We start from the raw sequence: 115,343 nt of genomic DNA on the forward strand, positions 1-115,343 counted from the left end.
GTGTGAACTTTCTCCTCATCGTTGCCATACAACTAAGAAACTCCTTTTTTGCTGTCTAATTTTCTTAGTCCATTATACCGCCTGAGAGAAGGGGATAGCAATCAAAGAGGGCAGAGGGTTGTCTGAGAGGAGTTGTCTGAGTAGAGGGGATAGCAACCAAAGGATCTTGCGTGAAGCTGGTTTAAGAGAAAGGGATAGCAGCCCAGGGAGGGGCGGGGGAGCTGTTTGAGAGAAGGAGGGAGAGTCGAAGAGGGAGGAAGTCGTTCAGAGCAAGGGACAGTGGCCGAAGCTTGGAAGTGAGGGAATGAGTAGCGGCGTGGGCTTAGAAGAAATCGTCTGAGTGAAAGGGATGATAGCCAAAGAGGCTGGGAAGAAGCAGTCTTTGGAGAGGAATGAATACCGGCGTGGGGCTTAGAAGAATTCGTCTGAGTGAAAGGGATAATAGCCAAAGAGGGTGGGAAGAAGCAGTGGAGGGGTTACTAGTCAAAGAGGGAGGAGGCCGCCTGAGAGAAGGGGATAGATCAAAAGGAGGGAAACGGACTATGCTAAGTACAAGGTGAGTGTTCCGGCGACTGTATTAACCATCCATTACGCAGCAAAATGTCACGATTATCCGTATTTTTGCACATTCTTCCCCTACCGGCAGTCTGCACTTCCAGCTAGAATAGGGGCGATAACGAACCCGAATTCGGGGGCTGCCTTTCCTCGTTTGTAACCGCTTCAAAGGTTAACTTGATGAGCGGCCTTGTCTGTGAAGCGCGTTACGTTCTTCGACGGGCAGCTTCCGGCTAACCGCATTTTGCGGGAAGGGATCGTTACTAAAACGGTCTAAGGAGAGATGCTGATGAAGAGCAAGATTCTCGCTAAGGGAAGATCGATTTGCTTCATGATTATGGCGCTGCTGGTCCTAAGCACGGGAATTCCAGCAATGTCGCCAAGGGCGGAGGCCGCTTACTTTCCGCCGAATAGTCCGGACGGTGCTTACCTGAAAGATCTGGTGCTGATCTATAGCGGATATTATAACCCGGCCAACTATGGAGGAGAGGACATATCTGCATGGCCTCGCGAACAGTTCAAGCCCTATACCGCTTTTGTGGACAAGCAGGGCAACCGGCAGGATACATTCTTTCAGGAATTTCTGTTCCTGGGATTAAACAGTCCTTATGGGCATTCCTTTCATCGGGAGACGGATGTGTCCAAGGCCGGTGTCAAGCAGGATTGGGAATGGTTTCTGGACCGGATCTTTACAAGCGAGATGCTGCAGTTGAATGCGTTGAACGAGGAAACAAAGCAGACGGCCCAAGAGCTTAACCGCCCTGATTTCAAAAGCAAAGTGGTCATCATGGTGCCGTTTGCGAACGAGATCGTTACAAACTTTGGAGATGTGGACGGAGATGGCATAAGCGAAAATTTAACGACTTTAGCCGGACGGGACAAGGTGACTCGATGGTACATCGATCAGGTCATCCAACGGTTCAACCAGAAAAATTACTCCCATCTGGAATTAAGCGGATTTTACTGGCTCAAGGAAGACATGGATACGACGAAGACCGATGAAGTTCAATTGGTTAAGAATACAGCCAACTATATTCATGGCAAAGGAGATTATATTTTCTGCTGGATTCCGTGGTCCCGTGCTTACGCGGCCACCCAATGGGCTTCTTTTAACTTTGATTTTGCCATTCTGCAGCCGAACCATTTTATGAACCGCGACAACACCACGACGCCGGAAACGATTAAAAACTCAGCAAACAAGTCTAATCAGGCGGGCATGGGGGTGGAGATTGAATTTGACGGTCAAATTATGAGATCGGATAAATTCCGCGAACGGTTCTACGATTATTTAAACGGCGGAGTAGAATACGGGTACATGAATAACTCCATTCTGGCCTATTATCAGGATGCCAGAGGCCTCTACGAACTGACACGCAACCCGGACGTCGGCTACCCGATTTATGCGGATATTTATCGCTTTGTCAAAGGAATCTATAAGGGAGACACTCAAGTGTCTACCACCTTAAACACGTTCGACAGCCGCCGGTTCGCCGGCAGTTCAAGCGCCATGACCTCTAATGCGGCGGATACGGTCATGCAGGGCAAAGCTTCCATGAAGGTAGATTTCGGTCTTTATGCTACCAGTCTGGTAACCGGCTACTACGGGCAGGATTTTGCTTTGAAAGACTGGAGTCCATTCGATTCTTTCCGCGTGGACGTGTTCAATCCCGCTTCCGAGACGGGGGCTGTCACGATCATTATCGGAGATGAGAATGGTAAGCAGCACTATCGTTATGCCTCCCTATTTAAGAACTCATGGAATACGGTGCGGATTCCTATATCGGACTTGATCAACGGCACGGGCGGAGCTTCCCAAGAACCAGGAACCGTTCCGATTGATGTGAGCCGGATCGCTTATATCAAGCTGGTCCAGCGAAATAATAGCCATTACCGGGCGCTGCCGAATACGTATTATTTCGACAGTATGAGGCTGGTGCAGGAGGACGGTATCCGTCTGAACGATCTGGAATGGCTCACCTTCGGGGGCAATACTTCCGTAAGCTTGAGCAAAACCAAGGATACAATTAACGAGCAGAATACGGCCATCCGAATCGATTATGGAGCCTATAACGTCTCTCAGGCCTGGATGGAAGCGCCGACGCATTTTAAAATTCAGGATTGGAGCGGCCAACAGTCGTTCAAAGCCGATATTTACAACCCGAACGGCGCCGTTATGAATTTGGGGCTGAAATTTACCGACAGCTCGAATCAAACCTATTATAAGCGGGTAGTGCTGCAGCCGGGACAATGGAATACGATCCAAGTGCCGATCGCGGATCTGGCATCCGGGGCTAACGCCACCGCAGATGAGGGAACTTCCACGGCATTGAATGTGCAATCTATGAAAAGAGTGGACTTTTATCAACGGAACAACAGTCACTATCTGGCCATGCCTAACTATCTGTATATCGACAATGTGAGATTGGGAGTTCGGGAATAGAATCATTATCAAATATGAGAACGGTCCTTCCGTATGAAGGGCCGTTCTTGCTTAAGTAAAAATACAAGAAAGTATAAGTTTTCACCACCTTATACCTGTTCTTACCACATTAGAAAGTTTAAGTTCATTAAAGCATTAAAATGGAACAAACTTTCTAATTGGCATAAAAAGCTACCTTGAAAATCCTTCTATTTTACCGTCTGCAGGCATCGTTGCAAGCGGAGCGGCACATCTAACTGTATTTTGTACAGGTAGATTCAAGCGAATGGGCGAAAATGATCAAACTAACTGGATAAACTACAGTTAAAATGGGCAACTTTGGGCGAAACGGCTGTTTTGGCGCAAACTAGCTGTAGGTTTTCCAGTTAGTTTCCATATTTCTTCCGAATATAGAAATCTAACTGTATGAAATCCATTTAGTTTTCAAAATTTCACACTATTGAAGCAATTCAACTCTATTCTACCTTGAAAATCCATCCATTTTCATCATCTGATGGTGCCGCGGTCAGAGGCATGGGCGTCTAAATGGAACAACTACAGCTAGTTTGTAAAAATAGGCGTTATCAACAAAAAACCTTGATTCTAAATGTAATTTTTCCATTTACTTTGATCACTTTCCACCATTCGCTTCAATTTGCCCAAACCCATTAGAACCAACGGGTTTCTATTTGTGCAACATTTATATCCAAACTTATATTCCACCAGGCATATTAAACCTTTAAATCGATGGTTTCGCTCTGCGGAAGTTGAGTTAAAAAATTTCATGGCGGCAGGAAACTTAAGTGAAGTGCAGCGCTTTGAAACATAGATTTCGAAAGAAAAATCCCTGCCTCCGCAGGGACATATTGTACCTTAGCTAGTAATTGACTTCTTCCTGTCGGCTTTAAATGGGTGGCGTACGAAATCCAAACATCCAAACACAAGATGGGCGATCCCGTATTCGATCAGCGCGCAACCCCAAGCCTCCGGCCGCATAAGGCTTGGTCCCGTCCCCAACCTGATGAAAACCTAGCCGGTGTACACCCGCAATTCTCCCAACTCGTTCTATTGGGTTGAACTAACCGGCCTATCCTTTGGGAGAAGAAGAAATCCGTCAGCTAACGGGCATCATTCTTGTCAGTATTCTTGGCATCAGTCTTGGTATCATTCTTGTCAGTATTCTTGGCATCAGTCTTGGTACCATCTTTGTCGGCATTCTTGGTATCATTCTTGACTTCATCTTTGCCAGCATTCTTTGAATCGCCCTGGGCAGCTCCGCTTTCACTCTTCTCGGCGAATTCGAATTGAAATCGTTTAGGGTTCGGCTGGTCTCCAACATTAATGGACACTCCATTCACCTTAAGCTCTACGGCATTAGGCGCCCCTAAATTTAGATACACAGGCTCGGTAAGCTCCCAGGTTTTGCTGGCGCCGTTCTCCAAAATTCCCGAGTCTATCGATTTCTTCTCAGGCAAAGCATCGAGTCCGATCCAGCATCTCTTTCCGGTTACCGTCAATTCCAGGTTTATTTTGTCCGTTCCGTTTATTTGATAATAATCCACTCCGCCCTCACTCTTGACAAGCTCGACCACGGGCTGCGGTGTGGGGGTCGGTGATGGAGCGACCGATGGCTGCACAGAAGAACCGGGCGAAGGGGTGGCTGTTGCGTCCGGGTTATTGATTTCGGAGGTATGCCTATCGGTAATTTTATGCTTGTCAGGCTCCTCCAGATCATTTCCGGCAACGTGGTACTTGTTAACGAAGAACCATATCAGGAAAAGAATCAGGATCAGAAATGCCCACAGCATAATCCCGGTAACCCATTTCCCCCAACCGTCTCCCGTTTTGGCGCTGGCCCTGCTGCGGGTGACCGTCTCGATCGCCGTTTCCGGTTCCGTCGGCGGAAGGACATTGCTGTACAGCTTGAGCAATTCGTTAGGATCCAGTCCGACCGCTTCCGCATAGTTTTTGATAAAGGCGCGGACATAAAAATTACCGGGAAGCACCTTGTAATTCCCTTCCTCGATCGCTTCCAGATAACGCTTACGGATTTTCGTCGTTTCTTGCAAGTCTTCCAGTGATATTCCTTGTTCCAGTCTTTGCTTCTTCAGAATTTGGCCCAGCTCTTGCACACATTCACCTCCTGACTATTTCAGCCTTTAGTTAAAAATCCCCGTATCCGGAGTTAACTACGTCATAATTGATTTCTTCGCCGGGTTCATGTCTCAGTTCAATAATCACGTCAAAAAGATCATAGTCGAACGGAGAGTGTTTTATAAAAATGTCGGGATGCTCAATGACCTTCGTGGAGGGCATCGCCATAATTTCCTGCACGAGCATCCGATGCTCGTCCGAGGCCCGCATCGTAGACACAATTCCGTCCATAATATAAATATGATCGGGATTCAGCTCACCGGCCGACAAATGGCTGCGCATCGTCTGCTTGAGCAGCGTCGAAGACACGATAGTCCATCTCTTGTTTGAACAGACACTGCCGGCAATGATCGACTCCGTCTTGCCGACTCTCGGCATTCCTCTTAAACCGATGACCTGATTGCCGTCCCTCTTAAAAAGCTCTCCCAGAAAATCAACCAGAAGCCCCAGCTCGTCGCGGGTGAATCGGAAGGTCTTCTTATCATCCGAATCTCTCTCCGGGTACCGACCGTGTCTGACAGCCAGCAGGTCAACAAGCCTCGGAGTGCGAAGGGCATTGATCGTAATATTGTCCACCTTTTTTAACATTTTACCCATAACTTCTATTTTATCATCATCATCGTCATTCGTTTGCAGAAGCATTCCCCGGGTCCGGTCCTCGACCCCGTTGATTGTCAAAATATTGATATCAAGCATTCCCATTAAGGAAGCGATGTCCCCCAGCAAACCGGGGCGGTTTTTATGTATTTTGTATTCCATATACCACTGCTTCACTGCCAAACCGCGCCTCCCCCAATTTAGAAGTAAGGTGTTTTACCGGTTGCTTATATAAATTCTGGGATTGCCCCAATAGAAATTGACGAATATTCAATTGCCAATCCTCCAAAAGCAGCAAAAAAATAAGGCTTATTTCCTGCTTCGATATCCTAATTCTACAAATTTCGTCATTTTCCTTCTCTATCCCCTAATTTACTTTGTCAAAATTTAAAAACTTTACTATAAGTATACCATGGTTGCAAAAGAAAAACCTCCAAAAAAGGAGGCATTTTTTTTGCTTTTGTCAGGACTCTTTTACCCACTTGATCATCAGCTTTGCGATCATTTGCTGCTCGTTAGTGTCGGCCACATCCCACAGCTCCTTGAGCATGCGTTCTTCATTGTTCTTGGGGTCGATCTTATCCGCAAGAAATCCGCCAATCTGATAAGCAAGCTTGGAGATGGTTTCCTCGCTCATCCCTGCTTTTTCTGCTTCGCTGACACGATTCGACAGAAACTCTTTCCACTTTTCTATAGATTTCAATACAGTTGTTTCCACCTGGAATTCCTCCTTGGGGTAATGAAATGACAGTCCTAATATTTGCAGATTAAGCGACAAATATTCATTCCCCAATAGCGGTCTAATCAGGTGAACCAGCCTCCGTTAGGGCTGATGATCTGTCCGGTAATATAGCCTGACTCCGGAAGGGCCAGAAAATAGACCAGGGCGGCGATTTCATCCGGTTGGGCAAAGCGGCCGGCCGGAATTTCATTCTCTATTGCCGTCTTCTCCTCCTCATTGAACTGGTCCATCATCTCCGTTTGAACTACTCCTGGAGCTACCGCATTGACAGTTATCCCGGAAGGGCCCAATTCTTTGGCAAGCGCCTTGGTCATTGCATTGACCCCCCCTTTGGCCGTTGAGTAGACGACTTCACAGGAAGCCCCGGTAATCCCCCAGACCGAAGAAACATTGATGATCCGCCCGTATTTGCGGCGAACCATCTCCTCCATAAACATCTGGGTGCAGAGAAAGGTCCCTTTCAAATTCACGCTCATGATATGGTCCCAATCGTCCTCAGAAACCTCGGAGAACAAACCGTAATGGGCTATTCCCGCATTATTGACCAATATTTCCGGCATCATCCCATGCTTCTCCAGCTTATCCCTCATTCTCATGAGCTGCTCCTTGGACCTGAGATCGGCCGTCGCGGTGACGACATTGGCCCCGAGTTCCAAACACCGTCTGGCCACCTCATTAGCCTCTTCATGGGAGTTTCGGTAATGAACGACAATGTTCATGCCTTCTCTTGCAAATCGCTCGGCGATGGCGGCGCCGATTCCCCTGCTGGCCCCGGTTACGAGAACCGTTTGTTGTGGAAAGGGCTTCATGCTCATTCTTGTGCATTCCTTACGACGGAAACAGCCATCCGCTCCCATTGGAAATGATCGCGCAGACGTTCATTAACCTCTTGCAATGTCATAGCCTCATATTTAGGCAGAATGGTGAAGAAGTCGCTTCCTTTGAACAGATAGCTGGTAAATTCGTTGGCCATCGCTTCCGGCGAATTAAGCATGCGCAAATATCCGCCCATTTTCTTTCTGCGGCATCTTTCAAAATCTTCTTCCGCTATTCCTTTCTCCAGAACGGGCGTCAACAGCTGCCTTACTCTCGACAGAAGCTCCTCCGGATCGCGGGTATCCCCTCCGATCATGGAGAAGGAATATCCGGGAGTACAGTTATAACTGAATCCGAAGTTGTCGGAGATCAGGTTCTCCTCGTACAAGGTTTGGTAAATTGCCGAGCTTTGGCTGAACAGGCAGTCCATCATGACGGCTGTGACCAGTTCCTTACGCAGCAAAGCATCCCCTTCGAGCTTACCGGATACTTCCTTGAAGCCAAATAAGCACTTCGGCTCGGAGACGGGAAGCACCGTCGTCTTCATCTCCTGCTTCACTTCGGCAGGCTCCGCCGGAAATAGCCGGTTAATGCTTCCCTGGGGAGAGAAAGTCTTGGCTTGCTGGTTGCCGCGAACCCATTGCATAACCTCTTCCGGGTCTACTCCGCCCACGACAAACAAGCACATATTGCTCGGATGATAGAAGGTGTGATAACACTCATACAGCGTTTCCTTCGTAATTTCCGCAATGGATTCCACTGTTCCCGCGATATCGATCCGCACCGGATGATTATGGTACATCGCCTCGATCAGGCCGAAATAAACTCTCCAGTCCGGCTGATCCTGATACATTTTGATTTCCTGGCCGATAATTCCTTTCTCCTTCTCTACGTTCTCATCCGTAAAATAAGGATGCTGCACGAAATCCAGAAGTGTGGTCAGGTTTTCCTTAATATGACCCGTAGCGGAGAAAAGATAGACGGTCCGGTCAAAGCTGGTAAAAGCATTAGCGGAAGCCCCGTGCGATGCAAAGGTAGCGAAGATATCTCCGGTTGGCTCTTCGAACATCTTATGCTCCAGGAAGTGGGCGATCCCGTCGGGCACCTTCACTTCTTCCTTCCCTTCGACGCGAAAATGATTATCGACCGAGCCATATTTTGTAGAAAACGTGGCGTAAGTTTTTTGAAAACCCTTTTTGGGCAGAACATACACGGTCAATCCGTTGTCCAGACGGTCAACGTATAAGGTTTCATTCAAAGATTCGTAGCGGATGGTCTCCATCTTACTCACCCTCCTTATCGCGCAAGAAGTAAATCGTATCGAGGCAAACATCGTCGGCCACTTCACGGATTTGCTGAGGGGTTACGGCTTCCACCGCCGCAATCAATTCGGGAATGGACCTTTCCTTGCCCGACAGCACACTGTTGAAATCAAAGCCGATCATCTCGTATGCGGAGTCCTGGATCTCTTTAAGCTGATTGACGATCATGGCTTTCGTTTGGGACAGTTCCAGATCGCTGATCTCCCCTCTGACCATCGCGTCGAGCTGTTCCCGGATAATCGATACCGCTTTCTCGTAATTATTGATTTCAATCCCCGATTGAATCGTAATAATTCCCTTATGTCCATCCAAGCGGGAGGAGGCGTAATAAGCAAGGCTTTCTTTCTCTCGTACGTTCATAAAGAGCTTGGAATGGGGATATCCTCCCAGCACCCCGTTATACATCAAGGCGGCGGCATAGCGTTCGTCCCCATAAGTAATGCTGCTTCTCAGCCCCATGTTCAGCTTGCCCTGCCCGACCTCCAGCCTCTCGATTACCGTATTGACATCCCGCTTGTCCCCGCAAGCCGCCGGCTTGGTAACATATGCAGGATTTTCCGAACGTTCGGAAGCCAGCAATTCCCTTAAGATAGATTGAACTTCCTCGCTCGTCGTATTTCCGACCACATACAGATCGATCGGAGAGCTTTGCAGCCACTGCCGGTAAGCCGAGTACAGAGATTGTTTATCCAGCTTCTCCAACTTGTCCAGTTGCCCGAGAGGATGAAGGCGGTAAGGCTCGTTCTTACACATTTCCTCCAGGCATCTTTCCGCGGCATAACGGATTTTATCATTGATTATGGATTGTATTCTTTTGCGAAGGGTCTGTTTTTCCGAGTCTACATATTTGCTGACGAAATGATCGTTCTCCAGTGCCGGACGAGTAATGGCTTCGGCCAAAAATTTAAGTGCCTGTTTTAATAAAGGCTCTGTCCCGGAAACGTATTGATCCTCGATCATGTCCATTCGAAACTGGACGATTTGGTAATCTCCCCGTTTATAAATATCAAAGCCGAACCCGGCCCCATACAATTCATCCAGCCGCTCACGAAAGCGTTTGGTCTCAGGCAAGGCTTGCGTCCCCCGCCGCAGCACAAACGGCGTAAGTGCCGTCGGGGTTACGGTCTCCTCTGCAAGCGGTGTTCCGATATATGCGCTGATCGCATAGGTTTTAAAGCGGTCGGTCGGCAGGACGTGCAGGCGGATCGAATGAATTTCGCTTCGTTCAAACTTGGATGGTCTCATGCCAACATTGCTCCCTTCTGCTCCGTAGTCGTAACCATATTCTTAGGTATACTGAGTCTATTCCATTATATTCCTACAGAATGAGAAGAAGCAACCGAAGCCGGCTGCTTCCAACCATTCCGTTATGCTGATCTGGTGAGGTTCCGATATAGTTACTTACAGAAAATATGCTTGCCTATAGTTTTCACCTGCGGTCTTGTCCAAATCCAGGCAGAGGTCGCCGTCTCCGGGTTGAAATAATATTCGCAGCCCCCGGAAGGGTCCCAGCCGTTAATGGCATCCAATACGGCTTTCTTGGCCGTTTCGTTAGGCTGCAGCCATATTTGTCCGTCTGCTACCGCCGTGAAGGCCCCGGGCTGGAAAATAACTCCGGAAATCGTATTCGGGAAGCTCGCCGATTTCAAGCGGTTAAGAATAACCGCAGCTACGGCAACCTGCCCAACATACGGCTCGCCGCGGGCCTCTCCATATACGGCATTGGCCATCAGCTTCAAATCATTGTCGGACAGCCCGCCATGGGACGAAGCCGGCAGGTTGGCATTGGCCGGCGGTGCCGCGCCTCCACCACCTCCACCTCTGCCTGTCGGTGCCTGAGGAGCTGTCGGCCTCCAGCTTTTGGTCGCTTTCCAAAGCGCCAGTTTCGTCTTCGGTCCCACCAGCCCGTCAACTTTTAATCCGAAATCGCCTTGGAACCACTTGACCGCTTTGAGAGTCAGATACCCGTAATCTCCATCGATATTGCCGTGATAAAAACCTAGAAATTTCAATCTTCCCTGCAGCTCATAAACGTCGTCTCCGGTACTGCCGTAACGGATCAGGTTCTCGCTGAACACTTCAGTGGACTTGTTCTCTTTGAATTGCATCGTTAAGAAAAAGGCCACAAGAATACAGCAAGTAATAACGATAAGCCGTTTATTCATTCGCATACTCAACCTTTCTTCATGATGTGAAGTCCAAGTTGAAGTTATTATTTGAAAGGTTTCCCGCTTCTATACAAGACGCCTAGAACCTGTCGGGACCGAAACGGACGAGTAGGGAACAGCAGCGAAGTCGGACAAAGTGCGGATTCCTTGTTTTAAAAAAATAAGCTGCCGGTCATCCGGCAGCTTCAGTTAACTTATTTTATTATGCAAGGAAAGGCATAGTTAAAGGGACGCACGGCTTACGAACTGATCCGGGTCTGCTGGAATTGCTCCAAGGTAAGCAGAACTTCTCTCGGTTTGCTGCCCTCGTAAGGGCCCACAATCCCCTTGGCTTCCATCGTATCGATTAACCTTGCGGCACGGGTATATCCGATGCGCATTCTGCGTTGCAGCAATGAAACGGAGGCTTGCTTCGCCTCAACAATAATTTGTACTGCCTGATCGAACAGCTCGTCCTCGAACACTTCCTCCTGTTCCGTCTGCTCCTCCACCTCCGGCACCATCTCCTCCTGATAATTGGCCTGCTCTTGGCTGCGGCAGAATGTGACGACGGCTTCGACTTCCTGGTCGGACAGGAACGCGCCTTGTACACGCAGAGGCTTGCTTGCTCCGACCGGCATGAACAGCATGTCGCCCCGGCCGAGCAGCTTCTCGGCACCGGCCATATCGAGAATGGTCCTGGAATCAACCTGCGAGGAGACTCCGAAAGCGATACGGGACGGAATATTGGCTTTAATCAACCCGGTAATAACGTCTACCGATGGTCTCTGTGTCGCGATGATCAAGTGAATTCCCGCCGCTCTGGCCATCTGCGCCAGCCGGCAGATGGAGTCCTCTACATCGTTGGCGGCAACCATCATCAAATCGGCAAGCTCGTCAACAACGACCACGATCAGCGGCAGCGGTTCTCCGGGATTCGGATTATCCTTATTCGTAATCAAGGCATTATAACCTTCTATATTACGGGTCCCGGTCTTGGAGAACAGCTCATAGCGCTTCTCCATCTCCACGACAACCTTCTTCAGAGCCAGGGAGGCTCTTCGGGGATCGGTGACGACGGGTGCCAGCAGATGGGGAATTCCGTTGTACACATTCAATTCCACCATTTTAGGGTCGATCATCAGAAACTTCACTTCATCCGGCTTCGCTTTAAATAGAATGCTTGTAATAATACCGTTAATACATACGGATTTACCCGACCCTGTGGCCCCCGCTACGAGCAAGTGCGGCATCTTGGCGAGATTGGCTACAATCGGCTGGCCGGTAATATCTCTTCCCAGAGATATAGATAGCTTGGCGTCCGCTTCATAGAAGGCGGTGCTCTCCATGACTTCACGCAGGGTAACCATAGAAACTTCCGTGTTCGGGACTTCAATTCCTATAGCGGACTTCCCGGGAATCGGCGCTTCCATCCGGATATCCTTGGCGGCCAGAGCCAAAGCGATATCATCGGTCAACCCGACAATCCGGCTGACCTTGACCCCCACGTCCGGCTGAATCTCATATCTTGTTACCGATGGCCCCCGGACAACGTCCAGCACTTTGGCCCGAACTCCGAAGCTTTCCAGAGTCGCTTCCAATTTGCGGGCGTTTGCTTTATAGTCCATATGATCGGAGCCTTTGCCGATTCCGACAGGCTTCGAGAGAAGGCCGAAGTCCGGAAGCTGATACGGCTTGCCCGGTGTTTTATCGGGATCATTGCCGAACGCCAGCTCTTCTTCCGCTTGCTCTTCTTCGTTTTTCCCGGCCTCCACGGGCTTGCGGGATTCGCTCTTCTCAATTTCATCGCGGAAATCCCGGATGATCGGAATGGCCGGTTCATCCTTCTGGCTTTCCTCGAGCAAATGCTCGGTCATTTTCACCGGTTTCTGCTCTTCCTTCTTATCCTTCTTGGAAGTCAGCAGTTGTACGAAAACCGGCTTCTTCTTCTCTTCCTGCTCGTAATCCGGGTCCGGCAAAGTTTCCTCATCGGGTTCGTCCTCGCCCGGATCATAAATCTCAGCAGCAGGCTGCTTCTTGAGCTTCTTGGAGGTCGGCACTTGCTTATGTACCAGCTTTCGCTTCGTGAATAAGGAGGCAATGCTCTTCAACGTTCGCTCTCCAATATTTCTAAACCACTTGTTGAAGCTCTTTAACAGATCGACCATAGAGATACCGGTCACCAATAGAATCCCCGCCGCAAACAACGCATAGACGATGAGCTTGGAGCCCCACAGTCCGAACAGCAAATAGAGGGCGGCATACAAGAAAGCCCCGATCATCCCTCCGCCGACTTCCCTGTGGAGAATGTTGGGCGAATCCTCGGCCCCTCTGAGCCCGTCCGCCATGCGCTCCCAGGTTTCGCTTATGATGTAGGAGGATTTTAACGTATCCCCTAACGGATCGATGATAGTCATCATGGACATGTGGTTAAGGATAATCAGTCCGGCCAGAATGAGGCTAAGTCCCGTCTTCTTGGAGGACCACTTTCTAGGCCATGCCCGATTGATCATGACGTATACCGCAATATAAATAAAGATCAGGGGGATAACGAAATCAAGCACCCCGATCAGAAACCTGAATAAATAGGTTAGTGCACGCGCTACCGATCCTTGACGAGAAAGGGCAATGACGGACAGAATAAGGATCGCTATTCCGTACAGCTCGTACTTGATGGCTAACTTCGTGCCGGCATTTTTCTTTCTTTTTTTTGCCAATTAAGCCACCTCCGTTCCCTATTATATCATAATGGGCAAGAATGACATATAGTTGTCCGGTCGCAAGAATGCAAAGAAAACAACACCCGGGACAGGTCGCCGGGTGCGGTTAAAGCAGACTGTTTCAGTTCTGTTCATAGGCGGAAGGGGTGAAGGTAATGATTGTCCCCGGAGCATAAGCCGGGTTCAGATAATCGTTCACATTGGGGCTCAATAGACGGATAATCTTGGCCTGATTCGCACTCAGGCGCTGCACCTGCATTTCCACACCTTGAACTTGAATTTGCTCGAATGAATAATCCGCCTCTTCACTGCCTTCCATAACCAGATCCAGAGGAACAATGGAATGGATGGTCATTGGAACGTCACCTCTTGTCTGGGCGCTTTGCGCTCGGCAATCATTTGGTTAAGGCGCTGCAGCGCCTCTCCGATACCGCCGATAGAATCAATCAGCCCGTACCGAACAGCATCCTGGCCGATGACCGTTGTCCCGATGTCGCGGGTAAGCTCCCCTGTTTTGAACATTAATTCCTTGATTTTCTCTTCACTGATTCGCGAATGCCTTGTGATGAATTGAATGATCCGCTCCTGCATCTTGTCCAAATACTCGAAGGTTTGAGGAACTCCGATCACCATTCCTGTCAAGCGGATCGGATGGATCGTCATCGTCGCGGTTTCCGCTATGACGCTGTAATCCGAGGAGACGGCAATCGGTACCCCGATACTGTGGCCCCCTCCGAGAACGAGAGTGACAGTCGGCTTAGATATTGTGGCTATCATCTCGGCGATCGCCAATCCCGCTTCTACGTCGCCTCCGACTGTGTTAAGGATAACAAGAATACCTTCAATTTTAGCATTCTGTTCGGCGGCCACCAGTTGAGGTATGAGATGCTCATACTTCGTCGTTTTGTTTTGCGGCGGGAGGATCATATGACCTTCTACTTGACCTATGATCGTTAAACAATAAATGTTGCTCTCGACCGTTGGAGTTGTTGTTTGACCAAGCTGTTGTATATTTTCCAGTGCCGCGTTCTTCTTCGGATCCTCAGTCACGGGTGCAGCCGGTGTCGGTTCCTGATTTACGAATGGTTCCACTGTATATTTCCCTCCAGATGTTTAGTCCTTCATACTTCCAGTAATGGCGGCGGTATTGAACGATTCCAAGAAAGGCCTCCCTTCTGCTTGCCCACTGCAAAAAAGGACCGGCCATAGCTCTTTACTTAGTATGAGTGTATAACGTCGCAATCATGCATCTTGGGACAGCTTGCAGACGAGAGCTTGTTGTAATTCAGTAGCTGACGGCCCGTGCTTCTTCACATACAGCCTGCTATTTAAAGACCGCGGCATTTCAGGCCATAATGACTGATTTTTCCATTGGGAAGGTTGATTCTTCATCACGGTTTGCTCTATCATTTGAAGGAAACCTCTTCAGAGTGGTGGTGCAGCCAAGCTTTCTGACCTTACTGTATGAAGCGGTGTTTTTCTTTCTTTGCAACCTATCTAAGAAGGAGGTTGACTTCCCTATGAAAACAATCCTAATCGTAGAAGACGATATCAGTTTAAATAAAGGAATCATGCTTACGCTCGCCCGGGACGGAATTGCGATCCGCCAAGCTTATGATCTGGCGGCAGCGAACAAATTGCTGTTGGAGGAACCTATCGATTTAATTATTCTCGACGTAAATCTCCCGGACGGCAGCGGCCTGGATTTCTGTGAACAAGTACGCCGGAGATCACGGGTTCCGATCATCTTTCTGACCGCAAACGATCTGGAGGCGGATATCGTAACCGGCTTTGAACTCGGCGGGGACGACTATATTACGAAACCGTTCAGTTTGATGGTGCTGCGCGCAAGGGTTATGGCGGTGCTCAGAAGAATGGAGCCGCAGAATGAGGATCAATGGACGATAGATCATCTTTCGTTCGATTTCGGGAAAATGGATTTCCGGAAACACGGGCAGCCCTTACTATTGAGCCGTACCGAACAGAAGCTGTTAAAAGTGCTTGTGGCGAATCGGGGAATTATTCTGACCAGGGAGCAGATCATGGACAAAGTATGGACTCATGAGGCGGAATTTGTGGATGAGAACGCATTAACGGTCACGGTTAAAAGATTGCGCGCGAAAATTGAAGAAGAACCTTCATCGCCAAAATACATTAAGACGGTGTATGGGTTAGGATACATATGGTCTGAGGGGAACCGGACATGAACCATTATCGGGAACTCAAGTTTAAACGAATTTATATCTTTTTCTTGTCTTCTTTTCTCATCTTGACTATCGGATATTCGCTCGGGATGCTGTATATGACCGAATTTGAAGGAATGACGGGATGGCTGACCATCGGCTTCGGCGCTGCTCTGCTCTTAATGGCAGGTGCCCTCGTTTGGGTTCTTCGATCACAGGTGAAGGCCGTGATCCGGACGGTTGATGATATCGTGGACGGGGCCATAAGCGGCCGGAGGCGGATAACGGGCTATGCGGAGACGAATCTGTCATCGCTGGAAAACAAATTGACCCGCTATATTGATATGTCCAGGGCCCATGAGCAGAATAAAGAAGCTGAGAAAAATAAAATCCAGGGACTGATTTCGGACATTTCCCATCAAACGAAAACCCCCCTCTCCAACATCCATTTGTATACCCAATTGCTGGAGGAACAACCATTGCCCGATGATAGCAGCCGTTACTTGGTAGCCCAAATCAAGACGCAGTCGGAAAAGCTGAATTGGCTGATCCAGTCTCTGATCAAAATGTCGCGGCTGGAGACAGGCGTTATTGCCATCCGGGCAGGAGCTCATCCGGTGCTGCCAACGGTCATGGCTGCCGTATCGCAGATTTATGCCGAGGCGGAGGCCAGGAAGATAAGGATCGGGGTATCCTGCGAGCCGACAACGGCGGCCAGCCATGATCCGAAGTGGACTGGTGAAGCCCTGTTTAACATTCTGGATAACGCAGTCAAGTACAGCAACAATGGGGAACAAATTTTAATCTCGGTCAAAGCCGGTGAAATGTTCACCCGTATTGATATCGCCGACCACGGGATCGGAATCGCGGAAAGCGAGCTGAACCTGGTTTTTCAACGATTTTATAGATGCGCAAAGACGCCTGTGAATGAAGGCGTAGGAATCGGCTTATACTTGGCCAGGGAAATCGTCACATCCCAGGGCGGATATATCAAAGCCTCCTCCAAGCCGGGAGAGGGATCGGTTTTTTCCGTGTTTTTACCTGTAAATTAAGAGATTGTGTCTAATGTGTTATTTTTCAGACACCGGAATGTCAGATTGATCTGTTATAAATAGTCTGTACTCTTCGTACAGACTATTTTTGGGGGAGATGAAAGCTTTGTCGGTCTTGCGAGTTGATCATTTGAAAAAATATTACGGTAAAGGACATCCGGTCGTAAAGGCTCTCGACGGCGTTTCCCTGACCGTTGAGAAGGGGGAATTTGTCGCCATCGTCGGTACCAGCGGCAGCGGCAAGAGTACTCTGCTTCATTTGCTGGGCGGGCTGGATCGGGCTACGGAAGGCAAGGTTTACGTGGACGGGAACGATATTTTCAGCATGAACGACGAGAATCTGACCATTTTCCGGCGAAGATCGGTCGGGTTTGTTTTTCAGAGCTATAATTTGATTCCCATTCTGAATGTATACGAAAACATTGTGCTTCCTATTGAACTGGACGGCGCCAGAGTGGATGAACCGTATATCGATCAAATCATTGGAGCGCTCGGGCTTAGGGAGAAGATCCACAGCCTCCCTTCCAGCCTGTCCGGCGGGCAGCAGCAAAGAGTGGCTATCGCGCGAGCATTGGCAACGAAACCGTCCATTCTGTTGGCCGATGAACCTACCGGGAATTTGGACAGCAAAACAAGCCAGGAAGTTCTTATCCTCATGAAACAGATGAGCGACAAGTTTAATCAGACGATGGTGATGATTACCCACAATGAAGAGATCGCACAAACGGCGGACAGGGTAATCCGGATCGAGGACGGCAGAATCGTTAGCCGATCCGACACCAGCGGGGGGTGAGCCGGTATGCTTCGAACCAATAATGGGAGAACGGTATTCCATATCGCCAAGCAAAGCTTGCGGGCGAACCGGCTGAGAAACCTCGTCGTCATATGTGCGATAGTGCTGACGACGCTGCTGATTACGTCAGTCTTTACAATGGGCTTCAGCATTAATAAATCGATGGAACGCGCGCTTATGAAAACGGTGGGAAGCGATTTCCATGGGGTATTTAAATATCTTACGCCGGATGAAGCAGAGAAGCTGATTCGGCATCCTTCCATCAAGCAATACGGCAGGTCCGTCGTCGTTGGTCATGCCCTAGACGATCAGCTCAAAGGAGCAAATGTGGAAATTCATCATATCGATGAAAGTACGGCCAAACATAGCTTTATAGAATTTTTGGAAGGCGGCCTTCCATCGGGTGAAAATGAAATTGCCCTGAATACTTGGACCTTGGATTTGCTTGGGGTCCCTCCTCAGGTAGGGGTAAACATCCGGCTCGATCTCGACATCCACGGTCAGAAAATGTCCAAGGACTTCGTATTATCCGGTTACTACGAGGCGGAACAGTATGTGGCGATGGCGGGACTGGCCCTCGTATCGGAGCTCTTCGTGCAGAAGAATCTCTCCCATATCGACCCCGAAGAATCCAGACGAACGGGAACTTATAGTCATACGATCAGCCTTAATGTCATGTTTAACAACGCTTGGGACATAGAGAAGAAGATCAAGGAAGTGTTGTCCGATTCCAAAGTGAACGCGTCTTATGGCGTAAACTGGGCCTATTCCAGCGTTTCTCTATCTGAAAATATTATGAATGGGCTGCCGTTGGCCGGCCTGGTTCTGATTATTATGCTGAGCGGTTATTTGCTGATCTATAATATTTTCCACATCTCCGTTGTCCGCGACATTAAGTTTTACGGTCTCTTGAAAACGATTGGAACTACTCCCCGGCAGCTAAAAAGAATAATCTCGCTCCAAGCAAACCTGTTGTATGCGGCGGGCCTGCCTATTGGACTTGCCATTGGCTACGGAATTGGGCTCTGGTTGACGCCGATGATGACCTCCTTCTCATCTGTGGAAGCTTCTTATTCGGTTAGCCCTTTTATTTTCCTGGGCGCAGCATTGTTTTCCTATATAACGGTCCGGATGGCGGCCGGTAAGCCCGGCAGAACCGCGGCGAGAATATCGCCGGTGGAGGCTGTCAAGTTCTCCGGTATGAACGAGGGAATCCGCCGAAAGCGAAGCAAGCGCTCCCGGAACGGGGTGAAGCTGTCCAAAATGTCGATGAGCAATCTGCTGCGGCATAAGAAAAAGCTATTCCTTATGCTGTCCTCCCTGTCGCTCGGTATCATACTTTTCAGCATAATCTACACCGTAGTTTCATCGCTGAACGTCAACAAATACTTGAATACGTTCATAACGGGGGATTTCGTGGTAAAAGAAGCTTCTCCGGGCGACAGAAGAAGGCTCCCACTGGCTAACTTAAAGCTTACGGAGGATGTCAGCAATGCGCTAAGGGCAATCCATGGAGTGAAAAGATTAGATAAAGTTTATTACAAAGATGATGCTTTAAAGCTAAATGAATCGATTCTGTCGGTACTGGAGCCTTTAGCGGCTTCGGAGGATCCGGACATCCCTGTCTTTACCTCAATTTTGAATCAGGGTGCTGTAGGTCTGCAAGTTCACGGAATCGACAGCGGATGGTATGAAGTTGTTCAGCATGGGGATATCGTGTCCGGAACGTTCGACCGGGATAAGTTCGAATCCGGAGACTATGTTCTGATCTCGGAAGCACTGCTTGGGGAGGATCAGTATATCAGCTACTTCAATCCGGGTGACCTGATCAAGCTGGATAGTATGGAAAAAAGCTATCAGGTGATGGCCGTTCTGAAGACGGATGCGCTTTACGCAGCGGGTACCCAAATTTTCAGAAGCGGAGGCTTCAACGTATATTTACCGGCAGAAGAGTTTGCCAAATCCGTAGCCGATCCTCAAATACTTTCCGTTACTCTTCACGCGGATCCCGCCGTTCTGGAGCAAGTGGAACACGCTGTACAGACCATTACGGACCCGTTGGATTTGATTATGAAATCCAGGGAGGATTATAGGGAAGAAATGGAGGGGTTCATCCGCATCTTTCAGACCGTCGGTTACGGCTTGAGTATCATTATCGCATTGATTGGCCTGCTTAACTTTGTCAATACGGTTATAACCGGAGTATTCTCCCGCAGGAATGAATTTGCCGTGCTGGAAAGCATCGGCATGACCAAGAAACAGCTAAAGAAAATGCTGGCTTATGAAGGACTTTACATCGTTTTGTTTACAAGCGCGATAGTGGGAACAGCAGGAATGTATTTAACCTACCGGATTGCCAAGGAGATATCGGAAAACCTGGCTTATACGGAATTTCAAATGAATATCATGCCCATCGCCGCCGTACTTCCTCTGTTTGCCGTAATCTCATTGATCGTTACTTTGGCTGCATACCAATGGCTGTCGAGGTCTACAATCGTGGAAAGATTGCGGGAGGCGGAGTAAAAAATATTCAGGTCGCACGGCCTCTCCCCATTCTCGTCCTCTATACGCAAATGTCCGCACCGCATGGGAACCGCTGCGGCATAATCAATAAAAGCCTTTCGGAGCATTGTCCGAAAGGCTTATTATAGCTTGGGTTAAGTGACTTAATGCTTAGCCTCACACTTCCATAATGATTGGAAGGATCATAGGTCTTCTTCTTGTTTGTTCATATAAAAATCGTCCTAGTGCGTCTTTGACATGTGTTTTTAATGAGGCCCACTCATTAACATTCTCATTCATCAGCTTGTTTAAGGTGCCGGTTACAATCCGGTTTGCTTCGTCCAACAAGCCCTCCGATTCCCTGACGTATACGAAGCCGCGGGAAATAATGTCCGGGCCGGACAAGATGTTGCCCTCTTGCTTGCTAAGCGTGACGACAACCACCAATATTCCATCCTGGGACAGCAGTTTCCGGTCGCGCAGGACGATATTTCCGACATCGCCTACTCCCAATCCGTCAATGAGAACATTGCCGGATTGTACCTTGGCCCCTCTGCGGGCCACACCGTTCTGAACTTCCACCGTATCACCGATATCCACGATAAAGATGTCTTCCTTATCAACGCCTACCGATTCGGCCAGCAAACCGTGCTGACGCAGCATACGATATTCTCCGTGAATTGGCATGAAATATTTAGGCTTCATCAGATTCAGCATGAGCTTGAGCTCTTCCTGACTTCCGTGTCCCGATACGTGAACACCCGAAACCGAGCCGGGACCATAAATTACGTTGGCTCCCAGTCGGAACAGTTCATCGACAGTGCGTCCTACGAACTTCTCGTTACCTGGAATCGGAGTCGCTGCAATAATTACCGTATCACCGGGAAGAATATCGACCTTCCGGTGGGTAGAACGCGCCATCCTTGTTAAAGCGGACATAGGCTCGCCTTGACTTCCCGTAGACAGAATGACCACCCGGTCGGCGGCCATCCGATTGACTTCCTCGGGCTCGATCAGCATTCCTTCCGGAATATTCAAGTAGCCCAGCTCCGAAGCAATCGTCACTACATTAACCATGCTGCGTCCAATAACGGTAACTTTGCGGTGGGTTGATTCCGCAGCATCTATTACCTGCTGAATCCGATGAATGTTGGAGGCGAAGGTAGCCACAACGACTCTTTGCCGCGCTTTGCGGAACACTTCCTCCAACTCGGCTCCTACGCTTCTCTCCGAACCTGTGAAGCCGGGACGTTCAGCGTTGGTGCTGTCGGAAAGCAGCATGAGTACTCCTTTTCTCCCAATCTCCGCCATTCGATGCAAGTCCGCATACTGTCCGTTAACCGGTGTTTGGTCAAATTTGAAATCCCCAGTATGCACAACTGTTCCTTCGGGGGTATCCAGACATACTCCTACAGAATCAGGAATGCTGTGATTGGTCTTGAAGAAGCTGGCTTTAATCGTTCCCAATTGCAGCTCAGAATCGGCATTAATCAGAATGCGCTTCGTTTCCCCCAACATATTGGCTTCCTTCAGCTTGGCCTCGACCAACCCGAGGGTTAACTTGGTTCCATATACTGGGACTTTCAACTGCTTAAGTATATAGGGCAATCCTCCGATATGGTCTTCATGTCCGTGAGTGAGAAGAATTCCTCTTACCTTATCCTGATTCTCCACCAGGTAAGATATATCCGGAATGACAATATCGATTCCTAACATGTCCTCCTCCGGAAACTTCAGCCCCGCATCCACCACAACGATATCGTTGGCATATTGCACCACATACATATTCTTACCGATTTCGCCCACGCCGCCAAGAGCGAAAACCGATAGCTTCTCGTTATTCTTTTTTGACAAGTTTATTCCTCCTTGATATATTGACGACGATTTTATAACTCACAATCAAAAAGAAACCGCACAAGTCACTTGCCATCATTATACATGAAAGAAAACACTAATTACAAGCTAAATCATTTACGACCTATTGTCTCCAAAAATAAAAAACCGATGCCTGCCGGCATCGGTTTTTTTACCACATGAGAATCTTCAAATTTTTTACGGCGTTAATACGGCGTAATAAGACTACTTATTGAATAAAAAGCTTCCTTCTAATACGGCATTATTCTTCTTCGAAAACAGTATGGAGAGCTATTTGTATACTAGGACAGCAGTCCTTCGATATACTTGCCTTCTTCTTCAGTTACGGGAACAAGCGGCAAACGAACTCCTCCGACATTGAGGCCTTTCAGATTCAGAGCATGCTTGACGGGGGCCGGGTTCGGCACTTTATGCGGGCATTCGAACATGCCTCTGAAGATCGGGAACAATTCAGCATGTTTGGAAACCGCCTTATGCACCTCTCCCTGGTTGTACCATTCGATCATTTCCTTCATGTCTCTTCCGACAATATGGCTGGACACCGAAACGATACCGTAGGCACCGACTGAAAGGAACGGAAGTGTATACGAATCGTCCCCGCTGTATATTCTGAATGATTCGGGGGCGGAACGAACTAATTTGGATACATGGTCCATATCGGAATGAGCTTCTTTAGAGGCTACAATGTTAGGAATCTGAGCGAGCCGGAGCATCGTGTCCGGTTCAATATTAACCCCGGTTCTTCCAGGTATGTTATAGAGCATGATAGGAAGTTGGGTTGATTCCGCAATCGTTTTGAAATGCTGATACAGCCCTTCCTGCGATGGCTTGCTGTAGTACGGCGCAACGAGCAGAATCCCGTCAACACCCGCATCGGCTGCCAATTGGGTCATACGAATGCTGTCCGCCGTATCGTAGCTTCCGGTACCTGCAATAATTTTGCAGCGGCCATTGGCATGACGCACCGCAGCCTCAAAGAGTTTCACTTTCTCTTCATCCGTTAATGTAGGCGACTCTCCGGTCGTTCCGCAGACTACTAGGCTGTCGCTTTTTTGCTCCTCGATCAAATAATCGATTAATTTCTCGAGCTGCGTCCAGTTGACCTGTAACTGATCATCGAATGGTGTCACCATCGCCGTAATTAATGTCCCGAATTCCACTGCTATTCCCCCTACACCTTTTCATTCGCCATTCATTTTATGAAGATCAAACTTGTTGTGAAGCATGCGAATCGCTCTCTGCAATTCATCCCCTGGAACGAGCACCCAAATCGTCGTATTGGAATCTGCAGACTGCAATATCGTAACGTCCGCCTCCGTTAAAGCCTCTACGATCCGGGCCATAACCCCGGGAACTCCATTCATCCCTCCTCCAATGACGGCCACCTTGGCGCAATTGGAGCGGATTTTCGGCTCATAGCCGAGCTCCCTGACTATTTGAACAGCCAGTTCTGCAACATCGTCAAAAACGGTGTACACGACACCGGATGGATTGACATTGATAAAATCAACGCTTATTTGATTATGGGCCATTGCTTGAAAAACGGACCTGTGAAAATCATAGCGCCCTTCTTGAAATGCGATTTGAATCTGCGTGACATTGGGCACATGTGTAATTCCCGTAACATAACGATCCACTACATGCTGGCGGACCGCTTCCGGACGCGTAACGAGCGTTCCTGCCTCATCACTGAAGGTGGAACGGACGCGAATCGGTAAATTTGCCTGCATGGCGACCTCAACCGCGCGGGGGTGGATCACCTTGGCTCCGTGATGAGCCAGATTGCATATTTCCGCGAACGTAATGACCGGAAGAAGCTTGGCTTCTTCAACAATTCTGGGATCTGCGGTCAGAATGCCGGTTACATCGGTGAAGATATCGACCCTTTCGGCATTCAGCGCAACTCCCAGCGCAGTGGCCGATGTATCACTGCCGCCACGCCCGAGTGTAGCAACCTCGTCCTGAACAGCCGCTCTGCCTTGAAAACCGGTCACAATGACCACTTTCCCCTGCTTCAGCTCCTCAACAATTCTTGCCGGACGGATGGTTACAATTCTTGCGTCTCCGTAATTCCCGTCCGTCTCGATTCCGGCCTGCACCCCGTTAAGTACAGTGGCCGGAACCGATTCGGCGTTAAGCAAGCTGCAAAGAGTAACTGCGGATATCACCTCACCGCAGCTAAGAAGCATATCCTTCTCACGCCGGGAAACGCGGTTGCCGTGCTCAAAAATTAAATTCAACAACGTATCGGTGGCGTAAGGTTCGCCTTTCCTCCCCATCGCTGAGACGACGACGACTACTTGATATTGTTGGGCAAGTGCTTGTTTAATGTGCTTTATGACGTGCTTTCTGGCTTCCGCGGTGGAGAGGGAAGTTCCTCCGAATTTCTGCACAAGGATGGACACATCTTCACCCCCAACCAAATGGGACCTCAGCCGCAATAAGCTGATCAGTTCTTCTCTGCAATCAGATATTCACCGATTTGTACTGAATTCCATGCCGCCCCTTTAAGCAGATTATCGGACACAATCCACATATTCAGAGCCCTTGGATTCGATAAATCTCTGCGCAGTCGCCCTACGTAAGTATCCAGCTTTCCTGTCGCCTCCGTCGCCAACGGATATTGCTGGGCTTCCGGATTGTCGACCAGAACGAGTCCCGGTGCATCCGCCAGCAATTTCCTGACTTCCTCCATTTCAAAGTCGGAGTTCAGTTCGATATAAACCGACTCGGAATGTCCGAATGCGACCGGAATTCTGACACAGGTCGCAGTCACTTCAATCGACTCGTCACCCATAATTTTTTTCGTTTCCAAAATCATCTTCATTTCTTCATTGGTAAAGCCATTCTCCCAGAACTTGTCAATTTGCGGAATGGCGTTAAAAGCAATCTGATGCTTGACAGGCAGGGAGCCTACCGGAAGAATATCAGGTTGAACAGATTTGCCCTCCAGCACCTCTCTTGACTGCTTATACATTTCATCGATCGCCCGATTTCCCGCCCCGGACACAGCCTGGTAAGTAGACACAATCACGCGGGAGATTCCGTAACGATCATGAAGCGGCTTCAGAGCCACGACCATCTGGGTCGTAGAACAGTTCGGATTCGCGATCACGCCTTTATGTTCTTGAATCTTGTGCGCATTGACTTCCGGAACGACCAGAGGGGTTCCCGGGTCCATCCGGTATGCGCTGGTGTTATCGATGCACACCGCCCCGCTCTTGACAGCATGAGGCACGAGTTCTTTACTTACATCGCCTCCGGCGCTGAAAAAAGCAATGTCCACTCCTTCGAAGCTGTTCGGAGTGGCTTCTTCAATGGTCACTTCCCGATCTTTAAACTGGACCTTGGTACCCGCCGACCTCTTGGAAGCCAGCAGCTTTAATTCTTTAACGGGAAAGTTCCTTTCATCCAATAGACGAATAATTTGTTGACCTACCGCTCCGGTAGTTCCCACGATAGCTACATTGTACAGTTTTTGATTCGACATGTCCTGACTCTCCCTTATCTATCATTCTATGAAAATTGCTAATGCAGTTTAGGTATAATTAAAACGTTCGATCAATAGAGGCTGTAGCTGCCTGCCTTGCAAAGCTTGTTCACAGGTTTCCATAATGAGATCCATTCTAGATACGAGAGAATTTGCTTTGACATTGGGGGCATCCTGCCCGAAGGGAACGAAGTAAATGTTCTTTGCTACAAGCAGTTTGGCTATGTTGGCTGCGTTCAAGCCGAGGCCGTCATTCGTGGAAATGGCGAGAACTACCGGTCTCTGATTTCTCATCTGAGCCTTCGCGGCCATCAGCACCGGACTTTCCGTCAAGGCGTTGGCCAGCTTGCTCGTCGTGTTCCCGGTACAGGGGGCGATAACCAGCACATCCAACAGCTTGGAGGGTCCAAGCGGTTCAGCATCTACAATTGTAGAAATAATATCATTCCCCGTAATTTCTTTCAACTGTTTTTGCCAATCTTCTGACGTCCCAAAGCGGGTGTCCGTAGTCATCAGCGTATAAGACGCAATAGGAATGACTCTTGCACCCGCCTTCACGAATCTTTCTATTTGCGGCATCACTTCGGCATAAGTGCAGTGCGAACCGGTGAGCGCAAATCCAACCGTTTTACCATGCCAATTCATTCCTCAATTCCTCCCTTTTCCTGCATCTTCCATCAACAAACTGCTGAGGGCACGGGCAATGATTCGGCCAGCGGTCTTCGGCGCGACAATTCCCGGAAGGCCAGGAGCAAGCAGCGCTTTGATCCCTCTCTTCTCCGCGAAGCGAAAATCGGTTCCGCCAGGCTTCGAAGCAAGGTCAATAATCAAGGCGCGGTGAGGAATTTTGGCAATGATCTGTGCTGTGATAATCATAGTCGGTATCGTATTAAAAATCAAGTCGATCTCCTTGACATGTTCGGCTAAATCACGGATATAGAAAGGCTCGAAGCCCATTTCCCATGCCCGGGCATAATGCTCCGGCTTCCTTATTCCTACTTTTACCTTAGCCCCCAATCCCTGCAGCGTCCTGGCCATCGTCAGCCCTGTTCTTCCCATTCCCAGAACCATGCTTCTGGAGCCGTGAATAGTTATGTCCGTGTTTTGGATAGCCATCATAAGCGCGCCTTCGGCCGTAGGTATGGAATTGAAAATAGCTACATCATCACGTTCAAACAGCTCAACAAGCCCTACGGAATTTTTGCCGCACAGCATTTTCAGATTAGGCTTGGCTATCCCCGTATAGATCTTGCAGTGGCCGGGGAGTGCTTTCATATGGGCATCGTCAAGAATGAGCTCCTCTGAAGAGAAGATCGACATCACTTGACCATCGTCTTCCATCCCCGAAGCAGGCAGAACGACTGCATCGCTCTTGCTCAAGGACTCGGGCAGAAGCTTCGCCCGGGTAACTCCGTTATATGAGGATTGAAGATTGTCAAAGCCGATCAATTGCACCGAAGCGTCCAATTCCGATAATTGCTCTATGACTTCCAACTGCCGGGCATCTCCGCCTATGAATGTAACTTGGATTCCGGTAAGCAATGTCAACACCCTTTTCTCAAATGCCGTTCTCGATAAAATAGTTTATGCCGAGGCCCAGTAAGGGGTGACAGCGTCAATGGCCCGCGTTTTGTTGCCGGACCGTCATCTCCCCGGCAACAACCAGTCTTCCCAAAAGGGACGAATAGCTTTCGAAGCCTATGCGGGATCCCGGATCTTGAAAAGCCTGCCAGGAATTTCTGCGCTTTAACGGCGGCTAAACTCTTCCGCTGTTCCCGATCGCCTTCCTGCCTGCTTCAATTAAGATTTATACAGTGCTTTTCATATAAAAATAAAAAAGACCGCCGAATTCCAAATCGGCAGTCTTCATTGAAAATATGGTTACGGCGGCATCATCAACGATCTCCGCTCGTATTAGGAACGTGAGTTTATTTGCCGGTATGTCCGAATCCCCCGGCGCCCCTCCCGGTCTCTGACAATTCCTCCACTTCTTCCAAGCGAACAGAGGGAACGTACTGGAACACCATCTGCGCAATTCGCTCATTGCGGGATATCACGAACGGTTCCTGACCATGATTGATCAGCAGAACCTTGACCTCCCCCCGATAATCGGCATCCACTGTTCCGGGGGAATTAAGAGCCGTAATCCCGTGCTTAAGGGCCAATCCGCTCCGCGGCCGGATTTGGGCCTCCAGCTCACCCGGCATGGCCAGACTAAATCCGGTCGGGATCAGGCCCCTTTCTCCCGGCTGAAGCGTGACCGGCTCCGATACAGCGGCATATAGGTCGAATCCGCTGGCCAGCTCGGACATTTTCTGCGGAAGCTGAATATCTTCATTTCCCGGAAGCCTCTTAATTTGAACCAAATGCTGCAAGTTGATCCCTCCTGAATCCTTGTATGACTTTATCTGATTGTCCAACCATAGCTAAAGCGAAAGGCCGGGAAAACAATTCCTTCGTCACCTGCCGAATTTCTTCCTGCGTAACCGCCTCAATCCTGCCGATAATATCATCGATGGTCAAATGGCGGCCGAGCATAAGCTCGTTCTTGCCCATCCGGTTCATCCGGCTGCTCGTGCTCTCCAAGCTCAGGAGGAGACTGCCCTTCAACTGCTCCTTCCCCTTCTTCAATTCCGCGTCTGTCAGCCCCTGGACGATCATTTCTTCAATGATCTCCATAGAAACCTTAAGTACCTCTTCCGTCTGTTTGGGAGCCGTGCCCGTATAAATTACGAACATTCCGTTATCGACGTGCGAAGAGTGATAGGAATAGACAGAGTAAGCCAGCCCTCTCTTCTCCCTGATCTCCTGGAACAGCCTGGAGCTCATTCCGCCGCCTATCGTATTGTTTAGAAGAATCATTGCGTAGTAGCGAGGATCCGTCAGCGAGAGCCCCGGCAAAGCCAAACAAATATGATTTTGCTCGGTTTTCTTCTCGTGATAGATCAGGTCTCCGACAAATCCGGGAGCTTCGTAAACGACCGGGGAGCCCGAACGGTGAGCCCCGCCAAAGTGTTTCTCCAGCAGCTTAACCGCATTCTCATCTATATTCCCGGCTACACTGATCACCGTATTATCGACTGTATAATGTTGGTTCATATATTCGCGCAGAGTATCCGAATTCATCCGGTTCAGATTGTCTTCGACGCCCAGAATAGTATAGCCTAAGGAATGATCGCCGTAAACGGCTTTGGCCAACAGATCATGAACCAGATCATCCGGAGTGTCCTCATACATGGAGATTTCCTCCAGAATGACATTCCGTTCTTTCTCCAGTTCGCTCTCATCCAAACGGGAATGAAAGTACATATCCGCCAGCACATCCACCGCAATAGGCAGATGTTCATCCAAAACTTTAGCATAGTAACAAGTATATTCCTTCGTCGTAAACGCGTTGACGTTGCCCCCGATACCGTCGAACACCTCAGCGATATCCCGCGCAGAATAGCGGTCCGTTCCTTTAAAGAGCATGTGCTCTATAAAATGCGAAATGCCATTCTGCTCCGGTGTTTCGTTCCTCGACCCGGTCTTCACCCATATTCCGATCGCCACGGATCGGATGGACGGGATCGGCTCGAGAACAACCCTTAAGCCATTCGATAATTGATGTTTGATCACTATTTTCCTCCTATACAGGTTTCGCAAGGCTCCCCTGCTAACTCATTCTCCCGGATCAGGTACCCGATCGGAAGATAACAATTCGCTAACCGTGCCGAGAACAAGCCCTCTTCCTTTAATTTCCTTGATCATCCCTTCCAGGGACAGCGAAGCAGATTCCGTCGGGTGCATTAGAATCATCGCCCCCGGCTCGAGGCGATTGGCTATTCTGGTAAGAATGGTTTGCGGGGAAGGCTTCCTCCAATCCACCGTATCAATAGTCCATAGCACCGTCTTCAAGTTTAATTCAGCGGCAATTTTTACCGTTTGCTGGTTAAAATCCCCCGAGGGCGGCGCAAACAGCTTATTCTCTACCCCGAGATGCTCCTTGAGCAGCTTTTCCGTCTTGCTGATTTCCTGAACGGCCTGCTCTCGGCCAAGCTGGCTCATATTTTTATGAGAATAGGCGTGGTTGGACATTTCATGCCCCTTGGAAGCAATTTGCTTGGCGATTTCCACATTTTTGCTTAACCAAGACCCGTCCAGGAAAAAGGTTGCCTTGACATTTTCTTGCTCTAACGTCTCCAGCATGCCGGGTATAAACTCATTCCCCCAAGCGACATTGATCATAAGAGCAACCATCGGCTTATTCGGATTTCCCTTGTAGATAGGCTGCGCGCCTAAATCGTCCAATGAAACCTTGGGCGGAATTTCGCGAAAGACAAGCGGCAGCTTCTGACCGGGAATCCAGTCCTTGGACAGCTGCAGGGTTCTTTCCATATCCACTTCCCGCCCGTTATAACCGGGAATCGCTTTCCACACCCGGTCGAGCTTAGCATCAATCGGAGGGATATAAAGCCTCGCCGCCTCTCTTCGAATCGCTTCGAGCCTCTCCTCGGGCGTTGCCCTGTCCTTGGGCTTGGCATTGAGCTGGCCAAAGACAGGTATCGCCTCCGGCCCCGCCTTGCCCTTGACATGGTCAAAGTAGTCCTGCATGAACGGCATCTGGAACAAAGCAAAGATGACAGCCCCTATTCCGGCTATGACCGAAGCCAAACGTTTATTAGCGCTCATCTTCTATTCTCCCCGGATCAATATTGGGTACCCGGCTGAAAATACGGCCGAGTTCCTTGTTTGTCCCATCTTATGCTGGGCAGGGAAGGATTAGAATGAGGTTCAAATAAAAAAGAGACAGACTGATCTGACTCTTTATTTTATCGTATTTATTGTAAAGGAACAAATTATTGGGTCAAAGTAGCCTTCCGCGAAAGATTGATTCTTCCTTGAGAGTCGATCTCGGTCACTTTGACGGTAATCGAATCGCCGACAGAAACTACATCCTCAACCTTGGCCACCCGTTCGGTTGACAATTGCGAGATATGAACAAGCCCTTCCTTATTGGGAAGAATCTCGACGAAAGCACCGAATTTCTCAACCCGTTTGACCGTACCGAGGTAGGTTTCACCTACTACAACCTCCCGGACAATGCCTTCGATGATGTTCTTGGCCTTCTCGTTCATTTCAGCATCGGAGGAGGCAATATAGACGGTTCCATCCTGCTCGATATCGATTTTAACACCTGTCTCATCAATGATCTTATTGATGATCTTGCCGCCGGAACCGATGACGTCTCTAATTTTATCCGGGTTAATATGCAGGGTAATAATCTTGGGTGCATATGGCGAGAGCTCTTTCCTCGGCTCTTTGATCGTCTGGAGCATTTTATCCAGAATGAACATCCGTCCCTCTCTCGCTTGGCTTAACGCTTCTGACAAAATCTTGCGGTCGATCCCGTCGATTTTGATATCCATTTGGATGGCCGTCACCCCTGCGGACGTTCCCGCCACTTTAAAGTCCATATCTCCAAGGTGATCTTCCATTCCTTGAATATCCGTCAGGATAGATACATTCTCCCCATCCTTAATCAAACCCATCGCAATTCCGGCTACCGGAGCTTTAATCGGCACTCCAGCATCCATTAAAGCCATTGTGCTTGCGCATATACTTGCTTGCGAAGTCGAGCCGTTGGATTCCAGCACTTCGGAAACAAGACGAATGGTATAGGGGAACTCGCTCTCGGACGGAATAACCATCTCCAAGGCTCTTTCTCCCAAAGCTCCGTGTCCGATTTCCCGTCTACCCGGCGCACGCAGCGGTCTGGCTTCCCCTACGCTGAACGGCGGGAAATTGTAATGGTGCATGAACCGCTTGGTCTCTTCCAGATCCAGTCCGTCCAAGATTTGAACATCGCCCAAGGCGCCCAGCGTACAAATACTGAGGGCTTGAGTTTGTCCGCGCGTGAACAGGGCGGAGCCGTGAGTCCTCGGCAGCAGGCCGGTATCGCATTCAATCGGACGGATTTCGTCCAAAGCCCTGCCATCGGGTCGAACCTTATCATGGGTTATCAGACGGCGGACTTCTTCTTTCACAATGTTGTAAAGCACCTCGTTGACGTCGCTCATCCGTTCGGGAGTCTCTTCATAAACGGCGGTAAAATGCTCGACAGCTTCCGCATTGATGGCGTCAATCGCATCCTGGCGGGCTTGCTTCTCCGGAATGCGTACCGCTTCCACCAAGCGTTCATGGGCATAAGCGCGTACCGCAGCATCTACTTCTTCATCGATTTGATGCAGCTTTACTTCCATTTTGGGCTTACCGTTCTCCGCGGTAAACTGCTCGATTTTCTCCACGATTTTCTTAATTTCATCATGCCCGAACATGATCGCTTCCAGCATAATTTCCTCGGGAACCTCGTGAGCCTCGGCTTCCACCATCATGATGGCATCCTTCGTACCGGCAACAACGAGGTAAAGCTCGCTGGCCTTGCTCTGCTCCACAGTCGGATTAATAACGAACTGGCCGTCGACCCGTCCGACAATCACTCCGCCGATCGGTCCGTTGAACGGGACATCAGAGATGCTGAGCGCGGCCGATGTGCCGATCATGGCAACAATATCCGGCGAGCAATCCTGTTCAACACTCATTACTATATTGACGATTTGCACGTCGTTGCGGAAGCCTTCAGGAAACAACGGACGGATTGGCCGGTCTGTGAGACGGCTGGCCAGAATAGCTTTCTGCGTCGGTCTTCCTTCTCTCTTAGGATAGCCCCCGGGAATCTTGCCGACGGAATACAATCTTTCTTCATAGTTGACCGTCAATGGGAAAAAATCGAGATCCTTCGGATCTGACGATGCGGTAACGGTACATAGAACGGCCGTATCCCCGTAACGGGCCATAACCGCTCCGTTAGCCTGCTTGGCCAATCTTCCCGTTTCGAGAATGAGCGGCCTGCCGCCTAGTTCCATATGTATTTTCTTCTCCATACTTACCTCCTGCTATGTGGGACTTGGTTCTAATTATTCTGTATCTGTACTAGCATTTCCTTCTTGACAGCAAATCATAATCGACTTGCTTCCTGACAGGAACTATAAAAGACCCACGGAAACCATTTCCGTATCTTAATGGGGAAGACGCATGTGCATTGCCGGGAAAGATCAGGGAAGCAGAATAAAAGTCTGATGTTCCAAGGACAACTCCTTCGTCTTTCTTCCATAAGAGGGGGGTGTCTTGCAAAAAGAAAGTATGCGAAAAAGCAACCTTGCCGTCTATGCAGAAGTACTGCATGATTAAACAAAGTTGCTTTTCTACAATTGAACCTATCTGCGAAGACCCAATTTCTCGATTAACGCGCTGTAACGTTTAACATCGTTATTCTTCAAATAGGCCAACAGCTTACGGCGTTGTCCGACCATCTTCAAAAGACCGCGGCGAGAATGGTGGTCTTTCTTGTGCGTACGCAAATGATTGGTCAAGTTTACGATGTTTTCCGTAAGGATAGCAATTTGTACTTCAGGAGAACCGGTATCCGTCTCGTGAACCTTATGCTCCTGAATCAGTTGTTGCTTACGTTCTTGGGTAAGTGCCATCCTGTTCACCTCCTCATAATCTAAAGAATCGCCTGCAGCCCAGAAACCGCCGGAGCAGCGGATGTCCGCGCTGAGGTTCAGTCTTCTTCGTCCCGGAGAGATTACCCTCCATAAGACGAACACAATTCAGTATAACATAATAAGGTAAGCCAAGTAAATGGCCCTTATGATAAAAAAGCTCGTAACGTAGCCATTCCGAAGATGAATAACCCGTAACTTTAACTTTCTAATGCGGCAAAATAGACAGCTTGGTCCTGATGTCTTTCACGTCAGTCCCGATTTGCGCTATCAGCTCATCGACAGAGGAAAACTTCCGCTCGCTGCGGATAAAATATAAAAACTCCACTTCCAGGCTTCTCCCGTAAAGATCTCCTTCATAGTCCAGCAAATGGACCTCGAGCACAGGAAGTTTCCGGTCACCTGAAAAGGTCGGTTTTACCCCGATATTAGCCGCCCCGTAATACACATTGCCTTCCCAGATTACTCTGACCGCATAGACTCCGTTCGCCGGCATGACATAAGCTTCGGATTCGGCAGGATCTATGTTCGCTGTAGGGAAGCCGATGGTCCGCCCCCTCTTGTCCCCCTCTACCACAAGCCCGCGTACCGTATATCGGCGCCCTAGCAGAGTCCTTGCTTCCTCCATTTGCCCAGCCTTGAGATGTTCCCGGATCCTTGTGCTGCTTACCTTCTCGCCGTCCATAAGAAACGGCCGGACCACTTCGACAGCAAACCGGCCCCGGCTTAATTCACACAGTGTGTCGGGAGTGCCCGAGCCCCGGTGCCCAAATCTGAAGTCAAACCCGACAATGACCGAACTGACACCGAGCGGCATTAAAAATTGCTCCACAAATTCAGCCGGTGTCAGCTTCGCAAACTCGGGATGAAATTCTACGATATAAGTGCAATGGACTCCCATTTGTTCAAATAGTTCTAATTTTTTGGCTAACGGTGTCAAGCTCTGAGTATAATTATCATGTCCAAGCACCGCTCGCGGATGAGGATCGAAAGTCATGACGGAAGCGGGCAGATCGAGCGATGCCCCCGTCTGCACAGCCCTCGATATCACTTCCCGGTGACCTAGATGAACTCCGTCGAATTCTCCAATCGCCATCACCTGGGAAGAAGGCATTCCTTCAAGAGGCAATCGGGTCGGATATTGAATATGGAAAACCTGCACTTGGATTCACCTGCAATTCTTACGAGATGTCAGCTTAATTGAAAATCTTCTCCGGAATCAGAAGAGCGCGCTCTGCGTCCCATCGGAAAATTCCAAGAAATGGATGATTTGCGGCTGCCGAATAAACCCGCATGACTCGTCCGTTCCATTCTTCGGCTAGAGGTTCCTCCGGGCGGACCATTCGGCCTTGCAGAGCTCTGACAGCATGCACTTCCGACACGTATGCCTTGGGAATATGGGGGATTGCTTGATCAGTCGGTATCAGCCGTTCGGAAAGCCTGCCTTCCTTCATCAGCTCTTCGATTTCCGGAATGGACAGGCATCGATCAAGCGTAATTGCCCCGGTCGATGAGCGGACCAGGTCAGACATAACCGCAGGATATCCTAATTGCCTCCCCATATCCGTGCACAAGGTTCGAATATAGGTTCCTTTGGAGCAGCGCACCCTAAACTTTATTTCAGGATGAGGACGGTCCAGCTTCATTTCCAGAAGGTCGATTCCATAGATGGTTACCTGTCTTTTCTTCCTTTCGACTTCCTGCCCCATTCTGGCCAGTTCGTATAAACGCCGTCCTTCCACTTTCACCGCGGAGTACATGGGCGGTATTTGCTCGATCGTACCGATGAACGACTGCACAGCTGCACGAATTTGATCCTCGCTGACCTGTACAGTTTCCACTTCCTCCACTATCCTGCCGCTTAGATCCTCCGTATCGGTTGCCAAACCCAGCGTAAGGGTCGCTTCATATTCTTTCGGCATGTCCTGAATATACTCAACCACCCGGGTAGCCCTTCCGATACAGAGAGGAAGTACGCCCGTTACTTTAGGATCCAGCGTTCCGGTATGGCCGATCCTTTTCATCCCGGTGATCCGCCTAACCTTGGCCACCACATCATGAGATGTATAATCCGCCGGCTTCAATACCGGCAACACGCCTTCCAACGTCATTCGAGAGCCAAACCTACTTCCTTTACTAATTGTGAGGTTACCTGATCCAATGTTCCCGTCAGCGTACATCCTGCCGCTAACGTATGTCCGCCCCCGCCGAATGATTTGGCAATTCGTGCCACGTCCACTTTACCGTTGGAGCGCAAGCTGACCTTGAAAGTATCTTCCCCTGTTTCCTTAAACAACAGGCCCACTTCCACCCCTTCGATATTGCGCGGATAATTGACCAGTCCCTCTATATCTTCGTTCGCCGCTTGCGCTTCGGCCATATCCCGGGCGGTCACGCTGACCCAGGCTACCCTGCGTTCATAGGCGAAAGAAAGCCGGGCGAGCGACTTCTGCAGCAGAACAAGCTGAGGGTAAGTCATCTGCTCCAGCAGAACGTTGGCCAGCTCGCTGGCCCGCACCCCGTAATCCAGCATCTCGGAGGCAATGCGCAGTACTTGGGGGCCTGTATTCGCATAACGAAAACCGCCGGTATCGGTCAACAACCCGGTATAGATGCACTTCGCCAAATCTTCAGTCCATGGAATGCCCAATCCGTTCACCAAAGCGTACAGCATTTCCGCGGTTGCGGCAGCCTCGGCTTCAATCCAGACGCAGGTGCCAAACCCTTCATTTGTGGCATGATGATCGATATTGAGCAGTGGAGTTTCCGGTTGAACTCGCTTATGCAGCTCTCCCATTCGCCGAAAATCCGCACAATCGAGACTGATAACGGCGTCATACGGCTCATCTTCAGACAGCTCGGAAGCAAGCAGCACCCGGTCGCTGCCCCGCAGAAGATTAAATTTGGAGGGAAGCGGGTCCTCATTAACCATCTTGTAGGTCTTGTTCAAATACTCCAGCATTAAACCGACCGCCAAGGTGGAGCCGATGGCATCCCCGTCCGGATTAAGATGCGACACGACCAGAAATCGGTCATGGCGGCGAATAAATTCAACGGCCGCCATCACCTGCTTCTCTAAATCATTCCCTTTGCCTGTCATGGCTTCGGCTTCTCCTCGTTAATTTGTCCCAGCAATTTCTCGATGCGGGTTCCGTAATCGATCGAAGTGTCGAATTTAAAGATCAGCTCGGGAGTAACCCTAAGCCGGATTCGTTTGGACAATTCCGACCGGAGAAACCCCATCCCGCGATTCAGCGCCTTTAAAGTCTCTTCCTTCTCTTCATCGGAACCTAAGACGCTCAGATAAACCTTGGCTTGGGAGAGATCATTCGTCACATCCACGCCGGTAATCGTTACAAAACCAATTCTCGGATCCTTGAATTCGTTCTGAATGATTTGGCTTAGCTCTTTCTTGATTTGTTCTCCCACTCTGCCCGTACGGATTCTGGACATTGCAATCACCTCTCAACGGCTTCCATTATGAACGCCTCAATGATATCTCCTTCTTTGATATCGTTAAACCGTTCCAATGTAATTCCGCATTCATATCCTTGAGCTACTTCTTTGGCATCATCCTTAAACCTCTTCAGGGAGTCAAGATGGCCTTCGTAGATGACGATTCCGTCGCGAATCAGACGAGCTTCCGCTGTGCGAATGATTTTACCTTGAGTAACCATGCAGCCGGCAATCGTTCCGATCCTGGATATACGGAAGGTTTCTCTGACTTCCGCGTGTCCGATGACATTTTCCTTATATTCCGGATCGAGCATTCCCTTCATCGCCGATTCAATTTCCTCTATGGCGCTGTAAATAACGCGATGGAGTCGAATATCCACCTTCTCCTGATCCGCGGTCACTTTCGCCGCCGGTTCCGGACGAACGTTAAAGCCGATAATAATCGCGTTGGAGGCCGAGGCAAGGATAATATCCGATTCGGTAATCGCTCCTACGCCGGTGTGGATAATTTTAACCCGCACGCCCTCTACATCGATTTTTTCCAGCGAGCCTCTCAGAGCTTCCACGGTACCTTGAACGTCCGCTTTAATAATGATGTTGAGCTCCTTGATTTCGCCTTCCTTGATATGCTTATACAAATCATCCAGCGTAACGCGGGAGCTCGCACCCATCTCGGACTGCCTCAGCGTAGAGGCCCGCTTCTCGGCGATCGCTCTCGCCTTGCGCTCATCCTCATAAGCCAGGAACGGATCACCGGCTTGAGGCACCTCCGTCAGTCCGGTAATCTCTACCGGAGTGGACGGCCCGGCTTCCTTCAGCTTCTTGCCTCTATCATTGACCATTGCACGCACGCGGCCAAAGCAAACCCCGGCAATAAAGCTGTCTCCAACCTTCAACGTACCATGCTGAATCAGAATGCGGGCCACCGGTCCCCTTCCTTTATCCAGCTCGGCCTCAATCACCGTTCCTCTGGCGCGTTTGTTCGGATTGGCCTTCAACTCCTGCACCTCGGCGACAAGGAGAACCATCTCGAGCAGATTTTCAAGGCCGATCTTCTGCTTCGCTGAGACATTGACGAAGATCGTATCCCCGCCCCATTCCTCAGGGACAAGCTCATATTCGGTCAATTCCTGCTTAATCCGGTCCGGATTTGCTTCAGGCTTGTCGATTTTGTTAACCGCAACGATAATAGGCACATTTGCCGCTTTGGCATGGCTGATCGCCTCTACGGTTTGCGGCATGACGCCGTCATCGGCAGCAACGACAAGAATGGTAATATCCGTAACCTGTGCTCCTCTGGCACGCATCGTGGTGAAGGCTTCGTGGCCCGGAGTATCCAGGAATGTAATTTTCTTGCCCTGTGCTTCCACCTGATAGGCCCCGATATGCTGAGTGATTCCGCCCGCTTCCCCTTCCGTTACGCTTGTAGAACGGATGGCATCCAGCAGGGTCGTTTTACCATGGTCAACATGACCCATAATGGTAACAACCGGAGGACGTTCCATCAGATCGGCTTCATCGTCCACTTCTTCAATCAGCTCGAAGTTCTCTTCATCTACCGGAATTTTCAATTCGACTTCCACACCATATTCCGATGCAATTAATTGAATCGTATCAAGATCAAGCTCTTGGTTAATGGTCGCCATAACTCCAAGGAAGAGCAGCTTCTTAATGACTTCGGATACATCCTTATGCAGCAGCTTGGCCAGCTCGCCTACGGTCATCGTTCCGCGAACGATAATCTTCTTCGGAGTGTTGTCCACCTTTTCTTTACGCACGGGAGACTGCTGTCTGCCTCCTTTGCCTGAACGGTTGTTCCGGAAATTACCTTTGGAAGAGCCTGCTTTATTGTCATCGAAGCGTCTTTGATTCGGCTTCGTCTTTTTGTTGGTGACTCCTTCGTTAGCTTTAATATCCAGATCATCTATTCCGCCCAGCGGATTGCGCGGAACTTTCCCGTTTGTCTTGGGCTGCGGTCCGCGATTATTGTTCCGGTTCGCATTTCCGGAAGCGGAATCCGCCGCTGCTACAGTTTCGGGCTTGCGATTCCGGTTGCCTTCCTGCCGTTGTCCCCCTTGCGGGCGAGCATCACGGCCTGCGGCAGGCTTGTTATTTCCTTGCTGATTCTGACCTCCGCCATTGCCCTGCTTTTTCTTATTAGGTGTATTCGATGAACCTTGCTGAGATTGATTGCGCGGCGATGACTGTTTCGTTTGCTGTCCTGTTCCTTGATTTTTCTTCATGTCTTCCCCTCCAGCGGCCGATTGTGACGGCTGCTTCTTGGGGGCGGACGCTGCTGAACTCACTGCGGCACTATCCTCCGAAGCAGCCCGTTTCGCGGCGGCATTAGCCTTGACGTCGCGGAAAAATTTCTCCACGGCCTCCACCGCCTCCCTCTCCATCACGCTCATATGATTGTTGACCGAAATATTTAGACGCTTTAATATGGTAATGATTTCTTTGCTGCTCATGTTTAAAGACTTGGCATATTCATAAACCCTCAATTTATCTTTGTTTTCGTTTTTACTCAAATTACTCCACCTCCGCTAGATTTGCCTTCGCCCTTGCTATCACCTGTGCAAATCCGGGATCGGTAACCGCCATTATGACCCGTTCCGCTTTACCGACACTAGATCCCAGTTGTTCCCGAGTACCGTATTCGATTAAAGGGACTTGATAAGTCAGGCATTTGTCCCTGAACTTTTTGCTTGTATTCTCGGAAGCGTCAACTGCGAGAAGGACCAGCTTTGCTTTCCCGGTGCGGATGGCGTCCAGCACCCCTTCGTCACCGGTGACAAGCTTCCCCGCCCGCATGGCTAGACCAAGACCGGATAACAATTTATTGCTATTCATCGTCCGACTCTTCCTTAGCAGCTAAAAATTCATCTTCCACTCGAATAAAATCCTGCTCCAGCTGATCATAAATCTGATCGCCGACGCTGTGTTTGAGAGCCCTGTCCAAAGCTCTGCTTTTTTTGGCGAGCTTGAAACAGGACAATTTGCCGCAGAGATAAGCTCCTCTTCCCGACTTCTTGCCGGTCAGATCAATCAAGATTTCATCGTCTGGCGTTTTGACCACGCGAATCAATTCTTTCTTGGCCATCATTTGCTGGCAAGCTACACATTTTCTTAAGGGTACTTTTCTCTGCCTCAATTCCATCACCCGCTCCCAAGAACTGCCTTGTATTATACGAGCCTCACAAATTAGTCACGCATCAGCGAACGCTTTAATCAAAGCTTGCCGAATCCTGAGGCATCTCTTCTGTAAAAGTTTTCTCCCGGCCGAATTCCTGCTCGGCCTGCGTTTCACTCTTAATATCAATCTTCCAGCCGGTCAGCTTGGCGGCCAGACGGGCGTTCTGCCCTTTGATTCCGATGGCCAGCGACAGCTGATAGTCCGGAACGATGACCCTGGACATCTTCTCGCTTTCAAATACGTTAACCTCAAGCACCTTGGACGGGCTGAGCGCATTGGCTACGTATTCCTCCACATTTTCGGACCAGCGGACGATATCGATCTTCTCCCCTTTAAGCTCGGTGACGATCGCCTGTACACGCACGCCTTTCGGCCCTACACAGGAACCAACCGCGTCCACTTCCGCATCGCGGGAATAGACGGCAATTTTGGAACGGAAGCCCGCTTCCCGGGCCACCGACCGAATCTCCACTACGCCTTGGAAAATTTCCGGAACCTCCAGCTCAAACAATCTTTTCAGGAGGCCCGGGTGAGTACGGGACAGAAAAATTTGCGGCCCCTTTGTCGTATTCTCGACTTTGGTAATATACGCCTTAATGCGATCTCCATGCTTGAATTTATCGGTCGGCATCAATTCGTTGAGAGGAAGCACCGCTTCAACCTTGCCCAGATCCACATAAATATTTCTGGTATCCTGCCGTTGAACGATTCCAGTAACGATATCTTCTTCCTTCTCAATAAAAGCGTTATAGATAAGGCCTCTTTCCGCTTCGCGGATTCTTTGGGTCACGACCTGCTTAGCCGTCTGAGCCGCAATCCTTCCAAAATCCTTAGGAGTTACCTCAATCTCGACGATGTCGTCCAACTGATAGTTCGGGTTAATCTCTCTGGCCGCATCCAGAGAGATTTCGAGACGCGGATCAAGCACCTCATCCGCAACCGTTTTACGGGCATATACCTTAATCAAGCCGGTCTGCCGGTTAATGTCGACCCGTACATTCTGGGCCGTGTTGAAATTTCGTTTGTAGCTGGAAATCAATGCCGCCTCGATCGCCTCAATCAGGATATCTTTGCTGATACCCTTTTGAGTTTCAATCTCGTGCAGCGCTTCAATAAAATCGGTGTTCATTGAACTTCTTTCCCCCTTTCAATAATTAACAGCCGAAAACTCCGGAAATTTTACCGCATAGAAACCGTCCTTGGGACAGGCTCGTTTACCGATAAAATATAAGACAGGTATAAGGTGAAACTTATACTTTCTTATATTTTTAAAAAACGATGGCAAGCCTAGCGCTAGCCATTTTCTCAGTTGGAATCGTATGCTGTTTCTTGCCCACCTCGATAACCAGCTCGCTGCCGTCATAAGACTTCAGCCTGCCTTCAAACTCCTTCAATCCATCCACCGGCTCATATGTAGTTACGAACACATGCTTGTCAACCGCCTTCACGAAATCTTCCGGCTTCTTGAGCGGTCGCTCCGCTCCGGGGGAGGATACTTCTAAGAAGTAGGCGTTCGGAATCGGATCCTTCTCATCCAGCTTAGCGCTCAAATATTCGCTCAGCCTTCCGCAGTCGTCAATGTCGATTCCGCCTTCCTTGTCAACATAAACACGGAGGAACCAGTTGCTGCCTTCCTTCAAATATTCGATATCGACCAGTTCCATTGCGTGTTCTTCCAAATAGGGTTGGATCATCTTCTCCACGGTTGTTTTGATGTGCGAACTCAATAGTACTGCCCCCTTACGCTGCATTATCTGCTTGGTTGGACTTCCTGCATGGCTATATCAAAATGTAAAGAGTGGGTTTCCCCACTCTCCGAAAGCGATCGCATATCATCATTATTACCAAAAGAAATTATAACATAACAGAGTTTTCCTTACAATAGGCTGTTAAAAATAAGCCCGCTTAGCGGCTTATCCTTCGAAGCTTATTCCGTCCACACCCCGGCAGGATCAGTGTCTAAACCTTGCTCTTATCGGACGCCTCTTCGCAGGTGTCGTCGAATGCCTAGAAAAGAGAGAGCTGGTTGGATTCCGGCATTCCTCTGAAGCAGCCCATTCCATTCAAGATTTCGAGGACGGTCTTGGAAACTTTGGCCCGGTTCTGGAAGTCCTCCATCGAAAGAAACTCCCCATCCTCCTTGGCAGCCGCTATATGCTTGGCCGCCGTCTCCCCGATCCCCTGAACGGCGGAGAAAGGCGGAATCAGGGAATCCCCGCGAATGATGAAACGGGTGGCATCGGACAGCATCAAATCAATCGGCTTGAAAGTGAAGCCCCGTGCCGTCATCTCCAGCCCCATCTCGAGAACGGATACCATGCTCTTCTCCTTCGCTGTCGCCTGGAAGCCCTTCTCCTCAATCTCATTCAGCTTTCTCATAATCGCGTCATAGCCTTGACAGAATAATTCCACATCGAAATCTTCCGCGCGAACCGAGAAGTATGTAGCATAGAACTCAATCGGATGGTACACCTTGAAATATGCGGTCCGCACTGCGGAAATAACATAAGCGGCGGCATGCGCTTTGGGAAACATATATTCAATTTTCTCACAGGAATCGATATACCAGGCCGGAACATTGTGCTTTCGCATCTCTTCCTTCCATTCTTCCGTCAACCCGCGCCCTTTCCTTACGCTTTCAGTAATTTTGAAGGCGAGGCCGGCTTCCATCCCTGCTTTATAGATGAGATACAGCATAATATCGTCGCGGCAGCCGATCACTGTCTTGATGTTGCAGGTCCCGTTGCGAATCAATTCCTGGGCATTCCCTAACCACACGCCGGTTCCATGGGACAGACCCGAAATCTGCAGCAAATCCGCAAAAGAGGAAGGCTGCGTCTCCTGCAGCATCTGCCGGACGAATTTGGTCCCCATCTCGGGCACTCCGTAGGTGGCCACCGGCGAACGGATTTGCTCAGGCGTCACTCCCAGGGCTTCCGTAGAGTTAAAGATGCTCATCACCTTGGGATCATTCATCGGTATCGTTGTCGGATCGACCCCGGTCAGATCCTGGAGCATTCTCATCATCGTCGGATCATCGTGCCCGAGAATATCGAGCTTAAGCAGATTCTCGTCGAAAGCATGGTAGTCGAAGTGAGTCGTCTTCCACTCGGATTTCGTATCGTCAGCCGGATATTGAACCGGAGTAATGTCCTCTACCTCGATATAATCGGGAACGACAACGATCCCGCCCGGGTGCTGGCCCGTGCTTCGTTTAACGCCGGTACATCCCATAGCCAGACGCCTCAGCTCGGCATTCCGCCAGCTTTCCCCCTTCAGCTCCTCATACTTCTTGACGAAGCCGAACGCTGTTTTGTCCGCAACGGTACCTATCGTTCCGGCGCGGAAGACGCTCTTCTCCCCGAACATCACCTTCGTAAAGTTATGGGCTTCCGGCTGGTATTCCCCGGAGAAGTTCAAGTCGATATCCGGCACCTTGTCCCCTTTGAACCCCAGGAAGGTTTCGAACGGAATATCCTGCCCTTCCCCCTTCAGCCGGCCTCCGCATTGCTCACATTCCTTATCCGGGAGGTCGAATCCGCTCGGAATGCTTCCGTCCGTAAAAAATTCGCTATGCTTGCATTGGGCGCATATATAATGAGGAGGCAGCGGATTTACCTCTGAAATTCCGAGCATGGTGGCTACGAAAGAGGAACCGACCGATCCCCGGGAACCGACCAAATACCCGTCAGCGTTCGATTTTTTGACCAATCGTTCGGAAATCAGATAGTTCGCAGAGAACCCGTATTGAATAATCGGCTTCAATTCTTTCTCCAGCCGGTCAATGACAATTTGCGGCAGCGGATCGCCATAGATGCTCTTGGCCGTCTCATAGCAGGTAGTTCGAATCTCCTCGTCCGCCCCTTCAATGATAGGGGAGAACAAGCCGTTGTCGGTCGGCCCCCCCTTGCGCGGGAAGAGCTCTATCTCCTCGAACCGGTCCGCCAGCGAGTCGGTATTCGTTACCACCACTTCATAAGCTTTCTTCTCCCCCAGGAAAGAGAAAGCCTGCAGCATTTCGTCCGTAGTACGCAAATGCGCATCCGGCTTGCGCAAGTCTTTCAGCGGGCTGAATCCGGTGATGCCATTGATCGTAATATCGCGGCAAATTTTATCTTTAGGATCCAGATAATGGACATTCCCCGTCGCAATGACCGGTTTGCCCAGCTTTTCTCCAATTTGGACGATTCTACGGAGCGCATTCTCCAACTGTTCCCGGCTGCCTACCAATCCTTTGTCTACCAAATGCATATAAAAATCAATAGGCTGAATTTCGAGCACATCATAATATTGGGCTACCTCTTCGGCTTCCTCCTGCGATTTATTCAGCACGGTTTCGAAAAATTCGCCCTTCTCGCAGCCGGATATGACGAGGAGTCCTTCTCTATGCTCCGTCAGCTTGCTCTTAGGGATGCACGGAACTCTATTATAGTAATCGGTATGTGACAGGGAGACCAGCTTGTACAAATTTTTCTTGCCCAAGGAGTTAAGTGCATAGACACAGCAGTGAAAAGGCCGCGTATTGGACAAATCTTGCCCGACAAATCGATTTAGCGAAGACAAATCTTCTATTTCCTGCTTAAGAGCATCCTTGATCATGTGGAATAGAATACTTCCCAAGGCTTCGGCATCGTCAATCGCGCGGTGATGATTCTCCAGGCTGACCTTGAATTTGTCGGCAAGGGTGTTCAGACGGTGATTCTTTAGAGTAGGATAGAGCATTCTTGCCATTTCCAGCGTATCCAGCGACGGATTGGACAATTCCCCTAACCCCAGCTGCTTGCAATAATGCTGAATGAATCCCATGTCGAAAGTCGCGTTATGGGCTACCAGCACACTGTCTCCGACAAATTCGACAAATTTGGGCAGCACATCCTCGAGATCCGGCGCCCCCACCACCATCTCATCCGTAATATTCGTCAATTGAGTAATATGGTAGGGTATTCTCTCATGCGGATTGACGAAGCTGGAGAAACGGTCTATCACCTGCGAATCTTTCATTTTCGTCCCGGCAATCTCGATAATTTTGTTATCCAGCACAGAGAGACCGGTCGTTTCTATATCAAATACGACATAAGTCGCATCGGCCAATTTACGCGAATCCGGACGAGTGACGATCGGAATCGAATCATTGACGACGTTGGCCTCCAGGCCATAAATGACTTTGATCCCATGCTTATGAGCAGCATGATTAGCTTCGGGGAAGGATTGGACGCCGCTATGATCGGTAATGGCAATCGCCTTGTGTCCCCATTTCGCCGCCCGCTTAATATATTGGTCTACAGGAGTAACGGCATCCATGGCACTCATGGTCGTGTGCAGATGGAACTCCACCCGCTTCGTTTCCGCATCATCGGAGCGGTCGTCGGGCGGGCTCACTTCATTGACATCCTGCGGAACGAACATCAGCTCGGGAGGATTGGTAAACCGGTCGTATTCTACCTTTCCTCTCATTTTGAGCCATTTGCCATTAGAGATAAGACTGTACAGCTTGACATCCTCTTTGGTTCGGGCAAACGCCTTGACAGCGATCGAATCCGTAAAATCAGTCAAATTAAATAAAAATAAAGTGCTGCCGTTCTTCAATTCCTTACGATCAAAGTCAAACACTAGCCCCTGCACCGTGACCTTCTTTTCCTCTTCCTTGATGGACATCAGAGGAACCGGGACATCCCTGATCTCAAAACCGATCATCAACGAGGCGGGGTCATCGGATTTACGTGCCTCCGCCGCTTCCTTCTCTACAGAAACCATCATTTCCTGGGTGACGGTTCTTTCCTCTTCCTCGATCATCTTGGCGAACGCCAGGTATTCTTCCTCGGCCGATTCCCCGATTTGCATAACGACGTCATATTGCATAGAGAAGAATTCCGCATAATAGCGCTGAATCCAGCGGTCCAGCTGCTTCTTCCTCGCCAGCTCAAGACCGATCTGATCAAGCAGCAGCAGACTGATCCTCTGTCCCTCCACCTTGATCTTGGCTTTGGTCAGCCATCCGTTAATCGATATGACCTTATGCTTAATCCATTCAATCATTAAAGGCCAATATTCTTCCACCAACAGGGCGCGGACCGCTTCGTCCGAATATTCAAACACGAAGCGGATCTCTGAGATATGGGCGAACTTCGCCTTTATTTTGGCACAAAATTCGCGATATACGTCACAGGGGATCAGGCTGTTCTTATGAATGAAGAAAGTCCATTCCGAGTTGCTCTCGCTTACCTCCACCCGGTCAATGTAACCATCCCGAAAGTGCGTCTCTATGATCTCCGGCGCAATATCCGCCTGTCTCATCAGCAGCTCGAAACGGGTTCTTCCGTCCGGCATCCCGCTCATTTCTCCACCTCCCCATAATATTGGCAAAGAGAAAGGGCAGAGGCCATATATACGGTTCTTTAGGCCGGATATAAAGTTCTCATGCCCTTTTGTCTTTTTACTTCGTTTATCTAAAATGACGGGCTCAGCGATTTAAGCATATCCCTTTCGCACCGACCTGAGTTCCTAGTAGGAACGGCCGAAAACTACCGTATGCTGAGCCTTCTCCCCACAGGCGATACAATGAGTTTTAACCACTTCGGGTTCAAAAGGAATGTTGCGGCTGGTTGCCCCGGTCTCTTCCTTCACCTGAGCTTCACAGGCATCCGATCCGCACCATCCGGCCCAGACGAAGCCGCGCTTCTCCTCCAAAAATGCTTTCAGCTCGTCCAGTCGGTCGACGGAGCCGAAATGCTCCTTGGAGAATGCCTTGGCCCGCTCGAACATTTCCTTATGAATATCTTCCAGCATCTGCTTGACTTCTTCCACGATTCGTTCCTGGCTGACCATGCGCTTCTCCCCGCTGACCCGGGAAACCAAGACGACCTGTCCTTTCTCCATATCCCTCGGTCCCAATTCAATCCGGATGGGAATTCCGCGCATCTCGTATTCGTTAAACTTCCAGCCCGGACTTTGGTCGGGACGGTCATCCACCTTCACGCGAATGTCCGCCTGTTTAAGCTCGGCAAACAATTCATTCGTCCGCGCAATGACCGGCTCTCTTGTTTTAGGAGGACCGATCGGAATCATCACCACTTGGGTAGGCGCCACTTTCGGCGGCAGGACGAGCCCGCGATCGTCCCCGTGAACCATGATCATGGCTCCAATGAGCCGGGTACTGACTCCCCAGGAGGTCGTATGTACATATTGCTGCTGATTGTCCCGATCCAAGTACTGGATATCGAAGGCAACGGCAAAATTCGTTCCCATGTAATGAGAAGTTCCCGCCTGCACCGCCTTGCCGTCCTTCATCATCGCCTCGATCGAGTAAGTATCTACCGCTCCGGCGAACTTCTCGGACGGAGTCTTCTTGCCGGCAATGACCGGAATGGCCAAAATATTCTCAACAAATTCGCGGTAAATCTCCAGCATTTGCATCGTTTCCCGGCGGGCGTCCGCTTCGTCCTCGTGGGCGGTATGCCCCTCCTGCCATAGAAACTCGCTCGTTCTGAGGAATGGCTGGGTTCTCTTTTCCCAGCGAACCACATTCGCCCATTGATTGATTAAGAGGGGAAGATCTCGGTACGAATGGATCCACTCCGCATACATATGTCCAATCATCGTCTCAGAGGTTGGGCGGATCGCCAATCTTTCCTCCAGCTTCTCTCCACCGGCTTCCGTTACCCAGGGCAGCTCGGGATTAAAGCCTTCTACGTGCTCCTTCTCCTTCTGGAAGAAGCTCTCCGGTATAAAGAGCGGAAAATAGGCATTCCGATGCCCGGTTTCCTTGAAGCGGGCATCCAATTCCTTCTGACAAAGCTCCCAGATTTCATAGCTGTCCGGTTTGAACACAATGCAGCCTCTCACCGGCGAATAGCTCATTAAATCAGCTTTGCGTATGACATCCAGATACCATCTGGAAAAGTCTTCGCTTTGCGGCGTAATTTCCTTAACAAATTGCTTCTCCTTAGACATAAACGACCTCAGCCCTTCTTTCCACGAACATTATCCTTTAATCAACCGCAGAATATCGTTGTATGTTACAGCGATCATCAGCAGCATCAGCATGGCGAACCCGATAAAATGAACCAGGCTCTCCCGGTTGGGATCCACCGGTTTGCCGCGCACCGCTTCGATTCCCAAGAACACCAGACGGCTTCCATCCAGGGCCGGAATCGGCAGCAGGTTGAAAATACCCAAGTACAAGCTTAGAAGCGCGGACCAATATATCATCGGCGCAGCCCCGGCCGCAGCATATTCCCCTGTGACCTCAACGATCCGAACGGGCCCTCCCAAATCATCCAATGTAAATTGGCCGAACACCAGCATCTTGAAGCCGATCATGATTTGTTTGGTAACGAGCACCATATTGTTCCAGGCGCCGGTGAAAGCTTCGCCGATCTGCACCGAACGGGTACCGAAAGCCAGCGAAACCCCAACAAGCGGCTCCGTCGATTCCTTGTTCCTCGGAACGACTTCCTTGCTCAATTGCTCCTGATCCCGTTCAATCACCCAGGTCATCGGCTGTCCGGCCGATTCGTTGATAAGCTCCATCAGCTTGTTGCGGTCCGTGCCGATCGTCTCACCGTTCACTTCCCGGATGATATCACCGGCAGCCAATCCGGCCTTCTCTGCTGGAGAACCAGGTTCAATTCCACCCAGAGTGACATTGACCGGCACCCCGTTCATAAACATAAAAATAAGGAACAGCACAAAGGCAAGTATAAAGTTCATTAGCGGCCCGGCAAAAATAGACAAAGCCCTCTGCCCAACCGTCTTGCTACCGAATTGGCGGTCCCAGGGGGCGATCTGCGTTTCTTTGCCCCGGGCTACCATCATCGCCTGCGGATGAATGGCGTATCGAACCGTCTCCCCATCGGTAATCAGCTCGACAAACAATTCCTTCTCCAGATCGATACGCACGACTTCTCCGAGGAGAACATCCGAGCGCTGATCCAGCTTATCCAAAAACAGATGTGTCGCATTATCCTGATCGATACGAATTCCTATCGTCTGACCGGGAGTAATCTCCACAATTTCCGGGTCCTCCCCGGCCATTCGGACGAAACCGCCGATGGGCAGCAAGCGGAGCGTATACTTCGTCTCGCCTTTCTTAAAGGTAAACAATTTCGGTCCGAAGCCAATGGCAAATTCTCTGACAAGAATACCTGCCCGCTTCGCAAAATAGAAGTGTCCCCATTCATGAAGAGTTACCAACACGAAAAACATGAGGATAATTTGCAAGCCGATTTGTACATACTCCAATCTTGGTTCCTCCCAGCTAAACGGTAATGTATTGCCGAACAGTATTATCCTGCCGCCCGCATCCGTTAGTCCACCCTGTCTCCCGGATGTAAAGAAAATGCCCCCAAGCTTTCCACGGACAACAGCTTTTATGCCTGATAAAGGCAGCGTATCATTAGTTTTTACTGTTCTAAGATTAACATGTTTTCCATTTCCAATACAAGCCGGGTCGACTATATCCCATTTATATGTACAACGCAGCAGCAACTATTCATGTCCGCTTGCTACATTAACCCCTACCTTGAAATCCGTCTATTTTCATTTTCTGCTGGTGCCCCACAAGTGGAAATGGCGCGTCTAACTGGATTTTATACAGCTATTTTGCTCCTCCGAAGTGAAGGACGGAAACTAAGTGGAAAAACTACAGCTATTTTGTGCAAAAAAGGCGCTTTCAGCAAAAAACCTCAATTCTAAATGCAGTTTTTCCATTTACTTTAATCACTTTCTACTAATCACTTGAATTTACCTACATAAAATACAGTTAAATCGTCTTTATCCAATAGAAATCGAGTTTCCTCTACTTATTCAATATCTAAATAAACCTTATATTTTACCGGTCAAATCAAGCCGTTAAATCAATTCGCTCTGCGATGTCAAAGAAAAAGCCGGGCAGAACCCAGCCGCAGCTTCCATTGTATGCAAGGATAAACGGCTTTCGCCCTCCTTTGGACAGGCGCGTTTACCGATGAAATATTAGAACAGGTGAAAACTTATACTGATCGAAAATCGGGGGGACCAGGCGACCGCGAACGGTTATCCAATCCAATTCCGAGCGTTACTTCCCGCGACTTATTCACCGGAAAAACTTAGAAAACAATCCGGGCAGCGGTTTCCCTCGCCCATTCGTCCGTCTGCAGTACCTGATCCAAATCCGGGGAGAGAATAAGCTGGTGCTTGTCCAATACCCGTTCTATGATCTCCTCGATTTGCAGGAAAGTAATTTCTCCCTTCATAAACCGGGAGACGGCAATCTCGTTAGCCGCATTGAAGACAGCGGGAGCCGTCCCGCCCATGCGTCCGCTCTCATAAGCCATGGCCAAGCAAGGAAAACGTTCCATATCCATCGGCTTGAAATGAAGCTTGCCGAGTTCAGCCAGACGAAGCGGTGCGGTGGGAGTTTTCTTACGATTTGGATAGGTCAATGCATACTGGATAGGCACCCGCATATCGGGATTGCCGAGCTGCGCAATGACACTGTAATCTGCGAATTCAACCATCGAGTGGATCGTGCTTTCCTGGTGAAGAATAACTTCAATCTGATCATAAGACACCTGGAACAGCCAATGAGCTTCAATCACTTCCAGCCCTTTGTTAGCCATTGTGGCGGAATCGATCGTGATCTTGGCCCCCATCGACCAGTTCGGATGCTTCAGAGCATCCTCCAAGGTCACCCCGTGCAATTCCTCACGCGTTCTGTCCCGGAATGCTCCTCCCGATGCAGTCAGCGTTAATTTCGAAATTGTCGAAGGCGACTCCCCGTTTAAGCATTGGAAAATGGCGGAATGCTCACTGTCTACAGGAAGGAGAGCGACTCCATGCTTGGCTGCAAGCTCCGTGACCAAATGCCCTGCGCTGACCAGCGTCTCTTTGTTGGCGATGGCTATCTGCTTGCCCGCCTCAATGGCCGCCAGCGTAGGCTTGAGCCCCTGGCTGCCCACAACCGCCGTAACGACCAGGTCGGCTTCGGTTCCTGCCGCCACCTCCATCATCCCTTCCTCACCGTAGAAAACGGCCGTCGTGGAAGGAACATGCGGCTTTAATTGTGCGGCCAACTCTTTGGTGGCAACCGAAACCTTGCTCGGCTTGAATTGTCGGACCTGTTCTATTAACAAGGGAAGATTGGTGCCTGCAGCCAGGCCTTCCACCCTATAGCTGTCCGGATCATGGGCAATTACGTCCAAGGTTTGCGTCCCGACCGATCCGGTGGAGCCTAATATCGAAATTTTCTTCATTGCCAGCAATCCCTCCTAATTTGGGATAAGCGAGAGGATATGAACGAGCGGAAACACAATGAGCCAGCTGTCCACACGATCAAGCACACCGCCATGACCCGGCAGGATGTTCCCGGTATCCTTAATGCCTTTGACCCGCTTGTACGCCGATTGGATCAAATCGCCCATTTGGCCGGCAACCGCGGCTACGGCCCCGATCAGGACGGCATTCCATACCGGAAGCAAATCGGGCTTGGACCAAGCGAAGCAAAGCGCTGCAATTATCGATATAACGATTCCGCCAAGCGCCCCTTCGATTGTTTTGTTCGGGCTTATATCCGGCCACAGCTTCCTCTTCCCGAACGATCTGCCGGCGAAATAAGCGCCGGAGTCCGATGCCCAGATGGTGACGAAGAGGAGCAAAGTCCAGAACAATCCGTTCGGCTCCAGGCTGCGGGAATAAATCATGTAATGGAAACCGAGGCCGATGTAGACAGCCCCTGCGAATACCGTCGATATGTCATCGATCGTCATCTTGTTTTTGGTAACCACCGTTGCTGCAAGGAGGACAAACAGCAGCAGCCAAATTAAACTGGCCAGCGGGAACTTATCGGTGAATGTACCGAAATTCGCCAAAAATACAAAAACAAACATGAAAACAAGACCAATGACGAACATCGGAAAATGATACTTGAGCTTGTACATGCGCAAAAATTCGCCGAATCCGACAAAGGCCAGCCCGAGCACCAGCCCGGCAAACCAATAGCCGCCCAACAGCAAAAAAGTTATAAACAGAGCCCCGGCCACAACGCCGGTCACGATTCTCGTCTTCATGTCCATCCTCCAAAGAAAGGGCTACAATCCCCCATAACGGCGAATACGGCTCTGGTATTCCCGAATGGCTTCGTAAAAATCGTTCTCCGAAAATTCCGGCCAATACAAATCGGTGAACAACAGTTCTGTATAGGCAAGCTGCCACAGCATAAAATTGCTGATTCGCAGTTCTCCGCTTGTCCTTATGAGAAGGTCCGGATCGGGCAAACCTGCCGTCTGCAATCGTTTGGAATATTCTTCTTCGGTGATGTCTTCCAACTTTAGCCTTCCTGATTGAACGTCACGCACCATTTCTCTCATCGCTTCGGTCATTTCTTTACGGCTGCCGTAATTAAAAGCGAAGTTCAGAACCAAGCCGGTATTATGCTTCGTCCGCTCAATGGCGTTTTCTACCGCTTCCAAAGTGTGCCCCGGAACACCCTCTTTCCAGCCGGTCATCCGAATCCGCACATTTTTTTGGACCAATTCATCTATTTCCAAAGGAAAAAACTCCTGGGGAAGGCTCATCAAGTAATCCACCTCATCCTGCGGCCTCTTCCAGTTTTCGGTGGAAAACGCGTACAGCGTTAATATTTCGATGCCGATATCATCTGCCGCAATAGTGATTTTCTTGACATTCTTCATCCCTGAATGATGGCCTGCGATTCGCGGCAGTCCTCTCCGTCTGGCCCATCTCCCGTTGCCGTCCATAATGATGGCAACATGGCGGGGAATATTATCGTCGGAGAGTATGCTTTGGCTATCGACTTTCTTATTTTTGCCAAACCAAGATTTCTTTTGAGACATTATTGTATCCCCCATATAGGTTTAGAAAAACGGTCAGCAAAACCGGGCTGCCAAGGCTGGGTCGAGTTGCTGCCGAATTCGTAGGCTGCTGCGGCAGTAGCACTGAGTATCCGACTTGTTGCCAAAAACTAAAACCCCCCCTCCACGAAGGGGGTTATTGACGGGTGAGGGGGTTATACCTCTGTAATTTCCTTTTCTTTCGCTTCCAGGATTTTATCCACTTCCGCTACGAATTTATCCGTCATTTTCTGAATGTCGTCCTGATGACGTCTGGATTCATCCTCAGAGATATCCGTCTTCTCCAGCTTCTTGATGTCGTCATTGGCATCTCTGCGGATGTTGCGGATAGCCACCTTGGCTTCCTCGCCGGATTTGCGGGTTAATTTGACCAGCTCCGCCCGTCTTTCGGCCGTTAGAGCCGGAATGACAATGCGGATGGAGGAACCGTCGTTAGCGGGGGTCAATCCCAAATCCGATTTCATAATGGCCTTCTCAATGGCCGGAATGGAAGACTTATCCCAAGGCTGGATCATTAATGTGCGGGAATCGGGTGTAGTTATGTTCGCAAGTTGATTAACGGGCGTCATTGTCCCGTAGTATTCTACCTGTATCCGGTCCAGAAGGCCCGGCGTCGCACGTCCGGCTCTCAAGGATGCCAGTTCCTTGCGAAGCGAGTCTATCGCTTTATTCATTCGTTCTTCAGCGTTCTTCTTCACCGACTGCGGCATTATGATACACTCCCTTTTACAATCGTTCCGATTTTTTCACCTAGAACTACTCTTTTGATATTACCTTCATCTGTAATAGAGAATACAATGAGCGGGATATTGTTGTCCATACATAAGGAGGAAGCAGTGGAATCCATAACTCCCAGGTTGTTGCTGATCACTTCCATATAGGTCAGTTCTTCAAACTTGACCGCGTCTTTGTTAATAAAAGGATCTGCACTGTACACACCGTCCACCTTATTCTTGGCCATCAGGATCACTTCCGCTTCGATTTCGGCGGCGCGCAGAGCTGCTGTCGTATCTGTGGAGAAATACGGATTTCCCGTACCCGCCGCGAAGATAACGACGCGTCCTTTCTCCAGATGGCGGATAGCGCGTCTTCGTATGTACGGTTCCGCTACCTGCTGCATTTCAATAGATGTCTGAACGCGGGTAGGAACGCCCACGTCTTCTAAAGCGTCCTGGAGGGCGAGCGAATTCATGACGGTTGCCAGCATCCCCATATAGTCCGCAGTGGCGCGGTCTATCCCTTTGGCGCTTCCGGCTATTCCCCGCCAAATGTTTCCTCCGCCCACGACAATGGCGATCTCGATCTTCAAATCATGGATCGTCTTAACCTGCTCTGCAATGGAAGTAATCATCGCGGAGTCGATCCCGTATCCCTGCTGCCCGGCAAGTGCTTCGCCGCTTAATTTCAATACAATTCGCTTAAAAATGGGTTGTTCCAACGTAGGTACCTCCACTTGAAGATAGATTTGAACCGTTGTCCAACTTTGTGCAGCCTGACGCGGCTAAAAAAGAAGGAACACGGGTGGGTGTTCCATCATAAATGGCCGTTCTCTATTACATTTTCGCTTGAGACATAACCTCTTCGGCAAAGTTTTCCTGTTTCTTCTCCAGGCCTTCTCCCAACTCATAACGAACAAAACGGCGAATGGTGATGTTCTCACCGATTTTGCTGATCTTCTCGTTCAACAAGGTCGAGATCGTTTTGTCCGGATCTTTAATGAAGGCTTGCTCCATGAGGCAGAATTCTTCATAGTATTTCCCGATACGGCCTTCGACCATTTTATCGACAATATGCTCCGGCTTTCCTTCGTTCAATGCCTGGGATCTTAAAATTTCTTTCTCTTTGTCCAGCTCTTCCTGAGGAACATCCTCGCGTCTTACATATCGAGGGCTGGTCGCAGCGATTTGCATAGCGATATCTCTGACGAACTCCTGGAAATCATCCGTCTTGGCCACGAAGTCCGTTTCGCAGTTGACTTCAACCAGCACTCCGATTTTACCGCCGGCATGAATGTAAGATTGAACTGCGCCTTCAGTAGCGATCCGTCCTGCTTTGTTGGCAGCCGCCGCCAAGCCTTTCTCCCGGAGAACCTCAATCGCTTTAGTCAGATCCCCGTTAGCTTCTTCCAGGGCTTTCTTGCAATCCAACATTCCTGCACCTGTCTTCTCGCGCAGTTCTTTAACCATTGCAGCTGTTACTGCCATTTGTTTTCCTCCTCGGCAAAATTTCTCATAGTAGTCTTATATCTCTTCCTTTTTTAAAAAAAGGGGGGCGATAGGTTATTACACCTTCAACCCACCCTTTTTCAATTTATCCTATTAGATTACGCAGTCGTCTGTTCGCCTTGGTTGGCCTCGATGATCGCTTCGGCCATCTTGGAAGTCAGAAGCTTCACTGCGCGGATAGCATCATCGTTGCCCGGAATCACATAATCGATTTCATCCGGATCACAGTTCGTATCCACGATCCCGACAATCGGGATTCCCAGCTTGCGGGCTTCTGCTACGGCAATGCGCTCTTTGCGCGGATCGATAACGAACAATGCGCTAGGAAGACCCTTCATATTCTTGATTCCGCCCAAAAACTTCTCCAGACGCTCCTTCTCCTTGCGGAGAATGATAACTTCTTTCTTAGGCAGAACATCGAACGTGCCGTCTTCTTCCCACTTCTCCAGCTCATGGAGACGGTCGATCCGCTTCTGAATCGTAGCGAAGTTCGTCAACGTGCCTCCCAGCCAACGCTGGTTGATGTAGAACATTCCGCAGCGCTCGGCTTCTTCCTTGACAGAATCTTGAGCCTGCTTCTTCGTGCCGACGAACAGGAAGGTTCCTCCTTCACCGGCGACAGACTTAACGAAGTTGTAAGCCTCTTCGACTTTCTTGACCGTCTTCTGCAGGTCGATGATGTAAATACCGTTTCTTTCCGTGAAGATGTATTTGTCCATTTTCGGGTTCCAGCGACGGGTCTGGTGACCAAAGTGAACCCCAGCCTCCAACAGCTGTTTCATGGAGATAACTGCCATCTTCACACACCTCCTCTATTGGTTTTATTCTCCTCCGCCATTCTCATCTTGGAATCAGACTTTCCGACAGAAAGCACCCTCATTCCAATTAAATGGCGTGTGTTCTTGACACCGTCAATAAATATACCATATTCATTTTGCCGTTGCAACAAAATCTGCCTTTATTTTCATGGGCCGGAATAACCTCCGCCAATTCATTTTACTAACCGTTATCGGAAACAATGATAGCCCGGGAAAAGACCAAAAAGAGACTTCAGCACGCGGCCAAGGTCTCTTGTCAGTCGAACGTTATCTTTTCAATCACTGAATCCATGTCTTCTCCCGGGGCGAAGGAATAAACTCCGCTCCTTATCTTGGGTGTCCGCTTCTGCTCCTTAAGCCTCGATTCGAAAGCATCCTTGTCTGCGACAATTCCGGCCTCCGATAACAATTCTGCGACGTCCGAGGCCAGCATTCCGGCTTTAATCTGCACATCGACATTCGCGGCATTCCCATTCTCCGCATCAACATCCGTCACGACGGCTTCTCCCGATGCGGCCCCATCTTGTTCCGCCGCGGCCTGTGCAAGCCTGAGCTGTTCGTCCAGCTCCTCCTGTGTATACAGTTTAACATCGGACGGATACAAGGCATAGCCCGCTTCCTCAGCCAGCTTCCGCCAATCCGGCTCCGCCTCCGTTTGCTGCATTTCCGAATCTATCGGGGGCATGTCGCGCTGGACAGCGATATTCATGACCTGCAGCAGCACGGCTCCGATGACGAGACCGCTTCCTATCCCCGTCCAGAACGATCTACGCCCGGACACGCTCATGACTGTTCTCCTCCTGTTTGCCCAGCTGCACGATCAGATTAACTTCCCCTTTGTTCATCCCCAGCTTGCGGGCGATCGCTTCTATCGATTTCCCCTGCTCATATAATGAAAAAAGCTCGGCGTACCTTGCCTTGATGTTCATCATCCCGCTATCAATCGCGGAAGCTGCCTCTTCCTCCTGAGCTGCTGCGGCTTCGAGTGTCGGTGGCGCCGGAGCTTCCGCAGCGGAATGAGCATGACCGGCCGTTTGGGATCCGGATGGAACGGGCACGGCCTCTTGTTTGAGCCGCTCCATCTGATTGCCCAGAATTTCATTCTGCTTCTCCAGCTCGCCCATTCTGCGGCTAAGCTGCTCCAACTGGCTGTTATGCTCGTCTTTCATTCTGGAAATGGTCAGGAGAAGCTTCTCATTGTCTTGTTCCAAATCCGCAGCAAACTGTTCGATTGCTCCTTCCATTTCCTTAACCACGTCGGATGACGGTCTGGAGGGCTTGGGCAGAAGACGTGCGATTACGATGATAACTGCTCCTGCCACTACGATGTATACCCAAGGGTCATTCATTTAAGCTTCACCTTTTTCGTCAAATCGTGTTTCTTGATGCTTCAGCCAAGTGCAGGACGGCACTAAAGCTGCATATCTATAATTCTTCCCTTGTACGGGTGCTGCGGTCTCTTCTCCTCCATAGGCCTGGATTCGCCCGAGGTCTTTCTTCTTCCGTGTCCGCTTCCCCGGTTTCGTTCCCGACGCTCCTCCCCGTCCCGAATCCCTCCCTGCTCGGGCGCTTCCGATTTCGAGGCGACGTGCCGTTCCCGGTCTGTCTGTTTGGAAGTTTGCTCTGTGAGATGATTTTGATCATGGACCGGCTTCTGCTGAATTTCATTTTGCTTGATCCCGGCTTCGGGGCTTTTGTGAACAGCCAGCTGCATATCGATCGATTTCAGGCTCATGCGCTTGATCCCTCCAACTTATCGCGAGAAATTCAAGGATTCTCCTTACGGATAAAGCGGAAACATGCCGATATCTCCATCGTCAATCCGGAAGTAAACCCGCTGCACCGGGTCATTGATCATTTTGGTATGACGGCCCATGACCAGCTTGGTTCCGCCGTAAACCGTTGAGGTCGCTTCAATTCTTGCTTTCCCGGTATCCTCCAGCATGGTCTCCAATTGCAGAATCCGGTCCTTGACCGTTTCCGTTGCATCCAACGTCTGCTTACGGGTATTCGCCAGCTTGACCCGCATGGCTGCTTTATCAGGCGAAAGCTGTCCTGCTGCGGCCAACTGGTCAAGAATTGTCAACGCTTTCTCCGTCTTCTGCAGGTTATCGGTATTCACCTTCAGCTGTTCCTTGAGCTTATGCAACTCACTACGCACCTCCGGCAGGACGCCTACTTCAATAACGGTGGCCGTCGACATGGAATTGCCGATCGTTCGGGCGACGACCTGTTCGCCCGCCTGGAGTTTCCCGCCGACAATCAGTCCCTTGGCGCCTTCACACCGGATGCTTCTTCCCGCCCGGATATTGGAGTGCATTATACTCTGGGAAATCAGCACGTCTTCCCCCGCTTCCACATTGCCATCCTGGATGAACGCACTCCTAATCGTCTTGCCGGCACGAATCCATCCTTTATTCTGGGCTAATATTCCCGCGCTGATCAGTATGGACCCGCCGGCCTCCATCTCGGCTCCCTCGACGGTTCCGGTGACGCGTATATCTCCCTCCGCCTTGATTTTGAAGCCGGTCAGCACATTCCCGCGGATAACAACCGTGCCTACAAAGTCGATATTGCCAATGGCGTAGTCGACATCCCCATTCACCTCGTAAACGGGAAAAACGTTGATCTGTCCCTTGCCCGTATAACTGATCACCCCATCAATGGCCGAATACAGCTGAGTGTTGTTGGCATCCGTTACTACATTCTTGCCTACCTTGAACCGGGCTTCCTTGCCGTTTCTGGCCATGAGGACCTCACCGGTAACGGCTTTGCCGGGAACTCCTTTCGTTGGGGGAGTTCTGCTGGCGAGAAGCTCCCCTTTTTTTACATTTAAAATGCTCGTAACTTCCCGGTAATCTACGGTGCCGTCTTCCAGCACGGCGGGCTTCTTGGCCGATGCTTTCATATCGAACCAATATTTGATTTCGCCGTCCTTGCCCGGTTTGGGCGGGTCTCCTGTGGCAATAACGATTTTGCGCTTAATGAAAGGACCCGGGTCCTTGGCGATCTGGACAAGCCGGGCGTAATCAATGCCGTAACTGATGGAATGTTTTTTCAGCAGCGTTTCTAACTGCTCGACGGTGCATACCATATCTTCCCCGCAATGCGAGAAATCGAGGAAGGCTTCCAGCTTGTCGTCGGAGAGCAGCACATCAATGAAGAATTCAGTAGAGGCTGAATGAGGGTTCATTGTATCCATCCCTTCTATTCATGCAACAATTGCACTTTAAATCGTCCAAGCGATCCTCTCAATCTGAGAATAGCCTTGGAGTGAAGCTGAGAAATCCGAGAAGGCGACAGCGACATTACCTCAGCAATTTCACTGAGCGACAGATCTTCATAATAAAACAGCGAGATGACCGTTCTCTCCTTTTCCGTCAGCCGGTCAATAGCTTTTGCCAACGTTTCCTTCAGAAAAAACTCGTTAACCTTATATTCCGGGTTTTTCGACGTCTCGTCAACCAAAACGGACAATCTCGTTTCCGATTCTTCCTCTTTAATAGGCTCATCAATGGAGCAGAGTGTCGTCAAAGTAATTTCTTGCAGCATCGATTGAAATTCCTTCTCCGAAACCTGCAGATAGCTGCTGATTTCCGCGTCGGTTACGGAACGCAAATGCTCCTGCTCCAGCTTCTGATAGGCTTCCTCTATTCTCTTGGCCTTCTCGCGCACGGAACGGGGCACCCAGTCTCCCTGGCGCAAACCGTCAATGATGGCTCCGCGAATTCTCCAGGAGGCATAAGTCTCAAATTGAAGTCCCCGCAAATGATCGAATTTCTCGATGGCGTCTATCAAACCCATTACTCCGTGACTGGCCAGATCCTCTTTCGATACCGAGCCCGGCATCCCGCTCGCCAGCCGGTTGGAAACGAAGTCCACGAGAGGAAGATAACATTCCATCAACCTTTTCTTCGCCTCCAGCGAGCGTTCTTCCTTCCACTGCTTCCATATTTCCATATTGGACAAATGTGACTGCTTATGAATTGCCATACAAGTTCACCTTCCTTAATCTTCTGAAAGATGACGAAGGGCTTTGACCATCTCTTCCGAATCGACCTTGTTTCTGGTCGCCAGCTTAGGCGGGTTCAAAGGGGAGAAGCCGGTCTCGTCCTGTTCCCTGTCGTCCTGGGCGGACGGGACGGGCTCTCCGGACAATCCGGACGGCTCGTCTGGCGTCGTAAAGTCGATCCTCTGTCCCCTGACGGAGTCCTCCGGCTGCGAGTCTGCAGAATCCCGCTCAGGATTCGTTCCTCCCATTACCGTTCCAAGGACCCATCGGAAAACAAATACGAGCGCGAATAAAATAACGAAGCTGTATAGAGTGCGGAGCAGAGTCGTCGTCAATATATTATTGGAAAAAGAGGATATAAAAGTGGCTGCGGCCCCCAATCCACCGATGATCGCATTCCAGCGAATGGTTCCTATCATTTACAGATCCCGGCTTCCATGCTGGACGCTCCGGATATGCAGAATGCCGGTAGCACAGTCCAATTCAATAGTTCGTCCATAATTTCCTCCCGTATCTTCCGCTTTAACGGGTATTCCGTATCGGTTCAGAACCGCTTTGCAAGATTCCACGTTGCGGGGGCCGATCCGCATCGTATCTTTCCTGGTATCAAAGGCAAACATCTGCGCTCCCCCTGCCATCTTGGCCTCCATCCGGCGGGTAGACGCGCCTTCCTGCTCCATCCTGCGGATCATCTCCGGCAAGGCTGTATCCGCGAATTTGGCTATATTGATTGGCCCTCTGGCAATGTCGGATGACGGAAGCATGACGTGGGCCATGCCGGCAATTTTGGCGACGGAATCATACAAAGTGACCCCGACGCAGGAACCGAGTCCAGTCGTTCTTAACGCGCCTTCTCCAACGACTATATTCAGATCCGCCATTCCGACCTTGACGACATTTTGTTGAATCATGAAGGAGGCACTCCCAATGCGGCAAACAGATTATCGAACGAATCGGGATCGGGGATAAAAAAGAAATGTCCCTCAATCGCTTCACTGCCTTCCAGGAAATTGGTGTCTATGAACAGGGCCTGCTCCCCCATCTGCCCGTATTCCAGCAAGCCATAGCTCAGAATCGCGCCGGCCATATCGATGGCCAGTGATGGAACGGAAGGAACCATGTCCAATTGGGTCAGCTCGGCCAACGAGGTCAGGTACGACCCGGCCAGAATATTGCCGATCTCCTGAAGCGCGGACAGCTCCATTTCGGAGAACTCTCCCTCACCTTCCATTCCGCCGGCGACGAGAGAGCCAAGAAGCTGCTTGGCCGATCCCTTGCTGAAAATAAAGAACAAATTGCCCGGAACGTCCCCTTCGACCCTCAGGAAGATAGCAATGACTACCTGCTCAGCTCCGCCGACGCTGTCTGAAATTTGTTCGAAGGGGACCATGTTCACCTGTGGGACGCGCATATCCACCGGCCGGCCCAGAAGCTTGGACAAAGCCGTCGCCGCGTGGCCCGCCCCAATATTGCCTACCTCTCTCAATACATCCATCTGGAATTCTGCCATTGGCTTCAACGGATTCATCGATCTAAGCCTCGAACTGTTCCAGTTGAATGATCTCTTCCTTGTTCAGCACCTCCCGCAAATTAAGCAGGACCAGCAGTCGGTCCTCACCGATTTTCGCGATGCCGTGCAAATATTTGGCTTTGATGCCGCCCACCACTTCCGGCGGATCATCAACCGAATCGGCGGGCACATCGAGAACATCATTAGCCGAATCGACGATCAGCCCTACCTCGATATCGTTGATGGCGACGACAATTAGCCGGGTCTGATCCGTATATTCGGTTTCCTCAAGCCCGAAGCGGCCTCTAAGATCGATAACCGGCGTTACGACTCCGCGCAAGTTCACAACTCCTCTGACAAACGACGGAGTCTTGGGAACCCGGGTAATCGGCAGCATGCGCTCGATCGTCTGAACTCTTTCTACATCCACGCCGTATTCCTCGCTGCCGAGAGTAAACACGATCACCTTCAAATCTTCTTCCATTCCCACTCACCCTTTCGACATATAGTTAATGGTTATTTAATCAAAGCATTGGTTTCCAGAATGAGGGCAACCTGACCGTCCCCCAAAATTGTGGCTCCGGAAACGGCGAACGGGTTGTCCAAATATTTGCCCAACGATTTCAGAACAATTTCCTGCTGTCCGATAAACTCGTCGACAACCAGAGCGGCCTGTTTGTCTCCTTTCCGGATCACGATAATCTGCAGGGAAGAGCTGACGGCTACCGATTGAACCGGGATATCCAGAAGCTGATCCAGGAAGATGACCGGAATCACACTGCCGCGGAAATCGATCATCGGATTGCCGTGTACCTGACGAATCTCGCTCTTCTCGACTATCGCCGTCTCCGAGATAGAGGACAGCGGGATAGCATATTTCTCCTCGCCTGCTCTTATCAGCATGGCGGTTATGATAGAGAGGGTTAACGGAAGCTGGACCGAAAATTTCGTCCCTAGTCCGGGATTTGACGACACCGAAACTTGTCCGCCCAGGGATTGAATTTTGGTCTTGACGACGTCCAGACCTACCCCGCGGCCGGAAATATCGGAGATTTGATCTGCCGTGCTGAAGCCGGAAGCGAACAGAAGCTGGTAAACCTCCTCGTCGGACAGTTTATCCGCCTGTTCCTGGGTAACCACATTTTTGCGAATCGCCGTTTGCAGCACTTTATCGCGGTTAATTCCTTTGCCGTCATCCTCAATTTCGATGAAGACATGGTTGCCGCTTTGGAACGCTCTAAGTTGAATCGTTCCGGTCTCGGGTTTGCCCGCGGCCACACGATCGCTAACCGATTCCAGCCCGTGGTCCACCGCATTCCTCAATAAATGAACGAGCGGATCTCCGATTTCATCAATGACGGTCCGGTCCAGTTCCGTCTCTGCTCCGGTAATGACGAGGTCCACCTTCTTATCCAGCGATTTGGCGATATCGCGGATCATCCGGGGGAACCGGTTGAATACCGTATCGATCTGCACCATCCTGAGCTTCAGCACAATGTTCTGCAAATCACCGCTTACACGGGTCATATGCTCGACCGTGTCGATCAAATCGCTATTGCGGATCTCGCTTGCCAGCTGCTCCAGGCGGACCCGGTCAATCAGCAGCTCGCTGAGCAGGTTCATCAGAACATCCAGACGCTCGATATCCACACGGATGGTCCGGCTTGCAACAGGTGCCGCGGCCGGTTTGGGCTTCGCTTTGCCGGACGCCTGCTTACCGTCTGACGCAGGCTGTTCCTTGGCTGCTGCTCCGGGATCAGCCGCCGGTTTCTCCGCAACGGCCGTTGCTGCCGCTTCCTGAACACCGGCACGAATCCGCTGCAGCGACTCTTTATCCAGCGGACGCACATCGACCGATTCGATTTCCGAGACCTTCATGATTTCAGCCTGAAGCTCCGCCGCTTCCTTATCGCTGACCAAATAAACGGAGAAGCCCTTGTCAAACTTTTCCTGCTCGATATCTTCTACGGACGGGATGGTTTGGACAACCTCCCCGCTTGCTTCCAGCACACCGAATACCATAAACGAACGTGCGGCCTTCAGCACACAATCGTCCCGAAAAACGACATCGATATGAAAGACCGCGTGGCCGGCTTCCAGGGTTTGCATAATGATAGAATATTGAAATTCATCCAAATCTGTGGAAGAAGCGGTGGATTGAGCGGTTCCTCCCGGAGCATCCCCGTTCACGATAGCTTTCAGGGAAGCTACCAGCTCGGATACGTCGAGGCTGCCTGTTCCACCATTGATAATATCGTTCACCATCGACTCCAGCGCGTCGTTGCCGCTGAATAAACATTCGAAGATCGGCTCGCTCATCGCCAGCTTGTCATTACGCACCAGATCGAGCACATTTTCCATTTCATGGGTTAACGAAGCGATATCCTCGAACCCCATCGTTGCCGACATGCCTTTAAGCGTATGCGCGGATCGAAAGATCGTCTGCACGATCTCGATATCTTCCGGACTCTGCTCCAGAACAAGCAGCTGGTCGTTCATGGCCTGTAAATGCTCTCTCGCCTCATCGATAAAAACCGACAAATATTGATTAATATCCAAAAAGCTGCACCTCCTGTATTTGCATCATGCGGACAGCCTCCGCTTCCTCTCCGGGAAAGCGGAGTGCAAACGCCCCCGAGTGCTTAACCGGCTTAAGTTTCAATAAGCTGTACCAGCTTCCCGCTAATGTGCTGCTGGGGCAATATATGCATGGCCGCTCCCCGTTCGACCGCAGCCCTGGGCATTCCATAGACTACACACGTCTCTTCCGCTTCAGCTATCGTCGTCACGGCCCCCGCCTGCTTCAGGGCAAGCATACCCGCCGCACCGTCACTGCCCATGCCCGTCATGAGTACGGCATGTCTCTTCAGTTCCTTAAAAGGAAGCAGAGATTCGAACAAGACATCCACAGACGGACGATGCCCGGAGCGGGTACCTTCGGCGGACAGACGAGTGCGGTATTGATCCGCCCCTTCCCTTTGCAGCAGGAGATGGTATCCCCCCGGGGCTATGTATGCCGTACCGCTCCTTACCGTCATCCCGTCTTCGGCCTCGACCACTCTGATCGCCGATGAAGAATCCAGACGGCGGGCCAATGAGCTGGTAAACACCGGAGGCATATGCTGGACGATCAGGATCGGTGCCGGAAAATTCGCGGGAAATCCGGACAATACCTGCTGCAGCGCTCTCGGCCCTCCCGTGGATGTGCCAATGGCTACCAGATGGCTGAAATGGCGCCTTCCTTCTGCCTTGGGGCCTTCGGTATTCCCTATCCCGGAAGAAAAGGGCGGCCTCCGGGCCGGCTTGGTTGCCGAAACCGCCGATTCCTTCTTGTCCGGCTGCGCCGGAAGGCCGATCGGCCGCACATTGGACCGCGCAGCCGCCATCAGCTTCTGGTGCAGCTCCAGCTTTACCTTGTATAGATCAAGTGAAATAGACCCTGACGGCTTGCCGATGAAATCAACCGCTCCCGATTGCAAAGCCTTTACGGTAGCTGCCGCCCCTTCCTGCGTCAAGCTGCTTAACATGACAACCGGAGTCGGATGCTCGGCCATAATTTTCTGCAGTGCCCTAAGCCCATCCATGACCGGCATTTCCACGTCCATCGTCACCACGTCCGGCTTCAGCTGCTTTACTTTCTCAACGGCTTCCGCCCCGTTGACGGCCGTGTCGACGACTTTTAACCGAGGGTTGCCGGACAACAAATCGCTAATGATTTTTCTCATGAATATGGAATCATCGACTACAAGTACCCTATAAGGGATCATCCGGGCTTCCCTCCTCAACGGTCAATTGTTATTTCCGACTTGTTTATTTCACCCGCTTGAACATTCGGTAGAGAAAGCCTTTGATACCTGCATTTGCAGAAGGCTGAGAGGTGGAACCGGATAGAAAGCGGTCGGCAATGTTGGCAATCGATCTGGAAGCACTGCTATGCGGATAAGCTACCGTGAACGGCTTCTGCATTTTGACAGCCTTAGATACGTTGCTGTCATCCAGCACATAGCCGAGAGCGGGAACGTCCGTCTGCAAAAAACGGTGGGCCGCCATGCGGATTTTGTCAGCGGTTTGCGTTCCTTCCCGCAAATCGGTGGCTCGATTGACAACGAGCCGAAAATTCACCTCATGCCCGAGCCCCTTCACCATCTTCATCACGGCATAGGCATCCGTAATGGAGGGCGGCTCCGGTGTCGTCACAATAATCGTCTCATCCGCCGACAGGATAAACCGGAGTGTTTCGTTCGATAATCCGGCCCCGGTATCGAAAATAATAAAATCGACGACGCCATTCAGCCTTTCTATCTCCCGCTTGAAAATATCCAGTTCCTGTTCGGACAGATGGAGCAGCTCGGTAACCCCGGAACCTCCGGCTATAAACTGCAGGCCGCCGTAGCATTCATGGATAATGGCCTGAATCGATTTGTTCTGCTTAAGAAGATGGTACAGGTTATAGCGTGGGGAAACCCCCATAAGCGTGTCGAGATTGGCCAGCCCCATATCCGCATCGAAGATGAGCACCTTGTGTCCGCGCGCCTGAAGAGCAAGGGCAAAGTTAAGCGTGAAATTGGACTTCCCTACTCCCCCTTTACCGCTCGTCACGGTAATGACACGGGTTTGGCCCGATGACGGGTCCGATTCCGAGGACGCTCTCATGCTCATGAGCCTTCGCAAACTTTGTGCCTGGTCATTCATGCACGGCTTCCCCCAAAATGACATTAATGATATGGTCCTCATCTGCTTCCGCAATATCGTCGGGAACATTCTGTCCATTCGTCACATAGGACAATTGGAGCTTAAGCGCATCGACCAAATTCAGCACAGCGCCGAGCGTGCCCGTTTCATCCATTTTTGTGAAAAGCACTTTATCCAGACGAAATTTCATGAAGTTATCGGCGATGACTTTCATATCCTTGTATTTGGTGGTCAGGCTGAGCACCAGGAACGTTTCGCTTGCCCCATGAGTTTGTATCAGGGAATGCAGCTCGGAGACATACATTTCGTTGCGGTAATTTCGCCCTGCGGTATCCATAAAGATGATATCCATGTCCTCCAACCGCGAGAAAGCCCGCTGCATATCCTGGGGCGAGAACACAACCTCTAACGGTGTGTTTAAAATGGTTGCGTATGTTTTCAGCTGCTCCACGGCCGAGATTCGATATGTATCGGAAGTGATCAGCCCTACTTTGCGCTTATGCTTGAGAACCTGCTCGGCGGCCAGCTTGGCGATGGACGTTGTCTTGCCTACTCCGGTCGGTCCGACGATATGCACAATGCGGGTTTGCGGCGAGATCACCTTCGGCCCCTGCCCCGAGAAAATGTCCCGCATCCTCTCCCTTGCCCGGGCTATGATCCGGGCCTTGTCCCATACTTCCGTAGACTCCTGCATTTCTTCGCGGATCGGCAGAAGAATCCGGTCGGTCAAATCCGGCGAAACATCCTGCTCCAGCAGCCTTTCTCTTACTTCCAGCCACGCGGGAGGAGCCTCCTCCTGAGGCTCGGAAGCGGCAGACAGCTTCTGCATCAGCAACTTCATCTGCCTGATCTCCTCAAGAATCGGCTCGTTTCCCTGTTCCTCCTTGGCGGAACGCCCGTTCGTCAAATCGGACTGCTGCTTGAAGCCGGTTCGGCCCGTCAAGTTGTGAGCATTTCTGTCCAGCGGGATGGGAGCATGAATTCCCGGTTTCCCGGTATCGAATACGGGATCCGAATTGGAGTTCAGGGCCGCGGCCACCTCAGACTGGAAGTCCGACCAGCCGGCTGCAGGCGGCGCCGGCGGCCGCTGCGGAACGGACATGCTCTCGTCCGCTGCCGCAATTACCTCTATCTTCTTCTTGCCGAACCAGCCCCACAGCCCTCCTGAGCGGATTTCTTTCGTATTTAAAATGATTGCGTTCTTGCCCAAGTCACTTCGGATCCGGGCAAGCGCGTCGGGCATTGAATCAACTACGTAACGTTTCACCTTCATAGATTGACTACCCCCATGCTTTGAATTTCAACACTCGGCTCCAGCTCGCTGTAAGACAACACCGGAATATCCTGCATCGTTCTTTCCAGCAGCTGACGCAAGTACATTCGAATCGTTGGGGAGGTCAGAATGACCGGCTGCTGTCCCGCTTGAACAACCTTGCCTACTTGCTCGCTCAATCGGTGAAAGATCGTCTGTGTTGAAGCCGGGTCCAGCGCCAGATACGACCCCTGGTCTGTCTGCTGTACCGATTCCGCAATTTTCTTCTCCAATGCCGGGCCCACCGTAATAACTTTAAGCGACTCGTCCCCCTGGGCGAACTGCTGGGTAATCTGGCGGGACAGCGCCTGCCGTACATATTCGGTCAGTACATCCGGGTCTTTCGTATAAGTTCCGTAATCGGCCAACGTTTCCAGAATGGTCACCATGTCCCGTACGGAAATTTTCTCACGCAGCAGCTTGACGAGAACTTTCTGAATATCGCCGATCGACAGCACATTCGGAATGAGCTCCTCCACCAGGGCCGGATAGCTCTCTCTTACGTTCTCGATCAACGCTTTCGTCTCTTGGCGTCCAAGCAGCTCGAAGGCATGCTTCTTGATCACTTCGGTCAGATGGGTCGCCACTACGGATGGCGGATCGACCACTGTGTAGCCGGACAGCTCTGCCCGGTCCTTCGTCTCCTCGTCGATCCATAGAGCCGGCAGTCCGAATGCCGGTTCCGTCGTTTCAATTCCGATAACGGAGTCGTCCTCCACTCCCGGACTCATCGCCAAGTAATGATTGAGGAGCAGCTCTCCTCTGGCAATCGTATTTCCTTTGATCTTGATCACATACTCGTTCGGCTTGAGCTGGATGTTATCGCGAATCCGGATAACCGGCACGACAATTCCGAGCTCAAGGGCGCACTGTCTGCGGATCAGAATAATCCGGTCCAGCAGATCTCCTCCTTGCTGGGTATCCGCCAGCGGAATCAAGCCATAACCGAATTCAAATTCAATCGGATCCACCTGCAGAAGGCTGATCACACTCTCCGGACTGCGCACCTCTTCGATTTGCTGCTCCTCTTCAAATTGCTGTTCCTCTTCCTGCCTCCGCTCCATATTCTTCTGCATCTTATAGGCCGCGAAGATCAACAGCCCGCCGATAGGAAGCGTCGCGCCAAGCCCGATTGGCGTGAACATTCCAAGAACCAATATCGTTCCGGCCACGACATATAGCAGTTTCGGGTAGTTAAGCAGCTGGCCGGCAATATCCGAAGCGAAGTTGCCGTCGGAGCTGGCGCGCGTCACAATCAATCCCGCAGATGTCGAGATAAGGAGGGCAGGAATTTGACTGACCAGACCGTCCCCGATCGTCAATCTGGAGAAGGTGGCCGCAGCCTCCGGCAGCGTCATATCGTGATACATCATTCCAATAATCAATCCGCCAAGAAGATTGATTATTAAAATGATAATTCCCGCGATGGCGTCCCCTTTGACAAACTTGCTGGCACCATCCATCGCTCCGTAGAAATCGGCCTCTCGTTCGATCTTGCTCCGGCGTTCTCTCGCCTGGGTTTCGTTAATCAGCCCGGCGTTCAAATCCGCATCGATACTCATCTGCTTACCGGGCATCGCATCGAGGGTGAAGCGCGCGGCCACCTCCGCAACCCGCTCCGAACCTTTCGTTATAACAATAAATTGAACAATAACCAGAATAAGGAATACAACAAATCCTACAACAATGTTGCCATTCGCAACGAACCCGCCGAAGGTGTCCACCACCTGGCCTGCTTCCGCTTCCGACAGAATGTTTCTTGTGGTTGAAATATTTAACGCCAGCCGATACAGCGTCGTTACGAGCAGCAGCGAAGGGAAGATCGAAAACTGCAGAGCTTCCTTCGTATTCATCGCCACGAGCAGGATCGTTAGAGCCAGTGTAATATTTATAATGAGGAGAACGTCTAGCAAAGGAATGGGAATCGGAACGACCATCATCAGAACGATCCCGATTATTCCGACCAATATGAATAAATCCCGTACTTTCACTGTTTAGTCTCCTCCATTTGCCCATTAATTGACTTTGCCCTTCAGCTTATACACGTAGGCCAGCACCTCAGCGACGGCTTGAAACAGGTCTCCGGGAATGGTTTCATTCAATTCCACCCGTTCATACAGCGCCCTGGCCAATGGTTTGTTCTCCATTATGGCAATCCCGTTCTGTTTGCCGATTTCCCTGATTTTCAAGGCAACCAAATCGACACCCTTCGCGATTACCTTCGGTGCCTCCATCTTCCCGGACTCATACTTTAGCGCTACCGCGAAATGAGTCGGGTTGGTGATGATAACGTCGGCCTTCGGAACCTCCTGCATCATCCGCTGCATGGCCATTCTTCTCTGTCTTTCCTTGATTTTCGACTTGATCAGCGGATCTCCCTCGGTCTTCTTGTACTCGTCCTTAATGTCCTGCTTGGACATTCGCAAGCCTTTCTCATGCTCATATTTCTGATACATATAGTCGAAGATAGCCAGCACGATCAGAACCAGTCCGATTTTCACGCCTAATTCGACCATAACCTGAGCTACATACGACAGAATGGATTCCAGAGGAAGATGGGCCAGTCCCATTAAACTTTCTTTCTTCCCCCACAAAGTGAAGAAGACGATGACTCCGATGACGATTAATTTGAAGACGGTTTTTAAAAATTCTACTAATGACCGCAATCCGAACATTTTCTTGGCCCCTTCCACCGGATTCAGCTTGTTCAGCTTCATCTTAAGAGGCTCGCCGGTGAACAAAACACCAATCTGTACATAATTGCCTATGACCGCCATGACGATGGCAAAGAGCAGAATGGGAGAAAGCATAATCATCCCGTCGATCATAAGCTTGTTAAATAATGCGGTCGTATTCGGGATCGTGACGTTCATCAGCATATAGTCGTATAGCGTTAATGTGAAGATTTCGAATAAACGCTCCTTCAGAAAGCCGCCGAACAATAAAAAGGCGACGAAGGTAAAGAACAGAACAAGCGCGCCGGGCAGCTCCATGCTTTTGGCTACCTGCCCTTTCTGTCGGGCCTCGCGCTTTTTCTTCGGTGTAGCGGGCTCTGTCTTTTCCTGTGAGAACAACTGCAGGTCCATCCGCCATCGATAAGCGGTCATCGGTCTCCCTCCAAACGCCATTCCATTGGCTAGGACGATCCCGGGACGGCCAATATCTCCAGCATTCTTTGCATATGCTCGAACATGGTCTTGAACAGGTCGGAAAACAGATTGTACATCCCCGGGATAAAAAAGAAGAGAAGAATCAGGCCGACCAGAATTTTCATCGGGATCCCTAACACGAAAATATTGAATTGCGGAGCGGTCTTTGCCAATACACCCAGCCCCACGTCAACCAGAAACAACGATGCAACCAGCGGAGCAGCCATTTGGAAAGCAAGGGCAAAAGCTGTAATAAACGCTTGAACGAGAAATTCGCTAACGTGCCCCCGAGCAATATGGGCGAAGAAATCATTGGACAACGGAACCCACTCATAGCTGTCCACAATGGCCTGGATAAGCAGATGATGACCGTTGAAGGTCAGAAACAGCAGCAGGGCAATGAAGTATTTAAAATTTCCCAGCAGCGGAGTCTGCACTCCCGTCATCGGGTCCATCACATTCGCCATCGCAAATCCGATTTGCACATCAATGAACGCTCCGGCTATCTGCACCGCGGTAAAGATAAAGTTCGCTATTAATCCAAGAAGCAAGCCGATCAAGATTTCTCTGATAATAGAAAGGAAATATTCCCCGTCCATCGGGATCGGCTCGTCCCCGATTGCAGGAATAGCCATTAGTGTAAGAAAAAACGACAATCCAAGCTTGAACTGGGGAGGAACGTTTCTCGCCGTGAACACTGGCGATGCGAGAAAGAAAGATGTTATTCTGCAAAAAATAAGCAGGACGTTAGGAATGAACTGCAAGAAGAACTCCATCGATTTTCCCCAGCCCTAACCGATATACTTATGTAAGTTATTGAACAAATTAAACGTAAAGTCGACCAGCGTGGTCAATATCCACGGTCCAAACAGAAGCACTGTCAACAAGACCGCAACGATTTTCGGAACGAACGCCAGTGTCTGCTCCTGAATTTGGGTGGTCGCCTGAAAGATGCTGATCGCCAAACCTACGGCCAGTGCGACAATCAGCATGGGAGCACTGGCTTTCAAGACGGTATATACCGCTTCGCCCGCCAGCCGTATGACAAAATCTGAAGCCATCGGTTTCCCTCCTGTAAGCTTGTTGACGGTCAGGAATTAAAACTGACCAACAACGATTTGACAACCAGATACCAACCGTCCACGAGAATAAACAGCAGAACCTTGAACGGAAGCGAGATCATGACCGGAGGAAGCATCATCATCCCCATGGACATCAGCGTGCTGGCAATAATCATATCGATCACGAGAAACGGCACGAAGATCATGAAACCCATCTGAAAAGCCGATTTCAGCTCGCTGATCGCAAAAGCGGGAATAAGAGCGGTCAACGGAGTATCCGCGATCCCGGTCGGTCTGTCGGCACGGGAGTAATCCAGAAACAGCTTCAAATCTTTTTCTCGGGTATGCTTGCCCATAAATTCCTTCAGCGGGAGAGCCGCCCGACTCAAGGCTTCGTTCTGTGTGATCTCCCCGGCCATATATGGCTGGAAAGCCACTTTGTTGATCTCCGCAAGTGTCGGAGACATGACGAACAGGGTCAAGAACAAGGCCAGACCAATCAGCACCTGATTAGGAGGCATTTGCTGGGTTGACAAAGAAGTTCGGACAAATCCAAGCACAATGACGATCCGTGTGAAGCTGGTCATAAGAACGAGTATGGCCGGAGCCAGACTTAATATTGTAATGAGCAGAACGATCGTGACCGTACTGGCCGTTCCGGCGGGATCACCCGTTCCGCTGCCGATGTCTATATTGATGTTGGGAATAGGAAGCGTGTCTCCCTCTTCGGCAAAGCTCTGGCCCGGGAACAGGAAGGAGCTCAGCAGAATGACACCCAGAACCGCAAGCCTCTTAATTCTTTTCATCGTTCATCCGACCGATCCGTTTTGTTTTCATTATGAATCCATTGCTCGACCTTATCATTGCGGCCGGATAACTGATTCATCTTTTGCTGGAACATCTGTTGGAAAGAAGTCATCGCTTCGTCCTCATTTTTTTTGGGCTCAAACCATTTTCTGATTTGGGAGATTCCCTTCATTTCAGGCTGTCCGGCCGTACTTTGACTGCGGATAAACTCTATTTCTTCCGGGTCGTTTATTTTGTGCAGCAGCCGGATCTCTTCTCCGACTCCCAGCACATACAATGAATGTCCGATTTCCACAATCTGAACCGATTTGTTCTGGCCGAGAGGTACGCCTCCCCATGTTTTAATGGTGCGTCCGGGAAGAAAACCCCGATTTTTTTGAGCCATCCACTTAATTATGATAAGAAATAAACCGATAATTAGGACTAGATAGACAATCACTTTGACCGCCATGCCGAATCCGTTGTAGGACAGTCCGTCCTCTTCGCCTTCGGCGAAACAGCGGGAACCCCACATCAAGCCAACCATAAGCAGCCCCAGGGTTCCCGGACAGATCTTGCCGGCTAGACTGCTTCCAACCCGACCGCATGTCCCTTTCATATTTATCACTTCTGCACTAACCTAATGTTTTCTTGATCGCTTCGATCACTCGGTCCGCTTGGAAAGGCTTCACGATAAAGTCCTTGGCCCCTGCCTGGATAGCATCGATAACCATCGCCTGCTGCCCCATAGCCGAACACATAATCACCTTCGCGTTCGGATCGAAGGACTTGATCTCCTTAAGCGCCTGGATACCGTCCATTTCCGGCATCGTAATATCCATCGTAATCAGATCCGGCTTAAGCTCCTTGTACTTCTCCACTGCCTGGAAGCCGTCATTGGCTTCACCGCAAACCTCATATCCGTTCTTGGTCAGAATGTCCCGGATCATCATTCTCATGAAAGCTGCATCATCAACTACTAGAATACGGTTGGCCATAACTAACAATCCTCTCTTCACATGATTTATTGATGTAATGCAATGGTATTATTGCAGTTTCTGTATACGGTCCATCGGATTGACGATATCCGTGACACGGACGCCGAAATTCTCGTCAATGACAACTACTTCGCCTTTGGCGATCAGCTTGTTGTTAACCAGAATATCCACCGGCTCGCCGGCCAGCTTATCCAGCTCGATAATGGAGCCCTGGGATAAATCGAGAATATCTTTGATCGCTTTTTGCGTCCTGCCGAGCTCCACCGTCACTTTCAGCGGAATATCCAGCAGCAGGTTCAAATTCGAGTCTTCCGACTGAACAGAGGACATCTGGTCAAAACTGCTGAACTGTACGGGTTGAACATTAACGTTGCGTACAGGCACATTGCCATAATTTGCAGGACCTGCGGCAGGCGGTACGGCAGACTGATGCGGCGGAGCATAAGCCGGATCCGTACCGGTCGATGCGGCGGCGGCCGGAGTCTGCTCCATACGGGGCTGAGCCGCTGCCGACTGGGACTCTACCATAGCCTGTTCCACTGCCGGCTGCGGCTCCTGAACGGCCGGTTCCGGTTCAGGGGATCCCATCAGCATGGCGACCATTTCCTTAGCGAACGCTACAGGCAGAAGCTGCATGATCGTTGAATCGATTAAATCGCTGATCGTCAATCGGAAGGAAACCTTAATGAATACTTGTTCGTCAGGCAGCTTCTCCGTGCCCTCCGGGTCTCTCAAGTCGAGAATATCGATGCCCGGAGGAGAAATATTGACGAACCGGTTGAAGATCGTAGACATGGAGGTCGCGGAAGACCCCATCATTTGGTTCATGGCTTCCTGTACAGCACTGATATGGAATTCGCTTAGTTCCTCCTCCGGTCCCTTACCGTCTCCCCCCATCATCAGGTTAGCAATGATTTGGGCGTCGCGGGTTTTGATGACGAGCAGATTCACTCCGTTGAACCCTTCCACGTAATTGACGTGTACAGCAACGTGGGGCTTCGGGAACTCATCCTTCAGCTTCTTCTTGGAAATCGCGCTCACCTTGGGAGTGGTAATATCCACCTTCTTGCCCAGCAATGTGGACAGTGCCGTCGCTGCGCTGCCGAACGAAATATTGCCGATTTCCCCCAAGGCGTCCTGTTCAGTCGTTGTCAGATAATCATCGATGTTCGCTTCAGCTTCATCTTCGGGGCTGTTTACCGATTGGTTCAACAGGGCATCGATTTCTTCCTGAGACAGAAAATCCTTGTTATTCGTCATCCTCTTCCACTCCTTCACTTACAATATCCGTGATCTGAACGGCGGCTTTGCCCTTAACCGTTCCGGGGATTCCAACATACTTCACTTTCTCCCCTACTCTGATCGCCAACCCTTCGCCGACCAGCTTGTTTAACGTAATGACGTCTCCTTGCGCAAGTCCGAGGAATTCGCGAACCGTGATCTGGGAATGACCCAGCTCCGCGATAATCGGAAGCTTGGCCTTACTCACCCTGGATTGCAGGATTTCCGACTCCTCATTCGACTTCGCCTTCTTCTGGGTGACGAACATATGGTGGACGGACAACCGTTGCATGATGGGTTCAATAACGACATGAGGAATACAAATATTGATCATTCCGGAGGTATCGCCGATTTTGGTGCTCAGAGAAATAAGCGCAATCGTATCGTTCGCCGAAGCAATTTGCATAAATTGCGGATTCGTCTCCAATGTCTCCAGACGGGGCTCCAGATCGACCACCGTCTTCCAGGCATCCTTCAATGATTCCAGCGCCCGGCCGAAAATCCGTTCCATGATAATCGACTCGATCTCCGTCAGCGCGTTCACCCTCGAAGGGGATGTCCCCAACCCTCCTAATAGGCGGTCAAGCATTGCAAACGCGATATTGGGGTGAACTTCCAGCACCATCCGGCCTTCCAGCGGCTCCGCTTCAAAAATATTCAGAATGGTCATCTTCGGTATGGAACGGATGAATTCGTCATAAGGAAGCTGCTCTACCTGCACTACGTTGATCTGAACGAAGGTCCGGAGCTGGGTGGAAAAGTACGTTGTCAAATACCTGGCGAAATTTTCGTGTATTCGCGTCAAGCTGCGCAAATGATCTTTGGACAATCGGGTAGCTCTTTTAAAATCGTAGGACCGGATTTTTTTCTGGGTATCTTCCTTCTTAAGCTCTTCCGCATCCGCTTCGCCGGACGACAATGCCGCCAGCAGGGCGTCAATTTCATTTTGCGATAGCACATCTACCATTACAGCCACCCCCCTAACCAAAAAACATTAAACCTATGGCAACACCATTTCAGTGATCCATACCTGTTTGATCTTCCCATCGTGCAAGAAAGGATTAATTTTATCCATCAATACGGTCGAAAGGTGGTCCTGACCCTTCTCTCCCGTAATTTGTTCCGGTGTCATTTCGGCAAAAGTCCGATTAATAATTCCTCTTACTTTAAAGTCCAACTGCTCGATTTCTTCTTTGGCTTTCTTCGTAGTCATTTCAAAAGCGAAGCCTGCTTTGACAAAACGGCTGCTCTCTCCCAGATTCGTAAGGATTTCATCCAGGAAGTAGGTCATTTCCTTGATTTGAGCGGCCGGCACTTGCTCTGCCGCTTCCGTTGATTTCACTTCCTTGGAGCTCTTCTGCTCCATCAGGTTCCATATCAAAACGGAAGCGGTGAGAATCAAAGTGACAACGATCAGCATCGCAACGACGATTTGAAAAACTTTGCTTTTTAACACCTAAACTCCCCCCGAATCCGTCCGTAATAGTTGACTGCTTATCAAGCCTATCGACTGCACATATTGTTGAACCCTGCTCACGGTTTCCGGAACGGTCTCGAGTACCATGATTTTCTTGCCGGTGATCAGCGTGATCATCGTATCCGGGGTTTCCTCGATGGTCTCGATCAACAAAGCATTCAACGTAATAGGCTTACCGTTCAAACGGGTTACGGTAATCAAAGCATTCCCTCCGCAGAGAATCAGCAGGGGCGGGGAACCGCCCCCCTATTCTCTAAAAGATTTATCGTTTCAAGTTGACGATTTCCTGAAGCACTTCATCGGAAGTGGTTATGATTCGAGAATTGGCCTGGAAACCGCGCTGCGCTACAATCATCTCCGTAAATTCCGCGGTCAAATCCACATTGGACATCTCGAGCTGACCGGCGATGATCGCTCCGGTGCCTGCTTCGTCATCTCCAGGCTCAACCACTTCAATATCTTCCGCATGGGCATTAGGGGTTGTCCGATAGAGACTGCCGCCGATTTTCTCCAGACCGCCCGGATTGGTAACTTTGACGACCCCGATTTGAAAATCGGTTTCTTCCGGTTCCCCATCACCGTTAATGGCCACGATTCTGCCGTCCTGACCAATGGTGAAGGCAACGATATCTTCATCCAGCTGGATCGGATCGCCGCCGACTCCGCAGACGAACAGCCCGCTCTTGGTTACCAGATTACGGTTCGCATCCAGTGTAAAATCCCCTGCCCGGGTCAAGTAAGGAACCTCCTGATCCTTCGAAACTTTAACGGCGAAAAAGCCGTCTCCGTTGATTCTTAAATCGAGAGGTTCGTTGGTCGTCATGGCACTACCCGGTGTGTGAAGAGTATCGATGGCGGAAATCGCTACTCCCAGACCAATTTGCTTGGCGTTGACTCCTCCCCGCTCGTCTCCGGGAGCCGTAACTCCCGACACGGTTTGGCTGAGGATATCCTGAAACATGACTCGGCTGCCTTTGAAGCCTACCGTATTCACGTTAGCAATGTTGTTTCCAATGACGTCCAGCTTTGTTTGAAAACCGCGCATACCGGAAACACCGGAATACAAGGATCTTAGCATAGCGTTTCTCCTCCTTGAGCTTGTGGAATGATTCCCGGCCCGGCGTTGGCAGGCCGCTTCAATCGGTCTGCGGCCTTAGGCCTCCAGATAAGTAGGGCCGGCCTACGTTGAAAGAACAATCGCGCTGTCAATTTTGGTAAACACGTTGTCCTTCATGGAATGTTCGTCCAACGCCGTTACGACCGTTTTGTTGTTGATGTTTACGATTAAGGCGACATTTTTCATAATAATGAGCGAATCCTTCGCCCCCTTGGAAGCAGCCTTATCAACGGCATTGGCTATCTGCACCATCTGTTCCGGCTGAATTCGGATCCCTCTCTGTTTCAGACGAACCTCCGCGTGATGACTAAACTTGACCAGCTCTTGATCCAGGGCTTTCTGAAACGATGCGGCGCCCGATCTTTCAGTAACCGGGGACTTACCCGAGCTGCGTGGTGCAGCCGGCGGTATCGCATGAGGATAAAGCTGGCTTATCGAAAATCGTTCGTTCATACGCCGTTCCCCGGGGAATCGTTCCCCGTTTCTTCAGGCTCGTCGCCGCCTCCCGGAGTGCTTCCGCCCTCATCGGGCTCCTCTACGTCACCGGGAGTCTCTTCCTCGCCGCCTCCGGGGTTGTTCACCTCATCCGGCGGATTCTCCTTCCCCGGCTGACCGATTTGGATGATCTGGTCCATCGAAATGGAATGCTTGCCTACTACTGCGTATTGCACTCCGTCTTTGAAGGTAAGGGCCGTGACCACTCCGCTTTGGGTGACCTTCTCGCCTTTGTCATTCAGCGTTATCCACTGGATTTCCTTGCCGATCAGCGCCGAGGCCATCCCTATCGATTGCCGCAGCTGCCTCATATCCGCCGCCATATTGGTCATCTGCTCCACAGCCGTAAATTGGGCCATCTGCGCGATAAATTCACGATCCTGCATCGGCTGCATCGGATCCTGATTCGACAGCTGGGTCATTAATATTTTCAGGAACTCATTTTTGCCGAGCGAATCATTTTTTTCAGCAGTATTGAAGGTATTGTTGCTGGAATAATAAGGCCATATATTTCTCGTGCTTATAGCATCAGACACGCTTTCACCTCCCGGAAGGTTGTCGTATTCGTCAGGCAGTCACATCAAACCCGTTACTGCCGTATACCGAGGCCCGGACATCAGCCCGTTCCGCGGAATCCAAGGACCAATCCTCCTCGTAACGATCAGCGCTCCGCTTGGACTGCTGGTAATAAGGTTGTTGGGAAGGGCGGTCTCTTTGATCCTGGAATAAATGAGAACTGAAGGAATTGGAATGGGTCACTTCCATCCGTTCTACCTGAATTCCCTGAGACTGCAATTGAGCTCTCAGTTGGGACAGCTGGGCTTCCAACATTTCTTTGCCAAGCAGTGTGTGAGCGATGAACTGGGCGGTCAACTGGCCGTGCTGCATGGTCAGCTTCACATCGACATGTCCCAGATGCTCGGGATACAGGGACAAACGGGCTTCCGAGAAGCCGTTGGAAGCTCCTGTAGTGAAGCTTCTTAGCACGAAGCGGCTCATCTCACCGGCAAATCGTTCTGCGGGTATCGGCTCCTGAGGCAAGGAAGGGTGCGAAACTGTCCGCGGTGCTTCATACCTTGGCATGGATTCAGCAGTGACCGCAACAGTGTCGGCGGCCGCAGCCGTAACCGGCTCAGCTCCCTTCGTCATCTCCGAGCCAACCGTCATCTGCCGATCCAGGCTGCCGCTCCGGCTTGCGATCATCTCCAGACGGGAAAGCACATCCGGCTCCGACGGCACCCGGAAAATCAGCTGGCCCATAACAGGCTCTGCCTTCCCCGGATTAACTTGGCTGCCAGACTGTGCCTGGCGTTCTCCTGTGAACGATGGGTCGGCATGGGTCGATGCTGCACGTTCAGGGACTTGCACCTGCGGGTTCTGCTGCACCGTATCATCGGAAGCGGCTTTCGGATCTGCCATGGACGATTCCGGCTTGCGCATCGCCTGGGAAGCCAGAACAAGCTCGCCCAATTTCTCCTTCAACTGCTCGACCAGTCCGCTGTCCGGATGCTGTTGAACCAGCCGGGTGAACGATTCGAGAATCGACTTGAGCTCGGCGGACGTCCATGTCCGAACAGGCATTCCTTCTTCCGTGCTGCTTGCCAAGTCTTGTCGGCCTGCATCAGGTGAGGCCGTTGGTCCTCCCAGAGCCTTAATCAGCTCTTCGGCTTGACGGAACCATTGGCTAAACGCTTCTTCCTTCATCAAGCTTTCCAACTGCTCCGGTTGTTCCAGCCACTGCCCAATCATGGCGATAAGCATCGCCTGCTGTTCCTCGTCCGTTTGCACAGTCCCCGATTCTTCTTCTGCTGTCCACGGTTGGACCCAGGGAAGAACGATTGGTTTCTGGGTCTCTGCCGCTTGGCCCGCCTCTGCTACATTCATGACAAGGCCCAATGTGCCTGCAAAGGATGGGCTTGAGGAGCCGCCACCGGCGTTTCCCGATACAGTAGAGCTTCCTCCTGAGGAAGAAGCAGGAGCTGCAGCGTTCTGTACTATTACAGCATTTATTTCCATCTATGTATTCACCTCCTTTCATTAAGGAAGCTAGGGAAAAACACTATTGCGACTTCGCCTAGGGAACGAGCTTGCCCAGAATGGCAGCCGCCAGCTTGCTGTTCTCTTTGGACATTTCGGACATAATCCGCGATCTGGATTCGTTATCTGTCGCATTGAGAATATCCACAACCTTGTCCGGACTTGCCGCATTCATCTCCAGCAGCAGCTTCGCCGCTTGCTTGGCATCCATATTGGCGAAGGTGGATCCGAGATCGCTGCTCGACAATTTCGGCACGGCCGCGGACGACTTTTCTTCCGCAGCTCTGACCCGTTCTTGCAGGGCGGCGATCTGTGTATCCTTGGCCAGGACGGCATCCTTGAGGGCGATGCTCGTTTCCGCAGCAATTTGTGGATTCATCTTCTCCAGAATCCGGGTCCTCTCTTCGGCTTTCATTTCGTTTAAGAAGAGTACTCTTTCCTGATTGGTCAAGTTCTCCATTATTACGGCCGCTTTGCTTGGACTCATCTTGGCGTATACCGAGCTCGTTTGGCGAATCTGCTTCTCATATTCCTCGTCACCGGCACGCTGCTCTTCCATCTGTTCATTCATCGATGCCAAGGCGGCCTTAAGCTCTTCAATCTGGCGCTCCTTATCGTTGTCCGACGATACGGCCTGCTGCAGCTCTGCCTCTTTCTCGGACAGCTGCTGCTGCAAAGCTTTAATTTGTTCGTCCTTGTCCGTTTCTTCCTCGGCCGGACGATCCGCGGCCCCGTCACTTTCCGACTTTGCAAACCAGCCGCCGATCACAGGTATGCCGGTTGCCGCTCCGTGAATTTTCTGTTTAAACTCATTATCAAAGACGAACATGTAAACCAGCACCAGAATCCCCGTAAAAATGACCGGAATGAGAACCCAATAAAAAATTCGTTCAAATGCGCTTAACTCGGCTTTTTCTAAATCGGTATCCAAGGCTCTCCCCCCTTAAGGGCTTCTCAAGAATTTGCCGTCGGCTTCACAAGGTCCTCAGGTGTCTGACAGACGCCATCTCATCCAAGGCATCCTGTTCCTTCTTAAGCATCTCGAACATAAATCGCTGCTTCGCCTTGTCCCTTGCGTTAAGCCAGATCTTTTCCTCCATCATTTTCAAATTCAGCGTTTCTTTCTTACGGTCGACATTGTTCTGTGCGGCCGTCACAGCTTTATATTTCTCGCTGATTTTATGGTCGATGTGTTCCATATAAGACTGATAGATCATCAGCTGCGAAACGGTCGTTTGAGCCGCCGACTCCGCGGATATCCGGTCTTGCATGCGCTGCTTCTCCAGCCGAAGCTGATGCAGGCTCTGCTCTTGGCTCCTCAGCTCGCCTACGGCACTGGACAAGGTCCATTCCGCTTGCGTTTTTTCGCTTGTTTTTAAGTCCACGATTTTTTGAAAGGCAAACTTGAACGGCATTCAATCATCACCCTTTATGAAATTCACCAATCAGTCTTTGGACAGTTTCCTCATAGGAGACCTTCTCGTCAGTCTTTTGCGTTGTAAATTCATGGATTTTTGATATAAATTGCAAAGAAAGATCAATTTCTGGATTTGTTCCGCTCTGGTACGCCCCCAAATTAATCAGGTCCTCCGAACTTCTATAAACAGATAGCAGTTTTTTCAGAAAATCGGCAGCTTCCTGCTGCTCCGGAGGAACGATTTCCTTCATTACCCGGCTTACACTGGCCAGAACGTCAATAGCGGGATAGTGGCCTTTGTTAGCAAGGTGCCGGTCCAGTACAATATGCCCATCCAGGATCCCGCGGACGGCATCCGCGATCGGCTCGTTCATATCGTCTCCGTCCACCAGGACGGTATAGAATGCGGTTATCGAGCCTTTGGGCCCTGTGCCTGAACGTTCCAGCAGCTTGGGCAAATTGGCGAAGACCGATGGAGTATAGCCGCGGGTAGCCGGGGGTTCTCCAATGGCCAAGCCGACTTCCCGTTGCGCCATGGCGTAGCGGGTGACCGAATCCATCATGAGCATGACATTCAGGCCCTTATCGCGGAAGTATTCGGCAATGCTGGTCGCAATTAACGCGCCCTTGATCCGGATGAGCGCCGGCTGATCGGAAGTAGCGACAACGACGACCGATTTGGCCAAGCCTTCCGGACCGAGATCTCTTTCGATAAAGTCCAGAACTTCCCGGCCGCGCTCTCCAACCAGAGCGATGACATTGACATCAGCCGAAGTATTGCGAGCAATCATGCCCATCAGGGTGCTCTTGCCGACACCGGATCCCGCGAAGATGCCGACCCGCTGGCCTCTGCCAATCGTGAGCAGACCGTCGATGCACCGGATTCCGACGCTGATGGGATGCAGAACTCGCGGTCTCATCAGCGGATTGCCGGGGCTGTTGTTCGTCGAATATTGACTCATTCGCAGAGGAAGCAGCGAGCCGTCCAGCGGCTGGCCCAATCCGTCCAGAACCTTGCCGAGTAATTCGTACCCTACCTGAACGCTTAAAGGCTTCCCGGTACTGACGACATCGCAGCCGGGACCAATCGAGTGCAGGTCGCCAAGTGGCATAAGTATGACCTTGTTGCCGCGAAAGCCTACGACCTCCGCTTTAAGCGGCTTATCCGATTTGGGAGGATGGATCAGACAGACATCTCCGATATTCGCATCGGGACCTTCGGCCTCCACCGTAAGACCTATGACTTTAGTCACTTTACCGAAGACCGGGACCGGATCTAATTGTCGAAGAAAGTCGATGTATTTGCCGGCTTGCGGACCGCTAGCCTTCATCGGGAACACCATCCTGGGAAACCGCTGCCTGGAGCAAAGCGTTCTTGATTTCGGTTAATTGGGTGCCAATCCGGGCGTCGATGCTGCCGAATTCCGAACGGACAACACAACCTTGATCCCTGACGGACGAATCGGGAACGATTTCCAGTTCAGCCTGTGAATCGACGACCATATGCAATTCACCCTTGGCATCCTGAATATAAGCGAAATGCTCGGGAGCTACGCACAATGTAATGGTGCCTCTTTCCCTTGTGCGGGCAAGCATCTGCCGGGTCATCGAAACGATCCATTCCGGGGCGACCGTAAGCTGCTGATGAACGATCTTCTCGGCTATGGCACAGCTTAGCTCGATCAGGAACGGTTCAGCATCGCGAATAATTTGTTTCCTGGTTTCGTAGGCTTGCTCCAGAATCGTTTTCGCTTCGGCCATCTGCTGTTCGTACTGTTGGAAAATATCGGCGGTTGCCTGCTGAACGCCGGAATCGTAGCCCTCCTGGTAGCCTTGTTTCCGGGTAAGCTCCCGTTCCTCCAGATCCAGACGGCGCTGCTCCTGCCACCAGGAGTCGATTTCTTGTCTGGCCTGGGTCTTGATCTGTTCGGCCGCTTCCATCGCTTCGCGAATCCGGGCTTCCGCCAGCTGTTCTGCGTCCTGCAGAATCTGTTCTTTCAGCTGCTTGGCCTGTTGGATCTCCAGCTGCTCCTCTTCCGTATAAGGAGACTGACTCGTTCTGGAGGCGCCGTTGCCGTACCATTTGCCAAGATCGAACGTCGGATTAATCAATTTGGTGTCGTCAAGCGCTATATATCCTCCGGGTTTGATCAATCTAGACAACGATATCATCTCCTCCACCGCGTGCGATGATGATTTCACCGGATTCTTCCAGACGGCGAATCGTTGCCACAATCCGGGTCTGTGCTTCTTCTACATCACGGAGCCGGACAGGACCCATATATTCCATTTCTTCCTTGAACGTTTCGGACATCCGCTTGGACATATTGCTGAAGATCGCGTCTCTGACTTCTTCACTGGCCACTTTCAAAGCCAGCTGCAAATCGCTGTTGTCGATGTCGCGGATAATCCGCTGGATGGAACGGTTATCGAGATTGACAATATCCTCGAAGACGAACATTCTCTTCTTGATTTCCTCAGCCAGCTCTGGATCCTGTACCTCCAAGGAATCGAGAATGGTCCGTTCCGTTCCGCGGTCGACGCCGTTCAAGATTTGGACGATCGATTCGATACCGCCCGCTGACGTGTAGTCTTGGGTCACCGTTGCGGACAGCTTGTTCTCTAGCACCTGCTCCACCTGGGTAAGAACCTCGGGGGATGTGCTGTCCATCAACGCAATTCTCTTGGCCACATCCGCCTGCTTCTCTTGCGGAAGCGCCGACAGGATGATGGAAGACTGCTCCGGCTGCAAATAAGATAGAACCAGAGCGATGGTTTGCGAATTTTCATTCTGGATAAAGTTCAAAATTTGGGCAGGATCTGCTTTCCTTGCAAAATCGAACGGGCGGACTTGAAGCGTTGCCGTTAACCGGTTGATGATGTCGATCGATTTTTGCGGTCCCAGTGCCTTCTCCAATATTTCTTTGGCGTAGGCAATACCGCCTTGCGAAATATATTCCTGTGCCAGGCAAATCTGGTGAAACTCGGCCAAAATCGCTTCCTTTTCCAAGGCATCCACTTTACGCACGTTGGCTATCTCCAACGTCAATTGTTCGATTTCATCTTCTCTCAGGTGCTTGAAGATTTGAGCGGATACTTCAGGCCCCAAGCTGATGAGAAGAATGGCCGCCTTTTGCCTGCCTGTCAAACTTTGTTGTGCTGCTGCTTTTGCCAATCGTGCACACCTCTATTCGTCAACCAGCCAGGTTCTTAACAAATTAACAAATTCTTCGGGCTTTTTCTTAGCCAAGGTTTCGAGTTGGTTGCGGATCTGATTCTCATTGGTCACATTTTCAAGATCGATGGTCGGATATTCAATCGCTGTGCTTTCATAAGCTTCTTCAGCGGCTTCCTCATTCGCTTTGCGTCTGCGGGAGATGAAGTATCCGCCTAGTCCGGCCAATGCCAGCACTGCCGCTGCAATTCCGCCGATCCAATACCAGTTCACGCTGGAAGCGGGATTAACCTCTTGTGGTCCGGCGAAAGTCTGATCGAAGACATGGACTCTGCTCGCCAGCTCTTCCGGAGTGAAGGTCCTTCCGCTGTTTGCAAGCGATGCATTGACAACGCTGATGAGGATTTGTTCAATGGCTTCCCTTGCTTCCGGGGTAAAGGATTCAGGATTATTCCGATCCGGTGGTTCAATGCCGACAGAAATGGTTAAATCCGTTACAGTGAATGGACTGGATTCAATTTGCTGGGTGATCCGGTTAACCTCGTAGTTAACGGTCCTCTGCATTTCTTCGGAATTGGCTGAGCCGGCAGCCGAGCTGCCCGGGTAAGTGGGGATATCGGTCGGGCCGGTTCCCGGCACTCCGCCAGTATCGGATCCATTGGACGTATATGTTTTTTGCAGTTCCTGAACGCTGATTTCTATCCCTCTCTGCTCCTCCGTATTGACCGGAGTGACCAGATTTTCGACTGTGCTTCTCTTGTCGAAGTTCATCGTGGCGATGACCATCGGAATCACTTTGTCTTTACCGAGAATACCGCCCAAAATTTCTTTGATGTCCTTGCGGAGATCCTGTTCGAATTTCCGTTTGATTTCGAACTGCATCGCCGCCGCGTTTGCGGAAGTGAACTGACTGTCGTTATTTTTGGAGTACGGGAGCAAATCCCCGTTCTGATCTGAAATCGCTATGTTTTCAATCGGCAAATTTTTGACGCTCTTGGATACCAGTTGGTACATCGTGTCGATCTTGTTCTGGTCCAGCCGGTAGCCTGGCTTCAAATTGACAACTACGGATGCAGTCGACTGCTGATCCTGCTCATCGCGGAGAAACACCGTTTCTTCGGGAAGGTTGATTACAACCTTGGAGCTGGCAACTGCCGTATTGGAATTGATGAGCTGCTGTAATTCTCCCTGGATCATGTCCAGCTTCTTGATGCTGAATTCGTTGTCCGTCGTGCCGAAAGCGTTATTTTCCCGGAAAGCTCCATAACCAATGCTGCCGTTCTGGTTAAGCCCCTGGGACTCAACTTCGATTTTCACGGTGGAGACCATATTCCGCGGCACTCCAATCGATTTGCCGTCATCACTAAGGCGGTATGGAATTTTATTATCTTCCAGATGTTTCTTTATGGCCGCTGCATCTGCGGGCTGCAGATCTGTGAAGGCAGTGGCGTATTCTGTTTTGGACAAGCTGTATGTAACTAAAACCAAAGTTAATATCAACAGTGCTATAGTGGCGATGATCGTAATTTTTTGACCTTTGCTAAATCTGCCCCAAAATTCTTTTCCTCGATTGACATACTGGAGAACCGTTTCGTTCACTTACTCACCTCATCCGACGTTTACCGTTTTACTGGAATTAGAGCTGCATCCTCATAACATCCTGATAGGCCTCCACTACTTTATTTCGAACCTGCACCACTAGCTGCAAGCCTAATTCCGCTTTTGCAGAGGCGATCATCAGCCGATGAACGTCATTCATTTCTCCAACTATGAATTGCTCGTTCAATTGATCCACCTGATGCTGCTGCTGGTTTAGATCGGTGATAGCCCCCTTCAAAAACTGGTCGAACTGCTTCGACAATTCCAGAGCTCCCGTATAGGCCTTGGAACCCGGTATCAGCGAACTAGCGGATTGAGCGTTTAGTACTACCGGATCTATCATCATTGTCCCCCCTTTCAACTATCAGTCGGCCTATCTACCTATTTCCAGAGCCTTCGTAATCATGGACTTGGAAGCATTTAATGCCGTTACGTTGGCCTCATAGGATCGGGTGGCCGAGATCATGTCGATCATTTCCTTCAAGATATCGACGTTGGGCATATGTACATATCCATTTTCATCCGCATCGGGATGGGTTGGATTGTAAACTAGCTTGGGTGGAGTGGAATCCTCGGTAATTCTCGTGATTTTTACACCTTCCCCTGCGGCCCCTTCCATAGCCGAGTTCAGAAAATGGGCAAAAGGCTGACTGCTCTTTGGTTCCATAGTGACAATCTTTCGGCTGTACGGGACCCATTTCCCATCTACCAATCTACCGCGGTTGGTCTCCGCATTGGCGATGTTGGACGATATCACATCCATTCTGAGTCTCTGGGCCGTCAAAGCAGATGAACTAATGTCGAAAGCTCCTGTCAATTTCATCGGCTGCTCCCTCCTAATGCTGTTCTGGCCATCTTAATCTCATGGCCGACCTGCTGACTCATGACGTAATACCTTAGAACATTCTTGGCCAGCAAGGACATTTCCGCATCGATATCGACGTTGTTCATATTGTTATTCATGGCTGTCTCTGAGTCTTTAGTAATTTGCGGAGCGGGATAAGAAGATCGACCTATGACAAAGTGTCTGGGATCGGTCCTGAATCCTTCAATGGAGAATGGTGCCTTCAACTCATTCTGCAGTAGTTCCTCGAACTGAACATCGGAACGTTTGAAAAAAGGCGTGTCCACATTCGCGATATTGTTCGAAATCACCTGCTGGCGCAAGGCCGAAGCATTCAGCGAACGCTCCATCAAGTTAAAAGTTGACGAATTTAATAGTTCCATTTCTCTAACCTCACTCTCCAAGCTAGATAATCTTATTCAACAAATATTTGTTAACTCCTCTTTTTTTTCGACATCCTTTAAAAAAATTATATACGAATGTGACAAATTTCGATCTATATCAAAACATCTCTAATAATGAATAAAACTGGAATTAATTACAATAAGAAAAAAGTCCCATCTTTCGACAGGACTTTTATGGTAAATAGGGATTTATTACTGTTTCAATGATACTTTAGGCTCGATTCTTCTGACAAAAATTTAAACTTTCACTTTTTCAAGACCTAAAATTAATTGATCATTCAGGATTTTTATGTAAGTTCCTTTCATGCCGAGCGACCTGGTTTCGATGACACCCGCACTCTCCAGCTTGCGAAGAGCATTAACAATAACCGAACGGGTGATCCCCGCACGATCGGCAATTTTACTGGCGACCAATAGTCCTTCGTCCCCATCCAATTCCTCGAATATATGATCAACCGCTTCAAGCTCGCTATAGGACAAGGAGGCGACAGCCACGTCTACAATGGCTTTGCTGCGGGCATGAACTTCATTCTCCTCGGCCCGCACCTTGAAAATTTCCATTCCGACGACAGTAGCCCCGTATTCCGCCAGTATGTAATCTTCGTCCCCGAAAGCATCCTCTTTACGCGTAAGCACTAGTGAACCCAGGCGGTCCCCGCCCCCAACAATGGGAATAACGGTCATTTGACGATGACCGAACATATGTTCGATTTGTTCGATAAAGTAATGATAGATGCTTTCTTCATCTACATTGGAGGTCGTCTCCTCAATTTTCAACAATAATGTGTTGATTTCTTCGGAAAATCTCTGCTTCTGGTGAATCATCTCATTCAGATTCTCCGATTCCATCGTCTCAATCTGGGCAAACCCGAGAATTTTCCCTTTGCGGCTGACCACATAAAGATTGGCCTGTATAGTATCGCGTAGAACCTCTGCCATTTCCATAAAGCTGACAGGTTTGCCTGCCGCTTTCTGCAGCAGGCGGTTCAATCTTCTTGTTTTTATCAATAGCGTCATTACTGAAGCCTCCATAATTTCGGGCCTTGCTTATAGAATATACTGGCTTAAGTCCCTGTTTTTTACAATTTCCCCCAGCTTTTCTCGCACATATTCCGGGGTAATGGATATCTGCTCCAAGTGGATGTCCGATGCTTCATAGGACAGATCCTCCAGAACCTTCTCCAGAATCGTATGCAATCTTCTGGCACCGATATTGTCGGTATTTTGATTAACTTCCACGGCAATAGCAGCGATTTCGCGAATCGCTCCTTCTGTAAAATCCACCCGGATTCCTTCCGTTTCCAAGAGTGCCGTATACTGCATCGTCAGCGCGTTCTTCGGCTCTGTCAGGATCGACACGAAGTCATCGAGCGTCAAGTTGTTGAGCTCGACCCGAATCGGAAACCGCCCCTGCAATTCGGGGATCAGATCGGATGGTTTCGCTATATGAAATGCCCCGGCGGCAATGAACAAAATGTAATCCGTATGCACAGGGCCGTATTTGGTCATGACGGTGCTGCCTTCCACGATAGGCAGAATATCCCTTTGCACTCCTTCGCGGGAGACATCCGGGCCTTGGCCGCGGTTAGGAGTGGCGATTTTGTCTATTTCGTCGATAAAAATAATCCCGGTCTGCTCTGCCCGGCGGACAGCCTCCTGGATTACCTCGTCCATGTCCATAAGCTTCTGGGCTTCATCTTGAATAAGGACTTTGCGCGCTTCCTTGACCGGCAATTTCCTCTTCTTCGTCCGTTTCGGAAGCAGGCTGCCGAACATCTCCTGCATATTAAAGCCCATCTGGTCGTTGCCTTGTCCGCCCAGCATATCAAACATCGAAGGAGCATGATCCTCCACTTCGATTTCTATCGTTTCATTCTCCAGTTCGCCGTTCAACAAGCGCTTCTTGACCGCTTCTCTCTCGTTCTCCACGGCGGGGTCCCTCGTCTCCTGTTCTTGCTGGCTCTGGTTTTGCTGTCCGAACAGCATTTCCAACGGATTGCGCTGCCCTCTATTCTTGGAGCCGGAAGGAACGAGTATCGATACGATTCTATCATTGGCCAGCGCTTCCGCCTTGTCCTTCAATTTCTCCGTCTTTTCCCCTTTGACCATGCGGATCGAGGTTTCCACCAAATCACGGACCATCGATTCCACATCGCGGCCGACGTACCCGACCTCCGTAAATTTGGTCGCTTCCACTTTGACGAACGGCGCCTTGACCAGCTTGGCGATTCTTCTTGCAATTTCCGTCTTGCCGACTCCCGTAGGCCCGATCATCAGTATGTTTTTGGGCACGATTTCGTCCCGGATCGCTTCGTCGAGACGGCTTCTCCGATAACGGTTTCTCAGGGCGACAGCTACTGATTTCTTCGCCTTCTTCTGCCCTATAATATATTTATCGAGTTCCGCTACAATTTGTTTAGGAGTTAGGGAAGATTCGCTCATAAACAACCCTCCTGATTTCTCTCGCGTAGTTAACTGCCTTACCCGATTTCTTCGACAATAATATTGTGATTTGTGTAGACACAGATTTCAGCGGCCATCTCGAGAGCCGCCTTCGCGATTTCCGAAGCTTCCATATCGGAAGCGTATCTCTTCAGAGCACGGCCGGCCGCCAGGGCAAAGCTGCCTCCGGAGCCGATGGCCAGAATGCCGTCATCAGGCTCGATAATCTCTCCATTGCCGGAAATAAGAAGCAGCCCCTGATCATCCATCACGATCATCATCGCCTCCAGCTTGCGCAGAACGCGGTCTGATCTCCATTCCTTGGCAAGCTCTACGGCGGCCCGCTGCAGATTTCCATGATGCTCTTCCAGCTTGCCTTCGAATTTCTCGAATAAAGTGATCGCGTCCGCCACCGATCCGGCAAACCCGGCCACGACCTTCCCCCTGTAAAGTCTTCTGACTTTCCTCGCCTTGTTCTTCATGACCATGCTGTTGCCGAACGTGACCTGTCCGTCTCCCGCTATGGCCCCTTTGCCTTTATGACGAACGGCAAAAATCGTCGTCGCATGAAATTCGCTCATGCACTCACTCCCTTTAAATAATCCATCATACGCTCCTATCAAGCGCGCGGATGGGCACTGTTATAGATCGATTGCAGATGATCCTTGGTTACATGCGTATAAATCTGGGTCGTCGATAAATTGACGTGCCCCAGAAGCTCCTGCACCGTTCTCAAATCAGCTCCCGCCTCCAACATATGAGTGGCAAAGGAATGGCGGAACATGTGCGGACTTATGCTCTGTACGCCGGCTACCTGGGTAATATATTTATCCAGCATTCTGCGCACACTGCGGTCCGTCAGGCGGCCGCCGGCATAGTTGACGAACAGAGCGTCTTCATCGCCTGCTTTGACCAGCGCTTCCCTGGCCTGTTCCTTATACATCCGGATCGCATCCACCGCCGGTTCTCCGATTGGGACATACCGCTCCTTCGCCCCTTTGCCATAGACAAGGGCGATTCCATTGTCCAGATCTATGGAGGACAGGTCCAGCCGGACCAACTCGCTAACCCGGATTCCGCTAGCATAGAGCAGTTCCATAATCGCCCGGTCTCTGAGTCCGATCGGAGTGTCCGTATCCGGCGCTCCGAGAAGAGCTTCCATCTGCTCCACATAAAGGAACTTCGGCAGCTTCTTGTCCTGCTTGGGAGTTCTTATGTAGCTGAAAGGGCTGGACTCTACAAGCCCCTCCCTCAGCAAATAAGTATAAAATGTCCGCAATGCGGATAATTTGCGGGATACGCTTCGCTTCGCGTACTCCTGTTCATTCAGCTTGGCCAGAAACATCCGCACATTCAAATACGTCACGGTGGCCGGGCTGTCGATTTGCTGCTGCTCCAGAAAAAGCACGAATTGCTGCAAATCTTTGGCATAGTTGTTCAATGTATGCGGGGAAGCGTTCCTCTCCGCCTCCAGATATCGAAGGAAACCGTCCACCCACGCTTGCATTGTCATAACGTCAACCTCCGATATCAGAGCCTTTAAAGATACTAAACAGATACTATCGTATCACAGCTAAGCTTTTACTTACAAGCAACCAGGCCTGTTCTTTGCGAAAAATTCTGAATAGTTCGAATTGCACGTTCAGCTATTTTTTCGTACTTGGCTTTTTTGTTGCGGATTTTCTCATCCAGCGGCGGGAATAATCCGAAATTCACATTCATCGGTTGAAAATGCTTAAAGTCCGCCGTCGTAATATACTGAGCCATGCTGCCCAAGGCCGTCTCCAGGGGGAAAACAAGACAGTCCTCACCCTTTGCCATTCGACCGGCATTGATTCCCGCAATGAGACCGGATGCCGCCGATTCCACATAGCCTTCCACCCCGGTCATCTGCCCGGCGAAGAACAGATTGTCCCGGCGGACAAATTGATAAGTGTTCCGCAGCAGCTTCGGTGAATTGATGAAAGTGTTGCGGTGCATAACCCCATATCGGACAAACTCCGCCTGCTCCAGTCCGGGAATGAGCGAGAAGACCTTCTTCTGTTCCCCCCATTTCAAATGGGTCTGAAAACCGACCAGATTATACAGCGTTCCGGCTGCATTATCCTGCCTCAACTGCACGACCGCATAAGGCTGCTTGCCCGTACGCGGATCGACGAGCCCCACCGGCTTCATCGGGCCGAACAAAATCGTCTGCTTGCCCCTGCTAGCCATCACTTCGATAGGCATGCAGCCCTCGAAATAAATTTCCTTCTCAAACTCTTTGATCGGCGCCACCTCTGCCGTAACCAGCGCTTCATAGAAAGCTTCGAATTGCTCTTCATCCATCGGACAATTGATATAGGCGGCTTCCCCTTTGTCATACCGGGAAGCTATGAAGGCTTTATCCATATCGATGGAATCTTTCTCAACAATCGGTGCGGCTGCATCATAAAAGTATAAATATTCCTCTCCCATAAGCGACCGTAGATGCCCCGACAGATCCGGAGAAGTAAGCGGACCTGTGGCGACCACTGTTATTCCTTCCGGCAATGAGCTGATTTCTTCATTAACGACCTCAATCAGCGGATGATTGCGGAGCGTGGAGGTCACCTCTCCCGAAAACCCGTCCCGGTCCACCGCAAGCGCGCCGCCTGCCGGAACCGCATGCTTGTCCGCACTCGCCAGAATAAGCGAATCCAGGTTCCGCATCTCCTCCTTCAGCACGCCCACTGCGTTGGTCAATCCATTAGCCCGCAAAGAGTTGCTGCAGACCAGCTCGGCAAATTTATCGGTGATATGGGCCGGTGTTTTGCGGACCGGCCTCATTTCGTACAGTTTAACCGGAACTCCCTGGCGGGCAATTTGCCAAGCGGCCTCGCTGCCCGCTAGTCCTGCTCCGATGACAGTGACTGGTTTATCAATGGACATGATCCTAACCTCCTCCTAATTCCTTACGGTTCGCAGCACCCCGGAAAAGAAGACGAAAAACTAAGCTCCAGAGAACTTAGTTTCGCGCAAGACTTATTCCGGCACTTCCTCTTTAAAATCACATTGCACGCATTGGAGGTGCTGCCCGTTTTTTGTATTTTTTACAACGAGCATCGAGTCGCATTTCGGGCAATCGCGTCCCGCCGGCCGGTCCCAAGAGACGAAATCGCACTCCGGGTACCGGTTGCAACCATAAAAAATCCGGCCTTTCTTGCTGCGTCTTTCTACGATGTGGCCTTCCTTGCATTTGGGGCAAACTACTCCGATGTCCTTGACGATCGGCTTCGTATTCCGGCACTCCGGAAATCCGGAGCAGGCGAGAAACTTGCCGAACCGCCCCATTTTGTATACTAACGGCTTGCCGCATTTTTCACAAATTTCATCCGAGACCTCATCCTGAATCTCGACTTCCTTCATTTCCTCTTCGGCTACCTCCAGCCGCTTCTCGAAGGATTGGTAAAATTCGTCCAGAACCTTAACCCAATCCTCCTTCCCTTCTTCCACGTGGTCCAGCTCTTCCTCCATATTGGCCGTAAATTCTACATCCAATATTTCCGGGAAAAATTCCTCCATCAATTCAACGACCAATTCTCCCAGTTCTGTCGGAATGAACTTCTTGTCCTCGAGAGCTACATATCCTCTCTTCTGGATCGTTTCCAGTGTGGGGGCATAGGTGCTCGGACGCCCGATTCCCAACTCCTCCAGCGTCCTTACCAGCCGGGCTTCCGTATATCTAGGCGGCGGCTGCGTAAAATGCTGCTTCGGCTCGATTCCGACGCGTTCCACCACATCGTCCTTACGCAAAGGAGGCAGAAGCCGGTCTTCCTCTGTCGTCCCGTCGTCATTTCCTTCTACGTATACTTTCATGAAGCCCGGAAACTTCACTTTGGAGCCTACGGCGCGGAAAACCGCTTCGTTGGCTTGTATGTCCACAGTCATCGTATCCAATACGGCCGAGGTCATCTGGCTGGCGACAAACCGTTCCCAAATTAATTTATATAGGCGGTATTGGTCCCGGCTCAAATAAGACTTGATTTCGTCCGGAGAACGAAGGACGGAGCTTGGACGAATCGCCTCATGCGCGTCCTGGGCGCCGCTGTTTTTCTTAGTATAATTGCGTGGGCTTTCCGGAGCGTAAGCATCGCCGAACTTCCCCTGAATATATTCCTTAGCTTCTTCCTGGGCTACCGGGGATATCCGTGTGGAGTCCGTACGCATATACGTAATCAGACCGACCGTTCCTTCCTTGCCCAGCTCAATCCCTTCATATAGCTGCTGCGCGACGGACATCGTCTTGGCCGCTCGGAAATTCAGCTTGCGGGCCGCTTCCTGCTGGAGTGTACTTGTAATAAAAGGGGCGGAAGGATGACGCTGACGCTCCCTCTCCTTAACCTCCTTAACAACGAAGCTGGACTCCTCAATCATCTTCAGAATCCGGTTGACCTCTTCTTCGTTGCCAAGCTCCAGCTTTTCTCCGCCTATCCCGTAAAATTTGGCTTCGAAGGACTGCTTGCCGGCTTGCAGCATGGCCGTAATCGACCAATACTCCTCCGGAATGAACTCTCTAATCTCATTCTCCCGGTCATTGATCAGCTTGACGGCTACCGATTGAACCCTGCCGGCCGACAATCCCTTCTTGACCTTCTTCCATAGAAGCGGGCTGATTTTATAACCGACCAGGCGGTCAAGAATTCTTCTCGCTTGCTGGGCATTCACCAGGTCTTTATTGATCGGGCGCGGTGATTTGAAGGCATCTTTAACCGCTTGCTTCGTAATTTCGTTGAACACGACGCGGCATGGCTCGTTATCCGTTAACTCCAGATAATGCGCCAGATGCCAGGCAATCGCTTCCCCTTCCCGGTCAGGGTCCGCCGCCAGATAAATTTTCTTAACCTTCTTGCTGGCGTCCTTCAATTCCTTCAGCACGGAGCCCTTGCCGCGGATCGTTATATATTTCGGTTCAAAATTACGCTTGACTTCTACTCCGATCTGACTTTTGGGAAGATCACGGATATGGCCCATAGATGCTTTGACAATATATTTGCTGCCTAAATATTTACTGATCGTTTTCGCTTTTGCCGGTGATTCGACGATAACTAACGAATCTGCCATGCGCATCTTCCTCCCCTCTGTAAACAGGTTTATTATATGTGCTTTATCTCTTGCAGGCAATCTGATGATCTTGCCGCTATATTAATACATACGCCGAGCCTGCATGCTGTGCAATCTTTTTTTTCATTAGTAAAGATAACAGAATTGTATGCAAATGTCCAAAATTTGTTTCGCTTTGCTCCAAAAGATAGTCGATCGTCGTCGGTTCGAACGAAATGAGCCCAAGGATTCGCCGCTCTTCCTTCGTCAGCTCCGGTTCGGGTTTAGGAGAATCCGCAGGATGCAAAACGTTCTTTATATTGAAAAAGCCCTTATATTCTTCGAGCACATCTTTCGCGCAAACGACCATCTTGGCCCGGGTTTGAAGAAGCTCGTTGGTGCCCTGGCTCTTGGGAGAGAAGATCGGACCGGGAACGGCAAACAAATCCCTGGACTCGTCCAAAGCCATATCGGCCGTAATCAACGATCCGCTATTCTGAGCCGCCTCTACTACTAGAGTGCCCAAACTTATGCCGGCAATTACCCGATTGCGCAGCGGAAATAATCCGGGATGATGGATGATGCCCGGGAAATACTCGGACAGCACGACCCCCTCTTCCTCTATTCTCTTGAACAATTTAAGATTTTCAGGGGGATAAACCCGGTCAATCGAGGTGCCCAGGATGGCGATCGTCTTAGCCTTCCCTTCCAACGCCCCGAGGTGGGCTGCGCTGTCGATTCCTCTGGCCAGTCCGCTGACAATGCTCAATCCCGCCTCGGACAAATGATAAGCCAGCTCGGTTGCTGCCCTTCTACCGTACGCGGTCGGAGTCCGGCTGCCTACAATCGCCAGGGAATGATAATTCTCCAGCAGCTTCAAATTTCCTTTGGCATACAGCACCCAGGGCGGGCGTGAACTATGCCTCAGCCTGTATGGATAAGCTTCATCATATAATGTCAATACATGTATGTTCTCCTTGCGGTACCACTCCAGTCTGGACGCTATCCGCTCCTGAGTCAAGCCCCTCCTTATACTCTCTACCCGATCCCTGCGAATTCCGGCCTCCCTCCACTCCATATCTCCCCATTCCAGCAGCTCGACTAAATTTTGAGTTTTAATAATCAGTTTTTCGATCGTCTCCCAACCGATTCCTTTCAGTTCATGAAGCCCTAACAAGATCGATTTATTATCCAATGCCGGTTCCTCCTTGTGCTTATAAATGAAAAAAGCAACCCGTCAAATCCATATAGGAAATGAAAGGTTGCTTACCTTCATAATTATTTATTCAGTTTGCTCTTATTTTTTAGTGATGCATTTCTCCAGCAGTCCTTTTTCCTCCAGGACGCTCACCAGTGTGGATCCCATCTCCGCAGGAGTAGGAGCCACTTTAATTCCGCAGCTTTCCAGAGTTGCCACTTTCTCTGCAGCCGTTCCCTTGCCTCCGGATATAATAGCGCCGGCATGACCCATCCGCTTGCCTTCCGGAGCGGTCTTACCGCCGATAAATCCGACAACGGGCTTCGTCATATTCTTTTTGATCCACTCGGCCGCTTCTTCTTCCGCCGTTCCGCCGATCTCACCGATCATGATGACGGCATAAGTGTCCGGGTCTTCGTTAAATCTCTTAAGAACATCGATAAATTCCGAGCCTTTAACCGGATCTCCGCCGATCCCTACGGCAGAGGATTGGCCGATGCCGCGGGTAGTTAACTGATGAACGGCTTCGTAGGTGAGCGTTCCGCTGCGGGAAACGACTCCGACATGGCCTGGAGTATGGATATATCCCGGCATAATGCCGATTTTGCATTCACCCGGAGTAATGACACCGGGGCAGTTAGGACCGATCAGCACGGTACGCTTGCCTTCCATGTATCTCTTGACTTTAACCATGTCGAGCACGGGAATTCCTTCAGTGATACATATGACGAGATCCAGATCGGCGTCAACGGCTTCCATGATCGAATCCGCTGCGAAAGCCGGGGGAACATAAATAACGGATGTATTGGCTCCGGTAGCTTCTACCGCTTCACGCACCGTGTTGAACACGGGGAGCTTGACCGTGCTGCCGTTCTCCAGCTCAAACTCTACTTCCGTACCGCCCTTGCCGGGAGTAGTCCCTCCCACTACTTGAGTTCCGTAGTCAAGCGCGCCTTTGGTATGATATCTACCCTGGGAACCGGTAATCCCTTGAGTAATGACCTTTGTGTTTTTATTAACTAAAATACTCACGTCGCTTCACATCCTTTACTTTTTTCCGTTCATTTTATATAAGGGGTGCTGCTTACAAATTTTTGACTTGCTCTACAATCTTCTGAGCGCCGTCCGCCATCGAGTCGGCAGCGATAATATTCAAGCCGGATTCGTTCAGAAGCTTCTTCCCGAGCTCCACATTGGTTCCTTCCAAGCGCACGACAAGAGGACGGTCCAAACCTACCTGCTTGGCCGCTTCTACAACTCCCTCGGCGATTACATCACAGCGCATGATGCCGCCAAAAATGTTAACGAAGATCCCTTTGACCTTCTCATCGGACAGGATGATCTTGAACGCTTCGGTTACTTTCTCCGTGGTGGCGCCGCCCCCTACATCGAGGAAGTTGGCCGGTTCGCCGCCGTAATATTTGATGATATCCATCGTTGCCATAGCCAGGCCGGCTCCGTTAACCATACATCCGATGTTTCCGTCCAGAGCGATGTAGCTCAGGTCGAATTTGGAGGCTTCGATTTCCTTCGGATCTTCTTCTTCCAAATCGCGAAGCTCCAGGATGTCTTTATGACGATACAATGCGTTGGAGTCGAAGTTCAGCTTGGCATCCAGCGCCATAACGTTTCCGTCTCCGGTTACGACGAGCGGGTTGATTTCCGCAATGGAGCAGTCCTTATCTACAAATGCCGTGTACAACGCCATCATGAATTTAACGGCCTTGTTAACCAGTTCGTTCGGAATATTGATCGCGAATGCCAGTCTGCGAGCCTGGAACGGCTGCAATCCGATAACCGGATCGATCACTTCTTTGAAAATTTTCTCCGGGGTTCTGGCGGCCACCTCTTCAATCTCCATGCCGCCTTCTTCCGATGCCATCATGACGACCCGGCCGGTGCCGCGGTCTACAACTACGCCTACGTAGTATTCTTTCTTAATATCGCAACCCTGCTCAATCAGCAGGCGTTTAACCTCTTTACCTTCCGGACCGGTCTGGTGGGTGACGAGAATTTTACCGAGAATTTCGTCAGCATATGTACGCACTTCGTCCAGATTTTTGGCCACCTTGACTCCGCCGGCCTTCCCTCTTCCGCCAGCATGGATTTGGGCTTTGACAACCACAACAGGGGTTCCCAGCTGCTTGGCAGCTTCAACCGCTTCATCCACGGAAAAAGCGACTCTTCCTTCCGGAACGGTCACTCCATATTGTCTCAGGACTTCTTTGCCTTGATACTCATGGATATTCATTCTTACTTCCTCCTATCAGTGTCTTCAATGGCGCTTCGAAACCAAGCTTCGAAACCAATGGATTTCAGCCAACTAGAATAGATATTATCAGAACGAAAAAAATCTATTCAATCGGCAGTATCGCACCGCTCGACAAGCCCTATCTATTGTACCACTTTTTTTCGCTAGTTTCCTCTACTTTTCTTAATTATTTAACATTAATTTCTCATATACTTCCCGATATTGGTGAAAGGTGGCGATTTTTCTAATTGCTCGGGAAATAGGAACACTGCATGCCAGCGAAGGAAACTGCTCGCAAGCCCCCCTTACGCGAATGGAGCCGCCGAACCGCATGGAAATGGCCCGACGGCGTAACAAAAAGAGCGCCGCTTTCCGGGAAAGCAAGCGCTGGCCGGTTCTACATTAACTATAAGTAGGCTGGATGGAGACGGCTGACCTCGGCTCTCTCTCCGCCTGCTTCACGAATCTCATTTCATTCCCCGAGAAATGGCAAACCAGGCATTGAATTTCCGGCTCCCCCGGTTGAAGCGGCGCTTCCTCCGCCATTTCCGTAACTTCCCCGGTAACGGCATCCTTGATAAAGGACTGTGTGTATCTCGTAATCACGCTGAATTTAACCCGGTTCGAGCGGCAATTCGGGCAGAAATACGGTTTGTTTTCCATAGTCCAATCACCTCAGGAGTAGTATGACTCATTTTTTCTAAAATTATGAAACAGAGGCAGGATTTTTCCCGCGGATGGAGAACGTTATAATGGTGAAGAGTTTATCAGTGATGACGCGCATCGGCATGGAAGTCATATGCGGAATAATATAATTATATATTGGTTATAAGGAAGCACCTTTTTCCAATGGGGGACGACAGCGGATCAAGAACCGGGGACTCCCCTCCCTAATCATGGAAGGAGTGTGCTTATTTATGTTTGGCAAAGTTCGCAGCGCTTGCGTTAACGGCATTGAAGGAAAATTGATTGAAGTGGAAATCGACATCAGCAGCGGATTGCCCCAGGTCAGTCTCGTCGGCCTGCCAGATGCTGCGGTCAAGGAATCCGCCGAGCGGGTCCGCGCCGCGGTTAAAAACTGCGGCTTCAAGTTCCCGATGGAGCGGATTACGATCAATCTCGCCCCCGCCGATCTGCGTAAGGAGGGAGCGTCCTTCGACCTGGCCATCGCCGTCTGCCTGCTGCTGACCAGCGGACAACTGACGGGGGAACCGTGGAGCGAAGCCCTGATTATTGGAGAGCTGGCTTTGGACGGCAGCGTGCGTCCGGTCCCCGGTGTGCTCTCGATGGTTCATCATGCCCGCACCATGGGGATTCCCAAGATCGTCGTCCCTCTGCAAAATGCCAAAGAAGCCATGCTGGTCGAAGGAATGGATGTCTATGCCATCGCCCATTTACGGGACGTAACGCAAATAGGACGGCATTTGATTAATGATGTTAATCATTTATATCATTTACTAAATAAACCGGGCGGAGATTCGCCGTCGACCGAATCTGACTCCGCCGATATAGGGACAGGGCTGGATTATGCCGATGTAACCGGACAACAGCATGTGAAACGAGCTCTCGTCATCGCCGCGGCGGGCATGCATAACATTATGCTGATCGGCCCTCCCGGCACCGGAAAGACGATGCTGGTCCGCAGACTGCCTACCATTATGCCGGATATGGAGGAGAACGAGGCGCTGGAGGTGACGAAAATCTACAGCGTCTCGGGCCTGCTGCGCGGACGGGCTCAATTGATGACGTCCCGCCCCTTCCGTTCTCCCCACCATACGATCTCTGCGGGAGGGATGGCCGGTGGAGGGACGATACCGAAGCCCGGAGAGGTCAGCCTGGCTCATCGCGGCATTTTGTTTCTCGATGAGTTTCCCGAATTTTCCCGAAATGCGCTCGAGGTGCTCAGGCAGCCGCTCGAGGACAATCAGGTGACGATTAGCCGGGCCCGGGCCGTCTACACGTTCCCCGCCAATTTTATGCTGGCGGCATCGATGAACCCATGCCCTTGCGGATTTTTCGGAGCCGAAACCTTCACCTCTCCATGCACCTGTTCACCGCTCAAAATCAATCAGTACCGGTCCCGTATTTCCGGACCGCTGCTGGATCGCATTGACCTGCACGTTGAGGTGCCGCGTATGGAATACCGACTGTTCGGACAGGAGGCTTCATCGTTGTCCTCCGCCGAGATGAAGGAGTCGGTCATCAGAGCCCAGTCGATTCAACAGGCGAGATACCGGGGGACGGGAATCCGCTTTAACGGTGAGCTGGCAGGCAAGCTGCTGCGCCGTCACGCCCGGCTCAAGCCCGAGGCCGATCAGCTCCTTCACAGCACCTTCGATACGCTAGCCTTAAGTGCCCGCGCTTACGACCGGATCCTGAAGTTGGCCCGCACGATTGCGGATTTGGAAGGCTCTCGCGATATCGAGATCGCCCATCTGGCTGAAGCGATTCAATATCGCACCCTGGACCGGAAGACGGTTCAGTAATGCGCACTTTCCATTGACCAGCTACAATTCACTTGAATTAGCTACACAAAAGAGGCTGTCGATTAATGGTGTAGAACTAAGATCATGTGAGAAACCTGCACGGTTTGGTTATAACGGACCCCAGAGACCTTAATCGATCCAGAAGGGCCTTTCGGTAACTTTGGACTGAGACGACCTTATTCCCAAGAAACGCACGCGAAAGTAGGAGAATTCTATGAAATAAGCGCATCTGTGTCTGTAAGTCTAAAAAAACCGCCTACTTTGACGTAATAGGGTCTCTCAGGTCCGTCCCTACATTCGCTGTTATCCATTACCAGTTTAATTGATGCTACACCAATTCACTTTTCACTATTACAATCATCCTATCCTTCGCCTTTGCCACAATGAATCGACAGCTACCAAAATACAGTTTGCCCCAATGCCGATGACACGGCACTATCTGCGCGCAAGCGAATTTTAATTTTTTTGAAATCCAATCATTGACTTTCGTTAAAAAATATGTTAAGGTTATTCCTGTTTGCATTAACCCTCAGAAGTTCCTCAGTTAAATAATTTCCTCCATCCATTTGTTCAAATTCCAATAACCCTGAAGAATTTGTTATGATGTATCGCTAATTCACACTGGCGCGATCAAGGAGTCGCAAGGATGAAAGAGAGGTAGGGCTTTCATTGTTTTAGTAGTACAGAAATGGTTTCTCTCGTTATTTGCAATTGGAACTTTATTGCTGTCGCTCGGTCTAGATAATTCAGTAGCGGCAAGCGGCAGCATGGGTTATCATTTTTGATAGCTCGCCTATTTTGTCTAAATTTCCCCATAGATCAGATACCCATGTATGCTCTATATATCTGCTTCGTTTTTTTCGCATACCTATCTTTCGGGATCGTCCGGGCATTCCACACCCAGAAATTCACTGATTCGCATCTCCTGAAACAACTCCAGCAATTCCTGAACCCTATACTCCTCCGGATAGTCACCATCCGCATAGTCCATTCGAAGCTCCGCATCGATCGAAGATGCGCTTAAATATTCCATAAGCCGGCGGCATGCCAAGTAATCTTCCACCCGGCTGAGATCGTATTTTAATTCCGTATTTCGCGCCTCGGTTATTATATCGGAGGATGGCGTGTCGGCAGTCTCCGGCCATTCATTACATCGGACGGTTAAAATCGGCCCCTTTTCCAAAAACATTTCGGTCTCGGTGTTTCTGCTTATGCCTTCCCACCTGTCCATTGCATTCCACAGCATATCCTCGCTAATGTCCTCGAACTCTCCTTCCCCGGTCTGCTCCATAAAATCGAGAGATAACCCCAATTTGTTCGCATCCCGGATAAACTGCAGCAGCTTGTCCTTCTCCTCTTCATCGTGAATATCCAGCGTAAGGATGATTTTATAAGACTGCAGCCTTTCTTTGATTTCCGACAGACCAAGAGCAGTGTATCTTCTAACAAATTGAAGTGCCTTTACCGGGCTGTCGTTCAGCCTGACTTTAATCCCAATCAACATTTTCCGCATCTCCTAATCCATTTATATTGTTACTTTACAAAAGACTGCGCTGCTGGAAAAATTCGCTTCCGCAGATACCGGCCCACTGAAAAGAAAGGATGCTCTTCCGACACAATTCCGTTACAATAGTAGATAATCATCCCTTATTATACACATGCTTATCTGCTAGGAGTGGAGAGAATGTCTATTCAAACCGGCCGTTTCCTTAAAATAGACGGATGGCTGGAGCTAGGTTCGGAACAATCCGGTCTGCAGTTCCGCCATGAATTCGAACAATTTTTGCAAGCCGGAGGGTGGCTTTTTGCCGGCAAAGTGGAAGAGTGCGAACGGAAGCCTTTCGAGTCAGAAGCCGCGAATATACAGGCATTGCTGCAAGAGAACGAACAAATGAAAAAAGAGCTGGAAAGACTGCGCAGCACACGCCGTCCCCAAGCCCAGAAGATGTCCAGCAAGTTAAGAGATGCCCTGAGAGAATAGCAATCCCGGGTATCCGTTCTGGCTCCACAAGTGATCGTTATCTATTAAAAAGCACCGCGCAGGTGCTCCAGCCTCTTCGTTCTCCCCTGTAAATCCATGTAAACCGAAACGACATCAAAACGGACGGAAGCCTCGTTCAGTTGATGAATATGCAGGTACACCTGTGCCGTATCCCTGACTTGCTTCTGTTTCCTGGCATTCACCGATTCCTGCGGGCTCCCGAAGGTACCGGTCATTCTTCTTGTCCTTACTTCGACAAAAACAAGGACAGTTCCATCCCAAGCTACAATGTCCAATTCCCCGGTGCGGCATTTCCAATTGCGATGAACAATACGATAATTTTGCATGGTCAAAAAAGCTTCCGCCTGCCGCTCACCCCGGCGTCCCAGTTCCTTGCGGCTATCCTTACCGGGAACGCTCATCGGATACCCGCTTGTTCCCCTGCCCATTGATCGGAACGGTAGACGAAAGTCAATATTTCGGCAACCAATTGATATAAATCGGGCGGGATTTGCTGCTCCAGGTCCAGCTGGGACAGAACCTCAACCAACGACGCATTCTCTTGGACCGGAACCCCATACTCTCTGGCCTTCTGCAAAATGGTCTCCGCCACCTCGCCCTTTCCTTTGGCCACGACGACCGGGGCCGCTATTTGGTCGGGAGAGTATCGTAAAGCGACTGCTTTCTTCGGTGTATGGCTGTTGGAAGAATTCATATCCGCAGATCGACTCCTTTGTACGGTTTAGTATCATACAGAGACAGTCCCCCGTCCTCCCCCGAAGCAGCGTGGTTTTGGCCTGCTTTTTTGTCCGGGAAGGGCAGTGATCGAATGGATACAAAAGGATATCCCTGCGCCTCCAGCCTGTCCGCCACTTCTTGGCGAAACGGCTCAATGGCCTTCTCCATCCCCGAATAATCGCTATGTACGACAATGTTCACGATACGATCAGTCACTTGAACATCGACAATGGTCGGCCCGAGGTAGGCCATTCTCAAATCGAAAAGCAGTCGGCAGTTAGAGGAATCCATCTCCCCCTGCTTTCCTTTCCGGGTCTGGATGTGGACCGCCGCTGTTTGCTCACCGGAGACATGGAACAACGGGACCGTCATCGTCACATGGGTAAACATGGACGATCTGTCAGCGGCCAGCAACAGCTGCTGGCCGGTAATTTGCTGCAGCGTCTGCTGGACCGCTTCTCGGAGGGCCGGCGGGAGGTCATCGGCCGCGGACAACTGAAGGAGCGCTCCCTTCAGCGACTGAGACGCTTCAGCGGCCCGGTCCGGGACCGCTCCGGCCGCCGCCGGGTCTGGCCCGGGCGCGGCAGGCGCAGGCTGCCCCGCAGCGGGAGCCGTCCGGCCGCCGGCGGCTGGATCGGGCGAGCTCTTGGCAGCCTGCTGCAGCAGGCTGCGCTCGTAATCGAGCCCGATCGCCTTCAGCAGCCGGAGCACCCACGACGGCTCGCCCGATGGCGCGGTGCCCGGAGCAGCGGCGGCAGCCGGCGGCACCTGCCCTGCCGCGACGGCCGGCTCCGCTGCGGCGTTCGGGCCGACGGCGCGGTCAACCGGCGCCTGTGCCGACGCGGGCAGCGCCTGCGGTGCGGCAGCGGCCTGTGCCGGCTGCCCTGCGGGCGCCTCCGCGGGCACCGGGCCCGCTGCGCCCGCCACGGCTGCGCGGGGCACCGCGCCAGCCGGCGCGGCGCTGGCCTGGCCGGGCGCTGCGCCGGAGGCAGCCTGCCCGGCAGCAGCCGGGGGCTGCAGCGCTGGCGCAGGCGCGGGCGCCGGCCCGCCCGGTACTGCTGCCGCGGCGCCGGCTCCTTCGCCTCCAGCCGGGGCTGCACCCGGGTTGGAGGCGGCCGGGAGGGCTGCGGTGACCGGCGCAGTAATGGCGGGCGCTGCAGCGGACGCAGGCAGACGTGCAGCGCCCAGAGCGATGACGCCCTCGGTGGCGCGCAGCGCCTGGTTCAGCAGTTGGCGCAGCTCCGGACGCAGGATGTCCTGCCCTTCCAGACTATGCTTAAGCTGGGCCGCCAACTGCTGCAGTCCTTCGTGCGGCGGCTTGCCGAACAGCGCCTGGTGAAGGGCCGTCACATTAGTCTCCGTTAGCGGCAATCCCCGCTTAACGGCCAGCATCGCCGCCTGGCTCCACTCTTCCGCCGGCATTCCCGCAGGCATCCTCGCTATCATGGCTGACAATGACGATACATTCTCTCTCGTCAACGGCACGGATGACTGCTGCATCCATAGGAGAAGCTGACGATTGGACACGGTATCCTTCAATCCAAATTCCTTTAACATTTCCAACAGGGGAGCTTCCGGTAGAAGAGTCCCGACACCCTGAACAGGCTTCAGTCGGATCTGGCCGGCTCTGGTTTCAGCCAATACTTGAAGGAAAGTCGATTCCCCCTGTTGTAATGGAGTCTCGAGTCTGGCTCTCAGCTTGACACCGCCGATCATGAGCATCGCTTCTTGGTCGGCAAGCAGCTGAAGCACGGTTCCTCTCACAATTTGCCCGGCTTTCAGCTCCAGTGCCTTGCCTTCAGTAGCCCTGGCTTCACCAATCCACTGACGCAGCAAATGGCCGATATTCACCGTTATCCCCCCCTTACTGACCTTAATCCGGAGCAATTTCGCTTCAATGTCAATTCATAATATAGTTATCGGCATAAATCCGGTAATATTGAACGGAGCCCTGTAAAAATACCCCACAAACATACATGACCTGTCGGTCGCATTTAACGCATTAATTTTTCGTACAACGGTGATGCGTAACCTTCGAAGCATATTCCGTCCGCTCTCCAACCGGAGGCGGCGTCAAAACCTTTCTCTAAACGCGGTTGATCTTCTTGCTTTTCTTCGATAAAGGTTTAAATAGTACTTTGCGGGAAGCCCTGTTAAAAACCCCAACAAAGTCACGCCCTAACCTTCGAAACGTATTCCAGATGCTTCGCGTGGAGCCCCTGAAGATGAATAAATAGGGATATTAAAATAAAAATTGCTCCTGAACATTTAGAAGCTTGCCGAGAAATGATTTACGATGCATGGGACACGGACCATATTCGAGGATGGCTTCCCGATGCTGTTTGGTGGCATATCCTTTATGTATAGCAATTCCGTATTCGGGAAAATCGGTGTCCCAATGAAGACACATCCTGTCGCGGGTGACCTTGGCCACAATGGAGGCGGCCGCTATGGACTGGCTTAATGCATCCCCGTGAATAATCGAGAGCTGCTTAATATCGCAATCTATTTTCTCCGCATCGATTAGCAAATGATCCGGCTGGACGTCAAGCTGCTCCACCGCCTTCTTCATCGCCAACCTTGCCGCTTGCTTGATATTGATTTTGTCAATCGTCGCTGAATCCACCTGGCCTATGCCAACGGCCAAGGCGCATTCCATAATTTCTTCATAAAGCCGCTCTCTTTTGCTAGCGGTCAGCTTTTTGGAATCATTAATTTCTTCTATAATTCGACCGGGGGGAAGAATGACCGCTGCGGCCACTACATCGCCGAACAAACAGCCCCTCCCTACCTCATCCACGCCGGCAATCAGCCGGAAATGCTGATCCCAAAGCGCTTGTTCATACTCAAGCATCCGACTCCCTCCTCTCGACCATTATACCTTGTCCCTCCTTTTATGCGCTACATACTCGTTCAAACTCGGCTATGTAAACTCATTTGATTTTTAAGTTATATGTTGACCTCCGCCATGCGATGCCAAACACCGCACGGTACGAAGAGCCCCCCATTCCGGCGTTTCATATAAAGCCTAAACCGTCATTCATAGTCCTCTCTTTTTTAAAATATAAAGTATAAGTTTTCATCTATACCTGTTCTTACCACATTAGAAAGTTTAAGTTCATTAAAACATTAAAAATGGAACAACTTTCTAATTGGCGATAAAAACATCCTTTAAACGCGGTCGCTCATCCATGAAATACTCCGATAGTAGTTTTTCTCATATTTCATCGGTAAACGCGCACGTCCTAAGGACGGCGATAGCCGTTTATCCTTGTATCCATCATCAAAGAAAGAGGCACAGCTTAAGAGCTGTGCCTCTTTCTACCGGGAAATACATCATTATTCGCCGGGATGCTCCAGACTGATCCGCCCCAGTTTGCCGTCCCGCAAATCTCTGAGAAACAGAGCCGATGCCTTCTCCAGGTTGACGGTTCCTCCGCTCTGCAGGCATCCTCTGCGGCGGCCGATCATTTCCATCACTTCGATCACCGGTTCCGGCTCCGTTAGATCCCCCGGGAGGCTTTCCAGCTGGTACCGTTCGCAAAGCGCCTGCGGGTAATGCGGAACCATATAACGAATGACGTGAAAAGCGACATCTTCCGGATGAATGACTTCATCCTTGATGGAGCCTATCGCCGCCAGCCGGACCCCGACCTGCTGGTCTTCGAACTTCGGCCACAGAATACCGGGCGTGTCCAGCAGCTCCAATTCTCCTGCAATGCGAATCCACTGCTGGCCCTTGGTTACCCCCGGGCGGTCCCCGGTAATCGCCGCCTTGCGTCCAGCGAGCCGGTTAATCAAAGTTGATTTGCCGACATTAGGGATACCGACGATCAGCGCACGGATCGGTCTCGGCTTCATTCCTTTGCGAATTTGGGCCTCCAGCCGATCCTTAAGCAGATGCTTACAGCGGGGAATGATTTCTTTCACGTTCGTGCCCGAAATGGAATCGATCGGAAGCGCGTCCACGCCGTCCCGCTTCAGCCTTTGCACCCATTCGGCTGTTACTGCCGGATCTGCCAAGTCCGCTTTGTTCAGCAGAATCAGCCTCGGCTTGTTTCCGAGAATTTCATCAATCATCGGGTTGCGGCTCGAGATCGGGATTCGGGCATCCATCAGTTCAATGGCGAGATCGATCAATTTCAGCTTGTCCTGAATTTGCCGTCTCGCTCTGGTCATATGTCCAGGAAACCATTGAATGGTCACAGGATCACCTCATTTTTTTCGCGCGGCCATGCCTTTACTTATGACTCACTACACTGATTTTGGAGAGCGGCCAGAAGATAACATCGGCCCGGCCAACCACCTTGTCATACGGTACCGGACCTACCATAGGTGCCCGGCTGTCCTGACTGTTCGGACGGTTGTCGCCCATTACGAAGATATGGCCTTCCGGAACGGTCATCTCCGCAAAATCCGAATTGTAGTCATCGCCATTCTGGAGTTCTCTGGCAACCGCTTCCTGAATATATGGCTCCTTAAGTTCTTCATTATTGACATAAACTTTGTTGTTTTCAATCTTGACGGTTTCTCCAGGCAGCGCAATCACCCGCTTAATATAATCCCTGCCCTGCGGTGCGTGAAAAACAATCACTTCGCCCCGCTGCGGCTTGCGTATGCTGTAGATGATTTTGTTGACGATCAGCCTCTCTCCGGTTTCGAAATTGGGCTGCATGGAAGGGCCCTCCACAATAAACGGAGTGAAAATAAACCAGCGGATCAACAACACGAGAACCGCAGCAATGATCAGCGCCTTTGCCCATTCCCAAATTTCACTCTTTACCGGAGTAGGGTGATCGGAGGTTTGTTCTTGTTCCACGATCCGACACCCGCTTTCTGTAATTCATTCCGATTTTCAGGAGAGGGTCTGTCTGGACGGCCCCCGTTACATTAATCATGTATTTCCCTAATCCTAATTAAGATCCGCATGCTTCCACAACCAAGTGGTTAAAAATAACTCCACTAATTGACGCATCGCCTTCGAAGCGTATTCGTTAACCAAAAGCTCCTGTTGAACCTTTCGAAGAGGCTTCTTCCAAATCCATCCTTATCGGAAGCTTGTCATGCCAATATGAATCTTTATGTACTTCATATTAACGCTGTAATGAACTTAAAGATTCCTATATGGTAAACGAAAAGGGGCTTGATAGCAAGCCCCCTCTACTGTTCTTATCGAATTTCCTTAATTCTGGCGGCTTTTCCGCGAAGTTTGCGCAGGTAGTAAAGCTTAGCGCGACGTACTTTTCCTCGGCGTGCCACTTCGATTCTATCGATTTTCGGAGTATGCAGAGGGAAGGTCCTTTCCACTCCGACACCATACGAAATTTTGCGGACTGTGAATGTTTCGCTAATTCCGCCGCCGCGTCTCTTAATAACGACACCTTCAAAAAGCTGAATCCGTTCGCGGGAACCCTCGATAACTTTAACGTATACCTTTAGCGTATCCCCAGGACGGAAACTTGGAATGTCTGTACGCAGCTGCTCTTTCGTAATTTCCTGAATAATATTCATCTAAACTCCTCCTTCCACACAGATGTTCATACCGCAACTTATTTTCTGATTAATGCCGTTACGCGGTAGAGGACCATCTTGATAAAGAAAACCACAACAGAAGATATTCTACCATATCCAACCACAGAATTCAACACAATGAAGTGTATTGCAGCCAAATAGAATTAGAATCGGTGCGGAAGCTGAAATTGAGGCAATCCCGTTTTAAATTCCCCGTCTTCCCGCACTCGCTGTGTCAGCCTTTGACCGCGCTGGAATAAGCTCCTTGAATAAAGTACCTTTGGAAGAAGACGAATACGGCCAGGATAGGAATCAAAGCAACCATCGTTCCGGCAGCAACCAGACGGGTATTGGTTACGAACGTTCCTTTCAATTTATAAAGTCCGATCGTCAGCGGGTAGAGCTTCTCATTTTCAAGAACCAGATATGGCCACAAGAAGTTGTTCCAGGAGCCAATGAAGCTCAATATCCCGAGAGTAGCCATCATTGGCAGCACCATCGGCATCAGGACTGACATCCAGATCCGCCATACACTGGCTCCGTCCATAATTGCGGATTCTTCAATTTCTTTCGGAATCCCAAGAAAGGCCTGCCTCATCAGGAAAATTCCGAAGGCGGATACCGCTCCCGGTATAATAACTCCCGCAAAGCTTCCAATTAGGTTCAGCTTATTCAGAATGAGGTAAACCGGAATCATCGTTACTTCTCCGGGAATCATCATCGTGGCGATAATCAACAGAAAGATGAAGTTCCTGCCTTTAAACCTCATTCTGGCTAGCGGAAACGCAGCCAAGGAACAGAAAATCAGCGGAAGTAGAACCCCGAAGAATGCCAGAACGATACTGTTCCATAAATATAGGGGGATGGGAAGGGAATTCCACACGGTCAAGTAATTTTCAAAGGTAAAGTTCTCGGGAATCAGCTTTGGCGGCATAGAAAAAATGGTTTCGTTCTGCCCTTTCAGCGAAGTCGAAAGCGTCCACAAGAAAGGAACGATCGTAATAATAGCCAGCAAAGTGAGAAAAAAATATGAAACCAGAGTATGAATAAATCTGCGTTTGGAAATTTTAGGTTTGGCCATGACGGATCAATCCTCCTTCTCTAACATGCTTCTGTTAATGATGGACAAGATCAGGATGACAGCAAACAGGATGAAAGAGATCGCACTGGCATAACCCATTTCCAAGTTGACAAACGCTTTCTCGAATACCATATAAACGACTGTAGTGGAGGCTTTGAGCGGGCCGCCCTCAGTCATAGTCAGCATCAGCGTAAATTCCTTAAAGGCGGACATCGTAGACATGACCGCAACGAAGAAAATAATCGGCCGCAGCAGAGGCAGAGTAATGGAAAAATGCTTGCGAAAGAATCCGGCCCCGTCCAATTCGGCCGCTTCGTACAAATCCTGGGAAACGGATTGCAGACCCGCTAAATAAAACAGCATATAATATCCGAGCCCTTGCCAGATGGTCACAATAGCCAGACTGGGCATAACCATGTTTTTGCTGGTCAGCCATTTCACAGGATCTAACCCGAACAGGCTCAAAATATAGTTAAAGATACCATCGCTTTGGAACATCCATTGCCACAGAAATGCGGTAACGACTACCGAGACCAGAACAGGGAAATAGAAAACCAGCCGGTATATTTTAATTCCGATCAATGCCTGGTTCACTAGGATTGCGACAAAAATCGGAAAGATAATCAAAGCCGGTGTTACTAAAATCCAATAGTAGAACGTGTTCTTCATCGCATTCCAGAAATTAGCGTCTTTGAAAGCGGCGATATAGTTATCCACCCCTACCCATTGGGTAGGCTGAAAAATATTATAAGTGGTAAAACTCAAGAAAAAGGCCATAATAGCGGGAAGCAGGCTGAAGGTGAACAACAATAATAAGGTTGGGGTTAAGAAAAACCATGCATGTCTTGTTTTGTACATTAGGACACCTCCGGAAAAGATTCATCTAGCTGTGCCAAGCACAGCTAGATGAACAAAACTGCTCTTATTGGTTTAACAAACGGTTCACTTCAGCCTCCGCATCCGCAACTGCTTGAGCGGGATCTTTTCCTTCCAGCAATACTCTGTGGAACTCTTCGTTGATCGTTTTGTTAATCTGGCTTACATTTTCTACAGGCGCCAGCATATCAACGGATTTTTCAAGCTGCTGCGCTGCAAGGAATCTGCCTCTTTCCGAAGGATCTTCGGAATTCTCTCCCTCAGTAAAGAATGGATCTTTAGCCGCTTCTTTAACGGAAGGAAGAATAGCGACAATTTTGGCGAAGGCCAGTTGGTTCTCGGCATTCGTAATAAATTGAGCGAATTTGGCCGCTTCTTCCTTATGTTTGCTCTTCTCGGAAACGGCAATATTCATAATGGCAACGTGAGATTCTCCTGTGGAGCCTACCAAGTTGGTAGCCGCTGCGGATTTATTATATACTTCTGGAGACAAGTCATTGATTTGGCGGAACAATTGCGGTCCGGTTTGCCAGAAGGCTAATTTTTCCTGAGCGTACCATTCCGGAATTTTAGCTTGTCCCAACAAAATTTCTTCAGGAATTAATCCTGCGTCATATCTTTCTTTAAATTTCTTGAAAATCTCTACTGTCTCCGGTTTGTTGAAGGCGGCCGATTTGAAATCGTCGCTGACGATGTTGATACCGTATCTAGGCAGGTATAAATGAATATCTTTAATGGAATGTCCATAGAACCCGGTAACTTCTTTAATGGCCGCAGACATTTCCCATGCTTCCTCTTCCGTTGCCGGCGGATGATCAAATCCAGCCTTGGCCAGCAGTTCTTTGTTATAAAGAATAACGGCATTGGAGAGATACCATGGCAGTGCGTAGGTAACTCCTTCGAATTGCCCGGAAGTCCATACTCCTTCGAAGAAGTCTTTCTTCGCATCCGGCAGCAGTTCGTCAATATTCGCTACTGCACCGAGCGCCGACAGCTTCTTCAAGAAATCCGTGTTCAGGTTGAGCACGTCCGCAAGCTGCCCGGAAGCGGCTGCAGTAAGCGTTCTTTGTTCCACATTATCGAACGGAATATCCTGCCATTCAACCTTGACTCCCGGATTTTGTTCCTCGAATGCTTTGATAACCCCATTGATGTAGTCATCGAAGGTCGGGCTTAGCGAAATCGTCCAAAACGTTATCTTTTTCTCACCGGCTGCCGCTCCCTTGTCCCCGTCTCCCGGTTTCGAAGAACCTTCTCCTCCGCCACCGCCGCCGCAAGCGCTAACAAGCATGACGAGTGCAAGCAACATTACGAGCCATTTTCCCTTTTTTAATACCAACACTGTTTCCCCCTTTTTATTTAGGCCATGTTCTAGTTGTTCTGAAACCGATTACTTATTGGTTCCAGTTGATCAGATGGAAATTTATTCCACCGAATCATAACTATTTGAAAAATACCTCCTCCTTATATAATATCCGATAATTAAAATACTGCAATGACTTTATATTAATTTTTATTGCCAACTTTATTAGAAATGCTTTTATTTAAGTATATAAGAACAAAGTCCTTAAAAGCGACCTCCTAATACCGGAAAATGCATCACCAAAAAAAGCCTAATCCATACAAAAAAACCATCTACTTGCCTCCGGCAAATCCGAGGAAGTACATGGTATGCAGCCGTCTGGTGCTCTATTCACCGTGGCTTGTAGGACTTTTTTGACAAAGATCCCTTTTGGACGGGACAGGAAGGCTTCCTTGGTCTATTCCGTACGGAGCGGCGGCAGCTATGCCTTATTCGCGGCTCGCTTCCCACTCCTTTATCCAATCTTTTTCCTCCTTGGTAAGAGGAATCTTGTCCAACAATTCAGGACGACGCAGAAAGGTCCGGTGCAGAGACTGCTGTCTCCGCCACTTGTCAATGTTTCCGTGATGTCCGGAGAGCAGGACTTCCGGAACCTCCCAATCTCGAAACTTGGCAGGCCTCGTGTAATGAGGATATTCCAGTAATCCCGTACTGAAAGAATCGGTTACGGCAGAGCTTTCATTCCCGAGCACCCCTGGAAGAAGCCTAGTCACACAATCGATGACTGCCATGGCCGGAATCTCTCCGCCGGTTAGCACATAATCGCCTATGGACAGCTCATCGGTGACCAAATAGCGGCGAATTCTTTCGTCGTAACCCTCATAATGACCGCAAATAAAAATAAGATGCTCTTCGGCCGCCAGCTCCTCCGCTTTACGCTGGGTGAACGTCTCCCCTTGAGGACACATCAGAATGACGCGCGGCTGAGATTGCAATCCGGCCATCCGTTCTTCCACAGCGGCAAAGATAGGCTCCGGCTTCAGCACCATTCCTCCCCCGCCGCCGTAGGGGTAGTCATCCACCGTATTATGCTTGTTGTTGGCGTAATCGCGGAAATTGATCGTCCGGAAGGAGACAATCCCTTTCTCCCGAGCTTTGCCCAGTATGCTTGACCCGAATACGCCCTCGAACATTTCCGGAAACAACGTCAGAACATCTATATTCATTCTAATCCATCATACCTTCCATCACACGGATCGTGACCCTCTTGCCGGCCACATCGACATTTATCAAGACATCATCAATAACGGGCACAAGGACCGGTTTGCCTTGGGGACGGTTTACCACCCACACATCGTTGGCTCCGGGAGACAAGATTTCACCTATCATTCCCAAAACCTCCCCTTCCTCCGTCTGAACCGTGCATCCGATGATTTGATGATAATAATATTCTCCTTCTTCGAGCTCAACCAGATCCTCTTCCGTTACTTTAAGCATCCAACCTTTATATTTCTCCACTTGATTAATATCATCCAGACCGGAAAATTTAACGAGATAGACGTTTTTCTGAGGACGCCCGGATTCGACAATGACAGGCACCCGTGTTTTCATCTCTGCATCGGTGAGCACCAATCGGCTTCCTTTGCGAAAACGAATGTCGGGAAAATCGGTTTGGGGGACGACTTTCAGTTCCCCTCGAATGCCATGTGTATTAACGATTTTTCCCACGTTAAACAATTTTCCACTCATGAATGACCTCCATAATATTGGATTAGGAAGATACGGGAAAAGGGCTAGGTGACCCTACCCCTTTAATCCGTTCGCTTCCGTCAGGAGACAATCTCCACCGAAACGCGCTTATTCTCTTTAACTGCTGCCGATGTTACTACGGTCCGCAGCGCTTTGGCAATGCGCCCCTGCTTGCCGATCACCTTACCGACATCGGAAGGATGAACCGTAAGCTCATAAACGGTCGCATGCTCTTGTTCCACCACATTCACCTGAACTTCTTCCGGATGATCGACCAGTGCTTTAGCTATGACGGATATCAGATCCCTCATGATAACCCTCCGAACAGACGGAATTATTTTTGATGCCGAAGCTCGTGGAATTTGGTCATAATACCAGCTTTGCTGAACAAGCTGCGAACGGTATCGGAAGCTTGTGCCCCGTTCTGGAGCCATTTCAATGCTTTCTCTTCGTCAATCTTAACGTCTGCAGGTTGAGTCAGAGGGTTGTAAGTACCGATCTCTTCGATAAAACGGCCATCACGAGGAGAGCGAGAGTCGGAAACAACCAAACGGTAAAAAGGAGCTTTGTGAGCACCCATCCGCTTCAAACGAATACGAACTGCCATGGATCAATTCACCTCCTTACAAGATTTCCGGGCTGCGCCGGCGGTTATTTAGCCGAAGGGGAACTTGAAGCCTTTACCCAATTTCCCTTTCAAGCCTTTGCCGCCCTTGCCTCCCATCATGCCGGAAAATTGCTTCATCATCTTGCGCATATCTTCAAATTGCTTAATTAATCGGTTAACCTCCTGAATGGAGTTTCCGCTGCCGAGAGCAATTCTTTTGCGCCGGCTGGCATTAAGCAATTCCGGTTTACGCTTCTCTTCGGTCGTCATCGATTTGACGATCGCGAGTGTGCGGGCCATTTTTTTATCATCGATCTTGAAATCCTTCATACCCTTCATTTTGTTCATTCCGGGTATCATTTCAAGAAGCTGGTCCAAAGGTCCGAGCTTCTTCATCTGCTCCATCTGCTCCAGGAAATCTTCGAAGGTAAACTCCGCATTGCGGAGCTTCTTCTCCATTTCTTTCGCTTTCTCTTCATCAATGCTGGAACGGGCCTTCTCGATCAAGGTGAGCATATCGCCCATTCCCAAAATCCTCGAAGCCATCCGGTCCGGATGGAAAGGCTCCAGAGCATCGATCTTCTCGCCCAATGCGGCGAATTTGATCGGGCATCCCGTTACTGCCTTAACGGAAATGGCCGCCCCGCCGCGGGTATCTCCGTCAAGCTTGGACAGAACAACACCGGTCAATTCCAACTGCTTGTGGAAGCTCTCTGCTACATTCACCGCATCCTGGCCGGTCATGGCGTCAACGACCAGCAGAATCTCATGCGGCTGAACCTCCGCCACAATCTGCTTCAGCTCGTCCATTAATTGTTCGTCGATATGCAGACGTCCGGCCGTATCGATCAGGACGTAGTCGTTGCCGTTCTCCTTGGCATGAGCGAGCGCCGACTTGGCGATCTCCACCGGGCTGACCTGGTCTCCCATCGTAAATACCGGAGCCTTGATCTGATCTCCCAATACCTGAAGCTGTTTAATGGCGGCGGGACGATAGATATCACAAGCTACCAACAGCGGGCGGTGATTCTGCTTCTGCAGAAGCTTCGCCAGCTTGCCGGTTGTCGTCGTCTTCCCGGCCCCTTGCAGTCCGGCCATCATGATGACGGTCGGCGGCTTATTCGCCTTGGCCAGTTTGCTCTGGGTTCCGCCCATCAGCTCGGTCAACTCTTTATTGACGATTTCAACAACGACCATTCCGGGCGTAAAGCTCTTGAGCACTTCTTGTCCCACGGCCCG

General features: G+C 50.4%; 110 protein-coding genes (1 of these 110 running past the window's edge). 7 read left to right on the forward strand and 103 right to left on the reverse strand.

What is annotated here, in order from left to right; all coding sequences use genetic code 11:
• Window positions 1-844 precede the first annotated feature (844 nt).
• A complete protein-coding gene (locus tag FS806_RS02950) occupies window positions 845-2,995 on the forward strand; it encodes a DUF4855 domain-containing protein (RefSeq protein WP_186328181.1) in 2,151 nt (716 codons plus the stop codon).
• Window positions 2,996-4,092: 1,097 nt separating this feature from the next.
• Here FS806_RS02950 and FS806_RS02955 read toward each other — a convergent pair.
• The 10 genes from FS806_RS02955 to FS806_RS03000 form a co-directional block, all read right to left on the reverse strand.
• Window positions 4,093-5,106 (reverse strand): helix-turn-helix domain-containing protein, encoded by a 1,014-nt coding sequence (locus FS806_RS02955; RefSeq protein WP_144933035.1) that lies wholly within the window; start codon window positions 5,104-5,106, stop codon window positions 4,093-4,095.
• 31 nt (window positions 5,107-5,137) lie between these two features.
• The gene (locus FS806_RS02960; protein ID WP_144933037.1) at window positions 5,138-5,908 is read right to left on the reverse strand and encodes a DUF3388 domain-containing protein; all 771 of its coding nucleotides are present in this window, start codon (window positions 5,906-5,908) and stop codon (window positions 5,138-5,140) included.
• A gap of 280 nt (window positions 5,909-6,188) precedes the next feature.
• On the reverse strand, window positions 6,189-6,443 hold the full coding sequence (locus tag FS806_RS02965) for a DUF3243 domain-containing protein (protein ID WP_144933039.1): 255 nt from the start codon (window positions 6,441-6,443) through the stop codon (window positions 6,189-6,191).
• An 86-nt stretch (window positions 6,444-6,529) separates the two neighbouring features.
• Window positions 6,530-7,276, reverse strand: coding sequence for an elongation factor P 5-aminopentanone reductase (gene ymfI / locus FS806_RS02970; protein WP_144933253.1), 747 nt, complete (start codon window positions 7,274-7,276; stop codon window positions 6,530-6,532).
• 2 nt (window positions 7,277-7,278) lie between these two features.
• A complete protein-coding gene (gene yfmH, locus FS806_RS02975; RefSeq protein WP_144933041.1) occupies window positions 7,279-8,565 on the reverse strand; it encodes an EF-P 5-aminopentanol modification-associated protein YfmH in 1,287 nt (428 codons plus the stop codon).
• A gap of 1 nt (window position 8,566) precedes the next feature.
• Window positions 8,567-9,850, reverse strand: coding sequence for an EF-P 5-aminopentanol modification-associated protein YfmF (gene yfmF / locus FS806_RS02980; protein ID WP_144933043.1), 1,284 nt, complete (start codon window positions 9,848-9,850; stop codon window positions 8,567-8,569).
• A 152-nt stretch (window positions 9,851-10,002) separates the two neighbouring features.
• Entirely contained in the window at window positions 10,003-10,770 is a 768-nt protein-coding gene (gene sleB / locus FS806_RS02985; protein WP_144933045.1) for a spore cortex-lytic enzyme, read from the reverse strand.
• Between the two features lie 242 nt (window positions 10,771-11,012).
• A complete protein-coding gene (locus FS806_RS02990) occupies window positions 11,013-13,469 on the reverse strand; it encodes an FtsK/SpoIIIE family DNA translocase (RefSeq protein WP_144933047.1) in 2,457 nt (818 codons plus the stop codon).
• A gap of 124 nt (window positions 13,470-13,593) precedes the next feature.
• Complete coding sequence (locus FS806_RS02995; RefSeq protein ID WP_144933049.1) at window positions 13,594-13,827, reverse strand: YlzJ-like family protein; 234 nt, start codon at window positions 13,825-13,827, stop codon at window positions 13,594-13,596.
• Window positions 13,824-14,564 (reverse strand): ClpP family protease, encoded by a 741-nt coding sequence (locus tag FS806_RS03000; RefSeq protein WP_144933052.1) that lies wholly within the window; start codon window positions 14,562-14,564, stop codon window positions 13,824-13,826. Before FS806_RS03000 ends, FS806_RS02995 begins: the two co-directional genes overlap by 4 nt.
• A gap of 428 nt (window positions 14,565-14,992) precedes the next feature.
• On the opposite strand from FS806_RS03000, the gene FS806_RS03005 reads away from it, so the two are divergent.
• From FS806_RS03005 to FS806_RS03020, 4 genes are all read left to right on the forward strand, one after another.
• The gene (locus FS806_RS03005) at window positions 14,993-15,679 is read left to right on the forward strand and encodes a response regulator transcription factor (RefSeq protein WP_144933054.1); all 687 of its coding nucleotides are present in this window, start codon (window positions 14,993-14,995) and stop codon (window positions 15,677-15,679) included.
• Entirely contained in the window at window positions 15,676-16,707 is a 1,032-nt protein-coding gene (locus FS806_RS03010; protein ID WP_144933056.1) for a sensor histidine kinase, read from the forward strand. The genes FS806_RS03005 and FS806_RS03010 overlap by 4 nt, the downstream gene beginning before the upstream one ends.
• 106 nt (window positions 16,708-16,813) lie before the next feature.
• A complete protein-coding gene (locus tag FS806_RS03015) occupies window positions 16,814-17,500 on the forward strand; it encodes an ABC transporter ATP-binding protein (RefSeq protein ID WP_144933058.1) in 687 nt (228 codons plus the stop codon).
• Window positions 17,501-17,506: 6 nt separating this feature from the next.
• Complete coding sequence (locus tag FS806_RS03020) at window positions 17,507-20,023, forward strand: ABC transporter permease (RefSeq protein WP_144933060.1); 2,517 nt, start codon at window positions 17,507-17,509, stop codon at window positions 20,021-20,023.
• A 156-nt stretch (window positions 20,024-20,179) separates the two neighbouring features.
• On the opposite strand, the gene FS806_RS03025 is transcribed toward FS806_RS03020, so the two are convergent.
• The 77 genes from FS806_RS03025 to FS806_RS03405 all read right to left on the reverse strand — a co-directional run bounded on the left by FS806_RS03025 (window position 20,180) and on the right by FS806_RS03405 (window position 98,435).
• Entirely contained in the window at window positions 20,180-21,856 is a 1,677-nt protein-coding gene (locus FS806_RS03025) for a ribonuclease J (RefSeq protein ID WP_144933062.1), read from the reverse strand.
• A 302-nt stretch (window positions 21,857-22,158) separates the two neighbouring features.
• Window positions 22,159-23,037, reverse strand: a complete 879-nt coding sequence (gene dapA, locus FS806_RS03030; RefSeq protein WP_144933064.1) for a 4-hydroxy-tetrahydrodipicolinate synthase — start codon at window positions 23,035-23,037, stop codon at window positions 22,159-22,161.
• Between the two features lie 21 nt (window positions 23,038-23,058).
• The gene (gene dapG, locus FS806_RS03035) at window positions 23,059-24,282 is read right to left on the reverse strand and encodes an aspartate kinase (RefSeq protein ID WP_144933066.1); all 1,224 of its coding nucleotides are present in this window, start codon (window positions 24,280-24,282) and stop codon (window positions 23,059-23,061) included.
• A gap of 44 nt (window positions 24,283-24,326) precedes the next feature.
• Complete coding sequence (locus tag FS806_RS03040) at window positions 24,327-25,367, reverse strand: aspartate-semialdehyde dehydrogenase (RefSeq protein ID WP_144933068.1); 1,041 nt, start codon at window positions 25,365-25,367, stop codon at window positions 24,327-24,329.
• Window positions 25,368-25,415: 48 nt separating this feature from the next.
• The gene (locus FS806_RS03045; protein WP_144933070.1) at window positions 25,416-26,012 is read right to left on the reverse strand and encodes a dipicolinate synthase subunit B; all 597 of its coding nucleotides are present in this window, start codon (window positions 26,010-26,012) and stop codon (window positions 25,416-25,418) included.
• A 3-nt stretch (window positions 26,013-26,015) separates the two neighbouring features.
• The gene (gene dpsA / locus FS806_RS03050) at window positions 26,016-26,909 is read right to left on the reverse strand and encodes a dipicolinate synthase subunit DpsA (protein WP_144933072.1); all 894 of its coding nucleotides are present in this window, start codon (window positions 26,907-26,909) and stop codon (window positions 26,016-26,018) included.
• 386 nt (window positions 26,910-27,295) lie between these two features.
• Entirely contained in the window at window positions 27,296-27,742 is a 447-nt protein-coding gene (gene dut / locus FS806_RS03055; protein WP_186328182.1) for a dUTP diphosphatase, read from the reverse strand.
• Window positions 27,720-28,985: a M16 family metallopeptidase gene (locus FS806_RS03060; protein ID WP_144933074.1), complete on the reverse strand. Its 1,266-nt coding sequence runs from the start codon at window positions 28,983-28,985 to the stop codon at window positions 27,720-27,722. The genes dut and FS806_RS03060 overlap by 23 nt, the downstream gene beginning before the upstream one ends.
• Window positions 28,986-29,027: 42 nt before the next feature.
• Window positions 29,028-30,038: a polysaccharide deacetylase family protein gene (locus FS806_RS03065; protein WP_144933076.1), complete on the reverse strand. Its 1,011-nt coding sequence runs from the start codon at window positions 30,036-30,038 to the stop codon at window positions 29,028-29,030.
• A gap of 167 nt (window positions 30,039-30,205) precedes the next feature.
• Window positions 30,206-32,290, reverse strand: coding sequence for a polyribonucleotide nucleotidyltransferase (gene pnp / locus FS806_RS03070; RefSeq protein WP_144933078.1), 2,085 nt, complete (start codon window positions 32,288-32,290; stop codon window positions 30,206-30,208).
• Window positions 32,291-32,623: 333 nt separating this feature from the next.
• Complete coding sequence (gene rpsO, locus FS806_RS03075) at window positions 32,624-32,893, reverse strand: 30S ribosomal protein S15 (protein ID WP_144933080.1); 270 nt, start codon at window positions 32,891-32,893, stop codon at window positions 32,624-32,626.
• A gap of 226 nt (window positions 32,894-33,119) precedes the next feature.
• Window positions 33,120-34,073: a bifunctional riboflavin kinase/FAD synthetase gene (locus FS806_RS03080; RefSeq protein WP_260981961.1), complete on the reverse strand. Its 954-nt coding sequence runs from the start codon at window positions 34,071-34,073 to the stop codon at window positions 33,120-33,122.
• A gap of 34 nt (window positions 34,074-34,107) precedes the next feature.
• Window positions 34,108-35,022, reverse strand: coding sequence for a tRNA pseudouridine(55) synthase TruB (gene truB / locus FS806_RS03085; protein WP_144933082.1), 915 nt, complete (start codon window positions 35,020-35,022; stop codon window positions 34,108-34,110).
• Complete coding sequence (locus FS806_RS03090) at window positions 35,019-36,011, reverse strand: DHH family phosphoesterase (protein ID WP_144933084.1); 993 nt, start codon at window positions 36,009-36,011, stop codon at window positions 35,019-35,021. Before FS806_RS03090 ends, truB begins: the two co-directional genes overlap by 4 nt.
• Complete coding sequence (rbfA, locus tag FS806_RS03095; protein WP_144933086.1) at window positions 36,008-36,364, reverse strand: 30S ribosome-binding factor RbfA; 357 nt, start codon at window positions 36,362-36,364, stop codon at window positions 36,008-36,010. Before rbfA ends, FS806_RS03090 begins: the two co-directional genes overlap by 4 nt.
• 5 nt (window positions 36,365-36,369) lie before the next feature.
• Entirely contained in the window at window positions 36,370-38,898 is a 2,529-nt protein-coding gene (gene infB, locus FS806_RS03100; RefSeq protein ID WP_144933088.1) for a translation initiation factor IF-2, read from the reverse strand.
• Between the two features lies 1 nt (window position 38,899).
• The gene (locus tag FS806_RS03105) at window positions 38,900-39,220 is read right to left on the reverse strand and encodes a L7Ae/L30e/S12e/Gadd45 family ribosomal protein (protein ID WP_144933089.1); all 321 of its coding nucleotides are present in this window, start codon (window positions 39,218-39,220) and stop codon (window positions 38,900-38,902) included.
• Window positions 39,213-39,521, reverse strand: coding sequence for an RNase P modulator RnpM (gene rnpM / locus FS806_RS03110; protein WP_144933256.1), 309 nt, complete (start codon window positions 39,519-39,521; stop codon window positions 39,213-39,215). The genes FS806_RS03105 and rnpM overlap by 8 nt, the downstream gene beginning before the upstream one ends.
• A 73-nt stretch (window positions 39,522-39,594) precedes the next feature.
• Window positions 39,595-40,692 carry a transcription termination factor NusA gene (gene nusA, locus FS806_RS03115; protein WP_144933090.1) on the reverse strand — a complete coding sequence of 366 codons (1,098 nt, stop codon included), beginning with the start codon at window positions 40,690-40,692 and terminating at the stop codon, window positions 39,595-39,597.
• A gap of 139 nt (window positions 40,693-40,831) precedes the next feature.
• On the reverse strand, window positions 40,832-41,290 hold the full coding sequence (gene rimP, locus FS806_RS03120; RefSeq protein ID WP_379287360.1) for a ribosome maturation factor RimP: 459 nt from the start codon (window positions 41,288-41,290) through the stop codon (window positions 40,832-40,834).
• Between the two features lie 280 nt (window positions 41,291-41,570).
• A complete protein-coding gene (locus FS806_RS03125) occupies window positions 41,571-45,899 on the reverse strand; it encodes a PolC-type DNA polymerase III (RefSeq protein ID WP_144933092.1) in 4,329 nt (1,442 codons plus the stop codon).
• A 165-nt stretch (window positions 45,900-46,064) separates the two neighbouring features.
• Window positions 46,065-47,513, reverse strand: a complete 1,449-nt coding sequence (proS, locus tag FS806_RS03130) for a proline--tRNA ligase (RefSeq protein ID WP_144933093.1) — start codon at window positions 47,511-47,513, stop codon at window positions 46,065-46,067.
• 30 nt (window positions 47,514-47,543) lie between these two features.
• The gene (rseP, locus tag FS806_RS03135) at window positions 47,544-48,803 is read right to left on the reverse strand and encodes an RIP metalloprotease RseP (RefSeq protein WP_144933094.1); all 1,260 of its coding nucleotides are present in this window, start codon (window positions 48,801-48,803) and stop codon (window positions 47,544-47,546) included.
• Between the two features lie 845 nt (window positions 48,804-49,648).
• On the reverse strand, window positions 49,649-50,794 hold the full coding sequence (locus tag FS806_RS03140; RefSeq protein WP_144933095.1) for a 1-deoxy-D-xylulose-5-phosphate reductoisomerase: 1,146 nt from the start codon (window positions 50,792-50,794) through the stop codon (window positions 49,649-49,651).
• A 15-nt stretch (window positions 50,795-50,809) separates the two neighbouring features.
• Entirely contained in the window at window positions 50,810-51,607 is a 798-nt protein-coding gene (locus FS806_RS03145; protein ID WP_144933096.1) for a phosphatidate cytidylyltransferase, read from the reverse strand.
• A 21-nt stretch (window positions 51,608-51,628) separates the two neighbouring features.
• Window positions 51,629-52,393 carry an undecaprenyl pyrophosphate synthase gene (locus FS806_RS03150; RefSeq protein WP_144933097.1) on the reverse strand — a complete coding sequence of 255 codons (765 nt, stop codon included), beginning with the start codon at window positions 52,391-52,393 and terminating at the stop codon, window positions 51,629-51,631.
• A 173-nt stretch (window positions 52,394-52,566) separates the two neighbouring features.
• Entirely contained in the window at window positions 52,567-53,121 is a 555-nt protein-coding gene (frr, locus tag FS806_RS03155) for a ribosome recycling factor (RefSeq protein ID WP_144933098.1), read from the reverse strand.
• Window positions 53,121-53,849: a UMP kinase gene (gene pyrH / locus FS806_RS03160; protein WP_144933099.1), complete on the reverse strand. Its 729-nt coding sequence runs from the start codon at window positions 53,847-53,849 to the stop codon at window positions 53,121-53,123. Before pyrH ends, frr begins: the two co-directional genes overlap by 1 nt.
• A gap of 115 nt (window positions 53,850-53,964) precedes the next feature.
• Window positions 53,965-54,615 (reverse strand): translation elongation factor Ts, encoded by a 651-nt coding sequence (gene tsf, locus FS806_RS03165; RefSeq protein ID WP_144933101.1) that lies wholly within the window; start codon window positions 54,613-54,615, stop codon window positions 53,965-53,967.
• Between the two features lie 119 nt (window positions 54,616-54,734).
• Window positions 54,735-55,433: a 30S ribosomal protein S2 gene (gene rpsB, locus FS806_RS03170; protein WP_144933103.1), complete on the reverse strand. Its 699-nt coding sequence runs from the start codon at window positions 55,431-55,433 to the stop codon at window positions 54,735-54,737.
• Between the two features lie 277 nt (window positions 55,434-55,710).
• Window positions 55,711-56,241: an MltG/YceG/YrrL family protein gene (locus FS806_RS03175; protein WP_144933105.1), complete on the reverse strand. Its 531-nt coding sequence runs from the start codon at window positions 56,239-56,241 to the stop codon at window positions 55,711-55,713.
• Complete coding sequence (locus FS806_RS03180) at window positions 56,222-56,803, reverse strand: DUF6115 domain-containing protein (protein WP_144933107.1); 582 nt, start codon at window positions 56,801-56,803, stop codon at window positions 56,222-56,224. Before FS806_RS03180 ends, FS806_RS03175 begins: the two co-directional genes overlap by 20 nt.
• A gap of 62 nt (window positions 56,804-56,865) precedes the next feature.
• Complete coding sequence (locus tag FS806_RS03185) at window positions 56,866-57,189, reverse strand: hypothetical protein (protein ID WP_144933108.1); 324 nt, start codon at window positions 57,187-57,189, stop codon at window positions 56,866-56,868.
• A gap of 45 nt (window positions 57,190-57,234) precedes the next feature.
• Window positions 57,235-58,647 (reverse strand): flagellar assembly protein A, encoded by a 1,413-nt coding sequence (locus FS806_RS03190; protein WP_144933110.1) that lies wholly within the window; start codon window positions 58,645-58,647, stop codon window positions 57,235-57,237.
• Between the two features lie 14 nt (window positions 58,648-58,661).
• On the reverse strand, window positions 58,662-59,447 hold the full coding sequence (locus FS806_RS03195) for a FliA/WhiG family RNA polymerase sigma factor (RefSeq protein WP_144933112.1): 786 nt from the start codon (window positions 59,445-59,447) through the stop codon (window positions 58,662-58,664).
• Window positions 59,448-59,462: 15 nt separating this feature from the next.
• A complete protein-coding gene (locus FS806_RS03200) occupies window positions 59,463-59,885 on the reverse strand; it encodes a hypothetical protein (RefSeq protein ID WP_144933114.1) in 423 nt (140 codons plus the stop codon).
• Complete coding sequence (locus FS806_RS03205; protein WP_144933116.1) at window positions 59,886-60,377, reverse strand: chemotaxis protein CheD; 492 nt, start codon at window positions 60,375-60,377, stop codon at window positions 59,886-59,888.
• On the reverse strand, window positions 60,374-60,994 hold the full coding sequence (locus FS806_RS03210) for a chemotaxis protein CheC (protein ID WP_144933118.1): 621 nt from the start codon (window positions 60,992-60,994) through the stop codon (window positions 60,374-60,376). Before FS806_RS03210 ends, FS806_RS03205 begins: the two co-directional genes overlap by 4 nt.
• A 4-nt stretch (window positions 60,995-60,998) precedes the next feature.
• Window positions 60,999-61,460 carry a chemotaxis protein CheW gene (locus FS806_RS03215; protein ID WP_144933120.1) on the reverse strand — a complete coding sequence of 154 codons (462 nt, stop codon included), beginning with the start codon at window positions 61,458-61,460 and terminating at the stop codon, window positions 60,999-61,001.
• Between the two features lie 32 nt (window positions 61,461-61,492).
• The gene (locus FS806_RS03220; RefSeq protein ID WP_144933122.1) at window positions 61,493-63,535 is read right to left on the reverse strand and encodes a chemotaxis protein CheA; all 2,043 of its coding nucleotides are present in this window, start codon (window positions 63,533-63,535) and stop codon (window positions 61,493-61,495) included.
• A 92-nt stretch (window positions 63,536-63,627) separates the two neighbouring features.
• Window positions 63,628-64,743, reverse strand: coding sequence for a protein-glutamate methylesterase/protein-glutamine glutaminase (locus tag FS806_RS03225; protein ID WP_144933124.1), 1,116 nt, complete (start codon window positions 64,741-64,743; stop codon window positions 63,628-63,630).
• A 43-nt stretch (window positions 64,744-64,786) separates the two neighbouring features.
• Window positions 64,787-65,668 carry a MinD/ParA family protein gene (locus FS806_RS03230; protein ID WP_144933126.1) on the reverse strand — a complete coding sequence of 294 codons (882 nt, stop codon included), beginning with the start codon at window positions 65,666-65,668 and terminating at the stop codon, window positions 64,787-64,789.
• Window positions 65,661-66,941, reverse strand: a complete 1,281-nt coding sequence (flhF, locus tag FS806_RS03235) for a flagellar biosynthesis GTPase FlhF (protein ID WP_144933128.1) — start codon at window positions 66,939-66,941, stop codon at window positions 65,661-65,663. Before flhF ends, FS806_RS03230 begins: the two co-directional genes overlap by 8 nt.
• On the reverse strand, window positions 66,938-68,971 hold the full coding sequence (flhA, locus tag FS806_RS03240; RefSeq protein WP_144933130.1) for a flagellar biosynthesis protein FlhA: 2,034 nt from the start codon (window positions 68,969-68,971) through the stop codon (window positions 66,938-66,940). The genes flhF and flhA overlap by 4 nt, the downstream gene beginning before the upstream one ends.
• A gap of 24 nt (window positions 68,972-68,995) precedes the next feature.
• Window positions 68,996-70,087 (reverse strand): flagellar biosynthesis protein FlhB, encoded by a 1,092-nt coding sequence (flhB, locus tag FS806_RS03245; protein ID WP_144933132.1) that lies wholly within the window; start codon window positions 70,085-70,087, stop codon window positions 68,996-68,998.
• Between the two features lie 29 nt (window positions 70,088-70,116).
• Window positions 70,117-70,905: a flagellar biosynthetic protein FliR gene (gene fliR / locus FS806_RS03250; protein ID WP_144933134.1), complete on the reverse strand. Its 789-nt coding sequence runs from the start codon at window positions 70,903-70,905 to the stop codon at window positions 70,117-70,119.
• 15 nt (window positions 70,906-70,920) lie between these two features.
• Window positions 70,921-71,190, reverse strand: a complete 270-nt coding sequence (gene fliQ / locus FS806_RS03255) for a flagellar biosynthesis protein FliQ (RefSeq protein WP_144933136.1) — start codon at window positions 71,188-71,190, stop codon at window positions 70,921-70,923.
• Window positions 71,191-71,219: 29 nt separating this feature from the next.
• On the reverse strand, window positions 71,220-71,996 hold the full coding sequence (gene fliP / locus FS806_RS03260; RefSeq protein ID WP_144933138.1) for a flagellar type III secretion system pore protein FliP: 777 nt from the start codon (window positions 71,994-71,996) through the stop codon (window positions 71,220-71,222).
• Complete coding sequence (locus tag FS806_RS03265; RefSeq protein ID WP_144933140.1) at window positions 71,993-72,595, reverse strand: flagellar biosynthetic protein FliO; 603 nt, start codon at window positions 72,593-72,595, stop codon at window positions 71,993-71,995. Before FS806_RS03265 ends, fliP begins: the two co-directional genes overlap by 4 nt.
• A 16-nt stretch (window positions 72,596-72,611) precedes the next feature.
• Window positions 72,612-72,974 carry a response regulator gene (locus FS806_RS03270; RefSeq protein ID WP_144933142.1) on the reverse strand — a complete coding sequence of 121 codons (363 nt, stop codon included), beginning with the start codon at window positions 72,972-72,974 and terminating at the stop codon, window positions 72,612-72,614.
• A 48-nt stretch (window positions 72,975-73,022) separates the two neighbouring features.
• Window positions 73,023-74,234 carry a flagellar motor switch phosphatase FliY gene (gene fliY, locus FS806_RS03275; RefSeq protein ID WP_144933144.1) on the reverse strand — a complete coding sequence of 404 codons (1,212 nt, stop codon included), beginning with the start codon at window positions 74,232-74,234 and terminating at the stop codon, window positions 73,023-73,025.
• On the reverse strand, window positions 74,224-75,222 hold the full coding sequence (gene fliM, locus FS806_RS03280) for a flagellar motor switch protein FliM (protein ID WP_144933146.1): 999 nt from the start codon (window positions 75,220-75,222) through the stop codon (window positions 74,224-74,226). Before fliM ends, fliY begins: the two co-directional genes overlap by 11 nt.
• A 33-nt stretch (window positions 75,223-75,255) precedes the next feature.
• Complete coding sequence (locus FS806_RS03285; protein WP_144933148.1) at window positions 75,256-75,711, reverse strand: flagellar basal body-associated FliL family protein; 456 nt, start codon at window positions 75,709-75,711, stop codon at window positions 75,256-75,258.
• Entirely contained in the window at window positions 75,712-75,933 is a 222-nt protein-coding gene (locus tag FS806_RS03290) for a flagellar FlbD family protein (RefSeq protein ID WP_144933150.1), read from the reverse strand. It lies immediately after the preceding gene.
• A 61-nt stretch (window positions 75,934-75,994) separates the two neighbouring features.
• Complete coding sequence (gene flgG / locus FS806_RS03295) at window positions 75,995-76,810, reverse strand: flagellar basal body rod protein FlgG (RefSeq protein ID WP_144933152.1); 816 nt, start codon at window positions 76,808-76,810, stop codon at window positions 75,995-75,997.
• A 102-nt stretch (window positions 76,811-76,912) separates the two neighbouring features.
• Window positions 76,913-77,302 (reverse strand): TIGR02530 family flagellar biosynthesis protein, encoded by a 390-nt coding sequence (locus FS806_RS03300; protein WP_144933154.1) that lies wholly within the window; start codon window positions 77,300-77,302, stop codon window positions 76,913-76,915.
• Window positions 77,299-77,880: a flagellar hook capping FlgD N-terminal domain-containing protein gene (locus FS806_RS03305; protein WP_144933156.1), complete on the reverse strand. Its 582-nt coding sequence runs from the start codon at window positions 77,878-77,880 to the stop codon at window positions 77,299-77,301. The genes FS806_RS03300 and FS806_RS03305 overlap by 4 nt, the downstream gene beginning before the upstream one ends.
• Window positions 77,881-77,911: 31 nt before the next feature.
• Window positions 77,912-79,360, reverse strand: a complete 1,449-nt coding sequence (locus tag FS806_RS03310; RefSeq protein ID WP_144933158.1) for a flagellar hook-length control protein FliK — start codon at window positions 79,358-79,360, stop codon at window positions 77,912-77,914.
• A 58-nt stretch (window positions 79,361-79,418) separates the two neighbouring features.
• Window positions 79,419-80,312 (reverse strand): MotE family protein, encoded by an 894-nt coding sequence (locus FS806_RS03315; RefSeq protein ID WP_144933160.1) that lies wholly within the window; start codon window positions 80,310-80,312, stop codon window positions 79,419-79,421.
• Between the two features lie 43 nt (window positions 80,313-80,355).
• A complete protein-coding gene (gene fliJ / locus FS806_RS03320) occupies window positions 80,356-80,796 on the reverse strand; it encodes a flagellar export protein FliJ (RefSeq protein ID WP_144933162.1) in 441 nt (146 codons plus the stop codon).
• Between the two features lie 7 nt (window positions 80,797-80,803).
• Entirely contained in the window at window positions 80,804-82,129 is a 1,326-nt protein-coding gene (gene fliI, locus FS806_RS03325; RefSeq protein ID WP_144933164.1) for a flagellar protein export ATPase FliI, read from the reverse strand.
• Window positions 82,119-82,970, reverse strand: a complete 852-nt coding sequence (locus FS806_RS03330; protein WP_397346704.1) for a FliH/SctL family protein — start codon at window positions 82,968-82,970, stop codon at window positions 82,119-82,121. Before FS806_RS03330 ends, fliI begins: the two co-directional genes overlap by 11 nt.
• A complete protein-coding gene (gene fliG / locus FS806_RS03335; RefSeq protein WP_144933168.1) occupies window positions 82,954-83,973 on the reverse strand; it encodes a flagellar motor switch protein FliG in 1,020 nt (339 codons plus the stop codon). The genes FS806_RS03330 and fliG overlap by 17 nt, the downstream gene beginning before the upstream one ends.
• A 12-nt stretch (window positions 83,974-83,985) precedes the next feature.
• Window positions 83,986-85,572 (reverse strand): flagellar basal-body MS-ring/collar protein FliF, encoded by a 1,587-nt coding sequence (fliF, locus tag FS806_RS03340; RefSeq protein WP_144933170.1) that lies wholly within the window; start codon window positions 85,570-85,572, stop codon window positions 83,986-83,988.
• A gap of 37 nt (window positions 85,573-85,609) precedes the next feature.
• A complete protein-coding gene (gene fliE, locus FS806_RS03345) occupies window positions 85,610-85,915 on the reverse strand; it encodes a flagellar hook-basal body complex protein FliE (protein ID WP_144933172.1) in 306 nt (101 codons plus the stop codon).
• Between the two features lie 30 nt (window positions 85,916-85,945).
• Window positions 85,946-86,395, reverse strand: a complete 450-nt coding sequence (gene flgC, locus FS806_RS03350) for a flagellar basal body rod protein FlgC (protein WP_144933174.1) — start codon at window positions 86,393-86,395, stop codon at window positions 85,946-85,948.
• Window positions 86,392-86,799: a flagellar basal body rod protein FlgB gene (gene flgB / locus FS806_RS03355; RefSeq protein ID WP_144933176.1), complete on the reverse strand. Its 408-nt coding sequence runs from the start codon at window positions 86,797-86,799 to the stop codon at window positions 86,392-86,394. Before flgB ends, flgC begins: the two co-directional genes overlap by 4 nt.
• Window positions 86,800-87,057: 258 nt before the next feature.
• Window positions 87,058-87,837, reverse strand: a complete 780-nt coding sequence (gene codY, locus FS806_RS03360) for a GTP-sensing pleiotropic transcriptional regulator CodY (protein ID WP_144933178.1) — start codon at window positions 87,835-87,837, stop codon at window positions 87,058-87,060.
• Window positions 87,838-87,867: 30 nt separating this feature from the next.
• The gene (gene hslU, locus FS806_RS03365; protein WP_144933179.1) at window positions 87,868-89,262 is read right to left on the reverse strand and encodes an ATP-dependent protease ATPase subunit HslU; all 1,395 of its coding nucleotides are present in this window, start codon (window positions 89,260-89,262) and stop codon (window positions 87,868-87,870) included.
• 38 nt (window positions 89,263-89,300) lie between these two features.
• Window positions 89,301-89,843 (reverse strand): ATP-dependent protease subunit HslV, encoded by a 543-nt coding sequence (gene hslV, locus FS806_RS03370; protein ID WP_144933181.1) that lies wholly within the window; start codon window positions 89,841-89,843, stop codon window positions 89,301-89,303.
• A gap of 38 nt (window positions 89,844-89,881) precedes the next feature.
• Entirely contained in the window at window positions 89,882-90,775 is an 894-nt protein-coding gene (xerC, locus tag FS806_RS03375; protein ID WP_144933183.1) for a tyrosine recombinase XerC, read from the reverse strand.
• A gap of 68 nt (window positions 90,776-90,843) precedes the next feature.
• Window positions 90,844-92,172 (reverse strand): FADH(2)-oxidizing methylenetetrahydrofolate--tRNA-(uracil(54)-C(5))-methyltransferase TrmFO, encoded by a 1,329-nt coding sequence (gene trmFO, locus FS806_RS03380; RefSeq protein WP_144933186.1) that lies wholly within the window; start codon window positions 92,170-92,172, stop codon window positions 90,844-90,846.
• Window positions 92,173-92,265: 93 nt separating this feature from the next.
• Window positions 92,266-94,344 (reverse strand): type I DNA topoisomerase, encoded by a 2,079-nt coding sequence (gene topA, locus FS806_RS03385; RefSeq protein WP_144933188.1) that lies wholly within the window; start codon window positions 94,342-94,344, stop codon window positions 92,266-92,268.
• Window positions 94,345-94,420: 76 nt separating this feature from the next.
• Window positions 94,421-95,518, reverse strand: a complete 1,098-nt coding sequence (gene dprA, locus FS806_RS03390) for a DNA-processing protein DprA (RefSeq protein ID WP_144933190.1) — start codon at window positions 95,516-95,518, stop codon at window positions 94,421-94,423.
• 102 nt (window positions 95,519-95,620) lie between these two features.
• Window positions 95,621-96,553, reverse strand: coding sequence for a succinate--CoA ligase subunit alpha (gene sucD, locus FS806_RS03395; RefSeq protein ID WP_144933191.1), 933 nt, complete (start codon window positions 96,551-96,553; stop codon window positions 95,621-95,623).
• A 52-nt stretch (window positions 96,554-96,605) separates the two neighbouring features.
• Complete coding sequence (gene sucC, locus FS806_RS03400; RefSeq protein WP_144933193.1) at window positions 96,606-97,772, reverse strand: ADP-forming succinate--CoA ligase subunit beta; 1,167 nt, start codon at window positions 97,770-97,772, stop codon at window positions 96,606-96,608.
• Between the two features lie 402 nt (window positions 97,773-98,174).
• Window positions 98,175-98,435: a hypothetical protein gene (locus FS806_RS03405; RefSeq protein WP_144933195.1), complete on the reverse strand. Its 261-nt coding sequence runs from the start codon at window positions 98,433-98,435 to the stop codon at window positions 98,175-98,177.
• A gap of 254 nt (window positions 98,436-98,689) precedes the next feature.
• Here FS806_RS03405 and FS806_RS03410 point away from each other — a divergent pair, with 254 nt between their 5' ends.
• Window positions 98,690-100,258, forward strand: coding sequence for a YifB family Mg chelatase-like AAA ATPase (locus FS806_RS03410; protein ID WP_144933197.1), 1,569 nt, complete (start codon window positions 98,690-98,692; stop codon window positions 100,256-100,258).
• Between the two features lie 868 nt (window positions 100,259-101,126).
• Here FS806_RS03410 and FS806_RS03415 read toward each other — a convergent pair.
• On the reverse strand, window positions 101,127-101,762 hold the full coding sequence (locus tag FS806_RS03415; RefSeq protein ID WP_144933199.1) for a hypothetical protein: 636 nt from the start codon (window positions 101,760-101,762) through the stop codon (window positions 101,127-101,129).
• 180 nt (window positions 101,763-101,942) lie between these two features.
• Between FS806_RS03415 and FS806_RS03420 the strand changes: the two genes are divergently transcribed.
• Window positions 101,943-102,239, forward strand: coding sequence for a hypothetical protein (locus FS806_RS03420; RefSeq protein WP_144933201.1), 297 nt, complete (start codon window positions 101,943-101,945; stop codon window positions 102,237-102,239).
• Window positions 102,240-102,283: 44 nt separating this feature from the next.
• Here the strand turns inward: FS806_RS03420 and FS806_RS03425 are convergent, their stop codons facing one another.
• The 15 genes from FS806_RS03425 to ffh form a co-directional block, all read right to left on the reverse strand.
• Complete coding sequence (locus tag FS806_RS03425) at window positions 102,284-102,688, reverse strand: YraN family protein (RefSeq protein WP_260981963.1); 405 nt, start codon at window positions 102,686-102,688, stop codon at window positions 102,284-102,286.
• Window positions 102,658-102,954 (reverse strand): EscU/YscU/HrcU family type III secretion system export apparatus switch protein, encoded by a 297-nt coding sequence (locus FS806_RS03430; RefSeq protein WP_144933205.1) that lies wholly within the window; start codon window positions 102,952-102,954, stop codon window positions 102,658-102,660. The genes FS806_RS03425 and FS806_RS03430 overlap by 31 nt, the downstream gene beginning before the upstream one ends.
• The gene (locus FS806_RS03435) at window positions 102,951-104,828 is read right to left on the reverse strand and encodes a hypothetical protein (RefSeq protein WP_144933207.1); all 1,878 of its coding nucleotides are present in this window, start codon (window positions 104,826-104,828) and stop codon (window positions 102,951-102,953) included. The genes FS806_RS03430 and FS806_RS03435 overlap by 4 nt, the downstream gene beginning before the upstream one ends.
• Window positions 104,829-105,219: 391 nt before the next feature.
• Window positions 105,220-105,831 (reverse strand): ribonuclease HII, encoded by a 612-nt coding sequence (locus FS806_RS03440; RefSeq protein ID WP_144933209.1) that lies wholly within the window; start codon window positions 105,829-105,831, stop codon window positions 105,220-105,222.
• Window positions 105,832-106,316: 485 nt separating this feature from the next.
• Window positions 106,317-107,183: a ribosome biogenesis GTPase YlqF gene (gene ylqF / locus FS806_RS03445; protein WP_144933211.1), complete on the reverse strand. Its 867-nt coding sequence runs from the start codon at window positions 107,181-107,183 to the stop codon at window positions 106,317-106,319.
• 34 nt (window positions 107,184-107,217) lie between these two features.
• Window positions 107,218-107,796, reverse strand: coding sequence for a signal peptidase I (lepB, locus tag FS806_RS03450; RefSeq protein ID WP_144933213.1), 579 nt, complete (start codon window positions 107,794-107,796; stop codon window positions 107,218-107,220).
• 350 nt (window positions 107,797-108,146) lie between these two features.
• Window positions 108,147-108,488: a 50S ribosomal protein L19 gene (gene rplS, locus FS806_RS03455; RefSeq protein ID WP_144933215.1), complete on the reverse strand. Its 342-nt coding sequence runs from the start codon at window positions 108,486-108,488 to the stop codon at window positions 108,147-108,149.
• 235 nt (window positions 108,489-108,723) lie between these two features.
• Window positions 108,724-109,569 (reverse strand): carbohydrate ABC transporter permease, encoded by an 846-nt coding sequence (locus FS806_RS03460; RefSeq protein ID WP_144933216.1) that lies wholly within the window; start codon window positions 109,567-109,569, stop codon window positions 108,724-108,726.
• A gap of 6 nt (window positions 109,570-109,575) precedes the next feature.
• Window positions 109,576-110,427, reverse strand: a complete 852-nt coding sequence (locus tag FS806_RS03465) for a carbohydrate ABC transporter permease (protein WP_144933218.1) — start codon at window positions 110,425-110,427, stop codon at window positions 109,576-109,578.
• Between the two features lie 64 nt (window positions 110,428-110,491).
• Entirely contained in the window at window positions 110,492-111,784 is a 1,293-nt protein-coding gene (locus FS806_RS03470) for an ABC transporter substrate-binding protein (protein ID WP_144933220.1), read from the reverse strand.
• Window positions 111,785-112,236: 452 nt separating this feature from the next.
• The gene (gene trmD, locus FS806_RS03475) at window positions 112,237-112,974 is read right to left on the reverse strand and encodes a tRNA (guanosine(37)-N1)-methyltransferase TrmD (RefSeq protein ID WP_144933222.1); all 738 of its coding nucleotides are present in this window, start codon (window positions 112,972-112,974) and stop codon (window positions 112,237-112,239) included.
• Window position 112,975: 1 nt separating this feature from the next.
• Window positions 112,976-113,497 (reverse strand): ribosome maturation factor RimM, encoded by a 522-nt coding sequence (rimM, locus tag FS806_RS03480; RefSeq protein WP_144933223.1) that lies wholly within the window; start codon window positions 113,495-113,497, stop codon window positions 112,976-112,978.
• A gap of 80 nt (window positions 113,498-113,577) precedes the next feature.
• Window positions 113,578-113,808 carry a KH domain-containing protein gene (locus tag FS806_RS03485; RefSeq protein WP_144933225.1) on the reverse strand — a complete coding sequence of 77 codons (231 nt, stop codon included), beginning with the start codon at window positions 113,806-113,808 and terminating at the stop codon, window positions 113,578-113,580.
• Window positions 113,809-113,831: 23 nt separating this feature from the next.
• Window positions 113,832-114,104 (reverse strand): 30S ribosomal protein S16, encoded by a 273-nt coding sequence (gene rpsP, locus FS806_RS03490; RefSeq protein ID WP_144933227.1) that lies wholly within the window; start codon window positions 114,102-114,104, stop codon window positions 113,832-113,834.
• A 48-nt stretch (window positions 114,105-114,152) separates the two neighbouring features.
• Window positions 114,153-115,343, reverse strand: partial view of a signal recognition particle protein gene (gene ffh, locus FS806_RS03495; RefSeq protein ID WP_144933229.1) — the 3' portion only. The gene runs 174 nt beyond the window's last position; the window shows 1,191 of its 1,365 coding nt (coding positions 175-1,365); its start codon lies off the right edge, out of view; the stop codon is at window positions 114,153-114,155.

It is taken from the genome of Paenibacillus sp. 32O-W (genome assembly GCF_007679495.1).
In the GTDB taxonomy this organism is placed as follows: Bacteria; Bacillota; Bacilli; order Paenibacillales; family NBRC-103111; genus Paenibacillus_L; species Paenibacillus_L residui.

What these genes read in the sequence shown, in the direction of transcription:
- fliP (WP_144933138.1), bottom strand. Translation starts at nt 71,996, where the DNA reads ATGAAAAGAATTAAGAGGCTTGCGGTTCTGGGTGTCATTCTGCTGAGC.
- codY (WP_144933178.1), bottom strand. Translation starts at nt 87,837, where the DNA reads ATGACGCTATTGATAAAAACAAGAAGATTGAACCGCCTGCTGCAGAAA.
- trmFO (WP_144933186.1), bottom strand. Translation starts at nt 92,172, where the DNA reads ATGTCCATTGATAAACCAGTCACTGTCATCGGAGCAGGACTAGCGGGC.
- FS806_RS03040 (WP_144933068.1), bottom strand. Translation starts at nt 25,367, where the DNA reads ATGTCGAATCAAAAACTGTACAATGTAGCTATCGTGGGAACTACCGGA.
- flhF (WP_144933128.1), bottom strand. Translation starts at nt 66,941, where the DNA reads ATGAAGGTGAAACGTTACGTAGTTGATTCAATGCCCGACGCGCTTGCC.
- FS806_RS03020 (WP_144933060.1), top strand. Translation starts at nt 17,507, where the DNA reads ATGCTTCGAACCAATAATGGGAGAACGGTATTCCATATCGCCAAGCAA.
- FS806_RS03410 (WP_144933197.1), top strand. Translation starts at nt 98,690, where the DNA reads ATGTTTGGCAAAGTTCGCAGCGCTTGCGTTAACGGCATTGAAGGAAAA.
- fliQ (WP_144933136.1), bottom strand. Translation starts at nt 71,190, where the DNA reads ATGGCTTCAGATTTTGTCATACGGCTGGCGGGCGAAGCGGTATATACC.
- FS806_RS03440 (WP_144933209.1), bottom strand. Translation starts at nt 105,831, where the DNA reads ATGCTTGAGTATGAACAAGCGCTTTGGGATCAGCATTTCCGGCTGATT.
- FS806_RS03415 (WP_144933199.1), bottom strand. Translation starts at nt 101,762, where the DNA reads ATGTTGATTGGGATTAAAGTCAGGCTGAACGACAGCCCGGTAAAGGCA.
- rplS (WP_144933215.1), bottom strand. Translation starts at nt 108,488, where the DNA reads ATGAATATTATTCAGGAAATTACGAAAGAGCAGCTGCGTACAGACATT.
- frr (WP_144933098.1), bottom strand. Translation starts at nt 53,121, where the DNA reads ATGCCGCAGTCGGTGAAGAAGAACGCTGAAGAACGAATGAATAAAGCG.
- rimM (WP_144933223.1), bottom strand. Translation starts at nt 113,497, where the DNA reads ATGAGTGGAAAATTGTTTAACGTGGGAAAAATCGTTAATACACATGGC.
- FS806_RS03205 (WP_144933116.1), bottom strand. Translation starts at nt 60,377, where the DNA reads ATGATTCAACAAAATGTCGTCAAGGTCGGAATGGCGGATCTGAATATA.
- FS806_RS03185 (WP_144933108.1), bottom strand. Translation starts at nt 57,189, where the DNA reads ATGAGCCTGAAATCGATCGATATGCAGCTGGCTGTTCACAAAAGCCCC.
- FS806_RS02995 (WP_144933049.1), bottom strand. Translation starts at nt 13,827, where the DNA reads ATGACCATCCATTCCATTGTTCCTCTGGATCTGGTTATGGAAGGCAGT.
- hslV (WP_144933181.1), bottom strand. Translation starts at nt 89,843, where the DNA reads ATGAGCGAATTTCATGCGACGACGATTTTTGCCGTTCGTCATAAAGGC.
- FS806_RS03010 (WP_144933056.1), top strand. Translation starts at nt 15,676, where the DNA reads ATGAACCATTATCGGGAACTCAAGTTTAAACGAATTTATATCTTTTTC.
- sucC (WP_144933193.1), bottom strand. Translation starts at nt 97,772, where the DNA reads ATGAATATCCATGAGTATCAAGGCAAAGAAGTCCTGAGACAATATGGA.
- FS806_RS03230 (WP_144933126.1), bottom strand. Translation starts at nt 65,668, where the DNA reads ATGAATGACCAGGCACAAAGTTTGCGAAGGCTCATGAGCATGAGAGCG.
- FS806_RS03330 (WP_397346704.1), bottom strand. Translation starts at nt 82,970, where the DNA reads ATGATATCGTTGTCTAGATTGATCAAACCCGGAGGATATATAGCGCTT.
- yfmH (WP_144933041.1), bottom strand. Translation starts at nt 8,565, where the DNA reads ATGGAGACCATCCGCTACGAATCTTTGAATGAAACCTTATACGTTGAC.
- FS806_RS03225 (WP_144933124.1), bottom strand. Translation starts at nt 64,743, where the DNA reads ATGATCCCTTATAGGGTACTTGTAGTCGATGATTCCATATTCATGAGA.
- trmD (WP_144933222.1), bottom strand. Translation starts at nt 112,974, where the DNA reads ATGAATATAGATGTTCTGACGTTGTTTCCGGAAATGTTCGAGGGCGTA.
- FS806_RS03090 (WP_144933084.1), bottom strand. Translation starts at nt 36,011, where the DNA reads ATGACAGGCAAAGGGAATGATTTAGAGAAGCAGGTGATGGCGGCCGTT.
- xerC (WP_144933183.1), bottom strand. Translation starts at nt 90,775, where the DNA reads ATGACAATGCAAGCGTGGGTGGACGGTTTCCTTCGATATCTGGAGGCG.
- FS806_RS03125 (WP_144933092.1), bottom strand. Translation starts at nt 45,899, where the DNA reads ATGAGCGGGATGCCGGACGGAAGAACCCGTTTCGAGCTGCTGATGAGA.
- truB (WP_144933082.1), bottom strand. Translation starts at nt 35,022, where the DNA reads ATGACGTTGGAAGGCGTGTTGCCGGTATTGAAGCCGGCGGATTATACA.
- FS806_RS03265 (WP_144933140.1), bottom strand. Translation starts at nt 72,595, where the DNA reads ATGAAAGGGACATGCGGTCGGGTTGGAAGCAGTCTAGCCGGCAAGATC.
- ymfI (WP_144933253.1), bottom strand. Translation starts at nt 7,276, where the DNA reads ATGAAGCCCTTTCCACAACAAACGGTTCTCGTAACCGGGGCCAGCAGG.
- topA (WP_144933188.1), bottom strand. Translation starts at nt 94,344, where the DNA reads ATGGCAGATTCGTTAGTTATCGTCGAATCACCGGCAAAAGCGAAAACG.
- FS806_RS03140 (WP_144933095.1), bottom strand. Translation starts at nt 50,794, where the DNA reads ATGAAGAAAATTTCGATATTAGGCTCCACCGGATCGGTCGGGACGCAA.
- fliR (WP_144933134.1), bottom strand. Translation starts at nt 70,905, where the DNA reads ATGGAGTTCTTCTTGCAGTTCATTCCTAACGTCCTGCTTATTTTTTGC.
- hslU (WP_144933179.1), bottom strand. Translation starts at nt 89,262, where the DNA reads ATGAGCGAATCTTCCCTAACTCCTAAACAAATTGTAGCGGAACTCGAT.
- FS806_RS03105 (WP_144933089.1), bottom strand. Translation starts at nt 39,220, where the DNA reads ATGAATAGCAATAAATTGTTATCCGGTCTTGGTCTAGCCATGCGGGCG.
- FS806_RS03200 (WP_144933114.1), bottom strand. Translation starts at nt 59,885, where the DNA reads ATGATAGGAACCATTCGCTGGAATGCGATCATCGGTGGATTGGGGGCC.
- flgG (WP_144933152.1), bottom strand. Translation starts at nt 76,810, where the DNA reads ATGCTAAGATCCTTGTATTCCGGTGTTTCCGGTATGCGCGGTTTTCAA.
- fliE (WP_144933172.1), bottom strand. Translation starts at nt 85,915, where the DNA reads ATGATAGATCCGGTAGTACTAAACGCTCAATCCGCTAGTTCGCTGATA.
- rbfA (WP_144933086.1), bottom strand. Translation starts at nt 36,364, where the DNA reads ATGTCCAGAATCCGTACGGGCAGAGTGGGAGAACAAATCAAGAAAGAG.
- FS806_RS03005 (WP_144933054.1), top strand. Translation starts at nt 14,993, where the DNA reads ATGAAAACAATCCTAATCGTAGAAGACGATATCAGTTTAAATAAAGGA.
- FS806_RS03175 (WP_144933105.1), bottom strand. Translation starts at nt 56,241, where the DNA reads ATGAGCGTGTCCGGGCGTAGATCGTTCTGGACGGGGATAGGAAGCGGT.
- FS806_RS03065 (WP_144933076.1), bottom strand. Translation starts at nt 30,038, where the DNA reads ATGAGCGCTAATAAACGTTTGGCTTCGGTCATAGCCGGAATAGGGGCT.
- FS806_RS03180 (WP_144933107.1), bottom strand. Translation starts at nt 56,803, where the DNA reads ATGAATGACCCTTGGGTATACATCGTAGTGGCAGGAGCAGTTATCATC.
- FS806_RS03465 (WP_144933218.1), bottom strand. Translation starts at nt 110,427, where the DNA reads ATGTACAAAACAAGACATGCATGGTTTTTCTTAACCCCAACCTTATTA.
- FS806_RS02950 (WP_186328181.1), top strand. Translation starts at nt 845, where the DNA reads ATGAAGAGCAAGATTCTCGCTAAGGGAAGATCGATTTGCTTCATGATT.
- FS806_RS03310 (WP_144933158.1), bottom strand. Translation starts at nt 79,360, where the DNA reads ATGGAAATAAATGCTGTAATAGTACAGAACGCTGCAGCTCCTGCTTCT.
- FS806_RS03425 (WP_260981963.1), bottom strand. Translation starts at nt 102,688, where the DNA reads ATGGGCAGGGGAACAAGCGGGTATCCGATGAGCGTTCCCGGTAAGGAT.
- yfmF (WP_144933043.1), bottom strand. Translation starts at nt 9,850, where the DNA reads ATGAGACCATCCAAGTTTGAACGAAGCGAAATTCATTCGATCCGCCTG.
- rpsO (WP_144933080.1), bottom strand. Translation starts at nt 32,893, where the DNA reads ATGGCACTTACCCAAGAACGTAAGCAACAACTGATTCAGGAGCATAAG.
- FS806_RS03270 (WP_144933142.1), bottom strand. Translation starts at nt 72,974, where the DNA reads ATGGCCAACCGTATTCTAGTAGTTGATGATGCAGCTTTCATGAGAATG.
- FS806_RS03215 (WP_144933120.1), bottom strand. Translation starts at nt 61,460, where the DNA reads ATGGAAGAAGATTTGAAGGTGATCGTGTTTACTCTCGGCAGCGAGGAA.
- FS806_RS03195 (WP_144933112.1), bottom strand. Translation starts at nt 59,447, where the DNA reads ATGGCAATTCATAAGCAGTCACATTTGTCCAATATGGAAATATGGAAG.
- FS806_RS03190 (WP_144933110.1), bottom strand. Translation starts at nt 58,647, where the DNA reads ATGAACCCTCATTCAGCCTCTACTGAATTCTTCATTGATGTGCTGCTC.
- FS806_RS03420 (WP_144933201.1), top strand. Translation starts at nt 101,943, where the DNA reads ATGTCTATTCAAACCGGCCGTTTCCTTAAAATAGACGGATGGCTGGAG.
- sleB (WP_144933045.1), bottom strand. Translation starts at nt 10,770, where the DNA reads ATGAATAAACGGCTTATCGTTATTACTTGCTGTATTCTTGTGGCCTTT.
- FS806_RS03300 (WP_144933154.1), bottom strand. Translation starts at nt 77,302, where the DNA reads ATGAACGAACGATTTTCGATAAGCCAGCTTTATCCTCATGCGATACCG.
- FS806_RS03145 (WP_144933096.1), bottom strand. Translation starts at nt 51,607, where the DNA reads ATGAAGACGAGAATCGTGACCGGCGTTGTGGCCGGGGCTCTGTTTATA.
- FS806_RS03210 (WP_144933118.1), bottom strand. Translation starts at nt 60,994, where the DNA reads ATGAATCCGTTGAAGCCAATGGCAGAATTCCAGATGGATGTATTGAGA.
- FS806_RS03430 (WP_144933205.1), bottom strand. Translation starts at nt 102,954, where the DNA reads ATGAATTCTTCCAACAGCCATACACCGAAGAAAGCAGTCGCTTTACGA.
- fliY (WP_144933144.1), bottom strand. Translation starts at nt 74,234, where the DNA reads ATGACGAATAACAAGGATTTTCTGTCTCAGGAAGAAATCGATGCCCTG.
- FS806_RS03150 (WP_144933097.1), bottom strand. Translation starts at nt 52,393, where the DNA reads ATGTCTCAAAAGAAATCTTGGTTTGGCAAAAATAAGAAAGTCGATAGC.
- fliJ (WP_144933162.1), bottom strand. Translation starts at nt 80,796, where the DNA reads ATGCCGTTCAAGTTTGCCTTTCAAAAAATCGTGGACTTAAAAACAAGC.
- flhB (WP_144933132.1), bottom strand. Translation starts at nt 70,087, where the DNA reads ATGACCGCTTATCGATGGCGGATGGACCTGCAGTTGTTCTCACAGGAA.
- proS (WP_144933093.1), bottom strand. Translation starts at nt 47,513, where the DNA reads ATGTCTAAGGAGAAGCAATTTGTTAAGGAAATTACGCCGCAAAGCGAA.
- FS806_RS03485 (WP_144933225.1), bottom strand. Translation starts at nt 113,808, where the DNA reads ATGAGGGATCTGATATCCGTCATAGCTAAAGCACTGGTCGATCATCCG.
- rpsP (WP_144933227.1), bottom strand. Translation starts at nt 114,104, where the DNA reads ATGGCAGTTCGTATTCGTTTGAAGCGGATGGGTGCTCACAAAGCTCCT.
- FS806_RS03405 (WP_144933195.1), bottom strand. Translation starts at nt 98,435, where the DNA reads ATGGAAAACAAACCGTATTTCTGCCCGAATTGCCGCTCGAACCGGGTT.
- tsf (WP_144933101.1), bottom strand. Translation starts at nt 54,615, where the DNA reads ATGGCAGTAACAGCTGCAATGGTTAAAGAACTGCGCGAGAAGACAGGT.
- rpsB (WP_144933103.1), bottom strand. Translation starts at nt 55,433, where the DNA reads ATGGCAGTTATCTCCATGAAACAGCTGTTGGAGGCTGGGGTTCACTTT.
- flgB (WP_144933176.1), bottom strand. Translation starts at nt 86,799, where the DNA reads ATGGAACTATTAAATTCGTCAACTTTTAACTTGATGGAGCGTTCGCTG.
- fliI (WP_144933164.1), bottom strand. Translation starts at nt 82,129, where the DNA reads ATGAAGGCTAGCGGTCCGCAAGCCGGCAAATACATCGACTTTCTTCGA.
- fliM (WP_144933146.1), bottom strand. Translation starts at nt 75,222, where the DNA reads ATGGTAGATGTGCTATCGCAAAATGAAATTGACGCCCTGCTGGCGGCA.
- FS806_RS03460 (WP_144933216.1), bottom strand. Translation starts at nt 109,569, where the DNA reads ATGGCCAAACCTAAAATTTCCAAACGCAGATTTATTCATACTCTGGTT.
- FS806_RS03045 (WP_144933070.1), bottom strand. Translation starts at nt 26,012, where the DNA reads ATGAATTGGCATGGTAAAACGGTTGGATTTGCGCTCACCGGTTCGCAC.
- nusA (WP_144933090.1), bottom strand. Translation starts at nt 40,692, where the DNA reads ATGAACACCGATTTTATTGAAGCGCTGCACGAGATTGAAACTCAAAAG.
- flgC (WP_144933174.1), bottom strand. Translation starts at nt 86,395, where the DNA reads ATGAAATTGACAGGAGCTTTCGACATTAGTTCATCTGCTTTGACGGCC.
- pnp (WP_144933078.1), bottom strand. Translation starts at nt 32,290, where the DNA reads ATGGAGAAGAAAATACATATGGAACTAGGCGGCAGGCCGCTCATTCTC.